Annotated in this window: 85 protein-coding genes, 2 tRNA genes, 1 other RNA gene and 1 pseudogene; 49 read left to right on the top strand and 40 right to left on the bottom strand. The window is 65.9% G+C overall.

Annotated features, from left to right (window positions below):
- Positions 1-177: 177 nt before the first annotated feature.
- A complete protein-coding gene (locus HCU76_RS30770) occupies positions 178-1257 on the top strand; it encodes a TAXI family TRAP transporter solute-binding subunit (RefSeq protein ID WP_218511384.1) in 1080 nt (359 codons plus the stop codon).
- A 70-nt stretch (positions 1258-1327) separates the two neighbouring features.
- The gene (locus tag HCU76_RS30775) at positions 1328-2002 is read left to right on the top strand and encodes a protein-L-isoaspartate(D-aspartate) O-methyltransferase (RefSeq protein WP_256354594.1); all 675 of its coding nucleotides are present in this window, start codon (positions 1328-1330) and stop codon (positions 2000-2002) included.
- Here the strand turns inward: HCU76_RS30775 and HCU76_RS30780 are convergent.
- Positions 1994-3514, bottom strand: coding sequence for a wax ester/triacylglycerol synthase domain-containing protein (locus HCU76_RS30780; protein ID WP_218511385.1), 1521 nt, complete (start codon positions 3512-3514; stop codon positions 1994-1996). The genes HCU76_RS30775 and HCU76_RS30780 overlap by 9 nt on opposite strands.
- Positions 3515-3645: 131 nt before the next feature.
- Positions 3646-4614, bottom strand: coding sequence for a cation diffusion facilitator family transporter (locus tag HCU76_RS30785; RefSeq protein ID WP_218511386.1), 969 nt, complete (start codon positions 4612-4614; stop codon positions 3646-3648).
- A 556-nt stretch (positions 4615-5170) separates the two neighbouring features.
- Here HCU76_RS30785 and HCU76_RS30790 point away from each other — a divergent pair.
- From HCU76_RS30790 to HCU76_RS36920, 7 genes and pseudogenes are all read left to right on the top strand, one after another.
- Positions 5171-6025, top strand: coding sequence for an oxidoreductase (locus tag HCU76_RS30790; protein ID WP_213959871.1), 855 nt, complete (start codon positions 5171-5173; stop codon positions 6023-6025).
- Entirely contained in the window at positions 6025-6198 is a 174-nt protein-coding gene (locus HCU76_RS30795; RefSeq protein WP_218511387.1) for a hypothetical protein, read from the top strand. The genes HCU76_RS30790 and HCU76_RS30795 overlap by 1 nt, the downstream gene beginning before the upstream one ends.
- A gap of 6 nt (positions 6199-6204) precedes the next feature.
- Complete coding sequence (locus HCU76_RS30800; protein ID WP_218511388.1) at positions 6205-6432, top strand: hypothetical protein; 228 nt, start codon at positions 6205-6207, stop codon at positions 6430-6432.
- Between the two features lie 29 nt (positions 6433-6461).
- Positions 6462-7247 (top strand): M24 family metallopeptidase, encoded by a 786-nt coding sequence (locus tag HCU76_RS30805; protein ID WP_256354595.1) that lies wholly within the window; start codon positions 6462-6464, stop codon positions 7245-7247.
- Complete coding sequence (locus tag HCU76_RS36915) at positions 7244-7492, top strand: gamma-glutamylcyclotransferase family protein (RefSeq protein WP_371319933.1); 249 nt, start codon at positions 7244-7246, stop codon at positions 7490-7492. The genes HCU76_RS30805 and HCU76_RS36915 overlap by 4 nt, the downstream gene beginning before the upstream one ends.
- Positions 7446-7541: pseudogene (locus tag HCU76_RS37345) on the top strand (gamma-glutamylcyclotransferase); the annotation flags it as partial. The gene HCU76_RS36915 and the pseudogene HCU76_RS37345, both read left to right, overlap by 47 nt.
- A 143-nt stretch (positions 7542-7684) precedes the next feature.
- Positions 7685-7819, top strand: coding sequence for a hypothetical protein (locus tag HCU76_RS36920; RefSeq protein ID WP_256354606.1), 135 nt, complete (start codon positions 7685-7687; stop codon positions 7817-7819).
- Here HCU76_RS36920 and HCU76_RS30815 read toward each other — a convergent pair.
- On the bottom strand, positions 7816-9687 hold the full coding sequence (locus HCU76_RS30815; RefSeq protein WP_218511389.1) for a cytochrome c biogenesis protein DipZ: 1872 nt from the start codon (positions 9685-9687) through the stop codon (positions 7816-7818). The genes HCU76_RS36920 and HCU76_RS30815 overlap by 4 nt on opposite strands.
- A gap of 19 nt (positions 9688-9706) precedes the next feature.
- On the bottom strand, positions 9707-10207 hold the full coding sequence (gene msrB, locus HCU76_RS30820) for a peptide-methionine (R)-S-oxide reductase MsrB (RefSeq protein ID WP_218511390.1): 501 nt from the start codon (positions 10205-10207) through the stop codon (positions 9707-9709).
- A gap of 329 nt (positions 10208-10536) precedes the next feature.
- Between msrB and msrA the strand changes: the two genes are divergently transcribed.
- Both msrA and HCU76_RS36925 read left to right on the top strand, forming a co-directional pair.
- The gene (msrA, locus tag HCU76_RS30825; RefSeq protein WP_218511391.1) at positions 10537-11283 is read left to right on the top strand and encodes a peptide-methionine (S)-S-oxide reductase MsrA; all 747 of its coding nucleotides are present in this window, start codon (positions 10537-10539) and stop codon (positions 11281-11283) included.
- Positions 11284-11304: 21 nt separating this feature from the next.
- On the top strand, positions 11305-11430 hold the full coding sequence (locus tag HCU76_RS36925; protein ID WP_256354596.1) for a hypothetical protein: 126 nt from the start codon (positions 11305-11307) through the stop codon (positions 11428-11430).
- 186 nt (positions 11431-11616) lie between these two features.
- On the opposite strand, the gene HCU76_RS30830 is transcribed toward HCU76_RS36925, so the two are convergent.
- From HCU76_RS30830 to HCU76_RS30840, 3 genes are all read right to left on the bottom strand, one after another.
- A complete protein-coding gene (locus HCU76_RS30830; RefSeq protein WP_218511392.1) occupies positions 11617-11994 on the bottom strand; it encodes a ribbon-helix-helix domain-containing protein in 378 nt (125 codons plus the stop codon).
- Positions 11995-12053: 59 nt separating this feature from the next.
- Positions 12054-12632, bottom strand: coding sequence for a DJ-1/PfpI family protein (locus HCU76_RS30835; RefSeq protein WP_213959236.1), 579 nt, complete (start codon positions 12630-12632; stop codon positions 12054-12056).
- Positions 12633-12818: 186 nt separating this feature from the next.
- Entirely contained in the window at positions 12819-13523 is a 705-nt protein-coding gene (locus HCU76_RS30840) for a nitroreductase (RefSeq protein ID WP_213959237.1), read from the bottom strand.
- A 120-nt stretch (positions 13524-13643) separates the two neighbouring features.
- Between HCU76_RS30840 and HCU76_RS30845 the strand changes: the two genes are divergently transcribed.
- Positions 13644-15182 (top strand): winged helix-turn-helix domain-containing protein, encoded by a 1539-nt coding sequence (locus HCU76_RS30845; RefSeq protein ID WP_218511393.1) that lies wholly within the window; start codon positions 13644-13646, stop codon positions 15180-15182.
- Between the two features lie 29 nt (positions 15183-15211).
- Here HCU76_RS30845 and HCU76_RS30850 read toward each other — a convergent pair.
- From HCU76_RS30850 to HCU76_RS30865, 4 genes are all read right to left on the bottom strand, one after another.
- Positions 15212-15288, bottom strand: a tRNA-Arg gene (locus tag HCU76_RS30850).
- A gap of 145 nt (positions 15289-15433) precedes the next feature.
- Positions 15434-16834: an alpha/beta hydrolase family protein gene (locus HCU76_RS30855; RefSeq protein ID WP_371319934.1), complete on the bottom strand. Its 1401-nt coding sequence runs from the start codon at positions 16832-16834 to the stop codon at positions 15434-15436.
- A 484-nt stretch (positions 16835-17318) separates the two neighbouring features.
- Entirely contained in the window at positions 17319-17897 is a 579-nt protein-coding gene (locus HCU76_RS30860) for a hypothetical protein (RefSeq protein WP_218511394.1), read from the bottom strand.
- A gap of 131 nt (positions 17898-18028) precedes the next feature.
- Entirely contained in the window at positions 18029-18478 is a 450-nt protein-coding gene (locus HCU76_RS30865) for a hypothetical protein (RefSeq protein ID WP_218511395.1), read from the bottom strand.
- Positions 18479-18685: 207 nt separating this feature from the next.
- Here HCU76_RS30865 and HCU76_RS30870 point away from each other — a divergent pair, with 207 nt between their 5' ends.
- Together HCU76_RS30870 and HCU76_RS30875 are read left to right on the top strand one after the other, a co-directional pair.
- Positions 18686-19393, top strand: a complete 708-nt coding sequence (locus HCU76_RS30870; protein ID WP_218511396.1) for a winged helix-turn-helix domain-containing protein — start codon at positions 18686-18688, stop codon at positions 19391-19393.
- Positions 19394-19443: 50 nt separating this feature from the next.
- The gene (locus tag HCU76_RS30875; protein ID WP_218511397.1) at positions 19444-20424 is read left to right on the top strand and encodes a lipopolysaccharide assembly protein LapB; all 981 of its coding nucleotides are present in this window, start codon (positions 19444-19446) and stop codon (positions 20422-20424) included.
- A gap of 309 nt (positions 20425-20733) precedes the next feature.
- Here HCU76_RS30875 and HCU76_RS30880 read toward each other — a convergent pair whose 3' ends face one another.
- From HCU76_RS30880 to HCU76_RS30895, 4 genes are all read right to left on the bottom strand, one after another.
- The gene (locus tag HCU76_RS30880) at positions 20734-22284 is read right to left on the bottom strand and encodes an RNA-directed DNA polymerase (protein WP_218511398.1); all 1551 of its coding nucleotides are present in this window, start codon (positions 22282-22284) and stop codon (positions 20734-20736) included.
- 210 nt (positions 22285-22494) lie between these two features.
- Positions 22495-22571, bottom strand: a tRNA-Pro gene (locus tag HCU76_RS30885).
- A gap of 44 nt (positions 22572-22615) precedes the next feature.
- Complete coding sequence (locus tag HCU76_RS30890; RefSeq protein WP_213959243.1) at positions 22616-23323, bottom strand: glutathione binding-like protein; 708 nt, start codon at positions 23321-23323, stop codon at positions 22616-22618.
- Positions 23324-23366: 43 nt separating this feature from the next.
- Positions 23367-25037, bottom strand: a complete 1671-nt coding sequence (locus tag HCU76_RS30895; RefSeq protein WP_218511399.1) for an FAD-dependent oxidoreductase — start codon at positions 25035-25037, stop codon at positions 23367-23369.
- A 100-nt stretch (positions 25038-25137) separates the two neighbouring features.
- Between HCU76_RS30895 and HCU76_RS30900 the strand changes: the two genes are divergently transcribed.
- From HCU76_RS30900 to HCU76_RS30910, 3 genes are all read left to right on the top strand, one after another.
- The gene (locus HCU76_RS30900; RefSeq protein ID WP_218511400.1) at positions 25138-25971 is read left to right on the top strand and encodes a GNAT family N-acetyltransferase; all 834 of its coding nucleotides are present in this window, start codon (positions 25138-25140) and stop codon (positions 25969-25971) included.
- 98 nt (positions 25972-26069) lie between these two features.
- On the top strand, positions 26070-28205 hold the full coding sequence (ppk1, locus tag HCU76_RS30905) for a polyphosphate kinase 1 (RefSeq protein WP_218511401.1): 2136 nt from the start codon (positions 26070-26072) through the stop codon (positions 28203-28205).
- A gap of 19 nt (positions 28206-28224) precedes the next feature.
- Entirely contained in the window at positions 28225-28686 is a 462-nt protein-coding gene (locus HCU76_RS30910) for a histidine phosphatase family protein (RefSeq protein WP_213959247.1), read from the top strand.
- A 1-nt stretch (position 28687) separates the two neighbouring features.
- On the opposite strand, the gene HCU76_RS30915 is transcribed toward HCU76_RS30910, so the two are convergent.
- Positions 28688-30208: a Ppx/GppA phosphatase family protein gene (locus tag HCU76_RS30915; protein ID WP_218511402.1), complete on the bottom strand. Its 1521-nt coding sequence runs from the start codon at positions 30206-30208 to the stop codon at positions 28688-28690.
- A 208-nt stretch (positions 30209-30416) separates the two neighbouring features.
- Here HCU76_RS30915 and pstS point away from each other — a divergent pair, with 208 nt between their 5' ends.
- From pstS to phoR, 7 genes are all read left to right on the top strand, one after another.
- The gene (gene pstS / locus HCU76_RS30920) at positions 30417-31463 is read left to right on the top strand and encodes a phosphate ABC transporter substrate-binding protein PstS (RefSeq protein WP_213959249.1); all 1047 of its coding nucleotides are present in this window, start codon (positions 30417-30419) and stop codon (positions 31461-31463) included.
- A 69-nt stretch (positions 31464-31532) separates the two neighbouring features.
- Positions 31533-32555, top strand: coding sequence for a phosphate ABC transporter permease subunit PstC (gene pstC, locus HCU76_RS30925; RefSeq protein ID WP_371319935.1), 1023 nt, complete (start codon positions 31533-31535; stop codon positions 32553-32555).
- Positions 32552-33436, top strand: coding sequence for a phosphate ABC transporter permease PstA (pstA, locus tag HCU76_RS30930; protein ID WP_213959251.1), 885 nt, complete (start codon positions 32552-32554; stop codon positions 33434-33436). The genes pstC and pstA overlap by 4 nt, the downstream gene beginning before the upstream one ends.
- An 8-nt stretch (positions 33437-33444) precedes the next feature.
- Complete coding sequence (gene pstB, locus HCU76_RS30935) at positions 33445-34224, top strand: phosphate ABC transporter ATP-binding protein PstB (RefSeq protein WP_213959252.1); 780 nt, start codon at positions 33445-33447, stop codon at positions 34222-34224.
- A 9-nt stretch (positions 34225-34233) separates the two neighbouring features.
- The gene (phoU, locus tag HCU76_RS30940) at positions 34234-34935 is read left to right on the top strand and encodes a phosphate signaling complex protein PhoU (RefSeq protein WP_213959253.1); all 702 of its coding nucleotides are present in this window, start codon (positions 34234-34236) and stop codon (positions 34933-34935) included.
- Positions 34936-34990: 55 nt separating this feature from the next.
- Positions 34991-35683, top strand: a complete 693-nt coding sequence (gene phoB, locus HCU76_RS30945) for a phosphate regulon transcriptional regulator PhoB (protein WP_218511404.1) — start codon at positions 34991-34993, stop codon at positions 35681-35683.
- A 54-nt stretch (positions 35684-35737) separates the two neighbouring features.
- Positions 35738-37072: a phosphate regulon sensor histidine kinase PhoR gene (gene phoR, locus HCU76_RS30950; protein WP_213959255.1), complete on the top strand. Its 1335-nt coding sequence runs from the start codon at positions 35738-35740 to the stop codon at positions 37070-37072.
- Here phoR and HCU76_RS30955 read toward each other — a convergent pair.
- The 3 genes from HCU76_RS30955 to HCU76_RS30965 form a co-directional block, all read right to left on the bottom strand.
- On the bottom strand, positions 37035-38411 hold the full coding sequence (locus tag HCU76_RS30955) for an MATE family efflux transporter (protein WP_371319936.1): 1377 nt from the start codon (positions 38409-38411) through the stop codon (positions 37035-37037). The two genes, phoR and HCU76_RS30955, sit on opposite strands and share 38 nt — an antisense overlap.
- On the bottom strand, positions 38408-40144 hold the full coding sequence (locus HCU76_RS30960) for a hypothetical protein (protein WP_213959256.1): 1737 nt from the start codon (positions 40142-40144) through the stop codon (positions 38408-38410). Before HCU76_RS30960 ends, HCU76_RS30955 begins: the two co-directional genes overlap by 4 nt.
- A gap of 79 nt (positions 40145-40223) precedes the next feature.
- Positions 40224-40490: a type B 50S ribosomal protein L31 gene (locus HCU76_RS30965; protein ID WP_213959257.1), complete on the bottom strand. Its 267-nt coding sequence runs from the start codon at positions 40488-40490 to the stop codon at positions 40224-40226.
- Between the two features lie 114 nt (positions 40491-40604).
- Here HCU76_RS30965 and HCU76_RS30970 point away from each other — a divergent pair, with 114 nt between their 5' ends.
- Positions 40605-41663 (top strand): oxidoreductase, encoded by a 1059-nt coding sequence (locus tag HCU76_RS30970; protein WP_218511405.1) that lies wholly within the window; start codon positions 40605-40607, stop codon positions 41661-41663.
- 179 nt (positions 41664-41842) lie between these two features.
- On the opposite strand, the gene rho is transcribed toward HCU76_RS30970, so the two are convergent.
- Both rho and trxA read right to left on the bottom strand, forming a co-directional pair.
- Complete coding sequence (rho, locus tag HCU76_RS30975) at positions 41843-43108, bottom strand: transcription termination factor Rho (protein ID WP_213959259.1); 1266 nt, start codon at positions 43106-43108, stop codon at positions 41843-41845.
- Positions 43109-43287: 179 nt separating this feature from the next.
- Positions 43288-43620, bottom strand: coding sequence for a thioredoxin TrxA (gene trxA, locus HCU76_RS30980; protein WP_213959260.1), 333 nt, complete (start codon positions 43618-43620; stop codon positions 43288-43290).
- A gap of 183 nt (positions 43621-43803) precedes the next feature.
- Between trxA and HCU76_RS30985 the strand changes: the two genes are divergently transcribed.
- Positions 43804-45045 (top strand): TIGR03862 family flavoprotein, encoded by a 1242-nt coding sequence (locus HCU76_RS30985; protein ID WP_218511406.1) that lies wholly within the window; start codon positions 43804-43806, stop codon positions 45043-45045.
- 83 nt (positions 45046-45128) lie between these two features.
- The gene (locus HCU76_RS30990; RefSeq protein ID WP_213959262.1) at positions 45129-45446 is read left to right on the top strand and encodes a hypothetical protein; all 318 of its coding nucleotides are present in this window, start codon (positions 45129-45131) and stop codon (positions 45444-45446) included.
- 1 nt (position 45447) lies between these two features.
- On the opposite strand, the gene ffs is transcribed toward HCU76_RS30990, so the two are convergent.
- Both ffs and HCU76_RS31000 read right to left on the bottom strand, forming a co-directional pair.
- Positions 45448-45544: signal recognition particle sRNA small type (ffs, locus tag HCU76_RS30995), an RNA gene on the bottom strand.
- Between the two features lie 24 nt (positions 45545-45568).
- Positions 45569-46687, bottom strand: a complete 1119-nt coding sequence (locus tag HCU76_RS31000; RefSeq protein ID WP_218511407.1) for a M12 family metallopeptidase — start codon at positions 46685-46687, stop codon at positions 45569-45571.
- Between the two features lie 117 nt (positions 46688-46804).
- Between HCU76_RS31000 and dnaX the strand changes: the two genes are divergently transcribed.
- The 7 genes from dnaX to HCU76_RS31035 all read left to right on the top strand — a co-directional run bounded on the left by dnaX (position 46805) and on the right by HCU76_RS31035 (position 53780).
- Complete coding sequence (dnaX, locus tag HCU76_RS31005; RefSeq protein ID WP_218511408.1) at positions 46805-48610, top strand: DNA polymerase III subunit gamma/tau; 1806 nt, start codon at positions 46805-46807, stop codon at positions 48608-48610.
- Positions 48611-48673: 63 nt separating this feature from the next.
- Positions 48674-49006 (top strand): YbaB/EbfC family nucleoid-associated protein, encoded by a 333-nt coding sequence (locus HCU76_RS31010; protein ID WP_213959265.1) that lies wholly within the window; start codon positions 48674-48676, stop codon positions 49004-49006.
- Positions 49007-49045: 39 nt separating this feature from the next.
- Positions 49046-49636, top strand: coding sequence for a recombination mediator RecR (recR, locus tag HCU76_RS31015; protein WP_213959266.1), 591 nt, complete (start codon positions 49046-49048; stop codon positions 49634-49636).
- Between the two features lie 173 nt (positions 49637-49809).
- Positions 49810-50844 (top strand): ABC transporter substrate-binding protein, encoded by a 1035-nt coding sequence (locus tag HCU76_RS31020; RefSeq protein WP_213959267.1) that lies wholly within the window; start codon positions 49810-49812, stop codon positions 50842-50844.
- A gap of 75 nt (positions 50845-50919) precedes the next feature.
- Complete coding sequence (locus HCU76_RS31025) at positions 50920-51735, top strand: ABC transporter ATP-binding protein (RefSeq protein WP_218511409.1); 816 nt, start codon at positions 50920-50922, stop codon at positions 51733-51735.
- 1 nt (position 51736) lies between these two features.
- Positions 51737-52561: an ABC transporter permease gene (locus HCU76_RS31030; RefSeq protein ID WP_213959269.1), complete on the top strand. Its 825-nt coding sequence runs from the start codon at positions 51737-51739 to the stop codon at positions 52559-52561.
- Positions 52562-52580: 19 nt separating this feature from the next.
- A complete protein-coding gene (locus tag HCU76_RS31035) occupies positions 52581-53780 on the top strand; it encodes a low temperature requirement protein A (protein ID WP_256354597.1) in 1200 nt (399 codons plus the stop codon).
- Positions 53781-53790: 10 nt separating this feature from the next.
- Here HCU76_RS31035 and HCU76_RS31040 read toward each other — a convergent pair whose 3' ends face one another.
- Together HCU76_RS31040 and HCU76_RS31045 are read right to left on the bottom strand one after the other, a co-directional pair.
- Positions 53791-55395: a transglycosylase SLT domain-containing protein gene (locus tag HCU76_RS31040; protein WP_218511410.1), complete on the bottom strand. Its 1605-nt coding sequence runs from the start codon at positions 55393-55395 to the stop codon at positions 53791-53793.
- Complete coding sequence (locus HCU76_RS31045; protein ID WP_218511411.1) at positions 55392-55751, bottom strand: hypothetical protein; 360 nt, start codon at positions 55749-55751, stop codon at positions 55392-55394. Before HCU76_RS31045 ends, HCU76_RS31040 begins: the two co-directional genes overlap by 4 nt.
- Positions 55752-55770: 19 nt before the next feature.
- Here HCU76_RS31045 and HCU76_RS31050 point away from each other — a divergent pair, with 19 nt between their 5' ends.
- Together HCU76_RS31050 and rnhA are read left to right on the top strand one after the other, a co-directional pair.
- Complete coding sequence (locus HCU76_RS31050; protein WP_213959272.1) at positions 55771-56610, top strand: class I SAM-dependent methyltransferase; 840 nt, start codon at positions 55771-55773, stop codon at positions 56608-56610.
- 28 nt (positions 56611-56638) lie between these two features.
- Positions 56639-57088 carry a ribonuclease HI gene (gene rnhA, locus HCU76_RS31055; protein WP_218511412.1) on the top strand — a complete coding sequence of 150 codons (450 nt, stop codon included), beginning with the start codon at positions 56639-56641 and terminating at the stop codon, positions 57086-57088.
- A gap of 31 nt (positions 57089-57119) precedes the next feature.
- Here the strand turns inward: rnhA and HCU76_RS31060 are convergent, their stop codons facing one another.
- The 9 genes from HCU76_RS31060 to HCU76_RS31100 form a co-directional block, all read right to left on the bottom strand.
- Positions 57120-57602, bottom strand: a complete 483-nt coding sequence (locus tag HCU76_RS31060) for a Crp/Fnr family transcriptional regulator (RefSeq protein WP_218511413.1) — start codon at positions 57600-57602, stop codon at positions 57120-57122.
- 9 nt (positions 57603-57611) lie between these two features.
- The gene (glp, locus tag HCU76_RS31065; RefSeq protein WP_218511414.1) at positions 57612-58925 is read right to left on the bottom strand and encodes a gephyrin-like molybdotransferase Glp; all 1314 of its coding nucleotides are present in this window, start codon (positions 58923-58925) and stop codon (positions 57612-57614) included.
- Positions 58922-59548: a molybdenum cofactor guanylyltransferase MobA gene (gene mobA / locus HCU76_RS31070; protein WP_256354598.1), complete on the bottom strand. Its 627-nt coding sequence runs from the start codon at positions 59546-59548 to the stop codon at positions 58922-58924. Before mobA ends, glp begins: the two co-directional genes overlap by 4 nt.
- Before the next feature lie 26 nt (positions 59549-59574).
- On the bottom strand, positions 59575-60702 hold the full coding sequence (moaA, locus tag HCU76_RS31075; protein ID WP_218511416.1) for a GTP 3',8-cyclase MoaA: 1128 nt from the start codon (positions 60700-60702) through the stop codon (positions 59575-59577).
- 207 nt (positions 60703-60909) lie between these two features.
- The gene (locus tag HCU76_RS36930) at positions 60910-61077 is read right to left on the bottom strand and encodes a hypothetical protein (RefSeq protein ID WP_256354599.1); all 168 of its coding nucleotides are present in this window, start codon (positions 61075-61077) and stop codon (positions 60910-60912) included.
- Between the two features lie 243 nt (positions 61078-61320).
- Positions 61321-62082, bottom strand: a complete 762-nt coding sequence (locus HCU76_RS31085; RefSeq protein WP_218511417.1) for an SDR family oxidoreductase — start codon at positions 62080-62082, stop codon at positions 61321-61323.
- Positions 62083-62135: 53 nt separating this feature from the next.
- Complete coding sequence (locus tag HCU76_RS31090) at positions 62136-63569, bottom strand: aldehyde dehydrogenase family protein (RefSeq protein WP_218511418.1); 1434 nt, start codon at positions 63567-63569, stop codon at positions 62136-62138.
- Positions 63570-63595: 26 nt separating this feature from the next.
- Positions 63596-64081 (bottom strand): type II toxin-antitoxin system VapC family toxin, encoded by a 486-nt coding sequence (locus HCU76_RS31095; RefSeq protein WP_213959279.1) that lies wholly within the window; start codon positions 64079-64081, stop codon positions 63596-63598.
- Complete coding sequence (locus HCU76_RS31100; RefSeq protein ID WP_213959280.1) at positions 64074-64313, bottom strand: AbrB/MazE/SpoVT family DNA-binding domain-containing protein; 240 nt, start codon at positions 64311-64313, stop codon at positions 64074-64076. The genes HCU76_RS31095 and HCU76_RS31100 overlap by 8 nt, the downstream gene beginning before the upstream one ends.
- A 132-nt stretch (positions 64314-64445) precedes the next feature.
- Here HCU76_RS31100 and HCU76_RS31105 point away from each other — a divergent pair, with 132 nt between their 5' ends.
- Positions 64446-64784, top strand: a complete 339-nt coding sequence (locus tag HCU76_RS31105; protein ID WP_213959281.1) for a hypothetical protein — start codon at positions 64446-64448, stop codon at positions 64782-64784.
- 78 nt (positions 64785-64862) lie between these two features.
- Here the strand turns inward: HCU76_RS31105 and HCU76_RS31110 are convergent, their stop codons facing one another.
- Positions 64863-65408: a peroxiredoxin gene (locus HCU76_RS31110; protein ID WP_213959282.1), complete on the bottom strand. Its 546-nt coding sequence runs from the start codon at positions 65406-65408 to the stop codon at positions 64863-64865.
- A gap of 19 nt (positions 65409-65427) precedes the next feature.
- Here HCU76_RS31110 and HCU76_RS31115 point away from each other — a divergent pair, with 19 nt between their 5' ends.
- Positions 65428-67020 (top strand): phospholipase D family protein, encoded by a 1593-nt coding sequence (locus HCU76_RS31115; RefSeq protein ID WP_213959283.1) that lies wholly within the window; start codon positions 65428-65430, stop codon positions 67018-67020.
- 97 nt (positions 67021-67117) lie between these two features.
- Here HCU76_RS31115 and HCU76_RS31120 read toward each other — a convergent pair whose 3' ends face one another.
- Together HCU76_RS31120 and HCU76_RS31125 are read right to left on the bottom strand one after the other, a co-directional pair.
- Positions 67118-67789 (bottom strand): hypothetical protein, encoded by a 672-nt coding sequence (locus HCU76_RS31120; RefSeq protein WP_256354600.1) that lies wholly within the window; start codon positions 67787-67789, stop codon positions 67118-67120.
- A 7-nt stretch (positions 67790-67796) separates the two neighbouring features.
- Positions 67797-68264, bottom strand: coding sequence for a universal stress protein (locus HCU76_RS31125; protein ID WP_213959284.1), 468 nt, complete (start codon positions 68262-68264; stop codon positions 67797-67799).
- A gap of 253 nt (positions 68265-68517) precedes the next feature.
- Between HCU76_RS31125 and HCU76_RS31130 the strand changes: the two genes are divergently transcribed.
- The 8 genes from HCU76_RS31130 (at position 68518) to HCU76_RS31165 (ending at position 77429) form a co-directional block, all read left to right on the top strand.
- A complete protein-coding gene (locus HCU76_RS31130) occupies positions 68518-69030 on the top strand; it encodes a DUF3302 domain-containing protein (RefSeq protein WP_256354601.1) in 513 nt (170 codons plus the stop codon).
- Positions 69030-70253 (top strand): HlyD family secretion protein, encoded by a 1224-nt coding sequence (locus HCU76_RS31135; protein WP_213959285.1) that lies wholly within the window; start codon positions 69030-69032, stop codon positions 70251-70253. Before HCU76_RS31130 ends, HCU76_RS31135 begins: the two co-directional genes overlap by 1 nt.
- Positions 70253-71680, top strand: a complete 1428-nt coding sequence (locus HCU76_RS31140) for an efflux transporter outer membrane subunit (protein ID WP_213959286.1) — start codon at positions 70253-70255, stop codon at positions 71678-71680. The genes HCU76_RS31135 and HCU76_RS31140 overlap by 1 nt, the downstream gene beginning before the upstream one ends.
- Before the next feature lie 85 nt (positions 71681-71765).
- A complete protein-coding gene (locus tag HCU76_RS31145; RefSeq protein ID WP_213959287.1) occupies positions 71766-74132 on the top strand; it encodes a DUF3141 domain-containing protein in 2367 nt (788 codons plus the stop codon).
- Positions 74133-74136: 4 nt separating this feature from the next.
- On the top strand, positions 74137-75339 hold the full coding sequence (locus tag HCU76_RS31150) for an acetate/propionate family kinase (RefSeq protein WP_218511419.1): 1203 nt from the start codon (positions 74137-74139) through the stop codon (positions 75337-75339).
- Positions 75329-76111, top strand: a complete 783-nt coding sequence (fabI, locus tag HCU76_RS31155) for an enoyl-ACP reductase FabI (protein ID WP_213959289.1) — start codon at positions 75329-75331, stop codon at positions 76109-76111. The genes HCU76_RS31150 and fabI overlap by 11 nt, the downstream gene beginning before the upstream one ends.
- 27 nt (positions 76112-76138) lie before the next feature.
- A complete protein-coding gene (locus tag HCU76_RS31160; RefSeq protein WP_213959290.1) occupies positions 76139-76393 on the top strand; it encodes an RNA-binding protein in 255 nt (84 codons plus the stop codon).
- A 19-nt stretch (positions 76394-76412) separates the two neighbouring features.
- On the top strand, positions 76413-77429 hold the full coding sequence (locus tag HCU76_RS31165; RefSeq protein ID WP_218511420.1) for a hypothetical protein: 1017 nt from the start codon (positions 76413-76415) through the stop codon (positions 77427-77429).
- Between the two features lie 7 nt (positions 77430-77436).
- Here HCU76_RS31165 and HCU76_RS31170 read toward each other — a convergent pair whose 3' ends face one another.
- Positions 77437-78072 carry a response regulator transcription factor gene (locus HCU76_RS31170; protein ID WP_256354602.1) on the bottom strand — a complete coding sequence of 212 codons (636 nt, stop codon included), beginning with the start codon at positions 78070-78072 and terminating at the stop codon, positions 77437-77439.
- A 303-nt stretch (positions 78073-78375) separates the two neighbouring features.
- On the opposite strand from HCU76_RS31170, the gene HCU76_RS31175 reads away from it, so the two are divergent.
- Positions 78376-79218 carry a Crp/Fnr family transcriptional regulator gene (locus HCU76_RS31175; RefSeq protein WP_218511421.1) on the top strand — a complete coding sequence of 281 codons (843 nt, stop codon included), beginning with the start codon at positions 78376-78378 and terminating at the stop codon, positions 79216-79218.
- Positions 79219-79222: 4 nt separating this feature from the next.
- Here HCU76_RS31175 and HCU76_RS31180 read toward each other — a convergent pair whose 3' ends face one another.
- Positions 79223-79678: a response regulator transcription factor gene (locus tag HCU76_RS31180; protein WP_213959294.1), complete on the bottom strand. Its 456-nt coding sequence runs from the start codon at positions 79676-79678 to the stop codon at positions 79223-79225.
- Between the two features lie 106 nt (positions 79679-79784).
- On the opposite strand from HCU76_RS31180, the gene HCU76_RS31185 reads away from it, so the two are divergent.
- Positions 79785-82793, top strand: coding sequence for a PAS domain S-box protein (locus HCU76_RS31185; RefSeq protein ID WP_213959295.1), 3009 nt, complete (start codon positions 79785-79787; stop codon positions 82791-82793).
- Between the two features lie 22 nt (positions 82794-82815).
- Here the strand turns inward: HCU76_RS31185 and HCU76_RS31190 are convergent, their stop codons facing one another.
- Complete coding sequence (locus HCU76_RS31190; protein WP_213959296.1) at positions 82816-83307, bottom strand: ion channel; 492 nt, start codon at positions 83305-83307, stop codon at positions 82816-82818.
- Positions 83308-83490: 183 nt separating this feature from the next.
- Here HCU76_RS31190 and HCU76_RS31195 point away from each other — a divergent pair.
- A partial coding sequence (locus HCU76_RS31195) for a hypothetical protein (RefSeq protein ID WP_213959297.1) occupies positions 83491-83754 on the top strand: 264 nt, incomplete at its 3' end.

Raw genomic sequence — 83754 nt, forward strand, 5'->3', positions numbered from 1 at the left:
CGCGGCGCGCGAACCGGCGCCGGCGACCCCGGCGGACACCGCCGGGAACAAAGATTGCAGTGATGCACTCGCCGCCTTGGCGCTGTGCACGAAGAAATAAAGCGACGAGCAGACAGGGAGCAAGAACGGGCCCGGCATTGCCTGGCGCGACTGTCCACATTTTTTGTTGGAGCCAGCATGCGAATCAGATCAATCCTCACGGCCCTGCTGTTCACGGTCTTCGTATCCTCGGCCTTCGCGCAGGCCGCCAGGACGCCGTACAAGATCGTGACCGCTTCGAAGACCGGCACCTACATCCAGATCGGCCGCGATCTTGCGAAGTGGGTTGCCGAGCCCGCCGGCATCGATCTCGAGGTGCTCGAATCGAAGGGCTCGGCGGAGAACATCAGCCGCATGCGCTTCGAGCAGGGGGTCAAGCTGGCGCTGGTGCAGTCCGACGTCTACCAGGCCTTCCTGGACGAGGCCAAGGCCGGCAACGCGGAGGCCGGCAACATCATTCGCCCGCTGCGGCTCATCATGCCGCTCTACGACGAGGAGATCTACTTCGTCGCCCGTGCCGATTCACCGATCAATTCCATCCATGAGATCAAGGACAAGAAGCTCAGCGTCGGCCCGATAGGCAGCGGCACCGCGCTCACTTCGCGCACGCTCTACCAGTTGATGTTCGGCGAGCCGATTCCGCAAGCCAACGCGCAGTACCTCAGCAATGAGGACGCGCTCGTTGCGCTTACCGTCGACAAGACCATCGACGTGGCCATCATCGTGGCCGGACAGCCCGCCAAGCTGTTCACCGACATGCTGCCGGAGGCGCGCAACTACATCAAGATCCTGAAGCTGGACGAGAAGGCCCCGGAAACCGCGCGTGGCCGCAAGACCTACTTCCCCGCGACCATCCGCGCCTCCAGCTATTCGTCGTGGCTCACGGCCGACATCCCGACCTGGACCGTCAAGGCCTACCTGGTCACCTATGACTACGGTCTGCAATCCACCGTCGGCAACCTCACGCAATTCGCCGATTCGCTGTGCGCCAACTTCGACAAGCTGCAGGCCAACGGCCATCCGAAATGGAAGCAGGTGCGCCTGGAACTGCCGCCGCTGGGCACCGGCTGGCGCTACTACCCGCCGATGGAAAAACGCCTGCGCGCCTGCATCGCCGGCAAGATGGCGGCCGCTGCCCCGGCGGCCGCCGCGCCGGCGCAGCCCCGCACGCGGCCCTGCACTGATCAGGAGGTGGTACTGGGGTTGTGCAAACGCTAGGAGCCAATAGCACACCGGCCTCGCGCAGGCGTACGATGGGCACCGTCAGCATCGCTGCTCGAGAAGGCTCATGAGCGACCCCGACTTCACGTCCCTGCGGCAACTCATGCTCGCGGAAATCACCGCGAAGACGATCTTTGCCACCTCGTACCTCGGAAAAGCCGCGCTGCGGCGGCCTGTGATGGAGGCCATCGGCAAGGTGCCGCGCCATGAGTTCGTGCCCTTCGAACTGCGGCCCTATGCGTACGTCGATTCGCCCTTGCCCATCGGCTTCGGCAAGACCATCTCCCAGCCCTTCATCGTGGCCGTGATGACCGACCTGCTCGACGTGCAGCCGAACGACCGGGTGCTCGAGATCGGCACCGGCCTCGGCTACCAATCGGCGGTGCTGGCCGAACTCGCGACGCAGGTCTACAGCGTCGAACTGATCGAGGAGCTGGCCAGCCAGGCGCGGCGCCGGCTGGCGCAGCAGGGCCATCTCAACGTCGAGATCAGGGTAGGCAACGGTTGCAACGGCTGGCCGGAACACGCGCCCTTCGACAAGGTGATCGTCACCGCGGCGCCTGAACTGATTCCCCCGGCGCTCACCTACCAGTTGAAGCCCGGCGGCAAGATGGTGATACCCGCCGGGCTGCCCGATGCGCAGCAACTCATCGTGGTCGAAAAGAGTGCGAGCGGATCGCTGGCGACGCGGGAGATCTTCGCGGTGATGTTCTCGACGCTGGAGGACGCTCCGTCAGGCTGAGCGGCGCGCGGTCGCCGATTTGCGATTGGCGCTTGCCGCCGGCCTGGCCGGGGCAGGGGCAGGGGAGCGAGCCGCCTTCCTTGCGGTCCGTGTGCGCGCAGCCGGGGCCTTTGCCGCAACCGTCGCAACTTGCGCCGCCGCCTCTTCCCCCAACACCGCTCCCTTGAGTTCCTCGAAGGCCTCGGCGGCATGGCGCGCCAGCATCTCCACGCCCGGCACGGCCTCGGGCATGGCCAGGAAGCCGACCTGCAGGCGTTCGTCGAGTGTCACCGTCGTCACGTTGAGCATCTGGCCCGCCGGCACCACCGAGACCGGCAACACCCATGCGACCTTGGCGCCCATGAGGAATCGCTTCTCCGCGAAGCCGAAGGGGTTCGACACCATGAGGTTGGCCACGGGCACGCCGGTCTTCAGGCCGATTTTTTCCACCAGTGCAGGTATGCCGTGCACCAGCGTCGTGTAGAGCATCACTGCTTCGCTGCCCGACTTCCCGATCACGTTCTTGACCGTCCGGGTCTCGGCACGGATCGCGGCAAGCCGCTGCGCCGGACCGAGGCCTGGCGCCCCGAGCGGGAACTGAAGCACGGCGATCTGGTTGCCGCCTTGTGCATGGGCCAGCGCAATCGGCATGGCCGCCACCAGGGGCTTGCTGGCGCGCTTGCCGCGCTCGTGCAGATAGCGCGCCAGCGCCATGTCCAGGGTGGCGAGCAGCACGTCGTTGAGGGTCGAGCCGGTCGCCTTGCCGATGGCCTTGATCCCGGCGATGGGCAGTGTCGTGAAGGCCAGCGAGCGCCTTGCCGATGCGCGCCCGCGCAGCGCGCCCGGCACGCCGGTGTAGGGCAGCGACAACCCTTTCGCGCCGCCCACGCCCAGCGCCTTCAGGCCTTGTTGCGCCAGCATGCCGGAGAGCTCCACGGCCGTCATGGCAGTGCCACCGAGCTTGTCGAGCAGGCCGGTCAGGCGCCTGGCGACGGAAGCGCGCACGGGGTTCGGCTGGGCGTGTCGGGGAAGGGCATCCCACATTGCGCGCACTTCGAGATCGTGGGGCGATTCCGCCAGCCAGTGCGAGATGGCCTGCACGAAGCCGCGGCCGTCGATGATGCCGTGATGCGTCTTGCCGTAGAGCGCGACCTTCCCGCCTTCGATGCCGTCGATGATGTACATCTCCCACAGCAAGCGCGTCAGGTCGAGGCGCGATTCATGCAGCCTGCAGACTTCCGCGCACAGGTCCTCGAGACTGCCTGCACCTTCCAGCGTGACCCTGTGCACCTGCTTCGACACATCGGCTTCGGCGTCGACCTCCAGCGTCGGCATGGCCAGCGGGGGCGTGCGCAGCTTGTAGTTGAACGGTGCGCCCGCGGGCCGTTCGAGCATGCGGGCCATGAGCCGGTCGGCAAAGCCCGCGCGGCCTCGCGCGGGTGGCTCGAGCACGACCAGCGGCCCGATGTTGAAGGGGCGCTCCGGCGTCTCCAGCAGGAACATCGCCAGGTCGATCACGGAAAGTGCGGGCATGGATTCGCCTCCTGCAAACCGGCGGGAGGGCATTCCCGCGCGCAAATGCCATCCTGCTCCCCGAGCCGTCGGCGCGGCCATGTTGCCCCGCCTTTGTCGATACGGCAAGGAGCGCGCGCCGGTGTCGGCGCTCAGTGCGCGTCCGCCTCTTCCGGCGCTGCAAGGCTCAGGGTGGCGCGGCCGATGTTCTTGTGCTCCATGATCGACTGCTCGAGGCGGCGCAGCATGCGCGCAAGCTCGGTTTGCGAATGTTCGCCGGCGAGCTCCACCCGCGCCGAGACGACGACCCGTTCGGGGCCGATGAACTCCCCGTAGAGCCAGGTGACGCGCCTCACTTCCGGCAATGCCTTGAGGGCGCGAATGGCGTTCGAGCGCTGCGTGGGCGACAGCGGCGCGCCAGCCAGGAAGCGACGGTTCATGAGCACCAGGTACAGGCCGCCCACGCCCATCAGCAGGCCGACGACGAACGACCCCGCCGCATCCCAGGCCACCTTGCCCGTGTATTGGTGCATCGCCATCCCGGCCGCCGCCGCGACGATGCCCGCCAGCGCGATGAAGTCCCCGATGACGACGGTGCGTAGCTGTGCGTCGGAGGTCTTGAATACATGCGCGAAGGCCCCGTACTCCAGCTCGGCCGCGCGCTTGCGCACGAAAGTCACCGCCTGTGCGAACGACCAGACCTGCAGCACGAACGACACGGCTAGCACCACGTAGCCGATGGTGTAGTCGGTCGTCTGGTCGGCCGTGCCGAGTTGACGCAGTCCGCGCCAGATGCCGACTTCCGCGCCCACGGTGAGCATCGCCACCGACCCGAAGAGGGACCACACGTACGACTCGCGGCCATAGCCCAGCACATGGGTTTCATCGGCTGGCCGTCGCGCCGCCAGGTAGGCGGCGACCAGGAAGCCATCGGTCACGGTGCCCACCCAGGAGTGAACGGCTTCGGCCAGCATCGACGCGGAGTCGGTCATGCCCGCGGCCAGCGTCTTGACCAGCGCCAGCAACACGCCGCCGCCGAGCGCGAGGACCACCACCGACCTCACATCGGGCCAGTCGCCCTGGATGCCGAGGCGGCGGTGGAATCGAGTGAAGGCTCTCATGCGTGGATCGTAGCGCCGACGTTGCCGCGCCACTGCGCGCATCTGCGCCATGCGTTGGGGCGCCATATCGGCCATCGAATGGACGGGCATCGATGCGGATGCAGAATGTCCGTTGCGAAAGGGTCCGCATGCTCTGACCGCGGCGAGCGCACCGGGCCCCGCCCGGCGCGCGGTCGACCGCTATGCCGCCACCTTCGCGGGCGCGAGGCCCAGCACCGCCTTCACTTCGAGGAACTCGCCGAACGCATGGTCGCCCCATTCGCGGCTATTGCCCGATTCGAGATGCGCCCCGCCGGCTTTTCGCTGGCGGGGTTGATGACGTCGATGCTTTTCGGTTCGACCGGATCGACCCATTGGCCGTCGATGTAGAACTTGAGGTAGTCGCGCAGGTCTTCTGTCTCCTGGAGTGGCGGCCAATCGGGGCGCGGAATCGTTGTGTACGGCAGAATACATCGATCCGCAGTGGCCCGTTGTTTCAGTGCGGGTATTCAAGGGTGCCGGCGCGGCGCCCGCATGCGCACGCTAGCCTCTGCGAGTCGTGTCATGGAGTTTCAGAATGATGAATCGATCAGATCCCGTCTGGCTGATCACCGGATGTTCGACCGGATTCGGTCGCGAGCTGGCCAGGCTGGTGCTGGCACGAGGCTGGCGCGCGGTCGTCACCGCGCGCGATCCGGCGCAGGTGGCGGACATTGCCGCGGGCCATGGCGGCCGGGCGCTCGTGCTGGCGCTCGATGTCACGCGCCGTGACCAGATCGCCAGCGTGGTGGCCGAGGCGAAGAAGCATTTCGGCCGCATCGATGCACTGGTCAACAACGCCGGCTACGGCTACCTAGCGGCGATCGAGGAAGGCGAGGACGCGGAAGTGCGGGCGATGTTCGAGACCAACGTCTTCGGATTGATCGAGATGACGAAGCAAGTGCTGCCGATCATGCGGGCGCAGGGCAACGGGTTGATCGTCAACATCTCCTCGATCGGCGGACTTTCGAGCTTTGCCGCCACCGGCTACTACCATGCCACCAAGTATGCGGTGGAGGGCTTGTCCGAGTCGCTCTCGATCGAGTTGAAGCCGCTGGGCATCGGCGTGCTCATCGTGGAGCCGGGGCCGTTCCGCACCAACTGGGCCGGCCCCTCCATCAAGCAGTCGGCCACGCGCATGGATGCCTATGAAAGCACTGCCGGCGAGCGGCGCAGGCAGACCGCCGCGCGCAGCGGCAATCAGGCGGGCGACCCGACGCGCGCCGCGCAGGCCATCATCGACGCGTCGCTGTCCGACCACCCCCCGTTGCGTCTGGTGCTCGGCAAGCTTGCACTCGAACTGGCGCGTGGCAAGCTGGAACGCTTGCGCAGCGACTTCGACGCCTGGGAGTCGATCACGCTCGGCGCCGACTATCCGGCGAGCGGGAATTGATGTTCCCAGTTGACAGCAAGGAAGCCGCGCTCGCATCGCTGCTGGAGCGGCGTTCCATCTCGCCGAAGCGCCTGGGCGCGCCGGGACCGGATGTCGAGAACCTGAACCTCATGCTCGAGGCCGCATTGATCGCGCCGGACCACGGCGTGGTGAGTCCGCGCGCGCGGAAATAAGTGCCGATGCGCGAGCAGTGGCTCGCTGGCGGTGCCGTGCTGACGGCGCGGATCGGCGTCGGCACCGAGGAATTCCTGGCAGGCTTCGTCAGCCTGGGACGCGTGATCGAGGCACCGCCGTCGAAGCGGCATGCCTTCCCGGCGGAAGTGTGGTCGCGCTGGCGGCCAGCAAGCATCGACCCTTCGCATGCGGATTCCCGGGCGGCTGCCGGCAAACCGGGCCTCGAGCCGTAGCAGCGCTCGACAGCAACCGCGCCTGCAGGTTGCTGCCCTTATCGTTATATTCACCGGAATACATCGCAAGCGGCGCGCCGCGCATCTTCCGGAGGATTGTCTTCATGCTCGATTGGGATCAGGTCATCGATCGCCGGGAAAAAGTAGGACCCTGGTTTTCGCTTGCGGGGATGCACCACGCGCGCGCGCAGTCGCTGATTGCCGTGGATCGCATCGCCGCCGCCATCTGGCCGGGCATGACGACCCTTCAGGCGTGCGAAGCGGCCAGCGACGTGCTCGGCCACATGGGCATGCAGCGCACCTGGCATCGCACCATCGTGTGCTTCGGACCGGACACGCTGAAGAAGTTCGGCGAACCCGCCGACCCGGCGCGGGTGCTCGGAACCGATGACATCTTCTTCGTCGACATCGGCCCGGTGTGGGACGGACACGAGGGCGACGCGGGCGACACCTTCGTGGTGGGAAGCGATCCCGACATGCCGGCATGCGCCCGGGCGGCGCGCACGCTGTGGCACGAGGTTGCCGCGCGATGGCGCCGCGATCGGCTGAGCGGGCAGGCCCTCTACGCCTACGCGACTAAGCAGGCCGAGTCGATGGGCTGGCGCCTGAATCACGAGATCAAGGGACATCGGCTGGGCGATTTCCCCCACGCGATCCACAAGGCTGGCAGGCTCGGCGATTTCGAGTCGTGCCCATCGATCGGGCTGTGGGTGCTGGAGATCCAGATTGCGCATCCGGTGCGTCCGTTCGGTGCCTTCTATGAAGATCTCCTCATCGAGGATCACGGTGCGGCAAATTGTGGCGCGCTGCCATGACGACAGCCACACAGGACGCAGCGGCCGAGTGGCTGTTCTCCTACGGCACGCTTCAACTCGAGCCGGTTCAGCGCGCCACCTTCGGGCGCCTGTTGTCGGGGCAGCCGGACTCCTTGCCGGGCTACCGCCTCGAGCAGGTCGCCATCCGCGACGCGGCCGTGGTCGCGACCAGCGGCAAGGGCGCACCATCCGATGGCGGTGCGCACGGGAAAGCAGAACGATCGCATCGAGGGAACGGTCTTTGAGATCACAGCGGCGGAACTGGCGCAAGCCGACGACTACGAAGTCGAGGACTACCAGCGTGCGCGCGCGACCCTGGCTTCCGGCCGGCAAGCCTGGGTCTATGTCGAAGCCGGTGCTGGCGCGACGAACTTTGGGCCGTCCGCAGGCGCGAGCGGCTGGCGCAATGCAAGTCGTCGCTCGACGACCCGAAGCTGGTGGCGCGCACCACCGGTGGGATTTCCTTCCTGTCGGGCTTCAGCACCTTCTCCCATATCAGCTGCAGCTTTCGCCAGGCCTATGGCTGCTCGCCGCGCGAATACCGTGCGCGGCTCGGCGATCGCGGTGCCTAGCCGAAGGTGAAGGCGAACGCCTCGGCGCCAGGGTCGAGGAACTCGATGTCGAAGCGTCGGTCCGTGACGCTGCCCTGCTGCCGCACCAATTGGTAGAGGCGCTGCTCGGCAACGGTGCCGTTGCCTTGCGCATCGATGTCCATGCCATGGTCCGCGCCCGGTGGCTTGCCATCGATGAGCACCCTGAAGCGCACCGGTTTGCCGTCCTTGCCGGGCCCCAGCACCAGGTGCAGGTCACGCGCATGGAACTGGTAGCTGATGCGGCCGCCGCCCTGGTCGAGCACGGCGCTTTGGCCGCCGACCTTCCAGTCGCCCGCGAGCGCCCATTGGTTGGACTTCAGGTCGGGCCGTGTCGCGTAGTTGCGCGCCTTGTCCCGCGCCAGGCCGCCTGAGGACGCGAAGTTCTCTGCACGTTCGTAGCCGATGTAGGTCTCCGGCGATTGGACGTTGGCGTTGTCGGCCGCCGCCTGGGCGCCGGTGGCCGCGACCTTCACCAGATCGCCCGTTGCCACGTCGCTGCCGGCCTCGGCCAGCAACTGCTGGATCACCTGCTCGGACTTGTCGTATTCGCCCTCGCCGAAATGGTGGTGGCGGATGTTGCCCTTCGCGTCGATGAAGTAGTGGGCCGGCCAGTACTCGTTGTGGAATGCGCGCCAGATCGCGTAGTCGTTGTCGATCGCCACCGGATAGTCGACCTTGAGTTCCTTCGCGGCCCTCCTGACGTTGTCGACGTTCTTCTCGAACGCGAACTCCGGCGCGTGCACGCCGATGACGACCAGGCCCTTGCCTTTGTACTTGTCGGACCAGGCGCGCACGTAGGGCAGGGCGCGCAGGCAGTTGATGCAGGAGTAAGTCCAGAAATCGACCAGCACCACCTTGCCGCGCAGTTGCTCGGCCGTCAGCGGCGGTGAATTGAGCCACTGCACCGCGCCCGCCAGCGATGGCATGGAGCCTTCGATGGGCAGGCCGCCACCCGCGGCGACGCCTTTCATCGCGGGGGCCCCCGACATCGCATTGCCCGACGCCATCATCGCGTTGTTCGAGGCCATCATGGCATTCGAGCCGCTCATCATGACGGTCGAGTCGGCGCCGCCGGTGACCGCGTCGTCGGAGGGCGCGGCCGCAGCTTTCGGCGCGGGGCGCACCGTGTCGACGAGCGCCTGCTCGACCTTGGAGGTGCTCGCCAGCGACAGCTGCGCCAGCACGCCGGTGTCCAGCCCCAGCGCGATCGCCGCCACCCCGCACAGCAGGGCCGCACCGATGCCGCGCCGGATCCACTCGCCGGCACCCAGGGAGCGCTTCATCGCCTTGAAGAGACGCCCGCCCACCAGCAGGGCACCAGCCAGCGAGGTTGCAGCGCCGGCGGCGTAGGCGAGCAGCAGCAGCGATGTCTGCGCACTGGCGCCGTTGAGCGCCGCGCCGGTCAGCAGCAGCCCGAGGATCGGGCCCGCGCACGGCGCCCACAGCAGGCCAGTCGCCACGCCGAGCAGCAGCGATGGCACGATCGACGACGCGCCACTTCCGGATGCGCCGCGCGTGGCCGAGTCGGACAGCCGTGAACCCCAGGCCACCAGCGGCCGGGTCGCGTGCTCGGCCAGTTGCGGAAACAGCAGCATGAGTCCGAACACCGCCATCAGCACGATCGCAACCCAGCGCCCGTACTGGTTGGCCTGCACCGCCCAACCGCCGCCGACCGCGGCCAGCGAGGCCACCAGGGCAAAGGTGACGGCCATGCCCAGCAGCAGCGGCAGCCCGCTCTTCAGGAACGGCTGGTCTCCCCGTGCGAAGACGAAGGGCAGCACCGGCAGGATGCAGGGGCTGAGGATGGTCAGCACGCCGCCCAGGTACGCAACGAGAAAGAGGATCATGGTCGGCTGCTTTCCGGGCTCAGGCCGCGGCGGGCGTGAACTTGAGTGCGAGGCCGTTCATGCAGTAGCGCAGCCCCGTCGGCTTCGGGCCGTCGTCGAAGACATGCCCCAGGTGGCCGCCGCAGCGGCGGCAATGCACCTCCGTGCGATCCATGCCTAGCGACTTGTCCTGCGTCTGCGCGACGGCGTTGGGCAGCGGCTGCCAGAAACTGGGCCAGCCGGTGCCGCTGTCGAACTTGGTCTTCGAGGAAAAGGCGTCGAGGTTGCAGCCGGCGCAGGCAAAGATGCCCTCGCGGTGCTCGTTGTTCAGCGGGCTCGAATAGGGGCGCTCGGTGCCTTCCTTGCGCAGCACGGCGTACTGGTTGGGCGTGAGGAGCTTGCGCCACTCTTCATCGGTGTGGGCGACCTCGAACTTGGCCGACTCGGTGGCGGCCAGTGCGGGGCGGGTGCTCCAGCCCAGCGCATTGGCAATGGCGAGGCCCAGCGTGGAGATGGCGAGACGTCTTCCTTGTGAAGTCATGGCAGGTCCTTTGGATGGCAAGTGGGGCACGACGAACGGGTGCCGTGATCGAGAGACTTTTCGAAGGCCCCGAAGTTCGCTGTGGAGTTTCCGGTCTGGCGGCACACGATATGCAAGAAGGGATATAACGCATCACAGCGGTTTCCTTGAAAGAGGGCATCCTGTAGTTCGAGCGAGATGCGCTGACGGTTACAGCCACGGCGAACAAGCCCAGTGGGCGGCGCTGTAACCGGGGCGGCGGTTCACACGAACTGCATCAGGACAAGTCGTTGCGAGCACCGGATACGTGTGTTCGTGCTCGCTGGATTCACTCAACGGAAGGACTGGCCATGAACGATCGCTCCACAGACCCCGCATACACCGGGAACCCCCGCTTTTCGCGCCGCGCGGCGTTCGCTGCCGTCGCCTTCGCCGTCGTCGCAGGCGCAGCGGCGTTGCCGTCGACGGCGGCGGAAAGCGCCGTCGTGATTCCGGCACCCGCCGACGACCTCGCCGCCTCAACCGCCGCGAGCGAAACGGCCGTCGTGGCAGGCGGCTGCTTCTGGGGCGTGCAAGGTGTCTTCCAGCATGTGAAAGGCGTGACCAACGCCGTGTCCGGATACGCCGGCGGCGACGAGAAATCGGCGCAGTACGAATCGGTCGGCTCGGGCGCGACCGGCCACGCCGAATCCGTCGCGATCACCTACGACCCGAAGCAGATCAGCTACGGCCGTATCCTGCAGATCTACTTCTCGGTCGCGCACAATCCGACCGAGCTGAATCGGCAGGGCCCCGACCGGGGGACGCAATATCGCTCGACCATCTTTGCCCAGAATGCGGACCAGGCCCGCGTCGCCAAGGCCTACATCGAGCAGCTCGGCAAGGCCAAGGCCTACTCGCAGCCGGTGGTCACGACCATCGAACTGCAGAAGCGCTTCTTCCCGGCAGAGGGATACCACCAGGACTACCTCACGCTGCATCCGTCGCAGCCCTACATCGTCTACAACGACCTGCCCAAGATCGAGAACCTGAAGAAGGTCTTCCCCGACCGCTACCGGGCCGAGCCGGTGCTGGTCGGCAATCGCAACGCCTCCTGAACCAGCACGGAACGCAATCACATGAGCCTCACGCATGCCTACGCCGCGCAATCGGCCAACACGCCGCTCGCACCCTTCACTTTCGAGCGGCGTGGTCAACCCCTGCCGCGAGGCGCCAGGGAATTCACCAAGACAGGCGCATGGTAAGCGTCATATCCACGCGAACATATCGAATCCGATCCGGGAAGGAGCGAAGGCATGTTCGGAGTCGAGGATTTCCAGACCGATGCGGTCCTGCGGAAAACCGCGCTCCGGAGCCAGTGCCGCCATGCGCTCAGCGTCGATCCGCGGCCGGCCTCGCAGCGGAGTTGTTCGCGCGGATTTCGTCCTGACTCACCTGGCGGCAGCTACCCGCGCCGCTCGACCCCAGCCCGGTGGCAGTGCGTAGAGCACCGCCTGCGCATCCAGCGATCGGATGGCCACGTTGTTGTCGGCAGGTATGCGCCCCTGCGCCTGCAGCGCCTCGTAACGCAGCGCGCTCACGCGCAGGAAGGAAGCGAAGTTGCCGACCTCGCCGCGCGCCGCCACCAACTCGTCGTAGAGCTTTTCGATCAACTGCACGACGCCCATGTTGTCGCGTTGTGCAATCTCCTCGAGCACCTGCCAGAACAGGTTCTCGAGCCGGATGCTCGTGACGACCCCGTGCAACCGGACCGATCGGGTGCGACTTTCGTAGCTTTGCGGATCGGCGCTGATGAAAACTTCGCACATGGTGGGTCTTCCAGTCGGCTGGAGGGGCCGCCACTTTAGCGCCTCCTCCGATGGCGCGCTCAAGTCTCGATGCGCGTGCCCAGCACCTTCAGGAACTGCGAGATCCAGGCCGGATGCGCAGGCCATGCCGGTGCACTGACCAGATTCCGGTCGGTCACGGCCTGGTCGACCGGGATGTTCGCGAACTCGGCGCCTGCCAGCTCGACCTCCGGCTGGCATGCCGGATAGGCCGACACCTTGCGGCCCTTCAGAAGCCCGGTGGCCGCCAACAGTTGCGCACCGTGGCAGACCGCCGCCACGGGCTTGTCGGCAGCGAGGAAATGGCGCGCGAGTTCGACCACCCGTGGATTCAGCCGCAGGTATTCAGGCGCGCGACCGCCCGGGATGAGCAGCGCATCGTAGGCCTCGGGCTGAACGTCTGCGAAGTTGAAGTTGAGGGTGAAGCGGTGGCCGGGTTTCTCGCTGTAGGTCTGTGCGCCTTCGAAATCGTGAATGGCGGTCTGGATCCAGTCGCCCGCTTTCTTGTCCGGCGCCACCGCGTGGACCGTATGGCCAACGGCCAGGAGGGCCTGGAAGGGCACCATGGTTTCGTAGTCCTCGGCGTAGTCGCCGCAGAGCATCAGGATCTTGCGCGTCACGGTTGCGTCTCCTTCATGGGAATGGATGGAAAAGCCGACCGGGGCCGGCGCCCCAATTGTTGGGAATCATTCCCGGGCCGTGGTAGCAGTGGGCTGTGACGTGGCGCTCGCGATCAAGCGCCATTGGCCTGCCCGGGATTGACCATTGCCAGGCCGCGGCGATCTGGACCCTATGGTTGATTTCAATCAGAGTGGTTCATCGAATCCGAGCCACGTCGTGAAGTCGCTCGCTGCGCCTCGTGGCATGCAGACCTGATTCACGCTGGCATCGCTGTCGGGATAGCCGAGCGACATTCCGCAGACCAGCGATTGGTTGGCCTCGAACCGCAAATGCGTCGCGATGCGCCGCTCGTAGCGAAGGAAGGCCACTTGCGGACAGGTGCCGAGGCCATGGGCATGGGCCGCCAGCATCAGTGTCTGGAGGAACAGGCCGAAATCGAGCCAACTGTTGTGTGTCAGGCGCGTGTCGATCGAGAACATCAGGCCGACCGGTGCGTCGAAAAATCGGTAGTTGCGCGTGGTCTGGCGCGCACGCGCGACCATGTCGTCCTGGCGGATGGACAGCGATGCGTAGTAGCAGCGAGCGAACTCGGCTTGCCGCGCCGAGCAGTCCGAGGGCGGCGGATTCGGAAAGGGGGTGAACGGCGCTTCGGTGTTGGCGGCGTGGGCCTCGAGGATCGCGTCGACCAGTGCCTGCCGGGCCGGGCCCGCGAACACGTGGACCCGCCAAGGCTGGGTGTTGAAGGTGCTGGGTGATCGGGCCGCCAACTCGAGGATCCCGGCCACGACTTCGCGCGGCACAGGTTGCGGCCGAAAGGCGCGGATGGTGCGGCGCCCGCGCACGACCTCGCCGAACGTGGCCGCGCAGGGAGCGGATATCGGAGTCTTCATCGCGGGTCCTTCGCCTGGCTGCAAGGCCACTTCGGCCTCGGTGCGATACTGGACTTCAGGCGCGGACAGGTCCTTGGTTCAGGACCTTAATTCTCCGGACTTCCAATCCTCCAACACCCCATGGCGCAGGAAGTGTTCGTTCTCGGCGACTTCCGGCTCGATCCGGGGCGCCGACTGCTGCTTCGCAACGAACAGCCCATCGAACTGAAACCCAAGGCGCTGGAAATTCTTTGCGTGCTGGCGTCGGCGCGGGGCGCGGTCGTCACGAAAGACGCACTGATGTCGCAAGTCTGGCCCGGGCTCGTCGTCGAGGAAAACAATATCCAGGTGCACGTGTCGGCGCTGCGCAAGGTGCTCGCCGGGGATTCGAGTGGCGCCCTCCACCTGATGACGGTCGCTGGCCACGGTTACCGCTTGCTCGGGATCGGCCTGGAACCTGCGACCGTGATGACAGCGGTCGAACCTTTGCGGCGGCGGGGACCGTCCGTTGCGGTATTGCCTTTCGCGTATCTGGGTGACGACCCAGCGCAGGAATATTTCGCTGAAGGTGTGGTCGACGACATAATCACCGGCCTGTCGCGTGTCAGGTGGCTTTCCGTCATTGCCCGCCATTCGAGTTTCGTCTTCCGCGGCGCCGACGTTGATCTCCCGCGGGTCGCGCACGAACTGCATGCCGACTACCTGCTGCACGGCAGCTTCCGGCGCTCCGGGGACCGCATTCGCGTATCGGCGCGCCTGACCGAGACTGCGGGTGGCACCGAGGTGTGGGCCGAGCGCCATGAACGTCTTCTCGGCGACGTTTTTGACCTGCAGGACGACATCGCGGCAAGCATTCTCGGCGCGATAGAGCCCGGGCTGCGTCGCTCCGAGATCGAGCGCATCCGCCGCAAGCGTCCCGGCGATCTGGACGCCTATGACCTCGTGCTGCGCGCCTTGCCGCACGTGTACACGCTCATGCCCGAGGGTTGCGCGCCAGCGATGCCATTGCTGCAAAGGGCCCTGGACCTGGAGCCCGGGTACGCCCTGGCCCATGCGACGCTGGCGTGGTGTCACCACGTGCGCTTCAGCCGCGGCGGGCTCGATGCGGCTGAACGAGAGGCATCGATCCGGCACGCACGCGCCGCAGTGGCACTCGGCAGCGATGACGCGCTGGCGCTGGCGATCGGTGCCTTCGTCATCTGGTTCGATGCCCATGACATCGCGGCGGCTTTCGACCTCTTCGATCGCGCGTTGCTTCTGAGCCCGTCCAACGTGGTGGCGCTCGCGACGAGCGCGGTCGCGCTGGCCTGGTCGGGAAGGCCGGCGCTGGCCATCGAACGCGCTCGCAGGGCACTGCAACTGAGTCCCTTCGACGCGCTGCGTTATCTGGCGTACCAGGCGCTGTCCGGTGCGAGATTCCAATCGGGCGACTTCGAGCGAGCCGAGCACGATGCTCGCCTGGCCGTCGAATCGTGCCCCGGGTTCAGCGTGCCCTACGCCTATCTGTGTGCCGCACTGGTGCGCGTCGGCAAGCTGGACGAAGCACGGCAAACAGTTCGACAGATGCTCGGGATCGATCCCGGGTTCTGCATCGGCCGCTTCCGCGTCACGGTGGGCGTCGACGATTCAGTGTTCAACGGATTTGCGATGGCATGGCGCGAGGCTCGGATGCCCAATTGATGCGGATCAGGCGCTTGCTTTTGTGGGTATGGCCTGCCCGGAGGGGATCGAACCCCCGACAACCTGCTTAGAAGGCAGGTGCTCTATCCAACTGAGCTACGGGCAGATGCGGCAGCGAACGCGCCGCGAAGTCGAGCATTTTGCCAAAGCAAAAGACCGGTCACGACGCAAGGTCGGGGCCGGCCATCATTCTCGGGCCAACCGGCATCGAAACTGGCCGGCTGCCGGAAAAAGGCTCATGCGCGTTCCGGTCAGCCGCCTGCCTTCAGTACGCCCTCGAAGAACAGGCGGGTCGACTGCATGCAGTAGGCCGGCACGAGTTGCCCGTGGTAGGCGAACTGCACCGACTGATCCTTGTCGGCATCCGTGCCAGCCGTGTCGGCGCGCTCCTGCGCTTTCGCCTGTGCAAAGCCCGCGCGCGCCGCATCGTACGCATCGCCGGAACCCGACGCTTCCAGGTCCACCACCGTCAGCGATGCGGCAGGCATGCCGCGCGCCCTGAAGTAGCCGGCGGTCGCCAGGGTGCTCGCGAAGTTCACGGTCGGATCTTCGGCGCCGCCGCACATCAGCACCGGCCGTGTCGGCAGCCAGTTGCGCAAGTCATTGGCGACGGCGGCCTTGCGCAGGCCGAGCGAGGGCTTGCAATCCAGCGGGGTGGTGGTCGCGACAGAGGCGTTCGTGGCCGGCAAGGCATTGCCTGCGCAAGGGTTGCCGCTGACATCGTTGAACCAGCTTGTCAGGTAGCTCTGGCGCACGAGGTTGGCGGCGCCGTAACTGATGGCCACGCTGGGATCCAACGGGCCGGGCGTGGCGTTCGAGGGAAAGAAGGAATACCTCGGCAGCTTGCCGGAATTGAACAGGTCGTCGCTCGACGAGAAGCTCGGCAGCAACGTGTCGATGCCCGTGGCGTACTTGTCTTCGTAGATGTCGCTCGTGGCACCGTAGACGTTGCCGAACTGCTTCTGCCAGCTGGTGGTGATGAGCGGGAAGAACACGGTGCTGCCCAGTTCGGGCAGGCCCTTCGCGGTGTCATCGATCAACAGGCTGATGGCGGAGGGCGCGGACATCGGCGCCGACGCCGTCACCGCCATGCCGGTGGCCTGCATCTCGCGGTGCGCCGCCAGCGCCACGAAGCCGCCTTGCGAATAGCCGGTGACCAGCAACGCACCACTGTCCGCGGCGGAAAGCGCCGGCAAGGTCGATCGCGCCGCCTTCAGCGCGTCGACCATCTCCTTGCCTTGCTGGTCGGCGTTGAGGAAGGGGTGGTAGCCGAGCGTCGACGTGTCGTAGCCGGCGTAGTTGGGCGCGACCACGATGTAGCCCCGGGCCGCGAACATCGCGGCCACCACTACTGCTTCCGAGGCTGCGGGCTGGTTGGTGTCGGTCAGGTTGGCGAAGTTGTAGCTGTGCTCCGTGGCGGTGCCGTGCGCATAGAGCACGATGGGCCGCGGCCCGTTGCATGCCGGGTCGGTGCCTGCGGGCAGCATGATGGCGCCGCTCGCGGTCGTCGTCTCGCCCTGGCCGCCGATGGTCTGGTACTGCAGGTAGCGCACGTCGACGCCGCAGATGGGCGCGCCGGCGACGCCTTCCAGCGTCTTGCCCTTGGAATCGGCTTCGAGCAGGAGCTTGAACTGGTCTGCGGACAAGCGCACGACGCGGTCCGGTACGGCGGTGAGCGCCGTGCCGCGGGCGGGAGCGGCGGCGGTTCCGGCGATCGAGATGGCTGTTGCGTTGCTGCCCCACCACCGCCTCCGCAACCGGAGAGCGCAAGCGTGGCGGCAAGGGCAAGGGTGGACGCGGGGAGGATGGTCGATCGCATGAGGTCTCCGGCAGTGTGGACGAGCGCGACAAGGCGCCGGTCGACAATGCACGGGACCGTGGGCTTTCGCGTGCCGGCGACTGCCGATTTCGCTTGCCGGGCTGTTGCCTACAGACGAGGGGCCGAACAGGACGCCCAAATGCGTAGAAGGCAAGCGCCAAAGGGCATATGCGTGAAGCCGGACCAGCGCTTGAAACACCGCCACCGGTTCCTCGGGCTTGACTCGACGCGTTGACGCCGATGTCTTCGGCGCCAACTACTTCAGCTTCATTTGCTGCTGGGGCCATGAGCCTGGAGGTCCGCAACAGCGCGTCAACTCAATCCACCGTGAAACGAACGCCGGTTAGCGTGCCCTCGCCGTGCCCGACCAAGGTGACGCCATCCTTTGCATAAATGTCGACCGTGTAGGTGCCTGTGTATTTGTTGCCTGACGGGCTGAGCGTCACGATCTGATGAATGATCGCCGGGCCCGCGAACGCAGCGGGTACGACAGGCGGGCTGGAGTCGCTGCTGAGGTACCCAAGGGCGATATGCTTGATCTTGTAGGTCGCGGGCCCGATCTGCTCCCACACACCCATGCAAACGTCGCCAGTGCTCGGTGCGCGGCCGCCGGAGATCAGGAATTCTGTTCCGTCACTGTGAAATTGCTGAGTGCCGAAGTCGAGGACGTCGCCCGTCGGAGACAAGGTATTCGATTTCCACATTCCGACGATGCCGGGGCCGTCGTGCTGCGGCCTCGGGTTTCTTTCCTCCTGCATCCAGCCCGAGGGCGGTGCACCGTGCCCGGGTAACGTACAGGCGGCGGCCACGCCAGTCGCCGTCACCCCCGCAGCGGCGAGACCCAATACGACGAGATGTTTGCCAAGTGCACGCCGAAAAACCGCTATTCCGTTCATGATGACTCCTTGAGATCAGAGGACGGTTGGAATCGCCGACTTCGTGGAAGCACGAGCCTGCGCAGGAAAATCACGGGCCGCCGAGGGATGCTCCCCTGAGTGCCAAGGCCTGTGGCATCGTTGAGCCCGCATCAGATTCGCCGCAGCAGCCAGACCAGTGCGACAGCGCTGGCCGCGCTTGCGGCCAGGGTCATCGTCAACTCTGGCTCGGGCGCGCTCGGTGACCTGGAAACGACGGAAGGTCGCTCCTGCTGCGCGAGGATGAAGCCCGTGGAGAACGGGTTGTAGATTGCAGACTCCGCCGGAGCAGATTCATCCGCCTGTGCCACGTCACCGGGTTGGGCGGCAGGCTCGCCCGGGGATGCCTCGACCGGAGCCTGCAAGGTGCGATCGGGGTTGTGGGCCTGTGCATATACGTCCGATGAAACCCATGCGACGCAGGCAATCGCAATGACGACGCCCATCCAAAAAGACAGGGATGGAGTCGGCCCGACCATCACCCGCAGATGCCAAGCTCGTGCGATGCCCAGGATGGCTGGCAAGCCGACAAGTGCACCTGCCAAATAACCGATTGCGTCCATGATCAATCTTTCGCAGTGAAGGTGACGCATCACGATAGGGTTCCTGCGGCGCCGGTGGTCCGAAGAAGACCTGATCGTTTGCCGATGAAGTCCTGATCAACGCTTGATGGCTGGCAAGAAACGCAGCGCAGAGGCCTTTCACGGCGACGTAGACAGGCACAGAATCAGACTGCTGCTGCAGGATGCAGATCCCAGGAGGGGTGGTCCATGAGCGACGAGCCAACGACGGTCCGTGAGCGAGACGTGCCCGCTCCTGCGGGGCCCCATGGGGAGGCCGACATTTCCTCGGTCGTCTCGTTCGCTGACTTCGAGTTTGATTTCGAACGCGATCTGCTGCGGCGCGATGGCGTCGCCATCCCGTTGAGTCCCAAGCCCGGCGCACTGCTGCGCTACCTGCTTGCAAATCCGCGCCGCATTCTCAGCCGGACCGAACTGATGGCAAGTCTGTGGGCCGGCGTGGTGGTCACCGAGGATTCGCTGTTCCAGTGCGTCAGCGAATTGAGAAGTCGGTTGGGCGACCAGGGTCCTAAGCTGATCACGACGCACCCACGGCGCGGCTACATGTTCGAGGCGGACGTTCGGCCTGGCAGGCCTGCTGCGCCTGACCCTGTTCCGGAAAGGATCGACCCGGATGCGACGACATCTACCATGCCGGCTGCGCCCGATCAGGCTGCGCCGCGCAGTAGATGGCGCGCGCTGGCACTGGCCCTTGCGTTGGGTGTCTCTGCCATCGCAGCTGGCGCGATCTACATGCGGGCCGAGCCGTACCGAATAGACGCGGAGCTCGGAAGGCGCTACTCGATCGTCGTCACGCCCTTCCAGGACATCGGAAGTACACCCTCGCCAAAGGTCGTGCGAGAAGGTCTCGCAGACGAGATCGCTTCTCAGCTGTCGCAACGGCAGGGCTCGACGTGATTCGCTCGCCGTCGCCCGCTGGCGCGCGCTATGCAATGAGCGGGAGCGCAGTGGCACGCGGCGCCGGTGTCGCGGTCGACATCCAGGTCAAGACGGTGCCCGACGGCGAAGTCGTCTGGGCCGAGCACTACGACTATCCCGACGGTAATGATCCTGGCATCAATCTCGATATCGCGTTGCGTGCCACCAGCGGGCTCGGGCGGCGTTACTTCGAACGACACAGGGCCAAGGTGAGCGCGCCAGGTTACCGCCTCGACCCCGCTGACCTGGCATTTTCAGGGTGGGACGACATCGAACGCCGTCAGACAATGCAAGACGTCAGCAGGGCCAGGGCGCGATTCGAGGAAGCCTTGCGGTCCGACCCCGAGTCGGTCACAGCACTCACAGGCCTGACCGCTGCGCTGATGTCCCAACGCTATGGCTATGCAGGCGAGCCGATGCCGAAAGACGTCGCCGAATCGGAACGCGTCGCAGCCAAGGCCTTCAACCTTGCGCCCAACGACGCCTCCTCCCTGATCGGATGGGCGAACGTCCAGGTCTTTCGCGGGCAGCCGGCATTGGCGTTGCCGCTCTACGAAAAGGCCGTCCAGCGCGCGCCATCCAGTGCGAACGCACGTCTCAGGTATGCCAATGGCCTGCTGATCGTTGGACGTTGGAAGGAGGTGCAACCCCAAATAGACGAGGCCCTGCGGCTGGGGCCTCGCGATGCTCGAGTCGTGGTTTCCGCGTATGCGCTCGCATCCAGCACGGCTTTCATCGCTGGAGACGACGAGAAGGCCTACGCCCTGGCACAGCGCGCAGTGGCGGAGGGGCCGACCTTCGGCAACTCGTACGGCATATTGGCGTCGATCGATGCGCTGCACGGCCGCACAGCCGAAGCTGCAAGGAACATGGCGGAGCATCGCAGGCTGATGCCCTACAACAGCATCGAACGGTACGTCAGCAACAATCCATCCGGCTCCGACCTCTTTCTTGCCGGCCGCAATCGAATGATCGAGGGCCTGCGAGCGGCGGGCATGCCGGAGCGCTAAAGGTTTGCCCAAGCGCCGCAGTGCTTGCTCATCACTTTACGCCGCCAGTCGCGGCATCGGCTAGACAGGCTAGTCGCGGCCAAGCAGAAACAAAAATGGTGACAAGGACCTAAGTCCTTGTCACCATTAAATGTTTTGGTCGGGGCGAAAGGATTCGAACCTTCGACCCTCTGGTCCCAAAATAGAATGAATTTCTTTATAAATCAATAACTTAGCTTCATTTTGTCTAACCGAGAAGGGTCGTTTCTCGTACTTTTCCTCCGGTGAAGCTCAACTTTTGGTTAGACAGCATCTTGAGGTCCTGCCGTCTCAGTAGGCTGCGCCTTCGCCTCCGCTTCCGGGGACGTGCGAGAGCCTGCTCGGCAAGTACTTGGCGGGCGCGTCTTCGTCGATGAACGTCACGCCAGACGCGAGGAGAAAGTTCGCGTTTGGCGATGCAGCAATTTTTGAGGCGGCTACTTCATGGGGGAACCATCCCCTGCGTAGCGCCTCGTAGACGAAAAGCCAGTGTTCTTGCTCAAAGCAGTCTTCAACCAACCAAGATTTCCAGAGCATTGAATTTAGACTCGCGTCAAAGAAATTCTTATCCTTTGCGATCATCGATGCACAAGCTACAACTGCATCGTCCATATCAGCGATTGCAGTTTGGCTTTCGGTATGTATGGACAATCCTAGAATCATGGCGGCCCAAATGCTCCAAACCACCTCGCTTCCATGACCGACCGAAGCACTGGTTTGTATAAGCGCGTTTATCGCGTTTGTACCAACTATTAGATCTAAACCAAAACCGCCTGTCTGTTTGTTGATGAGCAGGACGTCAACAACAAAACGTAAAGAGCCGGGATCTAGCGCGATGCATTGCCACAGCAACTTTTGCACTAAGCCCCAAGATTTCTTTGATACGGTAACCCCTTGCAGCGCAGAGATGGCGTATCTGAGCACCCCATCTTGGGGATTTTCACCTGCCGCCGAAAATGCTCTATTGAAATAGTCTATCCATTGAGACGGGGGAGCAGAAGTTGCACTTGGAATGTGTGATCGCAATTCGCTCACAAAGGAAGACTCGATGCCCTGAGGCAAGGTTAGTATTCGGGTCTTGGTCGCATTCAGTTGAAGCTCGATGCCATTGAGGAGTGCCTCAAGTTCGGCCAGAGCCCTGTCTGCGTCAGCTAAAGTTTTGAATGTCAGTTCAATGTCATCTATGAAACGTGTGCCACTTAAGATGGCGCAGGACTCGTTTAGTGATTTATCTAGCGGCGCCAGCAATAGTTCGGCAATTCCCAATGACGTGTCGGGGCCTATTGCAATTCCCTTGGTTTGGCCAGCTTGACAAGCTTGAACCTCCCGATCCAGTATATTTCCAGATAAAGTAAGATCTTTCATCTTCGATTTAGCCACTGCTTTGGTGTGCAGCACCCAAGGAATTGAGTGGCTATATATCGAAGGATAAAACTGTGAAATATCGGCCTTGAGCAGATAGCGGGCTCCTACGCGAGTCTCGGCGCGCGCGGTGGCTCGATCTGGTGCGATTCCGACGATAGCGCGTGGACCTTTGCACAAACTGTCCGGCGTCGTCTTCGAAAAGGGTGACTTCGTCCACTCGGCGGCCAAGGCCACGCTATGCGCATCGAAGGCGCTCGCGAGTCGGTAGAAGTTAACTGGGTTGGGGATAGTGAGTTTGCGCCGCAAGCCGCCAGTACGGGCCAAGTTGTGCTGCAGCGGTTGACTCCAAGGAGCCTTGGCACCGGTGAAGTCGATCGGCATTCCGGCTTTTCCACACACAAGTTCAAATGAGATCGACGAGAACAGAGGTGGTAGCTCGCGCGGAAGAAAGCCGCGGGTGAGTAGTGGTTTCAGCAACGGTTGTTCCTCTTGTCTGAGAGCGTTTTTGCCCAGACTGTCCGCGCACCAGCATGTCGCGCTCTCGTCGATCGCGACGAGCTTTCTCGCAACCTCAGCCGCTTGAGAGATAGTCGGGTCGCAGTCGCCGGTTAGACAAAATGCCGATCGGTTAGACAGAAAAAATAAAGGCGACAAGGACCTAAGTCCTTGTCGCCATTAGCTTTTTCATGGTCGGGGCGAAAGGATTCGAACCTTCGACCCTCTGGTCCCAAACCAGATGCGCTACCAGGCTGCGCTACACCCCGACAAGCCCTCGATTATAGCCTGTCCGGCCTACACATTGGCCGTTTCAGCGCTTTTCGTACTGCGTCTTGCCAAAAAGAATGTCGCGCGACGCATCGCTCGTCAGCGGCTTGCGCAACTCGGCCAGCACCTTCACGCCGCGCTGCACCGCCGGACGCGCCGCGATCGCATCGAACCATGCCTTGAGATGCGGAAAGTCGGTGAGCGTGATGCCCTGGTTCTCCCAGCTGCGCAGCCACGGGAAGATCGCGATGTCGGCGATCGAATAGCTCTTGCCGGCGATGAACTTGCTCTTGGCCAACTGCCGGTCGATCACGCCGTAGATGCGCCTGGCTTCATTGGTATAGCGGTCGATGGCGTAGGGGAGCTTCTCGGGCGCATACAGGCGGAAGTGATGCGCCTGGCCAAGCATCGGGCCGACGCTGCCCATCTGGAACATCAGCCACTGCAGCACGTCGTAGCGCGCCCTGTCGCCGGTCGGCATCAGCTTGCCGGTCTTGCCTGCCAGGTACACAAGGATCGCGCCTGATTCGAACAAGGAGATCGGCTTGCCGTCCGGCCCGTTCGGGTCGGTGATCGCAGGGATCTTGTTGTTCGGGCTGATCTTCAGGAACGCTGGCGCGAACTGGTCACCGGCGCCGATGTTGACCGGGTGCGCCACGTAGGGGAGGCGGCACTCCTCCAGCATGATGTGGACCTTGTGGCCGTTCGGCGTGGGCCACGAGAAGACGTCGATGGGGGATTGCGTTGGCATGGCGGGCAGCATAAACGCCATGCCAATTTCTTGCTCATGCCATCTATTGCGCGCCCGCCAGGTGCTGGTGAATCAAGGCCACGGCCGCAGCGCCTTCGCCGATCGCGCCGCCCACGCGCTTGACCGAACCCGATCGCACATCGCCCACCGCGAACACGCCCGGCACGCTCGATTCCAATGCCGCCGACTGCCGCGCCGGAAAGCCGCCGCTCGCCGCCGTGCCGGTGAGCACGAAGCCATGCGCATCGACCGACACGCCGCAGCCATCTAGCCATGTCGTCTCGGGTTCCGCGCCGACGAACATGAAGATGTTGCGCGCCGCGCAGTGGTACTCGTCGCCGCTGCGGTGGTTGCGCCAGGTCGCGCCTTCAAGGCCGCGCTCCGGCTCGCCATGCAGGCTTTGCAATTCGGTGTACGGGTGCAACTCGATGTTCGGCGCGGCCTCGATGCGGTCGATCAGGTAGCGCGACATGCTGGCCGCCAACGAGGGCGCGCGCACCAGGATGTTGACCTTGGCCGCATGCTGCGACAGGAACACGGCGGCCTGACCCGCCGAATTGCCGCCGCCAACCAAGCCGATCTCCTGCTGCGCGCAGAGCTTGGCCTCCAGCGCGGAAGCCCAGTACCAGATGCCGCGGCCTTCGAAGTCGGCCAGTCGCGGCACGGCGGGGCGCCGGTAGCGCGCACCGCTGGCAATCACCACGGTGCGCGAACGCAGCTTGCGGCCATCGGCCAAGGTCACCGACAGTTCGCCGTCACTCTGCGCACGGCTGCAATCCATCGACACGACCTTGGCCGGGATCAGCATTTCGGCGCCGAACTTCTGTGCCTGCACATACGCGCGGCCGGCCAGGGCGCCGCCGGAGATGCCGGTGGGAAAGCCCAGGTAGTTCTCGATGCGCGCACTGGCGCCGGCCTGGCCGCCGTAGGAACGACAGTCCAGCACGATCACGCGCAGGCCTTCCGATGCGGCATACACCGCGGTCGCGAGTCCGGCGGGTCCGGCGCCCACTACCACCACGTCGAACAGTTCGGCATGCTCGACCGAATCGACCATGCCGAGGCAACGCGCCAGCGCGTCCTCGCTCGGGTTCATCATCACCGCGCCGTTCGGGCAGACCACGAGCAGTTGCGCCTCGGCGTACTGCTCAAGCATGGCCGCCGCATCCGCGTCCTGCGTGGCGTCGACCACGTGGTACGGATAGCCGTTGCGGCCGAGGAAGCTTTGCAGCCGGCGCACGTCGGCCGAATCGGGTGGGCCGATCAGCACCGGGCCGCTCGCGCCGGCCTCGATGAGCGCCACGCGCCGCAGGATCAGCGCACGCACCAGGCGCTCGCCCAGGTCGGCCTCGGCAATGATGAGCGCGCGCAACTGGTCGGGCGGGACCAGTAGCGCCTCGACTTCGCCCATCGCATGTCCATCGACCAGCGCCACGCGGCCCGACAGTTGCCCCACCTCCGCCAGGAACTGCCCCGGTCCTTGCTCGGCAATCGGCGTGACGTGGCCCAGGCCATCGCGTTGCGAGATCGCGACCACGCCCTTCAGCACCACGAACATCCCCGGCCCCGGCTCGCCGGCCTTGAACAGGCAGGCATCGGCCGGGTAGTGCCGCGCGCTGCCAAAGCGCGTGATGCGCGCAATATCCGCCGCGTCCAGCACCGGGAACATCTGGTGCCTGCGTGTTTCGACTTCGACCCGCTCTTCGGTTGCCATGCGATCTCCTGGAAGCTGCTCTCGGCGAGCGGTCGAGTTTCACGCATTTGCCATCGCGATGACATGCGGCTTTCATGGTGCCTGACCAGACTCCCGGGACATGAACGAGCTACCCGACCCCGCCTTCGCCCTCTTGCGCCTCACGCAGCGCAATCCGCAGCAACCGGTGCTGTTGCACAGGCAACAACGCGCCGATCCGGACACCAGGGCCGGCCTCACCGTGCAATGGGCCCGGCATCAGGACGAGGTGCACGCCGCGCAGCGACTGCGCCATGCCGTCTTCGTCGGGGAGATGGGCGCGCGCCTCAGCACGCCGCTCGCCGGCCACGACATCGACCTGTTCGACAACTTCTGCGAACACTTGCTGGTGCGTGACGAACGCAGTGGCGAGGTGATCGGCACCTACCGCCTGCTGACGCCCGCGCAGGCCCGCCGCGTCGGCGGCACCTACAGTGACACCGAATTCGACCTGACCCGGCTGCGCGTCTTTCGCGAGCGCATGGTCGAGCTGGGTCGCGGTTGCGTCCATGCGGAGCATCGGCACGGCGGGGTGATCCTGGCCCTCTGGCGCGCGCTGGGCGACTTCATGACCCGCAACCAGCTCGACACCATGATGGGCAGCGCGAGCATCCCCATGAGCCACCTCGGCGTGCCGGGCGGCAACGCGGCGGCCAGCATCTGGCGCCAGTTGTCGGCCACGCACATGGCGCCGGTGCAATACCAGGTGCAGCCGCGCCTGCCGTTGCCGGTGGACCGGCTCGACGGCAGCCTGGAAGTCGACCCGCCGGCGCTCATCAAGGGCTACCTGCGCATGGGCGCCAAGTTGCTCGGCCCACCGGCCTGGGACCCTGATTTCAACAGCGCCGACCTGCCGATGCTGGTGCGCATCGACGACCTGCCGTCGCGCGCCCGTCGGCACTTCCTCGAGCGCTGAACGCCGCGCCAACTTGTGGCTGTCATGAAACCGTCATACGCTTGTCATACGGTCAGGCAAAGCCGTATTTCAAGGCGACTTGACCCAGAATCGACCCCATGCTCACCGCAGCCGAAGATCCCACTCGAAAAGAATTTGCCCAATCCGCATCGGCCACGCTTGCAGCGCTTACGCCGCTCGACCGCGACCATGCCATCCTCGCTTTCAACAGGCGCGTGCTCGACTGGGCCTACCGGCCCGAAATACCGCTGATCGAGCGCCTGCGCTACCTCTGCATCGTGTCGTCCAACCTCGACGAGTTCTTCGAAGTCCGCGTCGCGCCGCACCTGATCGCGGCCGATGCCGGCGACCGCAAGGGCAACTACACGGTGGAATCCTTCGACGCGTTGGCCACCGCCTCGCACGGACTCGTGGCGCAGCAGTACGCGCTCTACAACGACGAACTGATGCCTGCCTTCGCCGCGCACGGCATCCGCATGATTTCGCACGGCGAGCGCAACCCCGCGCAACGCAAGTGGGTGCATGAATACTTCGAGCGCGAAGTGCGCCCGCTGCTCATTCCGGTGGGACTCGATCCGGCGCATCCCTTCCCGCAGGTGGCCAACAAGTCGCTCAACTTCATCGTGCGCCTCGCGGGCAAGGATGCCTTCGGCCGCGACAACCCGATTGCCATCGTCAAGATACCGCGCGTGCTGCCGCGCGTGGTGCGCATGCCGGCCAAGATCTCGGGCGGCCAGAACCTCTGCATGCCCATCTCCAGCATCGTGCGCGCCCATCTGGCCAGCCTGTTTCCAGGGCGCGAGATGGGCGACTTCTCCCAGTTCCGGGTCACGCGGCATTCCGACCTCGCGGTCGACGAGGAAGACGTGAAGAACCTGCGCACCGCGTTGCGGCAGGGCTTGCAGCATCGCCACTTCGGGCAGGCGGTGCGGCTGGAGGTGTCGGCCAGTTGCGCGGAGTCGCTCGCCGGCTTCCTGATGGCGCAGTTCAACCTGCCGGCGCAGGCGCTGTACCGTGTGCATGGCCCGGTGAACCTCGCGCGCCTCACGCAGTTCATCGACTTGATCGATGCGCCGGCGCTGCTGTTTCCGGCCTACCAGCCTTCGTATCCCGTGGCGTTGTCGCCGGTGCAACCCATCTTCGAGCAACTGCAGGCTGGCGATGTATTGGTCCACCAGCCCTTCGAGAGCTTCGACGGCGTGATCGCCTTCCTGCGCGAGGCCGTGTACGACCCGGCCGTGCTCGCCATCAAGCAGACCATCTACCGCACCGGCACCGACTCGGCGCTGATGGACCTGCTGCGCGAAGCCGTGCGGCGCGGCAAGGAAGTGACCGTGGTCGTGGAGTTGAAGGCGCGCTTCGACGAGGAGGCCAACATCAACTGGGCCGAGATGCTGGAGTCGATCGGCGCGCAGGTGGTGTACGGCGTGGTCGGGCTCAAGACGCATGCCAAGATGATGCTCATCACGCGCCGCGAGGGAAACAAGCTGCGCCGCTACGGCCACCTGGCGACCGGCAACTACAACCCGCGCACCGCGAGGCTCTACACCGACATCAGCCACCTCACGGCCGACCCGCTGCTCACCGCGGACATGGAGGCCGTGTTCGTGCACATGGCCGGCCAGAACAAGGTGCCCAAGCTCCATCGCATGTGGCTGGCGCCCTTCGACCTGCACAAGAACACGATGGCGCAGATCGATGCGCTCGGCGCGGCCGCGGCCGCCGGCAAGCCGACGCGCCTCGTCGCAAAGATGAATGCGCTGACCGACGAGGCGCTGATCGCGGCGCTCGTGCGAGCGGGGCAGAAGGGCGTGAAGATCGACCTGATCGTGCGCAGCGCCTGCACCCTGCCGGCGCAGGTGCCGGGCCTGACGGACAACATCCGCGTGCGCTCGATCATCGGCCGCTTCCTGGAGCATTCGCGCGTCTTCTACTACCGCATCGGCGAGGACGAAAGCCTCTACCTGTCGAGCGCCGACTGGATGAACCGCAACATGATGCGGCGCATCGAGATCGCCTGGCCCGTGACCGACCCCGTGCTGCGGCAGCGCATCATCGACGAATGCCTGGTGGCCTACCTTTACGACGGGCGCGATGCCTGGGAACTCGAGGCCAACGGCGCCTATCGACGCGTCGACCGCGACCCGCGCGGCACCGAGGGCCATGGCGCGCAGGACGCGCTCATGGGCCGCTATGCCTCGCGCGGCCTGAGCCGTGCCGCGGCGCGAGACTGATTTTTTTTCGAGGACACAGATGGATTTGATTTTCTGGCGCCATGCCGAGGCCGACGACTGGACCGAAGGCTGCGACGACATGCAACGCTCGCTCACCTCGCGCGGCGAGAAGCAGGCCAAGCGCATGGCCGGATGGCTCGACCGCCAGTTGCCCGAGGGCACCCGCATCATGTCGAGCCCGGCGCGGCGCTGCGAGCAGACTGTGCTGGCGCTGGGCCGCAAGTACAAGCTGCGGGAGGAACTCAGCCCGGGCACGACGGGCGATGAAGTGTTGGCTGCCGCCGGCTGGCCGAATGGCAAGTCGGTGGTTCTGATCGTCGGGCACCAGCCCTCGCTGGGCCAGTCGATTGCGCAACTGATCGGCTTGAGCGCGGAGAGTTGCCCCGTGCGCAAGGGCTCCGTCTGGTGGCTCCGCGCCCGTGAGCGCGATGGGGACGTGCAGACGATCGTGGTCGGGGTGCAGTCGCCCGAACTCCTGTAGCTCAGCAGCCGCGCAGCGTCACGGCCCAATCGGTCTTCTGCCAGGCGACGACTTCCTCGCGCAGCAAGTGCGCCGATTGCGGAAACTCTTCTGCCCAGCCGGCGCGCGCCGTGATGCCGAAGGTTCTGCTGGCCGGCGCGGCGAGCTTCAATGCGTCGGCGTGCGGGTCGCGCCGGGCGTGGCACAGGATCACCGCGAGGCGCAGCGCGAGGAGTTGGCGCGCGAAGACTTCATCGTCCAGGATCAGCCCCAGCTTGCGCAGCTTGCCCCGATGCCCCAGCACGAGTTGGCCCAGCGCGTGCATCTCGTTGACCGCGAAGCCCGGCGCGTCGGTGTTGTCGAGGATGTAGGCACCGTGCTTGTGATATTCACTGTGCGAGATCTGCGTGCCGATCTCGTGCAGTTGCGCGGCCCAGGCCAACTTGCGCAGCGCCCGTCCGGCGCGGCTCGTGGTCTGGCCGCCGCGCGCCGCGGGGTCGAGCTGCACATAAAGTGCCGCGGCCGCATCGCCGACCCTGCGGGCTTGCGCGGCATCCACCTGGAAGCGCGAAGCCAGCCGCGTGACGGTACGGGCACGCAAGTCGGCAACACCTTCGTCCCGCTCCAGCAACTCGTAGAGAACACCGTGCCGCAGCGCGCCTTGGGCGACGTGCATTTCCTCGATGTCGAGCAGGTCGAACACCGCGCGCAGTACGCTCACGCCGCCGCCGATCACGGCCTTGCGGTCTTCGCGCATGCCTTCCATGCGCAGCCTGTCGGCATTGCCGGCCTTCAGCAGCCGGTCGACCAGCCAGGCGAGGCCAGTGCGGGTCACCAGGCCCGGCGGCGCCACGCCCGCCACCGCCAGCACATCACCCACGGCACCGATGGTGCCTGAAGCGCCATAGGCTTCGTCCCATCGGTCGCGGGCGTAGAGCGACAGTGCTTCGTCGAGCACGGCAGTGGCGGCGATCTGCGCGGCGCGGAATGCCGCCGGCGTGAACTGGCCCTTCTCGAAATACTTCATCGACCAGGCAACGCTGCCGACCCGGTAGGACTCCATGATGTCGGCTTGCAGCGCCCGGCCCAGGATCATTTCGGTCGAGCGGCCGCCGATGTCGACCACCAGTCGGCGTTCCTGCTCGGACGCGTCGGTCTGCGGCAGCATGTGCGCCACACCCTGGTAGATCAGCCGCGCCTCTTCACGCCCCGGTATCACGTCGATGCCGAAGCCCAGGATGGTGCGCGCGCGCAGCAGGAACTCGTCGCGGTTGCGCGCCTCGCGCAAGGTCTGCGTGGCCACGGCGCGGACCTGCGAACCCCTGAAACCAGCCAGGCGCTCGCCAAAACGCGCCAAGGCGTCCCAGCCGCGCTGCATGGCATCGGGCGTGAGGTTGCGTGCGCTGTCGAGGCCGTTGCCCTGGCGCACGGTCTCTTTCAAATATTCGGTGCGGTGGATTTGGCCGTGATCCAACTGGCCGATCTCAAGGCGGAAGCTGTTGGAGCCGAGGTCGACTGCGGCCAGACGGGTGCCGTTTTGCATTGGATGTGTGTGGCTGGTGGGCTTCGATGGTAAGCCCGGGTGAAATCCGGGTTGCCGAATCTGCATTCGGCTCCCGATCCCGCATTCTCATGGATCACATGACAGCTCTGTGACACGCCGCCAACGATGTCATATGGCTGTCACACAAGCTTTCTAGAGTCCCGGCAAGCCCTGAATAAGGGTTTGCATCTACTCCTAAGGAAGCTTCATGAAAACGACGATCCAATTCGCAACTGCCGGCCTCGTGGTTGCGGCTTTTGCCTCTGTTCCCGCCTTCGCCCAGAACGTTACCGGCGCCGGCGCCAGCTTCCCCGCACCGCTGTATTCCAAGTGGGCCAGCGACTTCAACAAGGCCACAGGCACGCAAGTCAACTACCAGTCAGTCGGCTCGGGCGCCGGCATCAAGCAGATCGAGGCCAAGACGGTCGACTTCGGCGCATCGGACATGCCGCTCACCGACGACGAACTCAAGGCCAAGGGCCTGATGCAGTTTCCCACCGTCATCGGCGGCGTGATCCCGGTGGTCAACATCGCCGGCGTCAAGCCGGGTGACCTCAAGCTCAACGGCACCGTGCTGGCCGACATCTACCTCGGCAAGATCACCAAGTGGAGCGATCCCGCCATCAAGGCGCTGAACGGTTCGCTCGCCTTGCCCGACGCCGCCATCGCCCCGGTTCGCCGCGCCGACGGTTCGGGCACCAGCTTCCTCTTCACCAACTACCTGAGCAAGGTCAACGCCGACTGGAAGAGCAAGGTAGGCGAAGGCACGGCGGTCAACTGGCCTGTGGGCACCGGCGGCAAGGGCAACGAGGGCGTGGCCCAGTTCGTCAAGCAGTTGCCCAACTCGATCGGCTATGTCGAGTACGCCTATGTGAAGCAGAACAAGATGGTCTACGCGCAGATGCAGAACGCGGCCGGCACCATGGTCACGCCCGATGACAGCGCCTTCAAGGCGGCAGCGGCCAACGCCGACTGGAACAAGACCTTCTACCAGGTGCTGACCAACCAGCAAGGCAAGGACGCCTGGCCGATCACCGGCGCCACCTTCATCCTGATGCAGAAGGTGCAGGAAAAGCCGGCCAACGGGACCAGCGTGCTGCGCTTCTTCGACTGGGCCTTCAAGAGCGGCGACAAGACGGCCGACGACCTCGACTACGTGCCGATGCCCGACGGCGTGAAGACGGCGATCACCAAGGCCTGGGGCGAGGTCAAGGACGCATCGGGCAAGCCCGTCGCGCCTGCGCTGGTCAAGTAAGTCGGAGCGGCGCGTGTGAGCAGCACACCGTTGGAGCGCGCGCCGACCACGTCACTGTCGGAGTCATCCTTGTCATCCACATTTCCTGCCAACGCCCGCGCGCTTGACCTTGCGGCCGAACGTGCGACGCTCACGCCGCCGCCCGCCAAGCGCCCGCGCACCGGTGCGTTGACCGACCGGTTGTTCGGCTGGGCCGCGAAGGGCGCCGCGCTGCTGACGCTGGCGCTGCTGTTCGGCATCCTGCTGTCGCTGCTGGCCGGCGCCTGGCCCGCCATTTCGAAGTACGGCCTCGGCTTCCTGACCAGCACGGTCTGGGACCCGGTGCAGGACGAGTACGGCGGCCTCGTGATGATCTACGGCACGCTGGCCACTTCGGCGATCGCGCTGGTGATCGCCGTGCCGGTGAGCTTCGGCATTGCGCTGTTCCTCACCGAGCTGTCGCCGGCCTGGCTGAAGCGCCCGCTGGGCACGGCCATCGAGTTGCTTGCCGCAGTGCCTTCCATCGTCTACGGCATGTGGGGCCTGCTGGTGTTCGGGCCGATCCTCAGCGCCTACGTACAGCAACCCTTGCAACAGTTGCTTGGCGGCGTGCCGTACCTCGGTGCGCTGGTGTCCGGTCCGCCGGTGGGCATCGGCATCCTCTCGGCCGGCATCATCCTGGCCATCATGATCATCCCGTTCATCGCCTCGGTGATGCGCGACGTGTTCGAGGTGACGCCGCCGCTCCTGAAGGAGTCGGCCTATGGGCTCGGCTCGACCACCTGGGAGGTCGTCTCCAAGGTGGTGCTGCCGTACACCAAGGCGGGTGTCGTCGGCGGCATCATGCTCGGCCTCGGCCGCGCACTGGGCGAGACCATGGCGGTGACCTTCGTGATCGGCAACACCAACCAGCTCAACTCGCTGTCGGTCTTCGAGGCGGCGAACAGCATTACCTCGGCACTGGCCAACGAGTTTGCCGAAGCCGGCGCCGGCATGCACCAGGCGGCGTTGATGTACCTCGGCCTCGTGCTGTTCTTCATCACCTTCGTGGTGCTGTCGCTGTCGAAGCTGCTGCTGCAGCGCATGCAGAAGAGTGAAGGGAAGAAGGCATGACGACTGCCGAGAAACTGTTGGCCGCCAAGGCGCTCAACGAAACGCGCGCGGCAAAGTTCGCGACCCGCAAGCTCGTCAACCAGATCGCGCTCACGCTGTCATTGGCGGCCATGGCATTCGGCGTGTTCTGGCTCGTGTGGATCCTCTGGGAAACGCTGCGCCAGGGCATCGGGGGCCTGGCGATCGCCACTTTCACGGAGATGACGCCGCCGCCGAACGAGGCTGGCGGTATCGCCAACGCGATCTTCGGCTCGCTGGTGATGGTGGCCATGGCCACCTTCGTCGGCACGCCGATCGGCATCATGGCCGGCATCTACCTCGCGGAGTACAACCCGAAGGGCTGGCTGTCGAGCGTGACGCGCTTCGTCAACGACATCCTGCTGTCGGCGCCATCGATCGTGATCGGCTTGTTCGTCTATGCGGTGGTGGTGGCGTACTTCAAGACCTTCTCGGGCCTGGCGGGTGCACTGGCGCTGGCGCTGATCGTGATCCCGGTGGTGATCCGCACCACCGAGAACATGCTGCAACTCGTGCCGCCGGGACTGCGTGAGGCGGCCTATGCGCTCGGCACGCCGAAGTGGAAGGTCATCATCAGCATCACGCTGCGCGCGGCACGCGCCGGCGTCGTCACCGGCATCCTGCTGGCCGTGGCCCGCATCGCCGGCGAAACGGCGCCGTTGCTGTTCACGGCGCTGAACAACCAGTTCTGGACCGCCGACATCTCGCAGCCGATGGCCAGCCTGCCAGTGACCATCTTCAAGTTCGCGATGAGCCCGTACGAGAACTGGCAGCAACTGGCCTGGGCCGGCGTGTTCCTGATCACGGTCGCGGTGCTCGGCCTCAACATCCTCGCGCGAGTCCTCACGCGCAACAAGCTTTGAAAGACAACATGTCCGCCACACTCGCGCAACCCGCGCGCTCCAAGATCTCGGTCAAGGACCTGAACTTCTATTACGGCAAGTTCCACGCGCTCAAGGGCATCAACCTCGAGATCCCGGAGAACAAGGTCACGGCCTTCATCGGCCCGTCGGGCTGCGGCAAGTCGACCTTGCTGCGCACCTTCAACCGCATGTTCGAGCTATACCCCGAGCAGCGCGCCGAAGGCACGATCGCGCTCGACGGCGAGAACCTGCTCACCAGCAAGCAGGACGTGGCGCTGATCCGCGCCAAGGTCGGCATGGTGTTCCAGAAGCCGACGCCATTCCCGATGTCGATCTACGACAACATCGCGTTCGGCGTGAAGCTGTTCGAGAACCTCAGTGCCAGCGACATGGACGACCGCGTCGAGTGGGCCCTCAAGAAGGCCGCGCTGTGGACCGAAGTGCGCGACAAGCTGCAGCAGAGCGGCTCCGGGCTCTCTGGCGGCCAGCAGCAGCGCCTGTGCATCGCACGCGGCATCGCGATCAAGCCCGAAGTACTATTGCTCGACGAGCCATGCTCCGCGCTCGACCCGATCTCCACCGCAAAGATCGAGGAGCTCATCGCCGAACTGAAGAGCGAATACACGGTAGTCATCGTGACTCACAACATGCAGCAGGCGGCGCGTTGCAGCGACTACACGGCGTACATGTACCTGGGCGACCTGATCGAGTTTGGCGCGACGGAGCAGATGTTCTTCAAGCCGAAGCGCAAGGAAACCGAGGACTACATCACCGGCAGGTTTGGTTAAGGACACCACATGACTGAAAAACACCTCTCCAGCCAGTTCGACAGCGAACTCAACGGCGTCTCGTCGCGCGTGATGGAACTCGGCGGCATGGTCGAGTCGCAGATCCACAAGGCCGTCTACGCGTTGTCGCAGTTCGATGCCGACGCCGCCGACCGTGTGATGGAAACCGAGCACCGCGTCAATGCGATGGAGATGGAGATCGACCGCGACCTGTCGTCCATCATCGCGCGCCGCCAGCCGACCGCGCGCGACCTGCGCCTCTTGATCGCCATCTCCAAGACCACGGCCAACCTCGAGCGCGTCGGCGACGAGGCCAACAAGATCGCGCGCATGGTCAAGTCGATCATCGAGAGCGGTTCCGCCCGCACGCTGCCGTCGACCGAGATCCGCATCGCGGCCGACCTGGCCTCGGGCCTGCTGCGCAAGGCGCTCGATGCCTTCGCGCGGCTCGACACCGCGGCGGCCCTGTCGATCCTCAAGGAAGACGACCTGATCGACCAGGAGTTCGACGGCTTCGTGCGCAAGCTGGTCACCTACATGATGGAAGACCCGCGCACCATCTCCGCGAGCCTCGACCTTCTGTTCCTGGCCAAGGCCATCGAGCGCATCGGCGACCATGCCAAGAACATTGCCGAATTCATCATCTACATCGTCAAGGGCGAGGATGTGCGGCACACTTCGATGGAAGAGATCGAGTCGGCACTGCAGTGAATACGGACCGGACTTTGCGTCCGGTTCCCGCCCCCGATCTCATGACCCCAAACACATGAAGAAGCCCAAAGTCCTCATCGTCGAAGACGAGTCCTCGATCGCCGAACTGATCGCCGTCAACCTGCGTCACAACGGCTTCGAGCCGCTGTGGGCGGAAGACGGCCTGGCGGCGCAGCGCGAGATCGACGCGGGCCTGCCCGACCTGATCCTGCTCGACTGGATGTTGCCCGGCCAGAGCGGCCTGGTGCTGGCGCGCCAATGGCGCAAGGACCCACGCACCAAGGCCATCCCGATCCTCATGCTCACCGCGCGCGGCGACGAGCCCGACAAGGTGGCCGGCCTCGACGCCGGCGCCGACGACTACATCACCAAGCCCTTCTCCACGCAGGAGATGCTCGCGCGCATTCGCGCCGTGCTGCGCCGTCGTGCGCCGGAAACCGTGACCGAGCGCGTCGAGATCGGCGACCTCGTGCTCGACACTTCCACGCACCGCGTGACCTGGCAGACGCAGTCGCTCAAGGTCGGGCCCACCGAGTTCAAGCTGCTGGCCTACCTCATGCAGCATGCGGAGCGCGTGCACAGCCGCTCGCAACTGCTCGACAAGGTCTGGGGCGACCACGTCTACATCGAGGAACGTACGGTCGACGTGCACGTCAAGCGCCTGCGCGAATCGCTTGGCGCCGCTGCGGCCATGGTCGAGACCGTGCGAGGTGCGGGCTATCGCCTGACGACCCAGATCACTGCCTGACCGCCCGCGGTGATACAGCCTTCCCGCGCAGCCTGGCGCGGATAATCTCCCGACATGCCCTTCCGAATTGCTACGTTCCTGATAGCGTCCGCCCTGGGGGCTGCGATCGCTGGGGGGCTGTTCGGATGGCCGCTCGCATGGGTCGGCGCATGGCTCGGGTCCTTGCTGTGGCTCGTGCTCGACGCATGGCGCGCGGCCCGGCTGCTGGGCCTGTTGCGCAACGATGTGGCCAACCTGCCTTCGCGCGGGCCGGGTGTCTGGGGCGAGTTGTCGGAGCGCATCCGCAAGCTGCTGCGCGAGCGTGAAAAGCAGACGCAGCAAGCCGAGGAACGCCTGCAGGAATTCCTCGCGGCCATCCAGGCGTCGCCCAATGGCGTGGTGCTGCTCGACGAGCAGGGCCGCATCGAATGGTGCAACCAGACGGCAGCGGCGCAGTTCGGCATCGACGCCGAGCGCGACCTGCTGCAGCACCTGGCCAACCTGGTGCGCGACCCGGCCTTCGTGGCCTACCTGGCATCGTGGAACTACAGCCGGCAGGTGCTGATCGACGCGCCCGCGCGTACGGTCATGCGGGGCGGCCATCCGTTGCGGCTCTCGGTGCAGGTGCATCCTTATGCGGGCAATCGCCGCATGCTGCTGACCCGCGACATCACCGCGCTGGAGCAGGCCGAGACCATGCGGCGCGATTTCGTCGCCAACGTCTCGCACGAGATCCGCACGCCGCTCACCGTGTTGGCGGGCTTCGTCGAAACGCTCCAGAACCTGCCACTCGACGCCGAGGAGCGCGCGCGCTACCTGCGGCTGATGGGCCAGCAATCGCAGCGCATGGAAATGCTGGTCAACGACCTGCTGACCCTGTCCAAGCTCGAAGGCAGCGCGGCGCCGCCGTCGAGCCAGTGGACACGCGTGCGGGCGCTGCTGGCGCAATGCGAGGACGAGGCGCGGGGCCTGTCCGGCAGGCTGGTGCCGCAGGGCCACAAGCTGAGCTTCGCGATCGAGGCGGATTCCGAGATTTCCGGCGCATCGACTGAGCTGCAAAGCGCCATGTCCAACCTGCTGAGCAACGCGATCCGCTATACGCCCGGCGGTGGCGAGATTGCGGTGACCTGGCAGGTGCTTCCGGACGGCCGTGGTGAATACGCCGTGCGCGACAGCGGGCCGGGCATCGAGCCCGAGCACGTCCCGAGGCTCACCGAGCGCTTCTACCGCGTCGACCGCAGCCGCTCGCGCGAGACCGGCGGCACCGGGCTGGGGCTGGCCATCGTCAAGCACATCGCGCAGCGCCACGGCGCCGAACTGCGCATCGACAGCAAACCCGGGCAAGGCTCGCGTTTTGCGCTGCTGTTCTCGCCTACGCGGGTGCGGGCTGCGCGCGCCGTCGCGGCTTGATCGTTCGCCACAGCAGCGCGGCGAACAGCAAGGCGGTGAGCCACAGCGCCGCCGCGCTCATCAACCAGTACGCCAGCGGCGATTGCATGGCCTCCCACGGACCCAGTCCCCGGTAGGCCAGCAGGTAGCTGCCGCCCAGCCCCACGCCCCACAGCAGCGCGCAGTAGATGACGAGCGGCGCGACGGTCACGCGATAGCAGCGCAACACGCACACGCACATGGTCTGCACCGCGTCCGCCATGTGATAGGCCGAGGCCGCGCACAGCAGCACGGCGGCCAGCGCCGCGACTCGCGTGTCGCCCGAATAGACGCCGGCCAGCCAGCCGCGCAGCAGCACCATGAGTGCGCCCAGCGCCAGTGCCATGCCGATCATCAATTCAAAGCCCTTGCGGCACGCGCGCCGCGCCAGCAGCGGCTCGCCGGCGCCGAGCCAGAAGCTCACGCGCGCACTGGTCGCGATGGAAAGCGACATCGGCACCATGTAGGCCACGCCCACGAGGTTCGATGCGATCTGGTGCGCCGCGGCAGCCGCCGTGCCCAGCCGGGCGATGAACAGCGCCATCAGCGTGTACGACGTGATTTCCACCAGCACCGCCAGCCCGGCCGGTCCGCCAAGCCGGAGGAACTGGCCCAACTGTTGCCAGTCCGGTGTCTCCAGCCGCTGCCAGAAGTTGTACCTGCGGTAGAAGCTGGCATTCCTCAGCAGCCACATCGCGCACAGCAGCATGCTCCAGTTCACGATCAGCGTGGCCCATCCGCAGCCGACCAGCCCCAGCGCCGGCATGCCCGCGCCACCGAAGCAGAGCCACACCGACAGCGGCACCTTCAGCGCCAACGAAGCCGCTTGCAGCCAAGTCACCAGTTGTGGTTTGCCCAGGCTCTGGTTCAGCGTGCCGAACAAGCGGAACAGCAAGGCCGGCGGCAAGCCGAATGCGAGCACGAACAGGTACCGGCCCACCTCGTGCTGCATGGCGTCGGGCACGCCCGTCCATCGCATCAGCGCGTCCGGATTCAGCATGATCGCCATGCCCAGCACCATCGCCAGGCCGCAGAGATAGAGCGATTGCCGCACCGACCGGCCGACCTCCGCCGTGCGCTGTCCGCCATGCAACTCGGCCCACACCGGCAGCAGCGCCTGCAGCACGCCCATGAGCGACACATACACGCTGATGAAGATGGCCGAGCCGACCGCGAGCGCCGCCAGCGCACCCTCCGCATAGCGGCCCGCGACGATGGTGTCGCACACGCCAAAGGCCATCACCGCCAGTTGCCCGACCAGAACCGTGCCGGCATGGCGCGCGATCACGCGCCGTTCGCTGTTCCGTGCGCCCGCGGTCACGGCGCGATGCGCTGGTAGAGCAGCAGGTCGTCCGTATCGCTGGCGGGGCGGCGCAGCGTCCCGTCGAAGCGCCACAGGTTCAGGTCGATGACGTTGTGCAACCGGGCGATCACGTCCGGGTTGACCAGCAGCCAGCGGCAATCCTGGGCGCCGGTGAGCGGGCGCAATTCGAAGTGGCCATGGTGCAGCAGCGCCGCCAGCTGCGCGCGCTGCAGGCCCAGCTCCGAGATGCAGGGCGTGTTGCCGACCCGTTGCGAGATCATCTGCACCTGCGGCGCATAGCTGCGCGCGTAGTCGAGCACCGGCAGCCAGAGCGTCATGACCAGCATCCAGCACAGCGCGGTGCCGCCGGCCGGCAGCACCAGCGTCTTCCACAGCGCCGCCCGATGGCGCCCGGTGCGCCAGCGCACCAGCCAGAACCAGGCCACCGTAGCCGCCAGCGCGAATGCGAAGGCCGTGGCGGAAAAGCTGGGCACGAAGCCAGGTGCAAGCCGCGCGACGTTGGCGGCCGGCTTGGGCGGTATCCCGGTCTGCAGCGAGATCCAGTAGAGCCAGATGAAGATCGCCGACGTGGTGAAGGTAAGCAGCGTCAGCCAGTCCAGCAGCGCCGCCACGCTGCGGCGAAAGGTCGGCAGTGCAAAGGCCGCCAGCGTGGCGAATGCCGGCAAGGACAGCAGCAGCGAGCGCTCCGAGAAATCGGTGGTGATCGTGGCGGCCAGCGGCACCAGCACGAACCACAGGGGAAGGATCACATGGCGTGCCGTAAGTTGCCGGCGCCAGCGCCAAAGCGTCCAGGCGGCCAGCGGCCACGCCGGCCAGGGAAACCACAGCAGCAGCTTCACCAGGCTTCGAATGTCCTTGACCAGCGAGGCCTCACCGGCGCCCGGCAGCACGACATGCCAGCGAAACAGCCCGTAGGACACGGCAAGCCCGACGCCGACCGCCCCGACCACGATCACCGCCAGCAGCGCATAGAGCGGGTAGGGGCGGCCTGCGTCTTCCCGATCGCCTTCATCGCTCGCCAGGCCTTGCTTGCGATCCCTCGCCAGGAAAACGATGCAGCCCACGCAGAGCATGAGCGCCAGTGCCGGCGCACCACTGAGCGACAGGCCGATGCCACCCAGGGCCAGCGCGGCCAGCGCACCGGCTGGGCGGTATGGCAGGGCGGCCACGCCGTAGAACAGGCTGGCTGTGAAGAAGAGCTGTGCCAGCGCTGGCGTGGTCTCGTGGCCGAGTTGCAGCAGTCCCAGCGTGGCCAGCAGCGCGAGCAGTGCGCCGTCGGCAATGGCGCGGGCATAGTCCGTGGGCCGGGCCTCCCCGCCGAAGGCAAAGGCCACGGGCTGGGCGGCCGGCGTTCGGGCGAGGTAGTAGACGGCGTACCAGGTTGCGGTGAAGGTGCCCCAGAGCATCAGGGCGAATGCAAAGCGCACTGCCAGGTCGGGATTGATCCACGCCGGCGCGAGCTTGATCGCCCAGGCGCCGATCCAATAGGGCAGCAGGGCGGGTGTTTCGGGCCGCAGGCCGAACAGCAGCGGATCGAACCAGCGCGCCACACCCTCGGTGCTGCGCGCCAGTTCCGTCATGTAGCCGAATGCCGCGACGTCCGCGCTCTTCCACGGCCCGCGGCCGACCAGCCCCGGCATCAGGTAGGCGGCGCACAGCAATATCAGCGCGACCCGCGGCAAGCGGCGCACTGCGGCCTGGGCAACGATGGCGGGCGTCGGCTGGCTCAACGGACGGGCGTGAAAGGTGCTTGAAACGAAAAAAAAGGCAGCGCGGTAAACCGGGCTGCCTGGACCTGGAGCGGCAAGCTTACTTGGAAGCGGCGCCGGTGGTCTTGCCGAAGCGGTTGCGGAACTTCTCGACGCGACCGCCCATGTTGTCCACCGACTTCTGCGTGCCGGTGTAGAACGGATGCGATTCGCTGGTGGTGTCCAGCTTGAACAGCGGCAGTTCGCGGCCGTCGTCGGTCTTGCCCATTTCCTTGGTGTTCGCACACGAACGGGTCACGAACTTGAAGCCGTTCGACATGTCGACGAACAGCACTTCGCGGTAATTGGGGTGGATGCCTGCTTTCATGGTCTTTCCTTTGGGTCGATGCGAGAGCCACGCCGAGCGAAATCCCGGCCGCACTTTTCGCGGAGCCTTCGATTATCGCATACTGGCGCATTTGCAGGCAAACACCGCCACTTCATGACCACCAGAACACTGCGCGCCGGCCTCGTCGGCTACGGATTTGCAGGCCAGACCTTTCATGCGCCAGTGCTGTCCGCCGTGCCCGGCCTGGCGCTGGGCGCCATCATGAGTTCGCAGGCAGTAAAGGCGCTGGCCGACTGGCCGGACGCCGCCATCGTCCCTGACATGCCTGCCATGCTGGCACTCCCCGACATCGACCTGATCGTCGTCGCGACGCCCAACGAGGCCCATTTCCCCGTTGCGAAAGCCGCGCTGGAGGCCGGTAAACACGTGGTGGTGGACAAGCCCTTCACGCTGGACTCGGCGCAGGCGCGCGTGTTGGCGGACCTGGCCCGGCAACAGGGCAGGGTGCTCGCGGTCTACCAGAACCGGCGTTTCGACGCCGATTTCCTGACACTGCGCGACGTCATCGCCAGCGGCAAGCTCGGCCGCCCGGTGTATTTCGAATCGCACTTCGACCGGTTTCGCCCGGAGGTCCGGCAGCGCTGGCGCGAGCAGGACGTGCCCGGCGCAGGCCTCTGGGTGGACTTGGGCGCGCATCTGGTCGACCAGGCGGTGCAACTGTTCGGCAAGCCGGACACCCTCCAACTCGACACCGCCGCGCTGCGGGACGGAGCCCTTGTCAATGACCATTTCCACGCACTGCTGCGCTACGAAACCGGCCCGCACGCCCCGCTGCGCGTGGTGTTGCACGCGAGTACGCTGGCCGCGCATGCCGCCCCGCGCTACATCCTGCATGGCACCCGCGGCAGCTATGTGAAGCAAGGCGTCGACGTGCAGGAAGACGCGCTGAAGGCCGGCGAACGCCCGGGCGGCGAGGGCTGGGGAATCGACCCGCTGGTAGGAGAACTCAAGGTGCACGCGGTGGGTGACTGGGTGCAGACCATCGAGTGGCCCAATCGCCGCGGCAACTATGTGGATTACTACGCCGCCGTGCGTGACGCGATCCTCGGCGTGGGCCCGAATCCAGTGCCACCGGAGCAGGCCGTCGCGCTGATGGAGTTGCTGGACCTCGGGACCCGCAGCGCCAGGGAAGGCCGCGCGCTCGCGCCATGAAAAAAGCGCGTTGCCTTTGAGGGGCAACGCGCTTTTTGCGGCGACCGACAACGGACGCAGAAGGGGCGAAGATTTCGTAGCGAGGGCGCCGAGGTCGGGTTGAGCAGCGCACCCGTACTTGGGTACGGCGAGCAGCGCAGACCCGAGATCGGCGGCCGCAGTAGAAAGATTCGCTCCTTCTAGCCGCCGCGACGCATCATGTCGAAGAACTCGACATTGGTCTTGGTCGCCTTCATGTTCTTGAGCATCAGTTCCATCGACTCGATCTCGTCCATGTTGTACATGAGCTGGCGCAGGATGCGGGTCTTCTGCAGGATCTCGGGTGCGAGGAGCAATTCCTCGCGGCGCGTGCCGCTGCGGTTGAGCTGGATCGACGGGAACACGCGTTTCTCATAGAGGCGGCGGTCCAGGTGGATTTCGCTGTTGCCGGTGCCCTTGAATTCTTCAAAGATCACTTCGTCCATGCGGCTGCCGGTATCGACCAGCGCGGTGCCGATGATGGTCAGCGAGCCGCCTTCTTCCACGTTGCGCGCGGCGCCCAGGAAGCGCTTGGGACGCTGCAAAGCATTGGAGTCCACGCCACCCGTCAGCACCTTGCCCGACGAGGGCACGACGTTGTTGTAGGCGCGCGCGAGGCGGGTGATCGAGTCCAGCAGGATCACCACGTCCTTCTTCAGTTCGACCAGGCGCTTGGCGCGCTCGATCACCATCTCGGCAACGTGCACATGACGCGCGGCAGGCTCGTCGAAGGTCGAGGCGATGACCTCGCCCTTCACCGTGCGCTGCATTTCGGTCACTTCCTCGGGCCGCTCGTCGACGAGCAGGACCATCATGTGAACGTCGGGGTAGTTGGCGCTGATCGCGTGGGCGATGTGCTGCATCATCACCGTCTTGCCGCTCTTGGGCGGCGCCACGAGCAGGGCGCGCTGGCCCTTGCCGATGGGGGCGATGATGTCGATGATGCGGCCGGTGATGTTCTCGTCGCTCTTGACGCCGTCGCGTTCCAGCTTCATCTGTTCCTTGGGGAACAGCGGCGTCAGGTTCTCGAACATCACCTTGTGCTTGTTCTGCTCGGGCGCGCCGTCGTTGACCTTGTCGAGCTTGGTCAGCGCGAAGTAGCGCTCGCCGTCCTTGGGCGTGCGGACTTCGCCTTCCACCATGTCGCCGGTGTGCAGGTTGAAGCGGCGCACCTGGCTCGGGCTGATGTAGATGTCGTCGGTGCTGGCCGTGAAGCTGGTGTCGGGGCTGCGCAGGAAACCGAAACCGTCCGGCAGGATCTCGAGAACGCCGTCGGCAAAGACCTGTTCGCCGGCCTTCGCGCGCTTCTTGATGATGGCGAACATCAATTCCTGCTTGCGCATGCGGCCGGTGTTTTCGATCTCAAGCGCTTCGGCCTGCTTGAGGACTTCAGACACGTGGAGTGCCTTGAGTTCGTTTAAGTGCATTGAATGACCCCTCTGCGGGGTAGCAACTGAAATACGGGGGGAGGTTTGAAATGTGAGGCGAGAGGTGCCTCACAAACCGGGGAACTCGAACCGGGGCGCTTGTGGCGTGCCGGTGATCTGCTGCCGATTATGCAGCAAATCCGGAGGGCTACGCCTTGCGCGTAGTCCTCCGTATTGGATCAGGCGAGCTGTTGGTCGATGAAGGCGGTCAACTGTGCCTTGCTCATGGCGCCTACTTTGGTGGCAGCCAATTGCCCGTCCTTGAACAACATCAGCGTGGGAATGCCGCGGATGCCGAACTTGGCGGGGATGTCGCGGTTCTCATCGACGTTCATCTTGGCGACCTGGAGCTTGCCTTCATAGGTGCTCGAGACCTCGTCGAGGATCGGCGCGATCATCTTGCACGGGCCGCACCATTCGGCCCAGTAGTCGACCAGCACTGGCTTGCCGGCCTGCAGGACGTCGGCTTCGAAAGAGGAATCGGAGATGTGTTTGATGAGGTCGCTTGCCATGTCTTGTCCTTTGGGTGCGGTGAGCAGTAGTGCCGCTAAAGTGCGGGTCATTGTGACAGAAACCAAGATATGCCGTGCCGAGGGCGCGGGCTATCGTGGCCATAGTTTTCCCCCTGACAACCCATTGGAAATCCGGCCAGCATGGCCGGGCGTGCACGCAGGTTGTCGCACCCATCGAATCGAATGAACCAGAAGAAGACGCTTGCCGTTGTCGGAGGCGGCCCCGCGGGCCTGATGGCCGCTGAAGTGCTGAGCGCGGCCGGCGTGCAAGTCCACCTGTACGACGCCATGCCCTCGGTGGGCCGCAAGTTCCTGCTGGCTGGGCGTGGCGGACTCAATCTCACGCACTCGGAACCCTTCGATATCTTTGCGAGCCGCTTTGGCGATCGGCAGGCGCAGGTGCAGCCGATGCTCGAGGCCTTCGGGCCGCGCCAGATGCAGGACTGGGCGCACGGCCTCGGCATCGAGACCTTCGTTGGCAGTTCCGGCCGCGTGTTCCCCAAGGACATGAAGGCCGCACCGCTGCTGCGCGCATGGCTGCATCGCCTGCGCGCGGCGGGCGTCCAGTTCCACATGCGCCATCGTTGGCTGGGATGGGAAGACGACCAGGCGCCGGCGACCGCATTGCGCTTCGGCACGCCGCAAGGCGACCAGCAAGCCAGGCCCGATGCGGTTGTGCTGGCGCTGGGCGGGGCGAGCTGGTCGCGGCTCGGTTCCGACGGCGCCTGGTGGCCGTGGCTCCACGCGCGGCAGGTTGCGCTAGCGCCCCTGCAGCCTGCCAACTGCGGCTTCGACGTGGGTTGGAGCGAGCACTTCGCGAGCCGCTTTGCGGGCCATCCATTCAAGTCTGTGGCCTTGTCTTTCACCGACAGGCAGGGCCGTTCGTTTGCGCGCAAGGGCGAGTTCGTCGCGACCGCTACCGGTATCGAAGGCAGTCTGGTGTATGCGGCCGCGGCGCTCTTGCGCGACGAGATCAATGCGTCTGGCGGCGAGGGCGCGACCTGTCATATCGACCTGCTGCCGGATCGCACTGCCGCGCAGGTAGCGGCGGCGGTCAACCACCCACGCGGCGCCCGGTCGCTGTCCAGCCATCTGAAGAGCCGGCTCGGCCTGGATGGCATCAAGTCAGGCCTGTTGCACGAGCAACTCAGCCGCGAGGAAATGCACCAGCCCCAGCGCCTGGCCGAGGCGATCAAGGCGCTGCCACTGCGAGTGCGCGCCGCACGCCCCGTCGACGAGGCCATCAGCACGGCAGGCGGCGTGCGATTCGATGCGCTTGACGCGAACCTGATGGTGACGGCGCTGCCGGGCGTTTTCTGCGCCGGCGAGATGCTGGACTGGGAGGCGCCGACGGGCGGTTATCTGCTGACGCTCAGCATGGCCAGCGGTGCGGCCGCTGCGCATTCGGCCTTGCGATGGGTGTAATGCATCACAAATGATTACCTTTGGCTGATATGCAATCCCGGAGGCCGGCGACGACAATCTCCTGAGATATTCAGGGGGTGCCGATGAGGCCAAAAGTAGAGATCGAGAAGATCCGCGAGAGCTATTTCAACTACAGCGTCAGCACCGAAGGCGGCAATGCGATCTACGCCCGCGACGGGCTTTATTCCATTGCCGAGTGCATCCACGATGCGGCCACCGCGCTGGGCCACAACTTTCCATTCACCACGCTCGGCTACGAAGGCTTCGTGCTGGGCGAGTTCTCGGTGGCGATGATGGAGCACTCCGCCAAGATGCTGGAACGATGGCTGGAGGCGCTGTTGATCGGGCTTGCGTCGAATGGCCCGTTGGGCGATGACTGCCTCTGGCAGCCATCGAAATGAGGTTGACGAGCCTTACCCCCGGCACTGACTCCACAGTTAGGGCTGCTTGGTTCCCCACCTGACCCGGTTGGCCGCTTCACCATGCGGGGAGGCCCGTCAGACGTTATTGTAGATGACGGTTTTCACCAGACCATCAATGAGGTTTCCAGCGCTGCGTCCGCGTAGTAGAGCCGCACGCCGGCCTGGTACTTGCGGCCCTTCTGCAGGCGCATCTGCACATGCGCATTCAGGTCGGTGCCGCTGTCGTCGTTGCCGGCGATCTGCACGTTGCCCGTGGGCGTGACCTCGAACAGCACCAGCACCGTGTCCGAGGTGCCGAAGGTGCCGACGTCGTAGGTGCGGGTGCGGGTGGGCGCGAACTCGAACACGCGCGTCTCGCCGGCCTTGAGTTTCAGCAACTGCGACAAGCCCACCTTGAGTTGCGGCACTGCCGGCGCTTTCACGCCCGGATAGGACTGCGCCACCCAGCTCTTGTCGGCCGGCGAGAGTCCGCCTTTGGGCATCAGGCCACTCGAATACTTCGCCGGCGCCTGGATCAGCCCGGCCTCGAATTGATATTCCATGACCGAATCGGGGTCCCAGGTGGTGCCCTTGACTTCGGCCACGGGAATCTTGCGCAGGATGTTCCAGTCGATCTGGTCGTCGGGCCAGGAGTTGGGCGGCCCCCGAAAGTAGTCCAGCACGGCCTGACGGTTCCAGGTGATGCCGGCGTTCGGGTTCTGGTGTTCATGCTCGAGGCCCAGCGTGTGGCCGATCTCGTGCAGCGCGGTGTCGCCGCCGTAGGGCGTCGTCAGTGGCCAGCCGTAGTTGAGGGTCCGCTCGGCCGGGTCGCGCGTGTTGAGCACGTCGCGGCCCACGTACGACCACGAGCCATCGTTCTGGTCGAAGCCGATGCGGACCATGGCGTCGCCTGGATGGTCGACCTTCTTGAAGGTGATGCCAATGCCCAGCTTGGTCCAGGTCGCGAAGGCGTTGTCGACCGCCGCGATGTCGCTGGCGACACCGAACCAGGCCGACGGCACCGCATCGCCCTTGCGGAAGCAGTAGTAGGTGATCGTGGTGCCGTTCACCCATTTCTTGCTCGCGCTCAATATGGCAAAGGCGCGGCCGGCTGGAACGCTGCTGTCGAAGGTGCGCGGGGTCTGGACGGGTTGTGCGCAGTAGCGCAGCCGGCTCGACTTTTCTGCTGCCGCGGACTTGGCAGCTTTCGCGCTGCGCTTGGTGCTGGGGGCATCGGCCATGACGTGTCTCCTCCTTTGGTGAGTCTTCATGCTAGTGACTCGGATTGGGGTTTACAACTGCATAACGACATACCTCCCGCGCCATAGAGGGATGGGACCGGCCCCTAAAATGCGCCGATGTCCTATCTCGTGCTCGCCCGCAAATACCGTCCTCGGAACTTCGAGGAGATGGTGGGGCAGGAGCATGTCGTGCAAGCCCTGTCGAATGCGCTGACCACCCAGCGCCTGCATCACGCCTACCTGTTCACCGGCACGCGCGGCGTTGGCAAGACCACCGTGTCGCGCATCCTGGCCAAGTCGCTCAACTGCCAGGGACCGGACGGGCAGGGCGGCATCACGGCCACGCCCTGCGGTGTGTGCCAGGCCTGCAGGGATATCGACTCCGGCCGCTTCGTGGACTACACCGAGCTCGACGCGGCCTCCAACCGCGGTGTCGACGAAGTGCAGTCGCTGCTGGAGCAGGCGGTCTACAAGCCGGTGCAGGGGCGCTTCAAGGTCTTCATGATCGACGAAGTGCACATGCTCACCAACACCGCGTTCAACGCGATGCTGAAGACGCTGGAGGAGCCGCCCGAATACCTCAAGTTCGTGCTGGCCACCACCGATCCGCAAAAGGTGCCGGTCACGGTGCTGTCGCGCTGCCTGCAGTTCAACCTGCGGCCGATGGCGCCGGAGACTGTGCTCGAACATCTGACGCAGGTGCTGCAGACCGAACAGGTGCCGGCTGAAGTGCAGGCGCTTCGCCTGCTGGCGCGCGCCGCCCGGGGCTCGATGCGCGATGCGCTTTCACTGACCGACCAGGCCATCGCGTTTGGCAACGGCACGCTGGTCGAGGCGGGTGTGCGGCAGATGCTCGGGACGGTCGATCGCGGGCATGTGTTCCGGCTCATCGATGCACTCGCGGCGGGGGATGGCAAGACGGTGGTCGAGACCTCGGAGACGTTGCGGCGCGATGGTCTCTCCGCCGCTTCGACGCTCGAGGAGATGACCACCGTTTTGCAGGCCATGGCTGTATTGCAGGCCGTGCCCGCACGCGCAGACCTGGCCGGCGGCACCGACCCGGATGCTGCGGAGACCGCGCGCCTGGCAGCGTCCATGCCGCCCGATGAAACCCAGTTGCTCTACAGCCTGTGCCTGCACGGCCGGGGCGAGCTGGGCCTGGCGCCGGACGAGTACGCCGCGCTCACGATGGTGTTGCTCCGCTTGCTGGCATTCAAGCCATCCGGGGAAAAAAAAACTCTGAATGAGCCGGTTCGGCCGGCCTTGCCGGCGGAGCGGACTGTCGCCGTGGCCCCGCAGGCAGCCGAGTCCGTTGCGCCGCCGGTTGTGGCTGCGACTGCCCCGGTCATCCAGCCCCCGCCAGGTCATCGCCTCCCGGTCGTCGAGCCGCCCGCGCTCGCGCAGCCGAGGCCGAGCGCAGCGACCATGGAAGCCGCACGCGCCGGGCCGGGCGTTGTTGCCATGCAGGTCCGTGTCCAGCCGCCCCCCGGCGCGCGCGACATGGCAAGCGACAAGGCTGCGGGCACGCCGCTGGTGACCAGCGAGGACGGCGACTTCTGGCACGACACGGTCATGCAACTGGTTGTGGCCGAGACCATCGGCGCGCTCACGCGCGAACTGGCGTTGCAGTCGCAGCTGGTGGCGCGCGACGTGGACCAATGGCTGCTGCGTGTGGAGCGCGAGTCGCTCAACCAGGCCGCCAGCCGGGAGAAGCTTCAGGTGGCGCTGGCAACGCTCGGGCATGGCGTCAGGCTCGCCGTGGAGGTCGGCAACGTGGTCGACAGCCCGGCGCGCCGCAACAAGCTGGCCGCCGAAGCACGACAGCGGGCGGCGGAAGAGGCCATCCGCAACGACCCGCTCGTGCAGAGCATGATGCGCGACTTCGATGCCCGCATCGTGCCGGGGACGCTTCGTCCGGCGTAAGGCTGCGCGCCGCGCGGCGGTTTAGCATTCACCCCAATTTTTCAACTATCCAGGATCAAACCCATGTTCAACAAAGGACAACTTGCCGGCCTCATGAAGCAGGCCCAGGCGATGCAGGAGAACCTCAAGAAGGCGCAGGAGGAACTGGCCACCATCGAGGTCGAAGGCGAGTCCGGCGCGGGCCTCGTGAAGGTCGTGATGACCTGCAAGCACGACGTCAAGCGCATCACGATCGACCCCAGCCTGCTGGCCGATGACAAGGACATGCTCGAAGACCTCGTGGCCGCCGCCTTCAATGCCGCGGTGCGCAAGGCCGAGGAAACCAGCGAACAGAAGATGGGCAAGCTGTCCGCAGGCATGCCGGGGCTGCCGCCCGGCATGAAGCTGCCTTTCTGAAGATGCTGCGCGCGTCCAGGCTTGCGCAAGTGCAGGCCCATGGCTGATTCCAGTTCGCTCGACGCGCTGATCGAGGCATTGCGCCGCCTCCCGGGCGTGGGCGTCAAGTCTGCCTCGCGCATGGCGTTCCACCTGTTGCAGCATGACCGCGAAGGCACGCAGTTGCTTGCGCGCGCACTGCAACAGGCGGCCAACCAGGTGCGGCACTGCGACCGCTGCAACACCTTCACCGAGGCGGATATCTGCAATGTCTGCAGCGATCCGAGGCGGGACGCCAGCAAGCTGTGCGTGGTGGAGACGCCGGCCGACCAGGCCGCGCTCGAGCGCACCGGCGCGTTTCGCGGCTACTACTTCGTGTTGATGGGCAAGCTGAGCCCCCTTGACGGCATCGGCCCAAAGGACATCGGCCTGCAGAAGCTGTTCGACCGCGCGCTGGATGGGCATGTGGTCGAGGTGATCCTTGCCACCAATTTCACCGCCGAGGGCGAGGCCACTGCCCACGTGATCGGCGAGGCCTTGCGCCAGCGCGGCCTCACGGTCACGCGATTGGCGCGCGGCGTACCGGCCGGCAGCGAACTCGAATACGTCGATCTCGGGACGATCGCGCACGCCTTGGTCGACCGGCGCTGACGAACGGCGCGGCGGCGTATTTTCTGAACGGCCCGTGGATTTTCTTCCTCGTTTCAGAGGACTTCATTCTTACGTGGAAACCCGCACGGGATGTCCCCAATGCAGTGGGGGATGGCGCTCCCTAAGCTCTGTTCAACTTCACACAGAACCGGCGGCTCTTCGCGTCGGCTTCCATGCTCAACCGCCGTACCTTCACCTCCGCTGCAGCACTCGGCGCCACGGCAATTGCCGTGCCTTTCGCCTATGCACAGGCCAAGCTCGAGAAGACCAAGGTTTCGATCGCCGTAGGGGGCAAGGCGGCGTTCTACTACCTGCCCTTGACCATCAGCGAGCAACTGGGCTACTTCAAGGCCGAGGGGCTGGAAGTCGAGATCTCCGACTTCGCCGGTGGCTCGCGTGCGCTGCAGGCCGTGGTTGGCGGCTCGGCGGACGTTTGCTCGGGCGCTTTCGAGCACACCATCAACCTGCAGGCCAAGAGCCAGCACTTCCAGTGCTTCGTGCTGCAAGGCCGGGCGCCGCAGATCGCAGTGGGCGTATCGACCAAGAACATGCCCGCCTACAAGGCCATTGCGGACCTCAAGGGCAAGAAGATCGGCGTCTCCGCGCCGGGCTCCTCGACCAACATGGTGGCCAACCTCGTGCTGTCGCGCGGCGGCGTCAAGGCGACCGAGGTGAGCTACATCGGCGTCGGCGTGGCCGCCGGTGCGTTGACGGCGCTGCGTGCGGGCCAGATCGATGCGATCAGCAACACCGACCCGGTGATGACGATGCTGGAGCAGAAGGGCGACGTGAAGATCATCAGCGACACGCGCACGCTCAAGGGCACGCAGGAAGTGTTCGGCGGACCGATGCCGGCGGCCTGCCTCTATGCATCCGCCGAGTTCATCCAGAAGAATCCCAACACCTGCCAGGCACTCGCCAACGCCATCGTGCATGGCCTCAAGTGGCTGCAGACGGCCGGGCCGGGCGACATCATCAAGACCGTGCCCGAGACCTACCTGCTGGGCGACCGCGCGCTGTACCTGGCGTCCTTCGACAAGGTGCGCGAATCGATTGCCATCGACGGCCTGGTGCCTGCCGACGGGCCGAAGACCGCGCTGGCCGCCATCGCCAGCTTTGACAACACGGTCAAGCCCGAGAAAATCGATGTGGACAAGCTCTACACCAATGATTTCGCCAAGCGGGCCAAGGACAGGTTCAAGGCCTGAACTGCAGGCGCATCATGACCCGGCTCCGGCCGGGTTTTTTGTTGGGGCCTCAACTGCAACCACGCGACTCGATTCATGTCTGACTACGCACTCGAACTCCTCGACATCAGTTGCACCTTTCGCTCGAAGGACGATTCTTCGCAGCGCTACGCGGCGGTGGCCGACACGACGCTGCGCGTCAAGGCCGGTGAATTCGTTTCGGTGGTCGGCCCGACGGGCTGCGGCAAGTCGACGCTGCTCAACGTCGGGGCGGGTTTGCTGGAGCCCTCGTCGGGTACGGTCAAGGTCTTTGGCCGGCCGCTGGCGGGCATCAACCGGCGCGCCGGCTACATGTTCCAGAGCGAAGCCCTGATGCCATGGCGCAGCACGCTCGACAACGTCATGGTCGGCCTGCAATACCGCGGCGTGCCGGATGCGGATGCGCGGGCGCAGGGCGAGGCCTGGCTCGCGCGCGTGGGCCTGTCGGGCTTTGGCGACCGTTATCCGCATCAACTCTCTGGCGGCATGCGCAAGCGTGCGGCGCTGGCGCAGACGCTGGCACTGGACCCGGACATCATCCTGATGGACGAGCCCTTCAGCGCACTCGACGTGCAGACCCGCCAGCTCATGGAGAACGAGGTGCTCGACCTGTGGGCCGCGAAGAAGAAGGCGGTGCTCTTCATCACCCATGACCTGGACGAAGCCATCGCGATGAGCGATCGCGTGGTGGTGCTCTCGGCCGGGCCGGCGACGCATCCGATCGGAGAGTTCAGCATCGACCTGCCGCGCCCGCGCGACGTGGCCGAGGTGCGCACCGACGCGCGCTTCGTCGAACTGCATACACAGATCTGGAACGTGCTGCGCGACGAGGTGCTCAAGGGCTATGCACAGCAGTTGAAGAAGGCCGCATGACATGCTGAATGAACGCAATGCGCGCTTCTGGCAACTGGCGCTGCTGGTCCTCATCCTCGTGGTGTGGCACCTCGCCTCGCGCAACCCGCAGTTCGCCTTTTTCCTGGGCGAGCCGATTCAGGTCGCGGGACGCATCTGGAGCTGGTTCCTGCCCTTCGACGTGCCGGCCAATTCGTTCTTCCCGGACGGGCTCAAGGGCAATGCGGATGTGTACCTGCACCTTGGCACGACGCTGGTCGAGACCGTGCTGGCCTTTGCCATCGGGACCGCGGTAGGGCTGGCCTGCGGCCTGTGGCTCGCGCTGGCGCCGACGGCCAGCCTGATCCTGGACCCCTACATCAAGGCGGCCAACTCGATGCCGCGCGTGATCCTCGCGCCGATCTTCTCGCTGTGGTTCGGTCTCGGCATCTGGAGCAAGGTGGCGCTGGCGGTCACGCTGGTGTTCTTCATCGTGTTCTTCAACGTCTACCAGGGCGTGCGCGAGGTGAGTCCGGTGATCCTCGCCAACGCGCGCATGCTCGGCGCCAACCAGCAGCAACTGTTGCGCACGGTGTACCTGCCGAGTGCGACGAGCTGGGTGTTTTCCAGCCTGCATACCTCCGTCGGGCTGGCTTTCGTCGGCGCCGTGGTGGGCGAGTACCTGGGCTCGGCACGCGGCGTCGGCTACCTGATCCTGCAGGCGGAAGGTACCTTCGATGTGAACACCGTGTTTGCGGGTATCGTCGTGCTCACTGTCTTCGCGTTGGTGCTCGATGGGGCGGTGGGCGTGATCGAGCGGCGCTTGATGAAGTGGCAGCCGCGCAGCGGCGAGACCGAGAAGATGTAGTCGAAAAGGGGAGGATTTCTTGAACGGCAACAACCACAAGCCCGCGCGCCATCCGTCGGCGCTGCTGCGCTCGCGTCACTCGGCGGCGCGGGTCTCGAATGAAGAGCTTTTCTTCGACCTCGTCTATGTCTTCGCCGTCACGCAGCTCTCGCACTACCTGCTCGACCATCTCACCCTGCTCGGCGCCTTGCAGACGCTGCTGCTCTGGTTCGCGGTCTGGATGGGCTGGCAGTACACGGCATGGGTGACCAACTGGTTCGAGCCGACGGCGTTGCCGATCCGGCTGGTGCTGTTCGCGATCATGCTGGTGGCGTTGGTGATGGCTTCGGCGTTGCCGCAGGCATTCGGCGAACGGGCACTGGTGTTCGCGGGTTGCTATGCGGCGATCCAGGTGGGGCGAACGCTCTGGGTGTTGCTGGCGCTCGGCCCGGGGGATGCATTGGCGCCGAACTTCAGGCGCATCCTGGCCTGGACCTCGATCGTCGCGGTGCTGTGGGTGACAGGCGCCCTGGTCGACGGCAACCTGCGGCTGGGCCTCTGGGGCGCCGGCGTGCTTTGCGAATACGTGGCGCCGATGGTGGGCTTCCGGTTCCCCGGACTCGGCCGGTCGAGCACGTCCGACTGGACCATCGACGGCGGCCACCTGGCGGAGCGCTGCCAGCTGTTCGTGATCGTGGCCCTGGGCGAATCGGTGCTGGCGAGCGGCGTCGCTTTCGGGCAGGCCAGGGAGTGGGCCTTCAGTGCCGTGCTGACGATGCTGGTGACCTTCCTTGGCAGCATCGCGATGTGGTGGATGTACTTCGACACCAGCAGCAAGGACGCGGCCCACGTGATCGAACACTCCGATGATCCCGGCGGCATCGGCGCGAAGTTCCACTACACGCACGTGGTGCTCGTGGCGGGCATCATCGTCTCGGCCGTGGCGGATGAACTCGTCATTGGCCACGGCGACCATCACGTCGAATGGAAGTACCTCGGCGCCTTGCTGGGCGGGCCGGCCATCTACCTGTTCGGCAACGCGCTGTTCAAGCGTGTTGTGTATGGCTTCACGCCGCAATCCCACATCGGCGGGCTGGCCGTGCTGGCGCTGATCGCGCCGTTTGCATCGCACCTGTCGGTGGCAACGGTGGGCGCGATGACCACGGCGGTGATGGTGGCCGTGGCGCTGCTCGAATCGATGTGGCGGCGGCAGTCGCGTGCACGGGCTGCTGCGCGCTGACGCCGGGAGGTCAATGCTTCTTCTTTGGCGGCGCGCTGGCGACCTTGTCCCGCGCCGCCTGCTTGCCAGCCTCGCGCGGGGCAGGCGCCGGCTTTGCGGGGCTGCGCGGCGCGGCCTTCGTCGACGAAACCTGCACCACCTGCTTGCTGGGAACCGACACCCTGACCGGGACGCCGCTGCGCTGGGAGCTCACGACGCGCGCCGGCGCCACGCCGCTGCCGACCCTGGCGGCGGCCATGGCGCGGACCTGCACGTAGATCACCACGCTGGCGCCGCGCGGGAACTTGTGGCCGGTGTGCACGTCGTTCCAGTCGGCCACGTTGGCGGCGCTGAGCCGATAGCGGCCGGCGATGCTGGCAGGCGTGTCGTTGCGGCCGGCCCGCACCGTGGTGCGGCGCGTCACGATCTCGGGCTGGAAGCTCAGGTGACCGGTGTCGGCCACCACCGCGGCCACGTCTTCCTGCACCTTGGCCGAGCGCGGCACGATGAGCGTGGAACCAGCCTTGATCAGCATGCGCGGCGGAATGTTGTTGACCGCGCGCAGGTCGGCCTCGCTCATGCCGGCGCGTTGGGCCGCGTCGGTCACGGTCATCGTCGTGTCGACGGTCCAGGCGGTCCAGCTGGCGTACTGGCCTTGCGTGTAGGCCTCGAAGTTGCGCGTGAAGACGGCCGCGTTGTCCCAGGGCAGCAGGATCTGCGGCGTGCCGGCGGCCAGGATGATCGGCTTGTGCGCCGCGGGGTTGAGCGCGCGGAAGTCCTCGATGCGCACGTCGGCCAGCTTGGCGGCCAATTCCACGTCGAGGTCTCGCGTCAGCGTGACGGTCTGGAAGTAGGGGTGGTTGGGTATCAGCGGGAGTTCAGTGTTGAACGCCTGCGGATTGGCCACGATGTTCTTCACGGCCTGCAGCTTGGGCACGTAGAGGCGGGTTTCGCCGGGCATCGTCAGGTCGCTGTAGGTGGTGGGCAGGCCCAGGCGCTGGTTCTTGGCGATGGCGCGGCTGACGCTGCCTTCGCCCCAGTTGTAGGCGGCCAGCGCCAACTGCCAGTCGCCGAACATGTTGTAGAGCTTCTGCAGGTAGTCGAGCGCGGCGCGTGTCGACGCGAGGACGTCGCGGCGGTCATCGCGGAAGATGTTCTGCTTGAGGTCGTAGTCGGTGCCGGTGGCCGGCATGAACTGCCACATGCCGGCGGCGCGCGCGCTGGAGACGGCCTGCGGGTTGAAGGCGCTCTCGATGTAGGGCAGCAGTGCCAGCTCGGTCGGCATGTCGCGGCGCTCGAGCTCTTCCACGATGTAGAAGATGTACTTGTTCGACCGCTCGGTCATGCGCTGGATGTAGTCCGGCCGGCTCGCATACCACTGCTCGCGCTCGTGAACCGCGTCGTTGTCGAGGTTCTGCATCTTGAAGCCGCGGCGGATGCGGTCCCACATGTCGGTGGGTGGCGCCAGGGGGACGACTTCGAGGGACGTCGCCTTGCCGTTGGCGATTGGCGAGAGCGGGTCTGTCGGGTAGGTCGGGGTGGCGGCGGGAGCGGATCCGGTGGTCGGTCCGGTGCCGGTCGCGCAACCCGCGAGCAGCAGGGTGCCTGCAATGCAGGCGGCTAGCAAAAATTTCATCGGAAGTCGGATTTCCATTGGTGCATTGCGGTGATTGCCTGGGCGTCACTGGCCACGGCGGCTTGGCCGGCGTGGGCGCGCTTTGCTTCAAGGAGGGTGGCTTCGCGGATGCGAAGAATGGAGTGGGTGTTGCGCCTGGCATCCGGGCGTATCGGTCGAAACGTGGTGCGGTCGGCCGGATCGGCCGGATCGGCGCGGAGGTGCGTGTCTAGAATCGCTGCCAGTTGCGGCTCGCCGCGCCCGAGTGTATCGAGCGTCGGCTGGGCAAGGCCCGGGTGTACCTCGAAGGCATCGGGCCCGCGCTTTCGCATCCAGGTGTAGTTGTCAGCCAAAGCGGGCAGCGGAACGAGGGTCATGAGCGGTCAAATTATAGGTTTGCAAGATTGGTTCCAGACCCCGCCCGGCCGCTATCTGCTGGCCTGGGAGCAACTGCAATTCGACCAGGCCGTGGCCGACATGTTCGGCTACCACGCGCTTCAGCTCGGATTGCCCGCTATCGACGCCCTCCGGGCCAACCGCATGAGGCACCGCTGGCTGGCGCTGCCGCAATTGCCGAAAGAGCCCCCAGGGCCGGGCAGCGCCCGTCCCGCCCCCCGCGGGGGACTGAGTCGAGATGGCGAAGCCACATCGACTCAAGCAGGAGAAGCGCCTTCCGCGGCATTGTTCACGGACTTCGCCGCGCTGCCCTTTGCGGCCAACAGCCTGGACCTGGTGCTGCTGCCGCATGCGCTGGAACTCAGTGAAGACCCGCATGCCACGCTGCGGGAGGTCGAGCGCGTGCTGGTGCCCGAGGGGCGCGTGGTGATCTGCGGCCTGAACCCTCACAGCCTGTGGGGCATGCGTCAGCGGCGTGCCCATTTGTGGCGGCGCCTGGGCCTGGGCGAACTGTTCCTGCCCGAGGCGGGAGAGTTCATCGCCTACCGGCGCATGCGAGACTGGTTGCGGCTGCTGAGTTTTGAGGTGGAATCGGGCCGCTTCGGGGCTTACCGGCCGGCGGTGCGCAGTGACGCGTGGCTGGAGCGATTGCGGTGGTTTGATACGGCGGGCGAGCGGTGGTGGCCGATATTCGGCGCCGTCTACTTCCTGGTGGCGGTCAAGCGGGTGCGCGGGCTGCGCCTGTTGAGTGCGGACTGGCGCCGCGCCGCCGCCCGGGCGAGTGCGCCAATGCCGGTGGCCGGCAAGGTGCACCGCGCACCGCCGCCGCCCCGACCCTGATTTTTTTGAAGATGCAAGGACAAACGAGTTGAACGAGGTACAGATCTACACCGACGGCGCCTGCAAGGGCAATCCCGGCCCGGGCGGCTGGGGCGCATGGCTCAAGTCGGGTGCGACCGAGAAGGAGATCTTTGGCGGGGAGCTGAACACGACCAACAACCGCATGGAGCTCACGGCCGTGATCGAAGGCCTGGCGGCGCTGAAGCGGCCGTGCAAGGTGGTGCTTTACCTGGACAGCCAATACGTGCGGCAGGGCATCACCGAATGGGTGAAAGGCTGGAAGGCCAAGGGCTGGATGACGGCGGCCAAGCAGCCGGTGAAGAACGTCGAACTGTGGAAGCGGCTCGACAAACTCGTGCAGGATGGCGGCCACACCATCGAATGGCGCTGGGTCAAGGGGCATTCGGGCGACCCGGGCAATGAGCGGGCCGACATGCTGGCCAACAGGGGGGTGGACAAGGCGCTTGGGAGGATCTGACCCACCCGCGGGATGTGCGCAGTCGGCGAATCTACAGATGCTTCGGCGGCGGCAGCACCTCGCCCATGCGGGCGCGCAGCAGCAGGTCGTCGACGACGCGAAGCCGGCGGCTCAGCTCGCGGCCGATGTTCATCTGGATTAGCGCAAACTGGGCCGTGTTGTGCTCGTACAGGCGGTAGAGATTGGCGGGTGTCAACACCACAGCGACGCAGGCCGCATCGGCCCGCACGGAGGCGCTGCGCGGCGACAGGTCGAGCAGTGACATCTCGCCGAAGCAGTCGCCCTGCTTCAACTGATGCAGCAGCAGGCTTCGGCCCTGCCAGCTCTTGAAAATGGTGACGCGGCCCGCCTCCAGCACGAACATGCCGTGCGGCGGGTCGCCTTCCTGGAAGAAGAACTCGCCGGTGGGCACATCGACGATGGGCGCGGGGCCCAGCAGGAACTCCAGCGTCTCCTCGCTGATGCCGCCGAATATCGGCATTTGCTGGAGCAACTCGATGCGGGCGGCGAGCATTGTCAAGGCCTATACGACGCCATCGAACATCATCACATCCACCTCGTCGCCAGGCGCGACGCTGCCTTGCGCATGGTGCAGCACGACCAGGCCGTTGCCCTCGACCATCGAGCTGAGGACACCCGATCCCTGGTTGCCGGCGATACGGACCTCCGGCAGTGCGCCCGGCGTGCAGGTGACGCGGCCGCGCTGGTACTCGGTGCGGCCAGGCTTCTTTCGGATCGATGCAACGCTGCGGGCGCGCAACATCGGCGGCGGCGCGGCATTGGAGGCGTTGCAGCCCATGAGGCGCAGCAGCGCCGGGCGCACGAAGGCGAGGAAGGTGACCATCACGGCGACCGGGTTGCCGGGCAAGCCGAACAGCACCGCGGCGCCCGCGCCCGCTCCATCCCCCTTTGGAACGAGGCCGACGGCCATCGGTCGGCCCGGGCGCATCGCGACACGCCAGAAGGCCATGTCGCCCAGCTGCCGCATCACGGCGCGGGTGTGGTCGGCCTCGCCGACGCTGACGCCGCCGCTGGTGATGATCGCGTCGGCGCGCAGGGCCGCATCGGACAGCGCGGCGGCCAGCGCGGCCGGGTCGTCGCGCACCATGCCGAGGTCGACCACCTCGCAGCCCAGCCGCGTGAGCAGGCCGAAGACCGTGTAGCGATTGCTGTCGTAGACGGCGCCCTCGCGAGGCGCCTCGCCGAGGCTGAGGATTTCGTCGCCGGTCGAGAAGTAGGCCACGCGCAGGCGGCGGACGACGCACGCCTCGGCCTGGCCGAGGCTGGCAAGCAGGCCCAGTCCGGCGGGTGTCAGGCGCTCGCCTTGTAGGAGCGCGGGGCGGCCCTGCATGAGGTCTTCGCCGGCGAAGCGGCGGTTGTCGCCGCGGCGCAGCGCATCGGCTGGGAAGCGCACGGTGTCGCCATCGATGCGGCAGAACTCCTGCGGCACGACGGTGTCGAAGCCGGCCGGCATCACCGCGCCGGTCATGATCTTGAGTGCCTCGCCCTTGCTCAAGGCGCCACGCCATGCAGCGCCCGCCAGTGCAGTGCCTGCCACGCGCAGGCTGATTTCTCCGGGAGCGGGCAGCGCATCCAGCACCGCGCCGTCGAACGCGAAGCCGTCCATGGCCGAGTTGTCGTGCGGCGGCACGTTGAAGGGCGAGATCACGTCTTCGGCCAGCACGCGGCCGAGGGCCTCGAACAGCGGCACGCGTTCCCGCTCGCGCAGGATGGCGGGTTCGACGAGGCTGGCAAGGAAGGCCTGAACGCCATCCACGCTCAGTGCCTTCGGGTCATAGCCGGCCAGCGCGGCGGAGATTTCGGCGACGCGGCTCATCGGATGCGGTGTGTTTCCAGCGCGGCGAGCTCGGCCAGCGTGTTGGCATTGAAGAAGGCGTCGGGCGCATCGCCCTCGCGGTCGAAGGGCACGAGCACGGTGCGGTGCTGCGCGGTCCACGCATCGATCTTGCGCCCGCCGGACCGGGTGAAGCGCGCGAGGCTTTCGAGCAGGGTCGTCGGCAGCAGGCAGAACACGGGCTGGGCGCGCAGGACCGGGGGACCGCCGTTGTCCTGTGCTTCCGGCGCGCTGACCATGGCGATCTCCGTATCGGTCTCGACGAGCGCATCGGCAAGCCGCCTGGCCAGGTCGAGCGGGAACAGCGGGGTGTCGCACGGGACGGTCAGAAGCCAGGGCGTCTCGCAGCGTTCCAGCCCGGTCAGGAAGCCGGCCAGCGGCCCGGCATAGTCGGCCAACCCGTCCGGCCAGACTGGCACGCCGAAGGATTCGTAGGTCGAGAGATTCCGGTTGGCATTGACCATCATTTCGCCAACCTGGGCGCCGAGTCGCAGCACCGCATGCAAGGCCAGGGGCGTGCCGTTGAAGGGCTGCAGGCCCTTGTCGACGCCGCCCATGCGGGAGCCGCGGCCGCCGGCAAGGACGAGGCCGGTGATGTCCGTCATGTGGATGGGGGTTGCGTGACCCATCGTCAGCCGCCGATGTAGCTCATCTCGACACGGCGCGCCGCGCCGGTGTCGGCGGCCAGGTCGGGAGCGCGCAGCGCACGGAGTTCGGAATAGCGGTCGGCGCGACCCTGCCAGATGTGGCCGATCGCCGAGAGCAATTGCGCGTCGTCCGCATCGCCGCGCAGCAGCGGGCGCAGGTCGTCGCCGTGGCTGGCGAACAGGCAGGTGTACAGCTGGCCCTCGGTCGACAGGCGCGCGCGGCTGCAGTCGTGGCAGAAGGCCTGCGTGACGCTGCTGATCACGCCGATCTCGCCCGCGCCATCGGCATAGGCCCAGCGCTGGGCCGTCTCGCCGGGCGCGCTGGGTTCGAGCGGACGCAACGGATGCTCCTTCGCGATGAGCGCGATGACCTCGGCCGAAGGCATCACTTCGTCCATGCGCCACCCGTTGGTGGCGCCGACGTCCATGTATTCGATGAAGCGCAGCACCACGCCGGTGTTGCGGAAGTGGCGGGCCATCGGCAGGATTTCCTGCTCGTTGGTGCCGCGCTTGACCACCATGTTGACCTTGATCGGCCCGAGTCCGGCGGCATGCGCCGCGTCGATGCCCATCAGCACGTCGGCGACCGGGAAATCCACATCGTTCATGCGGCGAAAGACCGTGTCGTCGAGGCCGTCCAGGCTCACCGTCACGCGCTGCAAGCCGGCGGCCTTGAGCGCCGCGGCCTTGCGTGAGAGGAGAGAGCCGTTGGTGGTCAGGGTGAGGTCCAGCGGTACGCCGTCCACAGTGCGCAATTGCGCCAGTTGCCCGATCAGCACCTCGATGTTCTTGCGAAGCAAGGGCTCGCCGCCGGTGAGACGGATCTTGCGCACGCCGTGCGCGGTAAACAGGCGCGCAAGCCGCGTGATTTCCTCGAAGCTCAGCAAGGCCGAATGCGGCAGGTACTTGTAGTCCTTGTCGAAGACCTCCTTCGGCATGCAATAGCTGCAGCGGAAGTTGCAACGGTCCGTCACGCTGATGCGCAGGTCGGTCAGCGGCCGGCCAAGCCGGTCTTCAAGGTGCCCGATGGCGGGAACCCGCGCCTGCGCAATGGCAGGCACACGGCGCGCGCGGCCGATTTCGGAGACGGGGATGACTTTGCTGCTGTTCATGGGGGAGGTCAATTTACTCCATCGCCCCTGCCCGCAGGGTAGCCGGGGCACTTGACCACGGGCGCGCAAACCCGTGTTGCGCCCGCGCCCGCGATGATGCAAAACCGCGTGCGCTTCCCGGCTCAACCCTGCTCAGCCCCGGCAAAGCTTCAGGTTGGTCCTTGTCGCGCGGACGATGGGCAGGAGCAGCCTTGCTTCTTCGGGCAGTTAGTTCGAGCGGATGTCGTTGTCCGATTGGCCCGCAGCCTCACGCAGCGGTTCCAGCGTCTTCAGGCAGCCCGCGTGGTCGCCCGCGCGCAGTTGTGCGAGCGCGAGGTCATTGCGGATCCGGTCCTTCTCGGCCCAGTCCAGCCCGGCGTGAAGGTCACCACGCAAGACGGGTCCTTGAGCCTGGCCTTCCCTTGTTCAATGGTTCCGTCGAGAGCGCAGCTATGGCCGGTCAGGGTTGCGGTCTCGATGGAGAAGCGGCCGCCCGGCCGAACGGTGAGCCAGCCGCCACTGCCCTCGTAGATGTATTCGCCGGCGGCTGGTGTGGTGAACTGCGCATGGCTGGCGCCGGCCATGCACATCAGCGCCGATGCCAGCCATCGCGGGGGCTTCATCAAGGCGAAAGCGCCTTCAGACGCAGCGCGCACCATCGACTTCGATGCAAACGCCGCTGATGAACGCCGCCTCGTCGCTTGCCAGGTACAGCGCCGCATTGGCCACGTCGAGCGCGGTGGAGAAGCGCCCGAGCGGAATGGTGGCGAGGAACCTGGCCTTGCGCTCTTCCGTGACGGGGCCGCCCGCGAATTCGGCGGCCAGGCCGGTGTCGGGGTTGAACACCGGGTTGATGCAGTTGACGCGGATGTTGTCCGGCCCCAGTTCGGCGGCCAGTGACTTGCTGGTGGTGATGACGGCGCCCTTCGACCCGTTGTACCAGCTGAGGCCGGGGCGAGGGCGCACGCCGGCCGTGGACGCGATGTTGATGAACACGCCGCCGCCGTTGGCGCGGAACGCCGGGACGGCGTGGATGGTCGAGAGGTAGATGCTCTTCATGTTGACCGAGAAGCAGCGGTCGAACTCTTCCTCGCTGACTTCGAGGGCGGGGCGGTTGCGGTGGGTCCAGCCCGCGTTGTTGACCATGACGTCGAGCTTGCCGTGGCGTTCGACGGCGGCGCCGACCAGCGCCTTCATGTCGGCGGTCTTCGTCACGTCGGCTGCAAGAAAGGAGGCCTGGCCGCCGTCGCGCAGGATCGCCTCGACGACTTGCTGGCCTGCTGCCGCATTGATGTCGTTGACGATGACTTGCGCACCCTCCGCCGCCAGCCGCTTGGCGATGCCTTCGCCGATGCCGCCGCCCGAGCCGGTGACGATGATGGATTTGCCCTTGACGCGCATGAAGTCTCCTGAAGTTGTCCTTGAACGGATTGAAAAGTGCCGGTGCCCGCGCCTCAGCCGTGCCGCACCGCGATGGTCTTGAGCGTGGTGAATCCGTACAGCGCCTCGAAGCCCTTCTCGCGGCCGTAGCCGGAGGACTTCACCCCGCCGAAGGGCAGTTCCACGCCGCCGCCGGCGCCGTAGTTGTTGATGAACACCTGGCCGCTGCGCACGCGCTTGGCCATGCGGAACTGCCGTGCGCCGTTGGCCGTCCAGATGCCCGCGACCAAGCCGAACTGCGTGGCATTGGCCTGCGAAACAGCCTCGTCCTCGTCGGCGAATTGCATCGCGGCCAGCACGGGGCCGAACACTTCTTCCTGCGCGAGCCGGTGCATCACCGGCACGTCCCGCAGCAGCGTGGGCGCCTGGTAGAAGCCGCTGTCGGGCGCCTCGTCGACGATCACGCCCTGCGCCACCATCGGGATGCCGGCATGCTGTGCATCGCTGAGGAAGTCCCACACGCGTTGCTGCTGCGTCTGCCGGATCAGCGGGCCGACATCGAGGTCCATCGCGGCGGGACCGACGCGCAGCGCCTCGAAGGCGTGCCCGAGTCGTTCGAGCAGCGGCTCGTAGATGCTGCGCTCGATCAGCACGCGCGAACCGGCCGAGCAGGTCTGCCCGGCGTTCTGCACGATGGCGTTGATCAGCACCGGAATCGCCGCGGCGAGGTCGGCGTCCGCGAAGATGATCTGCGGGCTCTTGCCGCCCAACTCCAGCGTCACCGGGCAATGCCGTTCCGCCGCGACCTGCTGGATCAGGGTGCCGACCTTCGGGCTGCCGGTGAAGCTGATGTGGTCGATGCCCGGGTGCCGCGCCAGAGCGTCGCCGACTTCATGGCCGTAGCCGGTCACGATGTTGATCGCGCCGGCAGGAAATCCGATCTCCGCGGCCAGCTGGGCCACGCGGATCAAGGACAGGCACGCGTCTTCCGCCGGCTTGACCACGCAGACATTGCCCGCGGCCAGGGCGCCGCCCACGCTGCGGCCGAAGATCTGCATCGGGTAGTTCCACGGGATGACATGGCCTGTGACGCCGTGCGGTTCGCGCCAGGTGAAGACGCTGTAGCCGTCCTGGTATGGAATCGTCTCGCCATGGAGCTTGTCGCAGGCGCCGGCGTAGAACTCGAAGTAGCGCACCAGCGCCAGTGCATCGGCCCGCGCCTGCTTCACCGGCTTGCCGCAATCGCGCTGTTCGAGCAGGGCCAGTTCGTCGGTGTGTTCGGCGATCTTCTGCGAGAGCTTGTAGAGCAAGCGGCCACGCTCCGCCGCGCTGGTTTTCTGCCACACGTTGTCGAAGCAGTCGCGCGCGGCGCCGACCGCGTCGTCGATGTCGGCCGCGTTGCTGCGCTGCAGTTCGTCGAAGGGCTGGCCATCAGACGGATCGAGGACCGGCAGCGTGCGCCCCGAAGCCGAGACGACGCTGGTGTTGGCGATGTAGTTGAGTTGCATGGTGGAAGAAGGAATTGGCGCGCCACTCAGGGCGAGATGATGTCGAGTCTCGGGTAATAGCTGCGATAGCGCCTGGCATCGCGGGTCAGCAAGCGTAGCCCGTTTACCAGGGCGTGCGCACCGATGTAGAAATCCGGCAGCGGCGACCGCGCCCGCCCCGTTCCCGCGGCCGGCGCACTGCGGTAGGCGCGAAACGCTTGGCCGGCCAGGAACGCTGCATCCCAAGGCAGGGGTTCGCGCTTGAGTGGCAGGCCGGCGAGGGCGTCCTCCAGGTCGGATGCGCGTTCGAATCGGGGGCTGAGTTCCGCCAGGATCAGCGGATTGATGACGAGCGGGGCTTGTTGACCCAGGCGGTCGAGTTGGTCGAGCGACCACTCGGCCCATTGGGGATCGTCGGCCAGCACGTCGAGCAGCACGTTGCTGTCGACCAGCGTGGCCGACGGCCGGGCGAGATAGCGCGCGTCCGCCTCGGTTGCACGCGAAGCACGCGTGCTAGTGCCAGTGTTAGCCACGCAGGAAGCGCATGAACTCGTCGGTGCCCATGCCCTTGAATTGCGCCGCGGTGGCGGAGCCGCGCACGCGCTGGAAGGCACTGCGCACGGGCGAGATGGCGGCAGGCGACAGCCGCAAGACGACGTCGCCGTTGGCGCGCACTTCAAACTCGACTTCGCTGTGGGGATGCAGGCCTGCCTGCTCTCGCACCGCCTGCGGGATCGTGACCTGTCCTTTACTCGTGATCTTCATGGCTTCCCTGTTTCTTACTGGCAGAGGTAAGAATCTTACGGATCGCGTCGTGCGCAGGCAAGCCGTCTTTCGCTCGCCGCATAGGTTGTTTGCTGACAGCCACGGAAACGTCTTCGCGCCCACAATGGACCGATGCGAACTTCCCTCAGTTTCCTGATCTGCATCGCCACAGCATGTGGCAGTGTTTTTGCCGATGAAGTCAAACTCCCCGTTGAAAGCGGCGACAAGGGCACCGTCTACGTCAGCCCCAATGTCAACTCCACCGAGGACTCGGTGAACACCAAGGGCGCGACTGTGGGTGTGGAGCGCCCCGATGGCAGCAAGACCTTCGGCGGCATGGACACCTCGGGGGAAAAAACGAGCTATTCGGCAGGCGCCGAGACGGGCGGCAAGACCTCGTTCTCGGTCGAGGCCCATTCGGACGGCAAGAACAACACCGGCGCCAAGGCCGGCGTGAAGATCAAGTACTGAAGCTCCCAGGTCCAGGCTGCGCCTGCCCCCCGAGGGGTCAAGTCGAGCTGGCTAAGCCACATCGACTGGAGAGCCCGGCTACTTCTTGATCAGCTTCACCGCGTCCAGCATCTTCTCGACATGCTTGAACGGATTCAGGCTCTGGTAGTACGTGACCACGGTGCCGTTCGGCGCAATCACATACGAAATGCGATTCGCATATTCGGGCCGCGTCTGCATGACGGCGTCGAAGGACTGGGTGATGTTCCGCGTCTCGTCCGAAGCCACCGGGAACTTGCCCTGGCAGGACTGGTTGGAGAACTTCGACAGCGTCTCCATGTCGTCGGTCGACACGCCGATCACCGAGGTGTTCAGCGCGGCGAACTGCTCCATCGCGTCGGCGAAGGCATGCGCCTCGATCGAGCAACCCACTGAAAAGGCGGCAGGGAAGAAATACACCACGACCGGCCCCTTGGCCAGCGCGTCCTGCAGCGAATACGTGAAGGGCTTGCCGGCCAGCGCGGCTGGGGCGGTGAACGGGGGCACCTTCTGTCCCACGTCCAGTGCTCCGGCGGCTGGCATGGCAAACCCGATTGCGAGCATCATCGGCACCCAGGCAAGCAACCGGTCGAATCGCAAGGTCATGGTCAATTCCTTCAGGCAGATGGACGCAATCATATTTCGCTACTTTTTGCACCGCTGCATCGGGGTCTTGCTGGCCGTGGGCATGGCGGCGTTCCTCACGGCCTGTGGCACGCTGCCGCAGCGCAGCGTGACGCCGGTGGCCGCCGCGCTCGCGCCCAGCTCCGACACGGTGCTCGCAAAGATCGTGGCTGCATCCACGCCGCCGGGCGAGCATTCCGGCTTTCGGCTGATGCCGCTGGGCGTCTACTCGCTCGACGCCCGTATCCAACTGGCCCGGCGCGCGCAGCGCTCGCTGGACCTGCAGTACTACGTGTTCGAGAACGATGGCGCCGGCGGCTTGCTGCTGCGTTCGCTCAAGGAAGCAGCCCTGCGCGGCGTGCGCGTGCGGCTGCTGGTCGATGACCTCTACACGGCGCATACGGACCAGTTGCTGCTGGCGCTGTCGGCCACACCGAACATCGAGGTGCGGCTGTTCAACCCGTTCTGCTGCGCGCGCGGCAGCCTGGCCGGGCGCTTCGCGGCCTCGGCGTCGGACATCCCGCGGCTCAACCACCGCATGCACAACAAGCTCTTCATTGCCGATGGCGTGATGGCCCTGGCCGGTGGACGCAACATCGCCGACGAATATTTCGTGCTCAACGATGCGACCAACTTCGTCGACATGGATGCGCTCATGGTCGGCAAGGTCGTCCCGCAACTCGAGGGCATCTACGACGCGTACTGGAACAGCGACGTGGTCTACCCGATCGCCGACATCGTCAAGCCGCAACGGGGTCGCAGCGCGATGATCGAGGATTTCGACCAGCGTGTCGGGATGCGCGCCCGACGGCCCAGGATCGTGTTGCCGGCGACGGACGTGCTCGGCTACGGGCCGATTGGCGAGGAACTCGATGCCGGCCGCATCGGCCTGCTGTGGGGCCCCGCGAACGCGGTTGCCGACCCGCCCACCAAGCTGCGCTACATGTCGGACGACGAGGCACTGGCCACCAGCGTCACCATGCGCTTCTGGTCGCAACTGCTCATCGCCGACAACGAGGTGCAACTGACCTCGCCCTACCTGGTGCCGGGGGAGAAGGGCATGGAGGCTTTCGAGGCGCTGCGCAAGCGCAACGTGAGCGTGACGCTGTTGACCAACTCGCTCGCAGCCAACGATGAACCGCTGGTGCACAGCGGCTATGCACGCTATCGCGAACGGCTGCTGGAATCGGGCTGCGACCTCTATGAGCTGAGCCCGGCGCGCACCACGAAAAACCAGCGGCTCGACATGTTCGGCAAGTCGCTCGGCCGCCTGCATGCGAAGACCGCGGTGGTCGACAAGCGCAAGCTGTTCATCGGCTCCGTCAACCTCGATCCGCGTTCTGCCAACGACAACACCGAGCTCGGCATCATGGTCGACAGCCCGCAGTTGGCGCGCGAACTGCTGCGCATCATCAACATCAGCAAGCTGGAGAGTGCCTATCGCCTGCGATGGGTGACCAACAAGCGCACCATCGAATGGCTGTCGATGGACGAAGACAAGGAAGTGGTTATCACCTACGAACCGGAATCGACCTGGCTGCAACGCCTCAAGATCGACCTGCTCGGGCCGCTGGTGCCGGAGGCCCTGCTATAGCGGCTGTGGATGCGCAGCCAGGAGGTGGTGCACCCTGCCGGTGGGGCAGAGAGGAATGGGCGCGTGGCGCCGGGTTGCGCTGCGTGGCTTTCGTGGCTCAGCCGCCCAGCGCCGTGATCGCCGCGACCAGGACAGTGCCCAGGCCCGCCATCATCAGCCCGGCTTTCCAACTGCCGTAACCGGCGTACCGACCCAGCGCGAAGCCGCCGAAGAACAGCATCGCCAGCGCAATGATGCGGGACACCGTCCTGGCCGTCACCACGTCCTGGATCAGCGCGAAGGGCAGCACCACCGGGAAGGTCGCCGCCACCACGATCAGGAAGATCGCCAGCGCGGCGAGCAGGTCCCCCCTGTACAGCGTCGTTCGTTCCGGGATGCGGGGAAGGGCCGCGATCCGGCCGCGGATCGCATCGAGCTCCGCCGCCGTCATGAATTGCGCCCCGACCGCCGACACGGCACCGGCGATCAACGCGCGACCGGCCTGCGCGTCCGCAGTGCTTCGGACCGCGCGCAGCAACGAGATCCATCGCCCGCGATCGGTGACCGTGCGCACCAGGTACATGACGGCGTCGACAAGGCCCCAGGCAAGGTTGCAGCCCAGGGCCGCGGCGAACATCTTGTGCAGATCCTCGCGCCCCGAGTCCGCCACGGACACCGCGCCCACGAAGGTGAGCGCCATGAACAAGCCGAACAGCATCTCCGCCACGCGGTCGATCGGACTCAACACAGGCGCCCGCATCATTTCCTCGTCGTACATCGGGTCGGTCATGGCCTGCTCACTGATCCTTTGTGGCTGGCGGGCGAGCGGCCTGCACAAGCAGCACCGGCACCGGTGCGGCGCCCATGATCTCCTGTGCATCGCTGCCCCACAGCATCCTCTCGATGCCACGGCGACCCCGCGTTCCGACCACGATGAGATCCGCCTCCCAGTCCCGGGCCTCCTCCACAACCACGTCCGATATCCGCCCGCCCAGCAAGGCCAGCAACTTCGACTCGACCTTGACGCCGGCGCGTTCCGCCCGCTCGCAGCCCTGTGCCAGCAGCGCCTGGCCCTCCTGCTCGATGCTTCCCAGCAGCTTCATGTAGGTGTCGTCGCTTGTAAAGCCGGTCCTGCGGTAGAAGTGGTCGGCGACATGAACGATCTCCAGCGTCGCGCCGACGGACATGCCCACGCGCACCGCTTCGTCCAGGCCATGCAACGAAGCGTCGCTGCCATCGAAGGGGACAAGAATTCGCTGGTACATCGCACCCCCTTGCGTCCCACGCGACCGGATCAGCCATAGTTTGCGTGCTCGCATGCCGCGGCGAGTTGACTTGCCTCAACTTGCCGCGCGCGGCGTGAGCTTCATGGTCACGACTTGAGAATCCTCAATTGCTTCGTCCGCTTCATCCCTAGCATTTGCCGAATCGCCATGGAAGGGTCAGGTGCTGGGTATGAAAAGCTGGTCAAGGGGTCGGACTCCAACGGGGCTGGCACTCCCGTCCTTCGTGATGTGCATGGCAGCACTTGCCATGCCGGGGGAGGCGAACGCATCGTTCCTGCCGCCCGAGCAAATGGGCGCGGCAGCGACGGGCCTGGCCTGGTTCATCATCGTCGTCATCCCGATTGCCGGGATCGTGCTGTTCTGGCTGGTGCACGTCATGCCGGAGAAGATCGCGCACAAGAAGCACCACCCCCAGCGCGACGCCATCAAGGTCCTGTGCCTGCTGTCGCTGTTCTTCGGCGGCATGCTGTGGCCGCTGGCCTGGTTGTGGGCCTACGTGAAGCCTGTGGGCTATCGGGCGGCGTACGGCACCGAGAAGCACGAGGACTATTTCCACGAGCAGGGCGAGAAGGCCGCAACGGGGCAACTGCTGGAACATGACATCGCGCACCTGCGCGATGAACTCGATGCCATGGACGCCCGGGGCGCCCTGACCGCGGAACTCAAGCAGCTGCGCAGGGACCTGGCCGCGCTCGACCCGCGCGCGGGCGACGCGACGACGGTCGCAGGAAACGCGAGCACCTGATGGAAGCACTGCTGCTCGGCATCTACGCCTTCTTCGTCTGGCTCTTCTTCATCAAGCTGAAGTGGCTTCCGTGGAACACCGCCACGCAAGTGACGGTGGTGATCATTCCGATCGTGGCGCTGACCGCGATGATCCTCACGCTCAACGTCGTCGCGCCGTCGACTTCCGATGTCCGTGTCTTCAAGTACGTGGTGCAGATCGTGCCGCAGGTGCGCGGGCGGGTGCTCGAAGTGCCGGTGGAGCCCAACCGGCTGGTAAAGAAGGGCGAGCTTCTGTTCCGCATCGACCCGACCCAGTACGAGAACGAACTCAACGCGGCCAAGGCGAGGCTTGCCGCGGACGAAGCGAAGTTCGCGCAGGCGGGTGCGGCCCTGATCGACGCTTCCGCCGGGGCGCGGCAATTGCAGGAGCAACTCAAGGCCGCCACCGGACAGGTCAGTTCGCTGCAGCCCAGGCTGGAACTGGCCCGGATGCGCGTGCGGCAGAACCGCGAGCTGGTCTCCACCGGCGCGGGTGACCGGTTTGCGCTCGAGCAGGCCGAGTCCAACCTGGCCGATCTGCAGGGCCAGATCGCGACGTCCGCCGCGAACGAGGCGCAGGTGACGCAGAAGCTGTCCGGACGGGTCAACGGCGAACAGGCCTCGGTCGCGTCCGCGCGGGCCCAGCTCGCGACGGCGAAGGCGCAGGTCGACATCAGCCGGGCCGACCTCGGCACCGCGCAATGGAATCTTGACCAGACGACCATGTACGCGCCGTCCGATGGCTACGCGATCAATGTCCAGTTGCGCCCGGGCTCCTACGTGGTCGCGGTGCCGCTCGCGCCCGCGATGACCTTTGTCGAGGAAACCTACCAGGTGATCGCGCTCTACACGCAGAACGAGTTGCGCCTGGTCGAGCCCGGCAACCGGGCGGAGTTCACCCTCAGGACCCACGCGGGCCAGGTGATCCAGGCGAAGGTCGACTCCATCGTCTGGGCGCAGGGCCAGGGCCAGATGACGCCGTCCGGCGCGGTGCCGCAGACCGGTGCCTATCCGCAGGTGCCGGGACGCTTCCCGGTCAAGCTCATCGTCGACGACAAGGACGCCGCCAACCTGTTCCTGGCGGCCGGGGCGGAGGGCGACGGCGCGATCTACACCGACCATGTCGAGATGATCCACGTCGTGCGAATGGTGATCCTTCGCGTCGGCGCAATCACCAACTACATCGTGCCGAAGCTGCATTGATGCGCACGACTTCGCTCCACCGACGAATGCACCGGCGACTGGCCGCGACGGCACTGCTGGTCGCACTGTCGGGCTGTGCGCTCAAGTCCCCGCCAACCACCGCCGACCTGCAGCAGGAAGTGTTGCCGCAGGGGCCGGTGCCGGCGGCGTTCAAGGCCGGCGCAGGTGTCGCGGCACCGGTGGCCGACGGCTGGCTCGCTTCCTTCGGCGAGCCGGGCCTGACGGCGCTCGTCAACGAAGCCCTGGTCTACAACGCCGACCTGCGGGTGGCGGCGGCGCGCGTCGAGCAGGCGGCCGGGTACGTCAAGGTCGCCTCGGGTGCGCTGCTTCCCTCGGTGGCGGCGGTTGGCATCGGCGGCGGCAAGTCGGGCGGCGGCGGCGGGCTGGACGGCGTGTTCCTGAATGCGTCGCTGGAGCTCGACGTCTGGGGCCGCTTGCGCTATGGACGGGCGGCGGCCCAGGCACAGTCCGCGTCCGCCGAGGCCGATTTCGCCTATGCGCGCCAGTCACTGGCCGCCACCGTGGCCAAGGCCTGGTTCCTTGCGGTCCAGTCCGGGCTGCAGAGGGCGATCGCGAAGGATGCCCTGGCCTCTGGCGAATCGCTTCTTGGCATATCCCAGGATCGATTGCGGGTGGGCAACGGCAACTCGCAGGTCGTGGCGCAGGCGCGCGCGAGCGTGGGCTCCTATCGCGACACGCTGAAGCAGGTCGAATACGGGCGCGAGCAGGCGCTGCGCGCGCTCGAACTCCTGGTCGGGCGCTATCCGTCAGCGGAGATCGGGGTGGCGGACAGGCTCTCGCCGGTGCCGCCGCCCGTACCGGTGGGCATGCCTTCGGAATTGCTGGAGCGCCGGCCCGACCTGGTGGCGGCCGAGCGACGCGTCGCGGTCGCGTTCGCGCGCGTCGGCGAAGCGAAGGCGGCGCAACTCCCGAGGATCAGCCTGACGGCGGGCGGCAGCAATGTGTCGAGCGAACTGATCGAGCTGAAGGACGTCAGCAGCCCGGTCTGGAGCCTCGGGGCCAACATCATCGCGCCGCTCTACCAGGGCGGCACATTGCGTGCGCAGGTCGAGATTCGCTCTGCCGAGCAGAAGCAGGCTGTCGCCGAGTACGCGCGCGCCGGCCAGCGGGCGTTCGGCGAGGTCGAGAGCGCGCTGGGCGCGGAGGCCTCGCTGCGCGAACGCCAGGCCGTCCTCGAGGCGGCTGTCCGCGACTACGACCAGGCTCTGGCGCTGGCCCGGATCCAGTACCGCGTGGGGTCCGTCGACTTGCGCGCGGTCGAGCAGAACCAGCTGGCGCTCTATTCGGCGCGCACCTTGTACCTGCAGGTGCAGTCCGAGCAGTTGGCCCAGCGCACCAACCTGTATCTGGCCCTGGGCGGCGGCTTCGACCTGCCGGCCATGACAGCGGCGGCAGCGCCACCATGAAGCCTTGATTGCAGTCAACGACGTTTCATCATCGCGTTCACACAATGGCAATGAGATCCGCCGGTGCGGGTCCGGAGAATTCACCATGAAAGCAGCAGCGCAGATCGCGCAGAGCCAGAAAGTCGGGACCCAGGTCGCGACGGTGCTCCAGAAACGTGTGCAGAACGCGCAGGAGCAGTTCGCTCGCCGCGTGAGCAAGGCCGTGCAGGACCAGCCCGGCGTTCCGCTGGCCCAGCCCCTCGCGGGCATGGATCCGCAGAGCCTGTTCCAGTACGCCATCGATGCAACGCAGCGCTCTGTGCTGTTCTGGGACACCCTGTGGCAGCGCGGGAACGACTTCGTCGAGCACAACAAGCAGGGCCTGAAGCCGGTGCTGCATTTCGATTCCGAAGTGGTGCTCGACGCGCGCAAGTTCGACCGCCCGGTCAACTACGCGCTGCTGCGGATCACGCCGCCCAAGGGCGTCGTCATCGATCCGAAGCGCCGGCCCTACCTGATCATCGATCCGCGCGCCGGCCACGGCCCCGGCATCGGTGGGTTCAAGGACGATTCGCAGGTCGGGGTGGCGCTGCGCGCCGGGCATCCGGTGTACTTCGTCATCTTCTTCCGCGACCCTGAACCGGGCCAGACGTTGATCGACGTCTGCAATGCCGAGCAGCAGTTCGTCAAGAAGGTGCGCGCGCTGCATCCCGACAGTGCCAAGCCGGCGATCGTCGGCAATTGCCAGGGCGGCTGGGCCGCGATGATGCTGGCCGCCTCCGACCCGGACGACACCGGGCCGATCGTGATCAACGGTGCGCCGATGTCCTACTGGGGCGGGGCCTGGAGCGAAGGCGAGGGCGACAACCCGATGCGCTACGCGGGCGGCCTGCTGGGTGGTTCGTGGCTGGCATCAATGACGGCCGACCTGGGCAACGGCAAGTTCGACGGTGCCTACCTGGTGCAGAACTTCGAGAACCTCAACCCCACCAACAGCCTCTGGGACAAGTACTACAACCTCTACTCGAAGGCCGATACCGAGCCGCCGCGCTTCCTCGAGTTCGAGCACTGGTGGGGCGGCTACTACCTGATGAACCGCGAGGAGATCGAATGGATCACCCGCAACCTGTTCGTCGGCAACAAGCTGTGGACCGGCGACACCAAGTCGGGCAGCGGCAAGCCCTTCGACCTGCGCGACATCCGCTCGCCGATCGTCCTGTTCGCATCGATGGGCGACAACATCACGCCGCCGCAACAGGCCTTCAACTGGGTGGCGGACGTCTATGAAAGCACGGCCGACATCAAGGCGCGCGGCCAGGTCATCGTCGGCCTGCTGCACCAGAGCATCGGCCACCTCGGGATCTTCGTGTCCGGCGCGGTGGCGAAGAAGGAGCACAACCAGATCGTGTCGGTGCTCAAGAGCATTGAAACGCTGCCGCCGGGCCTCTACGGCATGGCGGTCACCGAGCGCGAGTCGGACGGCGGCGCGCTCGAGTACGACGTCGAGTTCCACGAGCACCGGCTGGAGGACATCATGGAGCGGATCAATCGCTTCAAACGCGCCGATGAAAAGCCGTTCGAGGCGGTGGCGGCCGTCTCGGAGTTCAACCAGCGTGCCTACGAACTGTTCGCAAGGCCGATGGTGCAGGCGATGGCGACGGAACAGGGCGCGGAGATGCTGCGCAACTTCCATCCACTGCGCTTTCAGAACTGGGCCATCTCGAGCATGAACCCCTGGCTGTCGTGGATCGCACCCACCGCGGAGGCAGTGAGGGCGAATCGCAAGCCGATGGACGCCGACCACCCCATGCGCCGCAGCGAAAAGCTGGGCGCGGAACTGTTCAGCGCATCGCTCGATCTGTACCGCGCCATGCGGGATGCGATGACCGAGGCCCAGTTCTTCGGCCTCTACGCCAACATGGTTCCGCCGACGGGCGCCGGGGAGGCGCCGGGGGGTGCCGCGCAGGCGCCGGTGACGGCGATCCGCGACTTGCCGCAGGTCCGCGAGGCCGTTGCCGCCATCGCGAAGGGCGGCTACGACGAAGCTGTCGCGCGCGCTGCCTTCCTGCTGGCGCGCAGGGGCGAGACGCTGCCACTTTCGCGGGTGGAGATGCGCCAGGAACTGGCGACGGAATACGCGGACTATCTGCCTCACATGCCTGCACATCAATGGCGGGCCATCCGCGGCGTCCAGGAAATCATCGCGCGCAGCGAGCCGGACCAGGCCGTGAGCACCCTGGCCGACCTGTTGGCTGACCCTGCCGACCGCGAGCGCTTCCTGGCGCTGCTCGACAAGGTCGGCGCCGATCGCCGTGTGCTGCGTTCCGCTCCGACCGCGGAGCAGGCAGCGATGGCGGCCCGCATCCGGGCACTGCTGGCCGGGGCCGGCGAAGGCAAGGGCGGCCGAGGTTCGGTGGTGGTGCACGGGCAATTCCCGTCCGCGCGCCGGAAGACTCCACGCAAGAAGGCCTGATCCCGTGGCCGACGTGATCCTCGTGCTGAATGCGGGCTCCTCGAGCATCAAGTTCAGCGCGTTCGCCACGCACGGCCGCGAACTCGAACTGGTCATGCGCGGCCAGATTGAAGGGCTTTTCACCGCGCCGCGCTTCGTCGCCAAGGATGGCGACGGCAAGGAAATCGGCGCCAGGGCATGGGGTGAAGGCACCGAACTCGGGCATGCGGGCGCCATCGGCTTCCTCGCGGACTTCCTTCGTGAACATGGCGATGGCTACACCCTGTCCGCGGTCGGCCATCGCGTGGTGCATGGCGGGCTCGCGTTCTCGCAGGCAGTGCGGGTCACGCCCGAGGCGATCACGGCCCTCGCCGCCCTGATACCCCTGGCGCCACTTCACCAGCCGCACAACCTCAAGGCCATCGAGATCGTCGCGCAGCAGCGCCCGGACTTGCCCCAGGTAGCCTGCTTCGACACCGGATTCCATCGCGCGCAGCCCGAGGCGGCGCAGGCCTTTGCGCTGCCGGCCTCGATCACGGGGCTGGGCGTGCGGCGCTACGGATTCCACGGCCTGTCCTACGAATACGTCGCCAGCGTGCTGCCGCAGTTCGATGCCAGGGCCGCAACGGGCCGCACCATCGTCGCGCACCTGGGCAACGGCGCCAGCATGTGTGCCATGGCGGCCGGGCGCAGCCTCGCGAGCACGATGGGATTCACCGCCGTGGACGGGCTCCCGATGGGCACGCGCAGCGGCACGCTGGACCCGGGCGTCGTGCTGTACCTGATCGATGAACTGCGCATGGATGCGCGCGCGGTCGAGGACCTGATCTACAAGCAGTCCGGCCTGCTGGGTGTTTCGGGGCTGTCGAGCGACATGCGCGTGCTGCTGGCCAGCGACGACGAACGGGCGCGCTTCGCCGTGGACCTCTTTGTCTACCGGATCGGGCGCGAACTCGGCTCGCTGGCCGCCGCTGCGCAAGGCATTGACGCCCTGGTGTTCACCGCCGGCATTGGCGAGCACGCGGCATCGCTGCGCGAGCGCGTGTGCCGCGATGCCGCCTGGCTCGGCCTGGAACTCGACCCGGCGGCCAACCTGCGTGGCGGGCCCTGCATCAGCGCGCCGTCGAGCAAGGTCTCGGCCTGGGTCATTCCCACGAACGAGGAACTGATGATCGCCCGCCACACCTGCGAAGTGCTCGGGCTTGCTGGAGAAACGCATGGCGCTTGATATCCCACGCCCGTTGTTGCAAGGCAAGAAGGTGCTTGTCTGCGGCATCGCCAACGAGCATTCGATTGCCTACGGATGCGCGGCGGCCTTCCGCGAACTGGGCGCCGACCTGGCGATCACCTACGTTGGCGAGAAGGGGCGCGCGTATGTCGAGCCGCTGGCAACCGCCCTGCAGGCGCCGATCTTCATGCCGCTTGACGTGTCCGTGCCGGGTGAACTCGAAGCCGTGTTCGAGCGCATCGAAAGCGAATGGGGCCGGCTCGATGTCGTGGTGCATTCCATCGCCTGGGCGCCCAAGGACGACTTGCAGGGTGGCTTGCTGAACTGCTCCGCCGAGGGTTTTGGCCGGGCCATGGACATCTCCTGTCACTCCTTCGTCCGAATGGCCCTGTTGGCGGCACCGCTGATGAAGGACGGCGGCACGCTGTTCACCATGTCGTACTACGGTGCCAACAAGGTGGTCGACAACTACAACGTGATGGGGCCGGTCAAGGCCGCGCTCGAGGCGTGCGCGCGCTACCTCGCCTTCGAGCTTGGGCCGCGCGGCATCCGCGTGCACGCGATCTCGCCGGGGCCGCTCAAGACCCGCGCCGCCTCCGGCCTGAAGGACTTCGACCTGCTGCTCACCGAAGCGGCGCGGAGGGCGCCGCTGGGCGAACTGGTCGACATCATGGATGTCGGATTCACCTGCGCGTTTCTTGCGACGCCTTACGCGCGGCGACTTTCGGGGGAGACGCTTTACGTCGATGGCGGCGTGAACATCATGGCGTAGTAAACACAGTGCACAAAGGAGATCCGCATGGCACGACTCTGGTTGGGAAATATCGAGGCCGGCACGACCGATGACGAGATCAAGGCGTTCCTGGTGAAGTACGGTTTTCCGGAGTTCGACAGGATCGAGCACGTTGCGGCCGACGGGCCCCGGCCTGCCGCGATCGTCATCTTCGAAGGCGTGCCCGCGGAGGGGCTGCGCCTCCTCCAGGCCCGAATTCACGACATGTACTGGAAGAAGGGCCGCCTCACTGCACAGGTCGTGCACGACGACTTCGCCTGACGTCCGGGGTACGAGCGCCATGGGCCTCCTCGATCGTCTTTTCGGCAGCAAGGCCAGCAATGCACCGCGCGACGAGGAGGTCGGCCGGATGGTGCAGCGCGTCATCGCGCTGCATCCCCGACTGCGCACGGTGCATGGCCACGAGGCGCGCCTGGAAGCGGCCGTCGCCAAGGCGGCGGCGCACCTGCGCGGACTCGTGGCGGCTTTTCCGCCGCCCCGCGGCATGGATGCGGCAAGCTGGTCGTCCGATCCTCATGTCAGGGCATTCTTCGCGGCGGCGGACGATATCCCGCTGGTGCTCGGAAGGTCGACGGAACTGCGCGCGTTCCTGGAAGAGCAGCCGGGCCTTGCGCATGTCTTCGCCGTCCTGGGCATGGCCATGAACGAACGCAACACGCTGGGCGTTGCCCGGGAAGGCGACGTCATGCGCAAGGATGTTGCGCAGACGACGCTCAGCTTCAGCGACCACCAGATCCGCATCTGCGCGCCGGCCGAGGCCGAGGTGCGACAGGCCATCGTGCACCGGTTGATCGACCAGTTGGCCATCGAGGCGCTTGCGCGCATCGCCTCGGACGACGACAGGCGCGGCGTGCTGGAGCAGGAGCGCGCGCTGCTCGCGACCCGCGTGCGGCTGCTGGCACGGCAGGGTGCGGGCATGGCATCGGTCACGGGCGGCGAGGACCCGGGCGATGCCAGTCAGCTGGCGCGGCTGCGCGCGCGGCTGGAAGAAAACGACGGCGAGTTGAAGGCCCTGGGGCCACGCGTCGGCGCGCTGGACCGTCAGCTCGACGTGGTGTGCGAGCTGTTCGCGGACGCCAGCACGACGATGCATGTCACATCCCGGCGAGTGAGGCTGAGCCGCATGAATGTCATCCTGCCCGAGCAGGATGCGGAAGAAGGCCATGCGCTGGACCTGCATACCGCCCGCGTTCCCGGCGACCCGCCGCGCGTTCGCGCGTTCACGCTGGTGCGGCTGGCCAGGGCAGACGTGCCGAAGGCGGCGAATCTGCTGGATCGGGCGGAGCAGATGCTGTGAGCGGGCCCTAGTATTGCGATGAGGCGACGAGGTGATTTTCCAGCGCGTAGCGAACCAGTTCCGCCGTGCTCGATACCTGCAGCTTCTCCTGGATGCGGGTCTTGTGCGTGCTCACGGTCTTCGCCGACAGGTGCAGCGTCTCGCCAATGTCGGTGAGCCGCTGGCCAGCCGCGATGAGCTGCAGCACTTCGAACTCCCGATCCGTCAGCAGCCCGTGCAGTGGCATGTCCGACTGTCCGTTGAGTCTCTGCACCAGCTGTCCTGCCAGGCTCTGCGTGACGTATTCGCCGCCTGCCGCCACCTTGCGCACCGCATTGACCAGTTCTTCTGCAGCGACGTCCTTGCTGAGATAGCCGTTGGCACCTGCCTTGAATGCGCGTAGCGCATACTGCGCCTCGGCATGCATGCTCAGGACAAGCACCCGCACGTCGCTGAATTCGCCCTTGATGCGCTGCACCAGATCCAGGCCTGGCATGCCGGGCAGCGACAAGTCGACAAGCGCGAGGTCAAACCTCTCCTGGCGCAGGATCTCGAGCGCCTGGAAGCCGGTGGCGGCTTCGGTGAGGGCCCAGTGATTCCCCGCCGATTCGAGCACGCGTTTCAGGCCCTCACGGACGACGGCATGGTCGTCAACCAAGAGCATCCGAAGTTCTGGCTCAGTCACGGCTGGCATCGTCAATGTGCACTCCTCGGCCCGCTGGATAGTTGTCGGGTGGCGAGACTGTGAGCCCAAATGTCAATTCCGGCAACAAAGTGACGCACTTATGCTTCGACAGTGTGTGTCTATAGGTTTAATCCGAAAGTCATGTAGGAAGAATCCTTGACGACGAGGAATGCACCGCCGTTCTGGAGAGCAAGTCGCCGATGTTCCCGCCGTGGCGATCGGCGCAAGCTCCGCGGAGCCCGGCGCGTCCCGGGTCGCCGCAACCACCGGAGAGCATTTCCAATGAACACCCTGACATTGCGTGAACCTCCCACCTGCATTCCGACGCACTCCGAGGCGCCATCTGCCGGCATCGACCATCGCGAGCGGACCAGCCTGCACGACCTGTTCGGGCTCATCGGCGTTCCTGTTGGCGACGAGCAACAGTCTCCGCTGCCCTTGCCGGCGGTGCGACGGCTGCGGGCCGGGGAACTGCTGATCATCGAAGGCGCGCCGGCTGCTTCGATCTACATCGCGCGCACCGGAACCTTCAAGGTCTTCCGTACCGCGGAAGACGGCTACGAGCAGGTCTTCGGCTTTGCACGGCGGGGCGACCTGCTGGGATGCGACGCGCTGTCCAGCGATCGCCACCAGACGGCCGTGATGGCTCTGTCGGATGCCAGCGCCCTGGCCATCGCCTCTCCCGACTTCCTTGCACTGACAAACAGCCACCCCGCCTTCGGTCGCGGTGTGATGCGTGCCGTGAGCAACGCGATGATCGACCTCACCCGCCTGTCCGACATGATGGCGCCGGTGTCGGCGGAAGTGCGCCTGGCCCGGTTCCTCATGCACCTGTCGCACCAGCTGGCTTCCAGCGGGCAGTCCGCGACCATCATTCGCCTCGAAATGAGCCGCCGCGACATCGGAAGCTACATCGGCGTCGCCCACGAGACGATCAGCCGTTCGTTCGCGGCCCTGGCCGATGCATGCCTGGTCGAGGTGGCGCAACGCAAGGTCAGGATCATCGACCTCGATGCCTTGCAGAAATATGCGCAGGGCACGCGCGCACCCGCCAAGTCGCTCGCGCGCGTCCCGGCCGCCGTGCCGCGGCCACGCTTCGAAGCCATCGCCGCGCTGGCGGCCTGACAGGTCAGCGGCGCTCTTGCTGCGCGGCATGCGCGCTTGCGAGCTCCGCAACGCAGTCGCGCGCCTGCCGGAACTCGGTGCCCTTGTCGAAGCAGGCGAGGGCGCCGGCTTCGATGTGGCTCTTGCGCATCATGGCCCAGTTGAACTGGGAAAAAATGATCACCTTGATTGACGGGTGATGCTGCCGGATGTAGTTCAGCACATCGAGTCCGCGTTCCGCTCCGCGCAGCTTGGCATCCAGCACGATCAGATCCGGATGCTTCGAGGCGATCGCTGCCATCGCCGAGCGCATATCCTCCGCATGGCCCACGACCTCGACGCCGGGCGCGGTCACCAGCAGCGCGCCGAAGCTTTGCCGTATCGCCACGGAGTCATCCACCAGCAGCACTTTCACCTCTGCACCTCGCTCGATTTGCCCCTTCCAGATATTGCACGGGATCTCGCCGCCGGAAATGCGCATGCTCAATCAGAAGCAGTCAACCGGGTTTTTTGGGGCATGCTACGGGCGTCTGCCCACCATCCCCTGCCCAGTGCCCGGAAATTCCCTGACATCGCGGCTTGAGAAGTTGCCTATCCGCACCCGCATCGTCCTGCTGGTGATGGGGGTGATGCTTCCCGTGGCGATGCTGCTCGCAGCCGTCCTCGCAAACGACTTTCGCCGGGCTGAACTTGCCGGGGGCGAGAAGGTCGGGATCCTCGCCACCGGCACGGCCGCGGATCTCAAGCGCATGCTGGACCAGTTCGAGTGGGTGCTGGCCCGCGTTTCCGAGCGGCCACTGGTCAAGGCGCTCGATCCGGCGGGCTGTGACCCGCTGGTCGAGGAGGTCTTGAACCTGAATCCCGCCATTGCCGGGGTCGCGGTGCTCGATGCGCAAGGGAGGGTCATCTGTCGGTCCACGTCGGCGGCCGACGCGGTGCCCATGCCGGACGACATGAGCGCCGGGCCACCCGAGCTTCCAGTCGGCAGATTGCGTGCCACCAGGGTGTTCGTCGGCGAACACACGGGGCGCAAGCTGGTGGCGCTGAGCTATGCCCTTGGTGAGGACGATCGCGCGCGGGGCGGGCTGCTGGTGATGACCGCCGACTTGCTGGTGCTGAACGCGCAATTGCTGGCCTCGATCCCCAAGGACGCCATCGTCACGGTCGTCGACGGGACGGGGATTGTTCTCCTTCGATCGGCGGACCCGGAGCGCTTCGTCGGCCATCGGCCCGCGATGCAGGACACGGCGCCGGCGCGCGGCGCAAGCAAGAATCCTCTCTCCGCGGTGGGGCGTGACGGAATCAAGCGCTTGTACACCTACGTGACGCTGCCCGGCAGCGACTGGCGGGTGGCCGCAGGCCTCGTCGACGCCGAAGTCTTCGCCGAATACCGTGGCGCCATCTGGCGGATCGGCGGGTTCGCGACAGTCCTGTGCATCTTTGCGTTCGGCCTGGCGTGGCGCTTGAGCGCCGCCGTCGCCGCGCCCATCGCAGACCTCCAGAGGGTGGCCAGCAAGATCGCAGATGGCAACGACGCGGACGCCAGGGTCGGCGGTCCTCCGGAAATCAAGGCGGTGGCGGAGCAGTTCAACCGGATGCTGATTGCACGCAACCAGAGCGACGCGCGGCTGCAGGGCATCATGGAGTCGGTCGTGGATGCCGTCCTCACGACCAACGAGCAGCAGATCATCGTGCAGGCCAATCCGGCGGCGGCGAGCATGTTCCGTTGTGCGATGTGGTACATGGTCGGCGCGCCGCTCGAACGCTTCATCCCCGAGCGCTACCGGCCACTCTACCGGCGGGACATCGAGAGATTCGGCAGTCGCCCCGTGGCGCCGCATCGCCTGGGACTGCGGCGCGAGGTGACCGCCCTGCGCGCGGATGGCACGGAGTTCCCGGTCGAGGCCTCCCTCTCCAAGGTGTCCATTGCGGGTGTCCCGCTGAACACCGTGATCCTGCGCGACATCACCGAGCGCAAGCGGGTCGAGCAGGAGCTTCGCGACGGTGCCTCGAAGCTCGAGGCGGCGCTGTCGAGCATGAGCGACGCCGTATGCATCGCCGATGTCCACGGCAAGCTCATCGATTTCAACCTGGCCTTTGCGACGTTTCACGGCTTTGCCGACGAGGCCGCCTGCAGGACGACACTTTCGGAGTATCCGGAATTCCTCGACATGGTCATGCCCGACGGCAGGGCCGCGGAGGCTGCGCAATGGCCCTTGTCCCGGGCGCTCCAGGGCGAGACGGCGAGCAACTGCGAGTTCCGGTTGCGACGCAAGGACTCCGGCAAGACGTGGATCGGCAGCTACAGCTTTGCCCCCATCCGCTCCGGAAGCGGAACGATCGTGGGTGCCGTCATTGCCGCGCGCGACGTGACGGCGATCAGGGCGGTGCAGGCGGACCTGGAGTCTTCGCATTTCGCACTGCAACGCCTGATCGCGTCGCGCGACCAGGTGCAGGAAGAAGAACGCAAGCGCATCGCGCGCGAACTGCACGACGACCTGCAGCAGACGCTCGCCGCCATTCGCATGAACCTGCGCTACATCGGAGAACACTTCGGCACGGTCGCGCCCGGGCTGCTCGTGCCGATCGACGAGGTCGATGGCCTGGCGGCGCAGGCCGTGGTGTCGACGCGCCGCATCGTGAATGACTTGCGCCCGCCGATGCTCGAAGACCTGGGACTGTTGCCGGCACTGGAACTGCTGGCAAGCCAGTTCGGACAGCAGACCGGCATCGTGTGCAGGATCGACGCGCCGCCCGGCATCTACGAAGCGCCGACAGAAGACCCGGAACTGGCGATCTGCCTGTACCGCGTCGTGCAAGAGGCGCTCAACAACGTGGTCAAGCACGCCCATGCCAGCACCGTGCGCATCCGGCTGGTGATGGAATCGGCGGTCGCGATTTCGCTGCAGGTGACGGACGACGGCGTCGGCATGGACGAGGCGGACCTGCACAAGTCCGAGTCGTTCGGCATCCTGGGCATCCAGGAACGGGTTCGGTCGCATGGCGGGCTCATGCGAATCGAGAGCACGCCCGGAGCGGGCACGCGGCTGGAGGTCCACTTTCCCCTTGGCGCACGGCCCCCGGTCGTCGCCCGCCATGCCAGGGCGGCGCGTTCGGGCGACAGCGCGCGGGAAGACACGGATCACGAGGCGCTCGACGATGCCCACACCCTGCCCAGGCTGTTGAGCCGCACCACCCAAAGGGCGCTGCAGGATGCGATCGACGCATTGACGGGGAACGTGGCGATCCTTGATGCGCACGGCGTCATTCGATTCGTCAATCGCGCATGGAATGAATTCGCAAGGCGCAATGGCGTGCCCGACACGGCATCGGTCGGCCACGGGGTGGACTACATCGAAGCGTGTCGCAAGAGTCGGATGGCCAACGTCGAGGCACCGGATGTTGCGCGCGGACTCAAGGAACTGCTGAATGGCAACCGAACGGCGTTTTCCAGTACCTACGCCTGCCATTCGCCCGACGAACTGCGCTGGTTCCAGATGAATGCGACCCCGATGGCCAACGGCAATGTGCTGGTGGAACACGTGCTGATCCGCCATGAGAGCCGTGGCCATCGCGGCTCCAGGGGTGCGGCATGAGGTTACGTATCGGGCCGTGCCTCTACGGCGCGGCACCGCTGTCGGTCGTGGCCTGGCGCAGCGCGGCCTCTGCCTTGGCGAACAGTGCGTCCTGCTGAACCTTGATCATGTGCTGCAGGATGGCCATCATCGCGGCCGCCGTCATGCCGAGCATCATGACGCCGTTGGCGGCTTCCAGCGGGCCCAGCATCTTCCAGTCCTTGCTCATCACGATGTCGCCGTAGCCCAGCGATGTGAAATTCACCGCGGAGTGATAGATCGCGTCGTGGCGTTCGCCGAACTCGCCGAGCAGCACGAACAGCAAGGCCCAGAGGGCGATCTGCAGCAGGTTGCAGACCATCATGGCCAGCGTGATCACGATGAGCGGCCGGATGCCTGTCCAGAACCCCTGGCCAGTCTGCGTCTGCGCGGAGTACCGGACGTAGTGGCGCACACACCAGAAGGTCAGCGCGGTCTGCACGATCAGGCACAGCACCATGACGGGCAATCCGACCAGGAAATTCATCAATGTCATGAGCGTCTCTCCGGGTTCGCGGGCGGCATTGCGAATCTTCGCGCGACGAGTTGCGCATCACTTGATTTCTCTCAATTCCCAGCTGAATGAATGCACCTATTCTGAGTTTCGAATGAGCATCTTTTCGATCGGTGCATGGCACATCGAAGAGTTGTCGAGACCAGAAGAATGCAGGAGACAAGGATGAATCGACATATGGCGATCGGCGCCCTGGCTGTCGCTGTCTGCGGCGGCGCGCACGGGCAATCCAACGAGGAGCTCAAGGCCACGCTGGACCAGGCGATGAAGACGATCCAGGATCTGCAGGCGCGCGTGAAGAACCTGGAGCAGAAGGAGTGGGCGCCGCCCGCAGGCGCAACGGCCGCGCCAGCCGTGGCGGGCGCGGCAGCTGCGCCGGGCGCGCCACCCGCAGCACCTTCGGCGTTCTCATTGGGTGCGCCCGTGATC

The organism is Variovorax sp. dw_308 (assembly GCF_019207085.1).
In the GTDB taxonomy this organism is placed as follows: Bacteria; Pseudomonadota; Gammaproteobacteria; order Burkholderiales; family Burkholderiaceae_C; genus Variovorax.

Excerpts from the sequence above, each read along its gene's own strand:
- HCU76_RS30770 (WP_218511384.1), top strand. The coding sequence starts at position 178 with ATGCGAATCAGATCAATCCTCACGGCCCTGCTGTTCACGGTCTTCGTA.
- HCU76_RS30775 (WP_256354594.1), top strand. The coding sequence starts at position 1,328 with ATGAGCGACCCCGACTTCACGTCCCTGCGGCAACTCATGCTCGCGGAA.
- HCU76_RS30780 (WP_218511385.1), bottom strand. The coding sequence starts at position 3,514 with ATGCCCGCACTTTCCGTGATCGACCTGGCGATGTTCCTGCTGGAGACG.
- HCU76_RS30785 (WP_218511386.1), bottom strand. The coding sequence starts at position 4,614 with ATGAGAGCCTTCACTCGATTCCACCGCCGCCTCGGCATCCAGGGCGAC.
- HCU76_RS30790 (WP_213959871.1), top strand. The coding sequence starts at position 5,171 with ATGATGAATCGATCAGATCCCGTCTGGCTGATCACCGGATGTTCGACC.
- HCU76_RS30795 (WP_218511387.1), top strand. The coding sequence starts at position 6,025 with ATGTTCCCAGTTGACAGCAAGGAAGCCGCGCTCGCATCGCTGCTGGAG.
- HCU76_RS30800 (WP_218511388.1), top strand. The coding sequence starts at position 6,205 with ATGCGCGAGCAGTGGCTCGCTGGCGGTGCCGTGCTGACGGCGCGGATC.
- HCU76_RS36915 (WP_371319933.1), top strand. The coding sequence starts at position 7,244 with ATGACGACAGCCACACAGGACGCAGCGGCCGAGTGGCTGTTCTCCTAC.
- HCU76_RS30815 (WP_218511389.1), bottom strand. The coding sequence starts at position 9,687 with ATGATCCTCTTTCTCGTTGCGTACCTGGGCGGCGTGCTGACCATCCTC.
- msrB (WP_218511390.1), bottom strand. The coding sequence starts at position 10,207 with ATGACTTCACAAGGAAGACGTCTCGCCATCTCCACGCTGGGCCTCGCC.
- msrA (WP_218511391.1), top strand. The coding sequence starts at position 10,537 with ATGAACGATCGCTCCACAGACCCCGCATACACCGGGAACCCCCGCTTT.
- HCU76_RS36925 (WP_256354596.1), top strand. The coding sequence starts at position 11,305 with ATGAGCCTCACGCATGCCTACGCCGCGCAATCGGCCAACACGCCGCTC.
- HCU76_RS30830 (WP_218511392.1), bottom strand. The coding sequence starts at position 11,994 with ATGTGCGAAGTTTTCATCAGCGCCGATCCGCAAAGCTACGAAAGTCGC.
- HCU76_RS30840 (WP_213959237.1), bottom strand. The coding sequence starts at position 13,523 with ATGAAGACTCCGATATCCGCTCCCTGCGCGGCCACGTTCGGCGAGGTC.
- HCU76_RS30845 (WP_218511393.1), top strand. The coding sequence starts at position 13,644 with ATGGCGCAGGAAGTGTTCGTTCTCGGCGACTTCCGGCTCGATCCGGGG.
- HCU76_RS30860 (WP_218511394.1), bottom strand. The coding sequence starts at position 17,897 with ATGAACGGAATAGCGGTTTTTCGGCGTGCACTTGGCAAACATCTCGTC.
- HCU76_RS30865 (WP_218511395.1), bottom strand. The coding sequence starts at position 18,478 with ATGGACGCAATCGGTTATTTGGCAGGTGCACTTGTCGGCTTGCCAGCC.
- HCU76_RS30870 (WP_218511396.1), top strand. The coding sequence starts at position 18,686 with ATGAGCGACGAGCCAACGACGGTCCGTGAGCGAGACGTGCCCGCTCCT.
- HCU76_RS30890 (WP_213959243.1), bottom strand. The coding sequence starts at position 23,323 with ATGCCAACGCAATCCCCCATCGACGTCTTCTCGTGGCCCACGCCGAAC.
- HCU76_RS30895 (WP_218511399.1), bottom strand. The coding sequence starts at position 25,037 with ATGGCAACCGAAGAGCGGGTCGAAGTCGAAACACGCAGGCACCAGATG.
- HCU76_RS30900 (WP_218511400.1), top strand. The coding sequence starts at position 25,138 with ATGAACGAGCTACCCGACCCCGCCTTCGCCCTCTTGCGCCTCACGCAG.
- ppk1 (WP_218511401.1), top strand. The coding sequence starts at position 26,070 with ATGCTCACCGCAGCCGAAGATCCCACTCGAAAAGAATTTGCCCAATCC.
- HCU76_RS30910 (WP_213959247.1), top strand. The coding sequence starts at position 28,225 with ATGGATTTGATTTTCTGGCGCCATGCCGAGGCCGACGACTGGACCGAA.
- HCU76_RS30915 (WP_218511402.1), bottom strand. The coding sequence starts at position 30,208 with ATGCAAAACGGCACCCGTCTGGCCGCAGTCGACCTCGGCTCCAACAGC.
- pstS (WP_213959249.1), top strand. The coding sequence starts at position 30,417 with ATGAAAACGACGATCCAATTCGCAACTGCCGGCCTCGTGGTTGCGGCT.
- pstA (WP_213959251.1), top strand. The coding sequence starts at position 32,552 with ATGACGACTGCCGAGAAACTGTTGGCCGCCAAGGCGCTCAACGAAACG.
- pstB (WP_213959252.1), top strand. The coding sequence starts at position 33,445 with ATGTCCGCCACACTCGCGCAACCCGCGCGCTCCAAGATCTCGGTCAAG.
- phoU (WP_213959253.1), top strand. The coding sequence starts at position 34,234 with ATGACTGAAAAACACCTCTCCAGCCAGTTCGACAGCGAACTCAACGGC.
- phoB (WP_218511404.1), top strand. The coding sequence starts at position 34,991 with ATGAAGAAGCCCAAAGTCCTCATCGTCGAAGACGAGTCCTCGATCGCC.
- phoR (WP_213959255.1), top strand. The coding sequence starts at position 35,738 with ATGCCCTTCCGAATTGCTACGTTCCTGATAGCGTCCGCCCTGGGGGCT.
- HCU76_RS30965 (WP_213959257.1), bottom strand. The coding sequence starts at position 40,490 with ATGAAAGCAGGCATCCACCCCAATTACCGCGAAGTGCTGTTCGTCGAC.
- HCU76_RS30970 (WP_218511405.1), top strand. The coding sequence starts at position 40,605 with ATGACCACCAGAACACTGCGCGCCGGCCTCGTCGGCTACGGATTTGCA.
- rho (WP_213959259.1), bottom strand. The coding sequence starts at position 43,108 with ATGCACTTAAACGAACTCAAGGCACTCCACGTGTCTGAAGTCCTCAAG.
- trxA (WP_213959260.1), bottom strand. The coding sequence starts at position 43,620 with ATGGCAAGCGACCTCATCAAACACATCTCCGATTCCTCTTTCGAAGCC.
- HCU76_RS30985 (WP_218511406.1), top strand. The coding sequence starts at position 43,804 with ATGAACCAGAAGAAGACGCTTGCCGTTGTCGGAGGCGGCCCCGCGGGC.
- HCU76_RS30990 (WP_213959262.1), top strand. The coding sequence starts at position 45,129 with ATGAGGCCAAAAGTAGAGATCGAGAAGATCCGCGAGAGCTATTTCAAC.
- HCU76_RS31000 (WP_218511407.1), bottom strand. The coding sequence starts at position 46,687 with ATGGCCGATGCCCCCAGCACCAAGCGCAGCGCGAAAGCTGCCAAGTCC.
- dnaX (WP_218511408.1), top strand. The coding sequence starts at position 46,805 with ATGTCCTATCTCGTGCTCGCCCGCAAATACCGTCCTCGGAACTTCGAG.
- HCU76_RS31010 (WP_213959265.1), top strand. The coding sequence starts at position 48,674 with ATGTTCAACAAAGGACAACTTGCCGGCCTCATGAAGCAGGCCCAGGCG.
- recR (WP_213959266.1), top strand. The coding sequence starts at position 49,046 with ATGGCTGATTCCAGTTCGCTCGACGCGCTGATCGAGGCATTGCGCCGC.
- HCU76_RS31020 (WP_213959267.1), top strand. The coding sequence starts at position 49,810 with ATGCTCAACCGCCGTACCTTCACCTCCGCTGCAGCACTCGGCGCCACG.
- HCU76_RS31025 (WP_218511409.1), top strand. The coding sequence starts at position 50,920 with ATGTCTGACTACGCACTCGAACTCCTCGACATCAGTTGCACCTTTCGC.
- HCU76_RS31030 (WP_213959269.1), top strand. The coding sequence starts at position 51,737 with ATGCTGAATGAACGCAATGCGCGCTTCTGGCAACTGGCGCTGCTGGTC.
- HCU76_RS31040 (WP_218511410.1), bottom strand. The coding sequence starts at position 55,395 with ATGAAATTTTTGCTAGCCGCCTGCATTGCAGGCACCCTGCTGCTCGCG.
- HCU76_RS31045 (WP_218511411.1), bottom strand. The coding sequence starts at position 55,751 with ATGACCCTCGTTCCGCTGCCCGCTTTGGCTGACAACTACACCTGGATG.
- HCU76_RS31060 (WP_218511413.1), bottom strand. The coding sequence starts at position 57,602 with ATGCTCGCCGCCCGCATCGAGTTGCTCCAGCAAATGCCGATATTCGGC.
- glp (WP_218511414.1), bottom strand. The coding sequence starts at position 58,925 with ATGAGCCGCGTCGCCGAAATCTCCGCCGCGCTGGCCGGCTATGACCCG.
- mobA (WP_256354598.1), bottom strand. The coding sequence starts at position 59,548 with ATGACGGACATCACCGGCCTCGTCCTTGCCGGCGGCCGCGGCTCCCGC.
- moaA (WP_218511416.1), bottom strand. The coding sequence starts at position 60,702 with ATGAACAGCAGCAAAGTCATCCCCGTCTCCGAAATCGGCCGCGCGCGC.
- HCU76_RS31085 (WP_218511417.1), bottom strand. The coding sequence starts at position 62,082 with ATGCGCGTCAAGGGCAAATCCATCATCGTCACCGGCTCGGGCGGCGGC.
- HCU76_RS31090 (WP_218511418.1), bottom strand. The coding sequence starts at position 63,569 with ATGCAACTCAACTACATCGCCAACACCAGCGTCGTCTCGGCTTCGGGG.
- HCU76_RS31100 (WP_213959280.1), bottom strand. The coding sequence starts at position 64,313 with ATGAAGATCACGAGTAAAGGACAGGTCACGATCCCGCAGGCGGTGCGA.
- HCU76_RS31105 (WP_213959281.1), top strand. The coding sequence starts at position 64,446 with ATGCGAACTTCCCTCAGTTTCCTGATCTGCATCGCCACAGCATGTGGC.
- HCU76_RS31110 (WP_213959282.1), bottom strand. The coding sequence starts at position 65,408 with ATGACCTTGCGATTCGACCGGTTGCTTGCCTGGGTGCCGATGATGCTC.
- HCU76_RS31115 (WP_213959283.1), top strand. The coding sequence starts at position 65,428 with ATGGACGCAATCATATTTCGCTACTTTTTGCACCGCTGCATCGGGGTC.
- HCU76_RS31120 (WP_256354600.1), bottom strand. The coding sequence starts at position 67,789 with ATGACCGACCCGATGTACGACGAGGAAATGATGCGGGCGCCTGTGTTG.
- HCU76_RS31125 (WP_213959284.1), bottom strand. The coding sequence starts at position 68,264 with ATGTACCAGCGAATTCTTGTCCCCTTCGATGGCAGCGACGCTTCGTTG.
- HCU76_RS31130 (WP_256354601.1), top strand. The coding sequence starts at position 68,518 with ATGGCAGCACTTGCCATGCCGGGGGAGGCGAACGCATCGTTCCTGCCG.
- HCU76_RS31135 (WP_213959285.1), top strand. The coding sequence starts at position 69,030 with ATGGAAGCACTGCTGCTCGGCATCTACGCCTTCTTCGTCTGGCTCTTC.
- HCU76_RS31140 (WP_213959286.1), top strand. The coding sequence starts at position 70,253 with ATGCGCACGACTTCGCTCCACCGACGAATGCACCGGCGACTGGCCGCG.
- HCU76_RS31145 (WP_213959287.1), top strand. The coding sequence starts at position 71,766 with ATGAAAGCAGCAGCGCAGATCGCGCAGAGCCAGAAAGTCGGGACCCAG.
- fabI (WP_213959289.1), top strand. The coding sequence starts at position 75,329 with ATGGCGCTTGATATCCCACGCCCGTTGTTGCAAGGCAAGAAGGTGCTT.
- HCU76_RS31160 (WP_213959290.1), top strand. The coding sequence starts at position 76,139 with ATGGCACGACTCTGGTTGGGAAATATCGAGGCCGGCACGACCGATGAC.
- HCU76_RS31165 (WP_218511420.1), top strand. The coding sequence starts at position 76,413 with ATGGGCCTCCTCGATCGTCTTTTCGGCAGCAAGGCCAGCAATGCACCG.
- HCU76_RS31170 (WP_256354602.1), bottom strand. The coding sequence starts at position 78,072 with ATGCTCTTGGTTGACGACCATGCCGTCGTCCGTGAGGGCCTGAAACGC.
- HCU76_RS31175 (WP_218511421.1), top strand. The coding sequence starts at position 78,376 with ATGAACACCCTGACATTGCGTGAACCTCCCACCTGCATTCCGACGCAC.
- HCU76_RS31180 (WP_213959294.1), bottom strand. The coding sequence starts at position 79,678 with ATGCGCATTTCCGGCGGCGAGATCCCGTGCAATATCTGGAAGGGGCAA.
- HCU76_RS31190 (WP_213959296.1), bottom strand. The coding sequence starts at position 83,307 with ATGACATTGATGAATTTCCTGGTCGGATTGCCCGTCATGGTGCTGTGC.